General features: G+C 71.4%; 114 protein-coding genes, 1 other RNA gene and 1 pseudogene (1 of these 116 cut by a window edge). 66 read left to right on the plus strand and 50 right to left on the minus strand.

Going from position 1 to position 110,707, the window contains the following annotated elements:
* Positions 1 to 165 (plus strand): ATP-binding protein (locus H288_RS34105; RefSeq protein ID WP_020094811.1); only part of this gene is annotated, 165 nt, incomplete at its 5' end.
* Positions 166 to 319: 154 nt separating this feature from the next.
* On the plus strand, positions 320 to 478 hold the full coding sequence (locus tag H288_RS34110; protein ID WP_245274563.1) for a DUF2380 domain-containing protein: 159 nt from the start codon (positions 320 to 322) through the stop codon (positions 476 to 478).
* Positions 479 to 527: 49 nt separating this feature from the next.
* Here the strand turns inward: H288_RS34110 and H288_RS0122370 are convergent, their stop codons facing one another.
* The 3 genes from H288_RS0122370 to H288_RS32670 form a co-directional block, all read right to left on the minus strand.
* Complete coding sequence (locus tag H288_RS0122370) at positions 528 to 917, minus strand: hypothetical protein (RefSeq protein ID WP_020094812.1); 390 nt, start codon at positions 915 to 917, stop codon at positions 528 to 530.
* A gap of 312 nt (positions 918 to 1,229) precedes the next feature.
* The gene (locus H288_RS0122375) at positions 1,230 to 1,484 is read right to left on the minus strand and encodes a hypothetical protein (protein WP_244492092.1); all 255 of its coding nucleotides are present in this window, start codon (positions 1,482 to 1,484) and stop codon (positions 1,230 to 1,232) included.
* Positions 1,485 to 1,501: 17 nt separating this feature from the next.
* Complete coding sequence (locus H288_RS32670; protein WP_020094814.1) at positions 1,502 to 1,681, minus strand: hypothetical protein; 180 nt, start codon at positions 1,679 to 1,681, stop codon at positions 1,502 to 1,504.
* Positions 1,682 to 1,881: 200 nt separating this feature from the next.
* Here H288_RS32670 and H288_RS35175 point away from each other — a divergent pair, with 200 nt between their 5' ends.
* Positions 1,882 to 2,172: a hypothetical protein gene (locus H288_RS35175; protein WP_145980162.1), complete on the plus strand. Its 291-nt coding sequence runs from the start codon at positions 1,882 to 1,884 to the stop codon at positions 2,170 to 2,172.
* Between the two features lie 70 nt (positions 2,173 to 2,242).
* On the opposite strand, the gene H288_RS34115 is transcribed toward H288_RS35175, so the two are convergent.
* Entirely contained in the window at positions 2,243 to 2,611 is a 369-nt protein-coding gene (locus H288_RS34115; RefSeq protein WP_081636517.1) for a response regulator, read from the minus strand.
* Between the two features lie 814 nt (positions 2,612 to 3,425).
* On the opposite strand from H288_RS34115, the gene H288_RS36010 reads away from it, so the two are divergent.
* Both H288_RS36010 and H288_RS36015 read left to right on the plus strand, forming a co-directional pair.
* Positions 3,426 to 4,421: a transposase gene (locus tag H288_RS36010; protein WP_244435412.1), complete on the plus strand. Its 996-nt coding sequence runs from the start codon at positions 3,426 to 3,428 to the stop codon at positions 4,419 to 4,421.
* An 8-nt stretch (positions 4,422 to 4,429) separates the two neighbouring features.
* Positions 4,430 to 4,963 (plus strand): annotated as a pseudogene (locus H288_RS36015) (transposase).
* 49 nt (positions 4,964 to 5,012) lie between these two features.
* Here H288_RS36015 and H288_RS0122400 read toward each other — a convergent pair.
* Positions 5,013 to 5,588, minus strand: coding sequence for a TetR/AcrR family transcriptional regulator (locus H288_RS0122400; RefSeq protein WP_042675020.1), 576 nt, complete (start codon positions 5,586 to 5,588; stop codon positions 5,013 to 5,015).
* A 195-nt stretch (positions 5,589 to 5,783) separates the two neighbouring features.
* Between H288_RS0122400 and H288_RS0122405 the strand changes: the two genes are divergently transcribed.
* Positions 5,784 to 6,524: a glucose 1-dehydrogenase gene (locus H288_RS0122405; RefSeq protein WP_020094818.1), complete on the plus strand. Its 741-nt coding sequence runs from the start codon at positions 5,784 to 5,786 to the stop codon at positions 6,522 to 6,524.
* 145 nt (positions 6,525 to 6,669) lie between these two features.
* Here the strand turns inward: H288_RS0122405 and H288_RS0122410 are convergent, their stop codons facing one another.
* Positions 6,670 to 7,179, minus strand: a complete 510-nt coding sequence (locus tag H288_RS0122410) for a lipocalin-like domain-containing protein (protein ID WP_043712989.1) — start codon at positions 7,177 to 7,179, stop codon at positions 6,670 to 6,672.
* Between the two features lie 173 nt (positions 7,180 to 7,352).
* Positions 7,353 to 8,099, minus strand: a complete 747-nt coding sequence (locus tag H288_RS0122415; protein ID WP_020094820.1) for a glucose 1-dehydrogenase — start codon at positions 8,097 to 8,099, stop codon at positions 7,353 to 7,355.
* A gap of 106 nt (positions 8,100 to 8,205) precedes the next feature.
* On the opposite strand from H288_RS0122415, the gene H288_RS0122420 reads away from it, so the two are divergent.
* Positions 8,206 to 8,562, plus strand: coding sequence for a helix-turn-helix domain-containing protein (locus H288_RS0122420; RefSeq protein WP_020094821.1), 357 nt, complete (start codon positions 8,206 to 8,208; stop codon positions 8,560 to 8,562).
* Positions 8,563 to 8,670: 108 nt separating this feature from the next.
* Here the strand turns inward: H288_RS0122420 and H288_RS0122425 are convergent, their stop codons facing one another.
* Positions 8,671 to 9,630: a UDP-glucuronic acid decarboxylase family protein gene (locus H288_RS0122425; RefSeq protein ID WP_020094822.1), complete on the minus strand. Its 960-nt coding sequence runs from the start codon at positions 9,628 to 9,630 to the stop codon at positions 8,671 to 8,673.
* Between the two features lie 18 nt (positions 9,631 to 9,648).
* Positions 9,649 to 11,523, minus strand: coding sequence for a hypothetical protein (locus H288_RS0122430; protein WP_020094823.1), 1,875 nt, complete (start codon positions 11,521 to 11,523; stop codon positions 9,649 to 9,651).
* 470 nt (positions 11,524 to 11,993) lie between these two features.
* Between H288_RS0122430 and H288_RS0122435 the strand changes: the two genes are divergently transcribed.
* Complete coding sequence (locus tag H288_RS0122435) at positions 11,994 to 12,545, plus strand: PAS domain-containing protein (RefSeq protein ID WP_234083295.1); 552 nt, start codon at positions 11,994 to 11,996, stop codon at positions 12,543 to 12,545.
* Between the two features lie 158 nt (positions 12,546 to 12,703).
* Entirely contained in the window at positions 12,704 to 12,910 is a 207-nt protein-coding gene (locus tag H288_RS0122440) for a hypothetical protein (RefSeq protein WP_020094825.1), read from the plus strand.
* A gap of 119 nt (positions 12,911 to 13,029) precedes the next feature.
* Here H288_RS0122440 and H288_RS0122445 read toward each other — a convergent pair whose 3' ends face one another.
* Entirely contained in the window at positions 13,030 to 13,398 is a 369-nt protein-coding gene (locus H288_RS0122445; protein ID WP_020094826.1) for a response regulator, read from the minus strand.
* 635 nt (positions 13,399 to 14,033) lie between these two features.
* A complete protein-coding gene (locus H288_RS0122450) occupies positions 14,034 to 14,252 on the minus strand; it encodes a hypothetical protein (RefSeq protein ID WP_020094827.1) in 219 nt (72 codons plus the stop codon).
* Positions 14,253 to 14,522: 270 nt separating this feature from the next.
* Between H288_RS0122450 and H288_RS0122455 the strand changes: the two genes are divergently transcribed.
* Positions 14,523 to 14,720 (plus strand): hypothetical protein, encoded by a 198-nt coding sequence (locus H288_RS0122455; RefSeq protein ID WP_020094828.1) that lies wholly within the window; start codon positions 14,523 to 14,525, stop codon positions 14,718 to 14,720.
* Between the two features lie 30 nt (positions 14,721 to 14,750).
* Here the strand turns inward: H288_RS0122455 and H288_RS0122460 are convergent, their stop codons facing one another.
* A complete protein-coding gene (locus H288_RS0122460) occupies positions 14,751 to 15,353 on the minus strand; it encodes a TetR/AcrR family transcriptional regulator (protein ID WP_020094829.1) in 603 nt (200 codons plus the stop codon).
* Between the two features lie 172 nt (positions 15,354 to 15,525).
* Here H288_RS0122460 and H288_RS0122465 point away from each other — a divergent pair, with 172 nt between their 5' ends.
* The 8 genes from H288_RS0122465 (at position 15,526) to H288_RS0122500 (ending at position 27,606) form a co-directional block, all read left to right on the plus strand.
* Positions 15,526 to 16,695, plus strand: a complete 1,170-nt coding sequence (locus H288_RS0122465) for an isovaleryl-CoA dehydrogenase (RefSeq protein ID WP_020094830.1) — start codon at positions 15,526 to 15,528, stop codon at positions 16,693 to 16,695.
* Positions 16,696 to 16,711: 16 nt separating this feature from the next.
* Positions 16,712 to 18,319: a carboxyl transferase domain-containing protein gene (locus H288_RS0122470; RefSeq protein WP_020094831.1), complete on the plus strand. Its 1,608-nt coding sequence runs from the start codon at positions 16,712 to 16,714 to the stop codon at positions 18,317 to 18,319.
* Positions 18,320 to 18,329: 10 nt separating this feature from the next.
* Complete coding sequence (locus H288_RS0122475; protein WP_020094832.1) at positions 18,330 to 19,118, plus strand: enoyl-CoA hydratase-related protein; 789 nt, start codon at positions 18,330 to 18,332, stop codon at positions 19,116 to 19,118.
* Positions 19,119 to 19,128: 10 nt separating this feature from the next.
* Positions 19,129 to 21,147 (plus strand): acetyl/propionyl/methylcrotonyl-CoA carboxylase subunit alpha, encoded by a 2,019-nt coding sequence (locus H288_RS0122480; protein ID WP_020094833.1) that lies wholly within the window; start codon positions 19,129 to 19,131, stop codon positions 21,145 to 21,147.
* Entirely contained in the window at positions 21,144 to 22,058 is a 915-nt protein-coding gene (locus H288_RS0122485) for a hydroxymethylglutaryl-CoA lyase (protein WP_020094834.1), read from the plus strand. The genes H288_RS0122480 and H288_RS0122485 overlap by 4 nt, the downstream gene beginning before the upstream one ends.
* 64 nt (positions 22,059 to 22,122) lie before the next feature.
* Positions 22,123 to 23,817, plus strand: a complete 1,695-nt coding sequence (locus H288_RS0122490) for an AMP-binding protein (protein ID WP_020094835.1) — start codon at positions 22,123 to 22,125, stop codon at positions 23,815 to 23,817.
* Positions 23,818 to 23,974: 157 nt separating this feature from the next.
* A complete protein-coding gene (locus H288_RS0122495; RefSeq protein ID WP_020665402.1) occupies positions 23,975 to 26,128 on the plus strand; it encodes a PAS domain-containing protein in 2,154 nt (717 codons plus the stop codon).
* A 266-nt stretch (positions 26,129 to 26,394) separates the two neighbouring features.
* On the plus strand, positions 26,395 to 27,606 hold the full coding sequence (locus H288_RS0122500) for an acyl-CoA dehydrogenase family protein (RefSeq protein ID WP_020094836.1): 1,212 nt from the start codon (positions 26,395 to 26,397) through the stop codon (positions 27,604 to 27,606).
* Positions 27,607 to 27,699: 93 nt separating this feature from the next.
* Here H288_RS0122500 and H288_RS0122505 read toward each other — a convergent pair whose 3' ends face one another.
* The 3 genes from H288_RS0122505 to mobB form a co-directional block, all read right to left on the minus strand.
* Positions 27,700 to 28,053: an avidin/streptavidin family protein gene (locus H288_RS0122505; protein ID WP_020094837.1), complete on the minus strand. Its 354-nt coding sequence runs from the start codon at positions 28,051 to 28,053 to the stop codon at positions 27,700 to 27,702.
* Positions 28,054 to 28,191: 138 nt separating this feature from the next.
* The gene (glp, locus tag H288_RS0122510) at positions 28,192 to 29,448 is read right to left on the minus strand and encodes a gephyrin-like molybdotransferase Glp (protein WP_020094838.1); all 1,257 of its coding nucleotides are present in this window, start codon (positions 29,446 to 29,448) and stop codon (positions 28,192 to 28,194) included.
* Between the two features lie 4 nt (positions 29,449 to 29,452).
* Positions 29,453 to 29,971 carry a molybdopterin-guanine dinucleotide biosynthesis protein B gene (gene mobB, locus H288_RS0122515; RefSeq protein ID WP_020094839.1) on the minus strand — a complete coding sequence of 173 codons (519 nt, stop codon included), beginning with the start codon at positions 29,969 to 29,971 and terminating at the stop codon, positions 29,453 to 29,455.
* Between the two features lie 250 nt (positions 29,972 to 30,221).
* Here mobB and H288_RS0122520 point away from each other — a divergent pair, with 250 nt between their 5' ends.
* From H288_RS0122520 to fdhF, 3 genes are all read left to right on the plus strand, one after another.
* Positions 30,222 to 30,536, plus strand: a complete 315-nt coding sequence (locus H288_RS0122520; RefSeq protein WP_020094840.1) for a hypothetical protein — start codon at positions 30,222 to 30,224, stop codon at positions 30,534 to 30,536.
* 62 nt (positions 30,537 to 30,598) lie between these two features.
* A complete protein-coding gene (locus H288_RS0122525; protein WP_020094841.1) occupies positions 30,599 to 32,317 on the plus strand; it encodes an NAD(P)H-dependent oxidoreductase subunit E in 1,719 nt (572 codons plus the stop codon).
* A 55-nt stretch (positions 32,318 to 32,372) separates the two neighbouring features.
* Positions 32,373 to 35,342, plus strand: coding sequence for a formate dehydrogenase subunit alpha (gene fdhF, locus H288_RS0122530; protein WP_020094842.1), 2,970 nt, complete (start codon positions 32,373 to 32,375; stop codon positions 35,340 to 35,342).
* Between the two features lie 397 nt (positions 35,343 to 35,739).
* Here the strand turns inward: fdhF and H288_RS0122535 are convergent, their stop codons facing one another.
* The 3 genes from H288_RS0122535 to H288_RS0122550 form a co-directional block, all read right to left on the minus strand.
* Positions 35,740 to 36,069, minus strand: a complete 330-nt coding sequence (locus H288_RS0122535; RefSeq protein WP_020094843.1) for a winged helix-turn-helix domain-containing protein — start codon at positions 36,067 to 36,069, stop codon at positions 35,740 to 35,742.
* 164 nt (positions 36,070 to 36,233) lie between these two features.
* Entirely contained in the window at positions 36,234 to 38,213 is a 1,980-nt protein-coding gene (locus tag H288_RS0122545) for a molybdopterin biosynthesis protein (RefSeq protein WP_020094844.1), read from the minus strand.
* Entirely contained in the window at positions 38,210 to 39,301 is a 1,092-nt protein-coding gene (locus H288_RS0122550) for a molybdopterin-binding protein (RefSeq protein ID WP_020094845.1), read from the minus strand. The genes H288_RS0122545 and H288_RS0122550 overlap by 4 nt, the downstream gene beginning before the upstream one ends.
* Before the next feature lie 224 nt (positions 39,302 to 39,525).
* Here H288_RS0122550 and H288_RS0122560 point away from each other — a divergent pair, with 224 nt between their 5' ends.
* From H288_RS0122560 to H288_RS0122580, 5 genes are all read left to right on the plus strand, one after another.
* The gene (locus H288_RS0122560) at positions 39,526 to 40,221 is read left to right on the plus strand and encodes an ABC transporter permease (RefSeq protein WP_020094847.1); all 696 of its coding nucleotides are present in this window, start codon (positions 39,526 to 39,528) and stop codon (positions 40,219 to 40,221) included.
* Positions 40,218 to 40,928 carry an ATP-binding cassette domain-containing protein gene (locus tag H288_RS0122565; RefSeq protein ID WP_020094848.1) on the plus strand — a complete coding sequence of 237 codons (711 nt, stop codon included), beginning with the start codon at positions 40,218 to 40,220 and terminating at the stop codon, positions 40,926 to 40,928. Before H288_RS0122560 ends, H288_RS0122565 begins: the two co-directional genes overlap by 4 nt.
* A complete protein-coding gene (locus H288_RS0122570; protein ID WP_020094849.1) occupies positions 40,901 to 41,746 on the plus strand; it encodes a substrate-binding domain-containing protein in 846 nt (281 codons plus the stop codon). Before H288_RS0122565 ends, H288_RS0122570 begins: the two co-directional genes overlap by 28 nt.
* 353 nt (positions 41,747 to 42,099) lie before the next feature.
* On the plus strand, positions 42,100 to 42,765 hold the full coding sequence (locus H288_RS32680; protein WP_085986774.1) for a 5-formyltetrahydrofolate cyclo-ligase: 666 nt from the start codon (positions 42,100 to 42,102) through the stop codon (positions 42,763 to 42,765).
* 207 nt (positions 42,766 to 42,972) lie between these two features.
* Positions 42,973 to 43,182, plus strand: a complete 210-nt coding sequence (locus tag H288_RS0122580) for a cold-shock protein (RefSeq protein ID WP_020094851.1) — start codon at positions 42,973 to 42,975, stop codon at positions 43,180 to 43,182.
* A gap of 37 nt (positions 43,183 to 43,219) precedes the next feature.
* Here H288_RS0122580 and H288_RS0122585 read toward each other — a convergent pair whose 3' ends face one another.
* A complete protein-coding gene (locus tag H288_RS0122585; RefSeq protein WP_020094852.1) occupies positions 43,220 to 43,471 on the minus strand; it encodes a hypothetical protein in 252 nt (83 codons plus the stop codon).
* A gap of 146 nt (positions 43,472 to 43,617) precedes the next feature.
* Between H288_RS0122585 and H288_RS0122590 the strand changes: the two genes are divergently transcribed.
* From H288_RS0122590 to H288_RS0122600, 3 genes are all read left to right on the plus strand, one after another.
* A complete protein-coding gene (locus H288_RS0122590) occupies positions 43,618 to 44,298 on the plus strand; it encodes a hypothetical protein (protein ID WP_026605205.1) in 681 nt (226 codons plus the stop codon).
* A gap of 190 nt (positions 44,299 to 44,488) precedes the next feature.
* On the plus strand, positions 44,489 to 44,749 hold the full coding sequence (locus H288_RS33560; RefSeq protein WP_020094854.1) for a hypothetical protein: 261 nt from the start codon (positions 44,489 to 44,491) through the stop codon (positions 44,747 to 44,749).
* Between the two features lie 87 nt (positions 44,750 to 44,836).
* The gene (locus H288_RS0122600; protein ID WP_020094855.1) at positions 44,837 to 45,112 is read left to right on the plus strand and encodes a hypothetical protein; all 276 of its coding nucleotides are present in this window, start codon (positions 44,837 to 44,839) and stop codon (positions 45,110 to 45,112) included.
* A gap of 52 nt (positions 45,113 to 45,164) precedes the next feature.
* On the opposite strand, the gene H288_RS0122605 is transcribed toward H288_RS0122600, so the two are convergent.
* Positions 45,165 to 45,560, minus strand: coding sequence for a TIGR02300 family protein (locus H288_RS0122605; protein WP_020094856.1), 396 nt, complete (start codon positions 45,558 to 45,560; stop codon positions 45,165 to 45,167).
* 373 nt (positions 45,561 to 45,933) lie between these two features.
* Here H288_RS0122605 and H288_RS34130 point away from each other — a divergent pair, with 373 nt between their 5' ends.
* The 6 genes from H288_RS34130 to H288_RS0122645 all read left to right on the plus strand — a co-directional run bounded on the left by H288_RS34130 (position 45,934) and on the right by H288_RS0122645 (position 52,888).
* Complete coding sequence (locus H288_RS34130; protein WP_042672250.1) at positions 45,934 to 46,317, plus strand: hypothetical protein; 384 nt, start codon at positions 45,934 to 45,936, stop codon at positions 46,315 to 46,317.
* Between the two features lie 796 nt (positions 46,318 to 47,113).
* Positions 47,114 to 47,380, plus strand: coding sequence for a hypothetical protein (locus H288_RS0122620; protein WP_020094859.1), 267 nt, complete (start codon positions 47,114 to 47,116; stop codon positions 47,378 to 47,380).
* 511 nt (positions 47,381 to 47,891) lie between these two features.
* The gene (locus H288_RS0122630; protein ID WP_020094861.1) at positions 47,892 to 49,508 is read left to right on the plus strand and encodes a GMC family oxidoreductase N-terminal domain-containing protein; all 1,617 of its coding nucleotides are present in this window, start codon (positions 47,892 to 47,894) and stop codon (positions 49,506 to 49,508) included.
* Between the two features lie 333 nt (positions 49,509 to 49,841).
* A complete protein-coding gene (locus H288_RS0122635; protein WP_043712993.1) occupies positions 49,842 to 50,738 on the plus strand; it encodes a class I SAM-dependent methyltransferase in 897 nt (298 codons plus the stop codon).
* Positions 50,739 to 50,957: 219 nt separating this feature from the next.
* Positions 50,958 to 51,302 (plus strand): hypothetical protein, encoded by a 345-nt coding sequence (locus tag H288_RS0122640; protein ID WP_020094863.1) that lies wholly within the window; start codon positions 50,958 to 50,960, stop codon positions 51,300 to 51,302.
* A 353-nt stretch (positions 51,303 to 51,655) separates the two neighbouring features.
* A complete protein-coding gene (locus tag H288_RS0122645) occupies positions 51,656 to 52,888 on the plus strand; it encodes a DUF3095 domain-containing protein (protein WP_020094864.1) in 1,233 nt (410 codons plus the stop codon).
* On the opposite strand, the gene H288_RS0122650 is transcribed toward H288_RS0122645, so the two are convergent.
* The 8 genes from H288_RS0122650 to H288_RS0122685 all read right to left on the minus strand — a co-directional run bounded on the left by H288_RS0122650 (position 52,873) and on the right by H288_RS0122685 (position 62,531).
* On the minus strand, positions 52,873 to 54,699 hold the full coding sequence (locus tag H288_RS0122650; protein WP_020094865.1) for an SDR family oxidoreductase: 1,827 nt from the start codon (positions 54,697 to 54,699) through the stop codon (positions 52,873 to 52,875). The genes H288_RS0122645 and H288_RS0122650 overlap by 16 nt on opposite strands.
* Entirely contained in the window at positions 54,696 to 55,334 is a 639-nt protein-coding gene (locus H288_RS0122655; protein WP_042672213.1) for a DUF4166 domain-containing protein, read from the minus strand. The genes H288_RS0122650 and H288_RS0122655 overlap by 4 nt, the downstream gene beginning before the upstream one ends.
* A gap of 136 nt (positions 55,335 to 55,470) precedes the next feature.
* A complete protein-coding gene (locus H288_RS0122660) occupies positions 55,471 to 56,028 on the minus strand; it encodes a MarR family transcriptional regulator (protein ID WP_026605207.1) in 558 nt (185 codons plus the stop codon).
* Between the two features lie 237 nt (positions 56,029 to 56,265).
* Complete coding sequence (locus H288_RS0122665) at positions 56,266 to 56,658, minus strand: DUF305 domain-containing protein (RefSeq protein ID WP_020094868.1); 393 nt, start codon at positions 56,656 to 56,658, stop codon at positions 56,266 to 56,268.
* Positions 56,659 to 56,680: 22 nt separating this feature from the next.
* On the minus strand, positions 56,681 to 57,046 hold the full coding sequence (locus H288_RS0122670; protein WP_020094869.1) for a hypothetical protein: 366 nt from the start codon (positions 57,044 to 57,046) through the stop codon (positions 56,681 to 56,683).
* Between the two features lie 60 nt (positions 57,047 to 57,106).
* Positions 57,107 to 60,256: an efflux RND transporter permease subunit gene (locus tag H288_RS0122675; protein WP_020094870.1), complete on the minus strand. Its 3,150-nt coding sequence runs from the start codon at positions 60,254 to 60,256 to the stop codon at positions 57,107 to 57,109.
* A gap of 11 nt (positions 60,257 to 60,267) precedes the next feature.
* Entirely contained in the window at positions 60,268 to 61,995 is a 1,728-nt protein-coding gene (locus tag H288_RS0122680) for an efflux RND transporter periplasmic adaptor subunit (RefSeq protein WP_020094871.1), read from the minus strand.
* Positions 61,996 to 62,081: 86 nt separating this feature from the next.
* Positions 62,082 to 62,531, minus strand: a complete 450-nt coding sequence (locus H288_RS0122685) for a hypothetical protein (RefSeq protein ID WP_020094872.1) — start codon at positions 62,529 to 62,531, stop codon at positions 62,082 to 62,084.
* Between the two features lie 792 nt (positions 62,532 to 63,323).
* Between H288_RS0122685 and chrA the strand changes: the two genes are divergently transcribed.
* Positions 63,324 to 64,499 (plus strand): chromate efflux transporter, encoded by a 1,176-nt coding sequence (gene chrA / locus H288_RS0122690; protein ID WP_020094873.1) that lies wholly within the window; start codon positions 63,324 to 63,326, stop codon positions 64,497 to 64,499.
* A 359-nt stretch (positions 64,500 to 64,858) separates the two neighbouring features.
* Here chrA and H288_RS32690 read toward each other — a convergent pair whose 3' ends face one another.
* The gene (locus tag H288_RS32690) at positions 64,859 to 65,062 is read right to left on the minus strand and encodes a hypothetical protein (protein WP_128083351.1); all 204 of its coding nucleotides are present in this window, start codon (positions 65,060 to 65,062) and stop codon (positions 64,859 to 64,861) included.
* A 410-nt stretch (positions 65,063 to 65,472) separates the two neighbouring features.
* Between H288_RS32690 and H288_RS0122700 the strand changes: the two genes are divergently transcribed.
* Positions 65,473 to 66,912: a carotenoid oxygenase family protein gene (locus tag H288_RS0122700; RefSeq protein ID WP_020094875.1), complete on the plus strand. Its 1,440-nt coding sequence runs from the start codon at positions 65,473 to 65,475 to the stop codon at positions 66,910 to 66,912.
* A gap of 41 nt (positions 66,913 to 66,953) precedes the next feature.
* Here the strand turns inward: H288_RS0122700 and H288_RS0122705 are convergent, their stop codons facing one another.
* Complete coding sequence (locus tag H288_RS0122705; RefSeq protein ID WP_020094876.1) at positions 66,954 to 67,589, minus strand: methyltransferase domain-containing protein; 636 nt, start codon at positions 67,587 to 67,589, stop codon at positions 66,954 to 66,956.
* A gap of 550 nt (positions 67,590 to 68,139) precedes the next feature.
* On the opposite strand from H288_RS0122705, the gene H288_RS0122710 reads away from it, so the two are divergent.
* The 7 genes from H288_RS0122710 (at position 68,140) to H288_RS0122740 (ending at position 71,225) form a co-directional block, all read left to right on the plus strand.
* Entirely contained in the window at positions 68,140 to 68,349 is a 210-nt protein-coding gene (locus H288_RS0122710; protein ID WP_012329763.1) for a cold-shock protein, read from the plus strand.
* 106 nt (positions 68,350 to 68,455) lie between these two features.
* Positions 68,456 to 68,818, plus strand: a complete 363-nt coding sequence (locus H288_RS0122715) for a DUF6481 family protein (protein ID WP_043712997.1) — start codon at positions 68,456 to 68,458, stop codon at positions 68,816 to 68,818.
* A gap of 54 nt (positions 68,819 to 68,872) precedes the next feature.
* Positions 68,873 to 69,067 carry a hypothetical protein gene (locus tag H288_RS0122720; protein ID WP_020094878.1) on the plus strand — a complete coding sequence of 65 codons (195 nt, stop codon included), beginning with the start codon at positions 68,873 to 68,875 and terminating at the stop codon, positions 69,065 to 69,067.
* A 120-nt stretch (positions 69,068 to 69,187) separates the two neighbouring features.
* Positions 69,188 to 69,463: a hypothetical protein gene (locus H288_RS0122725; RefSeq protein WP_020094879.1), complete on the plus strand. Its 276-nt coding sequence runs from the start codon at positions 69,188 to 69,190 to the stop codon at positions 69,461 to 69,463.
* Between the two features lie 196 nt (positions 69,464 to 69,659).
* Positions 69,660 to 69,878: a hypothetical protein gene (locus H288_RS0122730; protein WP_020094880.1), complete on the plus strand. Its 219-nt coding sequence runs from the start codon at positions 69,660 to 69,662 to the stop codon at positions 69,876 to 69,878.
* Positions 69,879 to 70,308: 430 nt separating this feature from the next.
* Positions 70,309 to 70,653, plus strand: coding sequence for a hypothetical protein (locus H288_RS0122735; protein WP_020094881.1), 345 nt, complete (start codon positions 70,309 to 70,311; stop codon positions 70,651 to 70,653).
* A gap of 203 nt (positions 70,654 to 70,856) precedes the next feature.
* The gene (locus H288_RS0122740; RefSeq protein WP_020094882.1) at positions 70,857 to 71,225 is read left to right on the plus strand and encodes a hypothetical protein; all 369 of its coding nucleotides are present in this window, start codon (positions 70,857 to 70,859) and stop codon (positions 71,223 to 71,225) included.
* A gap of 73 nt (positions 71,226 to 71,298) precedes the next feature.
* Here the strand turns inward: H288_RS0122740 and H288_RS0122745 are convergent, their stop codons facing one another.
* From H288_RS0122745 to H288_RS0122780, 9 genes are all read right to left on the minus strand, one after another.
* Complete coding sequence (locus H288_RS0122745) at positions 71,299 to 71,571, minus strand: hypothetical protein (protein ID WP_128083350.1); 273 nt, start codon at positions 71,569 to 71,571, stop codon at positions 71,299 to 71,301.
* A gap of 11 nt (positions 71,572 to 71,582) precedes the next feature.
* Complete coding sequence (locus H288_RS0122750) at positions 71,583 to 71,792, minus strand: hypothetical protein (RefSeq protein WP_020094884.1); 210 nt, start codon at positions 71,790 to 71,792, stop codon at positions 71,583 to 71,585.
* Positions 71,793 to 71,858: 66 nt separating this feature from the next.
* Positions 71,859 to 71,990 (minus strand): hypothetical protein, encoded by a 132-nt coding sequence (locus H288_RS36275; RefSeq protein WP_267965807.1) that lies wholly within the window; start codon positions 71,988 to 71,990, stop codon positions 71,859 to 71,861.
* A 43-nt stretch (positions 71,991 to 72,033) separates the two neighbouring features.
* A complete protein-coding gene (locus H288_RS34135) occupies positions 72,034 to 72,312 on the minus strand; it encodes a hypothetical protein (protein WP_081636519.1) in 279 nt (92 codons plus the stop codon).
* Positions 72,313 to 72,590: 278 nt separating this feature from the next.
* Positions 72,591 to 73,847, minus strand: a complete 1,257-nt coding sequence (locus tag H288_RS0122760; RefSeq protein WP_020094886.1) for a PHB depolymerase family esterase — start codon at positions 73,845 to 73,847, stop codon at positions 72,591 to 72,593.
* A 72-nt stretch (positions 73,848 to 73,919) separates the two neighbouring features.
* Positions 73,920 to 74,339 carry a CopG family transcriptional regulator gene (locus H288_RS0122765; protein WP_020094887.1) on the minus strand — a complete coding sequence of 140 codons (420 nt, stop codon included), beginning with the start codon at positions 74,337 to 74,339 and terminating at the stop codon, positions 73,920 to 73,922.
* A gap of 229 nt (positions 74,340 to 74,568) precedes the next feature.
* Positions 74,569 to 75,258 carry a hypothetical protein gene (locus tag H288_RS0122770; RefSeq protein WP_020094888.1) on the minus strand — a complete coding sequence of 230 codons (690 nt, stop codon included), beginning with the start codon at positions 75,256 to 75,258 and terminating at the stop codon, positions 74,569 to 74,571.
* Between the two features lie 154 nt (positions 75,259 to 75,412).
* On the minus strand, positions 75,413 to 75,634 hold the full coding sequence (locus tag H288_RS0122775; protein WP_020094889.1) for a hypothetical protein: 222 nt from the start codon (positions 75,632 to 75,634) through the stop codon (positions 75,413 to 75,415).
* A gap of 104 nt (positions 75,635 to 75,738) precedes the next feature.
* On the minus strand, positions 75,739 to 76,563 hold the full coding sequence (locus tag H288_RS0122780) for a cobalamin B12-binding domain-containing protein (RefSeq protein WP_020094890.1): 825 nt from the start codon (positions 76,561 to 76,563) through the stop codon (positions 75,739 to 75,741).
* 389 nt (positions 76,564 to 76,952) lie between these two features.
* Between H288_RS0122780 and H288_RS0122785 the strand changes: the two genes are divergently transcribed.
* Positions 76,953 to 77,183, plus strand: coding sequence for a hypothetical protein (locus tag H288_RS0122785; RefSeq protein WP_020094891.1), 231 nt, complete (start codon positions 76,953 to 76,955; stop codon positions 77,181 to 77,183).
* A 299-nt stretch (positions 77,184 to 77,482) separates the two neighbouring features.
* Here the strand turns inward: H288_RS0122785 and H288_RS0122790 are convergent, their stop codons facing one another.
* Both H288_RS0122790 and ssrA read right to left on the minus strand, forming a co-directional pair.
* Entirely contained in the window at positions 77,483 to 77,776 is a 294-nt protein-coding gene (locus H288_RS0122790) for a hypothetical protein (protein WP_020094892.1), read from the minus strand.
* An 84-nt stretch (positions 77,777 to 77,860) separates the two neighbouring features.
* Positions 77,861 to 78,239: a transfer-messenger RNA gene (gene ssrA, locus H288_RS34140) on the minus strand.
* 137 nt (positions 78,240 to 78,376) lie between these two features.
* On the opposite strand from ssrA, the gene H288_RS35710 reads away from it, so the two are divergent.
* Together H288_RS35710 and msrA are read left to right on the plus strand one after the other, a co-directional pair.
* Positions 78,377 to 78,532 carry a hypothetical protein gene (locus H288_RS35710; protein WP_020094893.1) on the plus strand — a complete coding sequence of 52 codons (156 nt, stop codon included), beginning with the start codon at positions 78,377 to 78,379 and terminating at the stop codon, positions 78,530 to 78,532.
* Positions 78,533 to 78,694: 162 nt separating this feature from the next.
* Complete coding sequence (gene msrA / locus H288_RS0122800; protein ID WP_026605211.1) at positions 78,695 to 79,213, plus strand: peptide-methionine (S)-S-oxide reductase MsrA; 519 nt, start codon at positions 78,695 to 78,697, stop codon at positions 79,211 to 79,213.
* A gap of 221 nt (positions 79,214 to 79,434) precedes the next feature.
* Here msrA and H288_RS0122805 read toward each other — a convergent pair whose 3' ends face one another.
* From H288_RS0122805 to H288_RS0122820, 4 genes are all read right to left on the minus strand, one after another.
* Positions 79,435 to 80,190 (minus strand): ABC transporter ATP-binding protein, encoded by a 756-nt coding sequence (locus tag H288_RS0122805; RefSeq protein ID WP_020094895.1) that lies wholly within the window; start codon positions 80,188 to 80,190, stop codon positions 79,435 to 79,437.
* An 8-nt stretch (positions 80,191 to 80,198) separates the two neighbouring features.
* Positions 80,199 to 82,034, minus strand: a complete 1,836-nt coding sequence (locus tag H288_RS0122810) for a branched-chain amino acid ABC transporter ATP-binding protein/permease (RefSeq protein ID WP_020094896.1) — start codon at positions 82,032 to 82,034, stop codon at positions 80,199 to 80,201.
* The gene (locus H288_RS0122815) at positions 82,031 to 82,906 is read right to left on the minus strand and encodes a branched-chain amino acid ABC transporter permease (RefSeq protein ID WP_012329745.1); all 876 of its coding nucleotides are present in this window, start codon (positions 82,904 to 82,906) and stop codon (positions 82,031 to 82,033) included. The genes H288_RS0122810 and H288_RS0122815 overlap by 4 nt, the downstream gene beginning before the upstream one ends.
* 63 nt (positions 82,907 to 82,969) lie before the next feature.
* Entirely contained in the window at positions 82,970 to 84,133 is a 1,164-nt protein-coding gene (locus H288_RS0122820) for an ABC transporter substrate-binding protein (protein ID WP_020094897.1), read from the minus strand.
* Positions 84,134 to 84,643: 510 nt separating this feature from the next.
* Between H288_RS0122820 and H288_RS32700 the strand changes: the two genes are divergently transcribed.
* Positions 84,644 to 85,837 carry an alpha-hydroxy acid oxidase gene (locus H288_RS32700; protein WP_020094898.1) on the plus strand — a complete coding sequence of 398 codons (1,194 nt, stop codon included), beginning with the start codon at positions 84,644 to 84,646 and terminating at the stop codon, positions 85,835 to 85,837.
* A gap of 629 nt (positions 85,838 to 86,466) precedes the next feature.
* Here H288_RS32700 and H288_RS0122835 read toward each other — a convergent pair.
* The gene (locus H288_RS0122835) at positions 86,467 to 87,003 is read right to left on the minus strand and encodes a DUF2059 domain-containing protein (protein WP_026605212.1); all 537 of its coding nucleotides are present in this window, start codon (positions 87,001 to 87,003) and stop codon (positions 86,467 to 86,469) included.
* A 207-nt stretch (positions 87,004 to 87,210) separates the two neighbouring features.
* On the opposite strand from H288_RS0122835, the gene H288_RS0122840 reads away from it, so the two are divergent.
* Positions 87,211 to 87,504: a hypothetical protein gene (locus H288_RS0122840; RefSeq protein ID WP_026605213.1), complete on the plus strand. Its 294-nt coding sequence runs from the start codon at positions 87,211 to 87,213 to the stop codon at positions 87,502 to 87,504.
* Positions 87,505 to 87,567: 63 nt separating this feature from the next.
* Here the strand turns inward: H288_RS0122840 and H288_RS0122845 are convergent, their stop codons facing one another.
* Positions 87,568 to 88,230 (minus strand): ribonuclease H, encoded by a 663-nt coding sequence (locus H288_RS0122845; RefSeq protein ID WP_020094902.1) that lies wholly within the window; start codon positions 88,228 to 88,230, stop codon positions 87,568 to 87,570.
* Positions 88,231 to 88,505: 275 nt separating this feature from the next.
* On the opposite strand from H288_RS0122845, the gene H288_RS0122850 reads away from it, so the two are divergent.
* A complete protein-coding gene (locus H288_RS0122850; RefSeq protein WP_020094903.1) occupies positions 88,506 to 89,708 on the plus strand; it encodes an MFS transporter in 1,203 nt (400 codons plus the stop codon).
* Positions 89,709 to 89,793: 85 nt separating this feature from the next.
* Here the strand turns inward: H288_RS0122850 and H288_RS0122855 are convergent, their stop codons facing one another.
* Complete coding sequence (locus H288_RS0122855; RefSeq protein WP_020094904.1) at positions 89,794 to 90,204, minus strand: group III truncated hemoglobin; 411 nt, start codon at positions 90,202 to 90,204, stop codon at positions 89,794 to 89,796.
* Positions 90,205 to 90,393: 189 nt separating this feature from the next.
* Between H288_RS0122855 and H288_RS0122860 the strand changes: the two genes are divergently transcribed.
* The 3 genes from H288_RS0122860 (at position 90,394) to H288_RS0122870 (ending at position 95,378) form a co-directional block, all read left to right on the plus strand.
* On the plus strand, positions 90,394 to 91,479 hold the full coding sequence (locus tag H288_RS0122860) for an efflux RND transporter periplasmic adaptor subunit (protein ID WP_020094905.1): 1,086 nt from the start codon (positions 90,394 to 90,396) through the stop codon (positions 91,477 to 91,479).
* On the plus strand, positions 91,476 to 94,589 hold the full coding sequence (locus H288_RS0122865; RefSeq protein WP_020094906.1) for an efflux RND transporter permease subunit: 3,114 nt from the start codon (positions 91,476 to 91,478) through the stop codon (positions 94,587 to 94,589). The genes H288_RS0122860 and H288_RS0122865 overlap by 4 nt, the downstream gene beginning before the upstream one ends.
* Before the next feature lie 246 nt (positions 94,590 to 94,835).
* Positions 94,836 to 95,378 (plus strand): TetR/AcrR family transcriptional regulator, encoded by a 543-nt coding sequence (locus H288_RS0122870; protein ID WP_020094907.1) that lies wholly within the window; start codon positions 94,836 to 94,838, stop codon positions 95,376 to 95,378.
* Between the two features lie 175 nt (positions 95,379 to 95,553).
* Here the strand turns inward: H288_RS0122870 and H288_RS0122875 are convergent, their stop codons facing one another.
* Complete coding sequence (locus H288_RS0122875; protein WP_020094908.1) at positions 95,554 to 97,251, minus strand: IlvD/Edd family dehydratase; 1,698 nt, start codon at positions 97,249 to 97,251, stop codon at positions 95,554 to 95,556.
* A 471-nt stretch (positions 97,252 to 97,722) separates the two neighbouring features.
* Here H288_RS0122875 and H288_RS0122885 point away from each other — a divergent pair, with 471 nt between their 5' ends.
* The 10 genes from H288_RS0122885 to H288_RS0122930 all read left to right on the plus strand — a co-directional run bounded on the left by H288_RS0122885 (position 97,723) and on the right by H288_RS0122930 (position 107,467).
* Positions 97,723 to 98,646 (plus strand): CDP-diacylglycerol diphosphatase, encoded by a 924-nt coding sequence (locus tag H288_RS0122885; protein WP_049961883.1) that lies wholly within the window; start codon positions 97,723 to 97,725, stop codon positions 98,644 to 98,646.
* Positions 98,647 to 99,080: 434 nt separating this feature from the next.
* The gene (locus H288_RS0122890) at positions 99,081 to 100,103 is read left to right on the plus strand and encodes an ABC transporter substrate-binding protein (RefSeq protein ID WP_020094911.1); all 1,023 of its coding nucleotides are present in this window, start codon (positions 99,081 to 99,083) and stop codon (positions 100,101 to 100,103) included.
* The gene (locus H288_RS0122895) at positions 100,100 to 100,852 is read left to right on the plus strand and encodes a 2Fe-2S iron-sulfur cluster-binding protein (protein ID WP_020094912.1); all 753 of its coding nucleotides are present in this window, start codon (positions 100,100 to 100,102) and stop codon (positions 100,850 to 100,852) included. The genes H288_RS0122890 and H288_RS0122895 overlap by 4 nt, the downstream gene beginning before the upstream one ends.
* The gene (locus H288_RS0122900; protein ID WP_020094913.1) at positions 100,849 to 101,178 is read left to right on the plus strand and encodes a succinate dehydrogenase membrane anchor; all 330 of its coding nucleotides are present in this window, start codon (positions 100,849 to 100,851) and stop codon (positions 101,176 to 101,178) included. Before H288_RS0122895 ends, H288_RS0122900 begins: the two co-directional genes overlap by 4 nt.
* Positions 101,175 to 101,552: a succinate dehydrogenase gene (locus H288_RS0122905; protein WP_020094914.1), complete on the plus strand. Its 378-nt coding sequence runs from the start codon at positions 101,175 to 101,177 to the stop codon at positions 101,550 to 101,552. Before H288_RS0122900 ends, H288_RS0122905 begins: the two co-directional genes overlap by 4 nt.
* A 30-nt stretch (positions 101,553 to 101,582) precedes the next feature.
* Positions 101,583 to 102,455, plus strand: a complete 873-nt coding sequence (locus H288_RS0122910) for a fumarate hydratase (RefSeq protein ID WP_020094915.1) — start codon at positions 101,583 to 101,585, stop codon at positions 102,453 to 102,455.
* Positions 102,456 to 102,465: 10 nt separating this feature from the next.
* The gene (locus H288_RS0122915; RefSeq protein WP_020094916.1) at positions 102,466 to 103,077 is read left to right on the plus strand and encodes a fumarate hydratase C-terminal domain-containing protein; all 612 of its coding nucleotides are present in this window, start codon (positions 102,466 to 102,468) and stop codon (positions 103,075 to 103,077) included.
* A complete protein-coding gene (locus tag H288_RS0122920; protein ID WP_020094917.1) occupies positions 103,074 to 104,798 on the plus strand; it encodes an FAD-binding protein in 1,725 nt (574 codons plus the stop codon). Before H288_RS0122915 ends, H288_RS0122920 begins: the two co-directional genes overlap by 4 nt.
* A 13-nt stretch (positions 104,799 to 104,811) precedes the next feature.
* Positions 104,812 to 106,437 (plus strand): thiamine pyrophosphate-binding protein, encoded by a 1,626-nt coding sequence (locus H288_RS0122925; protein WP_020094918.1) that lies wholly within the window; start codon positions 104,812 to 104,814, stop codon positions 106,435 to 106,437.
* A gap of 25 nt (positions 106,438 to 106,462) precedes the next feature.
* Positions 106,463 to 107,467, plus strand: coding sequence for an ABC transporter substrate-binding protein (locus H288_RS0122930; RefSeq protein ID WP_020094919.1), 1,005 nt, complete (start codon positions 106,463 to 106,465; stop codon positions 107,465 to 107,467).
* Positions 107,468 to 107,484: 17 nt separating this feature from the next.
* On the opposite strand, the gene H288_RS0122935 is transcribed toward H288_RS0122930, so the two are convergent.
* Entirely contained in the window at positions 107,485 to 108,231 is a 747-nt protein-coding gene (locus H288_RS0122935; RefSeq protein ID WP_020094920.1) for a sulfite exporter TauE/SafE family protein, read from the minus strand.
* A 337-nt stretch (positions 108,232 to 108,568) separates the two neighbouring features.
* On the opposite strand from H288_RS0122935, the gene H288_RS0122940 reads away from it, so the two are divergent.
* The 3 genes from H288_RS0122940 to H288_RS0122950 form a co-directional block, all read left to right on the plus strand.
* Positions 108,569 to 108,886, plus strand: coding sequence for a UxaA family hydrolase (locus tag H288_RS0122940; protein WP_020094921.1), 318 nt, complete (start codon positions 108,569 to 108,571; stop codon positions 108,884 to 108,886).
* Positions 108,887 to 108,893: 7 nt separating this feature from the next.
* Positions 108,894 to 110,174, plus strand: a complete 1,281-nt coding sequence (locus H288_RS0122945; RefSeq protein WP_020094922.1) for a UxaA family hydrolase — start codon at positions 108,894 to 108,896, stop codon at positions 110,172 to 110,174.
* Positions 110,175 to 110,310: 136 nt separating this feature from the next.
* Positions 110,311 to 110,707, plus strand: partial view of a C4-dicarboxylate transporter DctA gene (locus H288_RS0122950; RefSeq protein ID WP_020094923.1) — the start only. The gene runs 968 nt beyond the window's last position; the window shows 397 of its 1,365 coding nt (coding positions 1–397); it begins with the start codon at positions 110,311 to 110,313; the stop codon falls past the right edge of the window.

Consider the following 110,707-nt stretch of genomic DNA (forward strand, 5'->3'; position numbering starts at 1 on the left):
GAGACCACCTCGATCGTGGTCTCCACCAACCTCGCCTTCGGTGAGTGGCCGAGCGTGTTTGCCGGCGACGCCAAGATGACCACGGCGTTGCTCGACCGGCTCACACATCACTGCGAGATCGTCGAGACCGGCAACGAGAGCTGGCGCTTCAAGAACCGCGCCTGAGGTCGGCTCGTACCCCGCGCCTCCAGGATCCCTGCTCAGCCCGGCTGCGCTACCCCGACCCGCTCCGCCGGGCTGACCAGGGGCGTCACGCCACGCTCACGATGGGGTCCCGATTGGAAGCCGATCCGGGGTCCCGTTCCAATGCCGTTTGACAGTGAAGGACCTACGGTCGAAGACGCCTGAGCGGGCCTACAGCGTCGACATCCGAGGCGACAACGACACCTCATTTGATCACGGCGCGAAGTACCTCGTGAAGAACAGGCTGCCGCCGCCCGGCACCGAGAGCAGCGCTAGCCAAGCCACGCACAACTAGGGACCTAAACCCAGCATCACCCTGTGATTAGATTGGGCGACGCGGCGCTTCAACTTGCCCGCTTCGCGCTCCAGCTACCGCTGCACTCGACCAAGCCGCCAGACGTGCGCCAAGTGCCGCTGCCGCTGCCCTTCGCGGTCAGATTGCCGGCGATCGGCACCTTGTTCGAGGCTTGGGTGATTGTGGCTTGTACGGCACCGGCCGCCGAGACACCGCCATCGATGTCGACTTCCTCCCCGGGGATCGACGCGTCGCTATCCTTGATCTGCACCTTGTAGCTCGTGCTGGCCGAGCAGGGGCCCTCAGTCGTGGTCGCAACGATGGTCCAGGAGCCATCGAACTGGTTCGGTACCTGCACCTTCTTCGTCGCGGCATCCGCTGGGAGGAAGGCGCCTGCCGTCAGGCCAGCAGCGAGGATCAGGGTCGGGGTACGTGCCACAGACTGCTCCGGAGATCGCGCCGCCGGAGACGGCTGCGCCACCGCAGAACGGATGTGTCGGCTCGATAGTTTCAGCGGCTACCCAGATCCCGCTGCGGCCGAAAGCCAAGGTGCTTCGGCAACCTTCTGTTAACCATAACGGCCGAGGTCGCTACCAGCGACCGGCTGGGGGGTTGAGCGTCGGCAGAGCAGCACCGAGACCCGGATGTACGGTCTTGCGGTGCGGCCTCGTCGGCGCAGTCGCATCAAGCCCGCACCTGGAACACCAGGGCGGACTTCTATCGTCATATCAATGGACGAGTCCTACCCACCTCAGGTGAGCGCCTGCGGATGCGGCGACGGCGTGCCGGTGTCGGTGTCCGGCTTTAGCGGACAGCCCCCGTGCGATTTCCGATGGGACATCGACCGGCGAACATCAGGCCTGCTGTAGGTGCCCAGGATCATCACCCGGCCGTGACAGGCGGGGCAGCGCTTCAGCGCGGCAGAGTGGGCGACCGCGGCTTCGTTCAAGCTGACGGCTTGCCATAACCCGTCGACCTTCACCTCGCAGGTGAGCGGCTCATCCACCGGCATGCTCTACGCCGTCAGACGCGGATCTCTTCCGCGGACAGGCCACCGGCCCGCAGGTGATCAGGGATGTCACCGTGGTCGTAGTACCCGGCCTCGTGGGCCATGGCGTCGAGAGCGGCGATCGGGTCGGACGCCGAGCCGGTCCAGAGGATTGCACCCGTCGTGGCCTGACGGATCTGGAACACCTTCATCATCGGACCCTCAAGCTTCGGCGTATGGTAAAGCGCCGTTGCCACCGCTCGTTCCGAGGCCGCTTGCCGAACGAGAGTAAGCGACGGTGCACACCATCCTCACGATCGCGCGGGCTGACGCCAAAATCGCGCGCCATTGATCTAGGTTGTACGCAACCGATATGGATCATGATGCGGTCCAGCGAAGCAGCGAAGGATTGCACGTGGACCGGCGCGTTTTCTCCAGAGCAGATGGTGATGGTGAGGGGCTTCCGGTTCCGTCACCTGATGCCGTGACCGAGTTGATCGTCGCCTTGTCGATCTGCGCAACGTCACTCGACCAACTGGCCGATGAGGTGGTCCGTTGTGCTTCGCATTCGAACGACCCTGTTGCGCAACAGGACCTATTGGCGGCCGCACGAGGCCAACGCATCCGAGTTCTAGAGGTACAAGGCATGCTCGCCTTTCTGAGCGGCGCCTTCGTTGATCGATATGTCGCAGATAAGCAGCCGTGACGGACTGCGCTTGAAGGGTGGCTATAGCCGTGTCAGACGGGTGATCTGTGCCTTTCTAAGGTGCCCCGTCTCAATGTAATCGCAGAGCCTGCAGCGCCCTACGCACCAGCCTTTCTCCGCACGGTTTCGCAATGAAATGGGCGGCGTTCGGCAAGAGTGCTGCTTCCTCGCGACTGCACCCTGAGCAGACGATTATCTTCGTCTCAGGCCATCGCTTGCCAGCAGCATGGGCAAGATCACAGCCGTCCATCGCACCGGGCATGTTCACGTCGGTGTAAAGGAGTGCGACATCTGCGTGCGCCTCCATGTGCTGGATTGCGCCCTGAGCATGCTCGGCTTCGAGCACTTCGAAACCCATCGCAGACAATATGTCAGCAGTGACGAGACGGGTGAATTCGTCATCGTCGGCGAGCACGGCGAGGGGGCGCGATCCTGACATAGATCGGGAATGCGCCCATTCGACGCGCGTTGCAGCTTAGCCGCAGATTTATTTAGGACTGTCGCTGGGAACAGCTTCAGCGTCGTGAGCCCAGATATAGGCCGACACTGATGCCTCTTCTAAATTTTGTGTGCAGCTTGGAATGCTGCGGTGGGCCATGCGTTATCAAGCATGGCCATTCCCAGTCGCTCCGCTCGCACCATCGCGACGCTGAAACAGCTCGCCCGAGAGCTTAACGTCCCAGTTGAGGCGTTTCTCCGGGCGCCAGCAGAGGGCGAGGCAGGAGCTCTGCTGACTCTTGTGCGCCTTTGGTCCTCGATACCGGACACACAGGGGCGTCGCCGGGTCCTCAGCGTAGCGCGCCAGGAAGCGGAGCGATCAGAGGGCAAGGAGCGCGCCTGAGCCGTCCCAATCCACGTTGGGCAACCCCGCTTCTGGCCGCATAGCCCGGCAGTCAAGCTTGCCGTAGCCCGTGGGATGGCTTCCAGTTTGGCACCCACCATGCTCCCCGACGCCGCCGCCCTGTGGCGCAGCGCGCTTAAGGATCTGTCCGAGCATGCCTCGCCGTGCCGGTATCTCCTACCGGCTCGATGGGTGGCGCTCCGAACGAACGCCATAGCCTTCTGCGAGAAGTTCGGTGCCGAGGCCCACCGGCTCGGCTAGACGGCACCTGAGCTGTTCGCGGTGCATCCGGAGCACGGCACCCTGCGGGTGGACTACTGCGGGGTTCTGATGGTGGTGAGCGAGCCTGCCCGTGGTGTCGAGGCACAGCGCATCCTGTTCGAGCGGCTGACCGGCTATCCAGTTCGCTGGCTTGTTCGCACGCGTCGGACAGCCCGCGGCCTGCCCCTGGCGGCTGGCGCTGATCACGCTGCTGCAGTTCTCCGAGAACCCGTCCGACCGCCGTGCGGCCGATGCTGTACGGGCTCGCATCGACTGGATTTACCTGCTCGGCCTCGACCTGACCGATCCCGGTTTCGACGCCTCGGTCCTGAGTGAATTCCGCTCCCGCCTCGTGGCCGGCGAAGCCGAGGCCCTGTTGTTCGACACCCTGCTCACCCTCTGCCGCGAGCGCGGCCTCTTGGCCAAGCGTGGCCGCCAGCGCACAGACGCGACCCACGTCCTCGGTGCTTTCCGCAGCCTCAACCGCCTCGGCTGCGCCATCGAGACCTTGCGGGCCGCGCTGAACGCCCTGGCTGTCGTCGCACCGGACTGGCTGCGCGCCTATACGGATCCGAGTTGGATAGAGCGCTACGGCCGTTCCATCGGCGACTTCCATATCCCGCAGGGCGAGACGGCGCGCCGCGCCTGCGCGGGGACGATCGGTGACGACGGGCACCGGCTGCTTGCAGCCGTCGACACCAAGGCTGCACCGGGCTGGCTGCGCAACGTCCCCGCCATGGTGGTCCTTCGCCGCGTCTGGCTGCAGAATTTCCACGTCGCCGAACCACCCGCTGAAGGATCGGAGGGAGACGGGCGGATCCGCTGGCGGACGGAGGCCGAGGGCATTCCGCCCGCCCTGGCGATGGTCGCCTCGCCCTACGATCCGGACGTGCACGACGCCAAGAAGCGCGCGACCACATGGATCGGTGACACCGTCCATCTGACCGAGACCTGCGACGACGCCCAGCCACCGCTGATCGTCCACGTCGCGACGACACCGGCCCCGGCGTGGACCGGGCGGTGCTCGACCCGCTGCACGCGGCGCTGGCGACGCAGGATCTGCTTCCGGCGCGCCATCTCGTCGATGCTGCCTATATCGACGCCGACGGCCTCGTGGCCGCCGCGCGAGATCACGACGTCGCCCTGACCGGACCGGTGCCGAAGGACAACCAGTGGCAGGCGCGCACCGAGGGCGCCTTCACCATCGAAGACTTCCATCTCGACTGGGATCGACAGATCGCGACCTGTCCGGCGGGACATGACAGCCGGAGCTGGCATCCAAATTACAACCTCGGTCGCACGGTCATACGGATTCGCTTCGCGGCACAGCACTGCCAAGCCTGCAGCTTGAAGCCTCGCTGCACCCGCTCGCAGCGCCGTCTGCTGACCCCGCGCTCACGTGAGTAACACGATGCGCTCGTCGCGGCGCGGGCGCGAGAGACCTCGTCGGCCTTCGCAGTTGACCGGCGACGGCGCGCTGGCATCGAAGGCACGCTCTCACGTGGCGTACGGACGATGGGCCTGCGTCGCAGTCGCTATCTCGGTCTGGCCAGGACGCATTTGCAGCACCAGCTGACGGCGAAGGCGATCAATCTCGGCCGCCTTGCCGCCTGGATTGGCGACACGCCCGCTGGCCGAACCCGACGCTCTGCATTCGCACGCCTCATGGCTCGGCCAACGGCCGCGTAGGAATTCGCCAGCAGTATCTTTCTCGAGGCAAGCCCAGCATCCACACACGTCACCGGAGGGGTCGATCGCCCTCACCCCCGACGCGCGCGTCCCACCCCGCCATCGTCAGCCGGGCGACGGCCTCGAGCTCCTCTCGGGTCGCGCCGTCGCGGGCCTGGAGCGACATGCCGTTCTGCACCGTGAGCACGAAGCGGGTCAGTGCGGCGACGTCGACGTCGGCGCCGATCTCGCCCGCCGCGACCGCGCGCGCGAGCCGCTCCGCGACCCGTCGGCGTCCCTCGGCGCGGGCCGCGCGCAGCAACGCGCCGAGCTCCGCCTGTCCCTCGCTGCCGGCAGCCGAGAGCGTCACCATGCAGCCGAGCGGCTCGATGCGGCCGCAGGCGCCGGTGAGCGCGGCGGCCGAATCCATCAGGAGCGCTTCGACGGCCCCGCGCGCCGATGCGGCAGCGTCGAAGTTGGCCCAGACCATCCCGCCGTACCGGTCGCCGTAGTGGCGCAGCGCCTCGGCGTAGAGCGCCTCCTTCGAGCCGAACGCCGCGTAGAGGCTCGGCGACCCGATCCCCATGGCCGCGGTGAGATCCGAGATGGATGTCGCGGCGAAGCCGCGGCGCCAGAACAGCTGCATCGCCTGATCGAGCGCCGCCTCCCGGTCGAAGGCGCGGGGCCGGCCGCGACCGCGGGCGGGCGCGGCCCGGTCCCCTGCCCGGTCCCCTGCCTGGATCGAAGCGGATTTTTGCATCGATCGTTATATAAACCGCTTGACCCGGGCCGGCAACGCATCTAGCCATTTCTGTGTTGTTCATTACAGAAAGAGGCGGACGTGAGTGAGCTGGCAGGCAAGCGCGCCCTGGTGACGGGCGCATCACGCGGCATCGGTGCGGCCATCGCCCTGGCGCTCGCGGACCGGGGCGCGGACGTCGCCATCACGTACGAGCGGTCCGCCGAGCGGGCGGCCGAGATCGTCCGCGCCATCGAGGCGAAGGGCCGCCGCGGGCGCGCCATCCAGGCCGACAGCGCCGACGCCGCGGCGGTGAAGCGCTCGGTCGACGAGGCGGCCGAGAGCCTCGGCGGGCTCGACATCCTCGTCAACAACGCCGGCATCGCCCGCGGCGGCCCCGTCGCGGAGATGAGCCTCGCCGACATCGACGCCATCCTGGACGTCAACGTCCGCTCCGTCGTGCTGGCGTCGCAGGCGGCCATCCCGCACCTGAAGGAGGGCGGCCGGATCATCTCCATCGGCTCCTGCCTCGGGGAGCGGGTCCCGTTCCCCGGGGTGACGGTCTACTCCATGTCGAAATCCGCCCTGCTCTCGTTCACGCGGGGTCTGGCGCGCGAACTCGGGCCGCGCGCCGTCACGGTGAACCTCGTGCAGCCGGGATCGACCGACACCGACATGAACCCGTCCGACGGGGCGCAGGCGGACATGCAGCGGGCGATGACCGCCCTCGGCCATTACGGAACGCCGGACGATATCGCGGCCGCGGTGGCCTTCCTGGCGAGCCCGGCCGCGCGCCAGATCACCGGCACCACCCTCACGGTCGACGGCGGCGCCAACGCGTGAACCTCCGCGGCGGATCGCCGGACGCGGGCTCCGTCGCGTCGATCCGCCGATGGCCGCCCCGCCCCCGGTCGGGGCGGCCCTCCTGCGCGGCCCTACTGCGCGGCCCTCCCGGGCCGAAGCCCCGGGTCGCGCGCACGGCTTCGGCTCAGCGGACGCGCTCCCACGTGATGGCGATCCGCGTACCGTCCGGGCGCCGGAAGCTCTCGCTCAGCCGGTCCCCCTCGACGGTCAGGCGAAGCTGCTCGGTCGTGCGCACGTCGCCGACCCAGTTCGGGAAGGTCGAGCCCTCGACGCGGTTGCCGCTGAACGCGCCGTCGGCGTCCACCGTGTAGGTGCCGAAGAACCCGATGCTGCCGGCCATGGCCGCCCGGTTCTCCTCCGCGGTCCCCTGACCACGCGCGCTCGAGGCGAACCGGGGAATGTCGGCGTCCGTGAGCACCTCGACGAAGTGCATGTCGCGCGTGAACACCAGCAGCCCGCTCGGGCGCGCGCCGTAGGCCGGCGCGTTGCGCCCCTCCGTATCGAGCCGCGCGGACACCATGCGCCACGTCCCCAGCACTTGGTTGGCGGGCTCGGCTCTGGCGGTCGATGCCGCCGCGAGCGCTGTCACGAGCGCCGCCGCGAGCACGGCCAGTCCCCATCTCGATCGGATCATCCCTCCCCTCCCCTTCTGCCTGCGGCAGGCACCGCGACCGACATGGACGGCGCGGCGCTCCACCCTAGCCGCCCCCGTGGACGAAGGCGCCGTCGTCGTCGCGTCGTTGTCTCCGCGACGCTGCCCCGGCACGCGGTCGGGCACCGACACGCGCGCAGGGGCAGCATCGTGGATCAGCGGATGCCGCCGCTGGCCGTGATGTTCTCGCCGGTGAGCCAGCGCGCGTCGTCGGAGGCGAGGAAGGCCACGACGGTGGCGATGTCGTCCGGCTCGCCGGCCCGGCCGAGGGGCGTCTGCGCGACCATCCCGGCCTCCATCTCCGAGCCGGAGATCCCGGCCGCGTGCGTGCCCTCGGTCACCACGTAGCCCGGGCTGACGACGTTCACGCGGATCTTGCGCGGGGCCAGCTCGTTGGCGAGCACCCCCGATATGGCGTTCACCGCCCCCTTGGTCCCCGCGTAGACCGCCGCCGCCGGCGTGTGGACGTGCGTGATCGCCGAGGAGACGTTCACGATGCTCCCGCCCTCGCCGAGATGCTTCGCGGCCGCCCGCGTCGCCAGCAGGACGCCGAGCACGTTGACGTCGAACTGGCGGCGGTAGTGTTCCTCGGTGACCTCCTCGATCGCCGCGAACTCATAGACGCCGGAATTGTTGACCAGCACGTCGAGCCGCCCGAACGCGCGGATCGCGGCCTCGATCACATCCTGCGCCTCGGACGCTCTGGACACGTCGCCCTGGGCCGCGACGGCCCTGCCGCCGGCGGACGTGATCGCGGCCACGACGGCGTCGGCCCCTGCCCTGCTGGACGCGTAGTTCACCACCACGGCGGCGCCGTCCCGCGCCAGCGCCTTGGCGATCCCCGCACCGATGCCCTTCGATGCCCCGGTCACGACGGCGACCTTGCCCGCAAGCTTCGACATGTGTCCTATCTCCGATATGGGTCGGCCGCGGGATGGCGGCCTGAGTCCCATAGTTCGGAACTTCGGAACTAACGGAGCGTCGTTCAAGACCCCATATGGACGAAAGATGAGACCGCTGTTTCACCCCGCCATCGAGGACGTGCGACCCGAGGCCATCCTGCACGCCCTCGCCGACCCGAGCCGCGCGGCCATCTTCGCCAGGATCATGCGGGCGGGATGCGTCGAGGCCTGCTCGGCCGTGTCGGCGCTCGGGGACCGCGTCATCCCGAAATCCTCGTTGTCCAACCACTTCAAGGTCCTGCGCGAGGCCGGGTTGATCCGCAGCGAGCGTCACGGCGTCGAGGTGCGCAACCATTCCCGCTGGGCCGAGGTGGAGGCGCGCTTTCCCGGCCTGCTGATGGGCATCATCAACGCCTACGCGGCGGAGGCCGGCCCCGCCGCAGAGGCTGCCGGACCGCGATAGGGGCCCGGCCCGGGTCGGCCGCCGCGGGCGCCCCGAGCGCGCACGGCCGCTCGCCCGGAGCGGCCGACGGTCGGTCAGGACCGATCCCGCCGAGACACGCGCGCCGGATCAGCGCGGCCCGATCGGCTCCGAGGCCAGCAGCGTCTCGAAATACGCGATGGTTCTCATGAGCCCGTCCCGCAACGGCACGGTCGGGCGCCAGTCGAGGAGTTGCGCGGCCAGGGCGATGTCGGGCCGCCTCTGGCGCGGGTCGTCCACCGGCAGCGGGGCGTGCACGAGCTTCGAGCGCGAGCCCGACAAGTCGACGACGAGTTCGGCGAGCTGCCGGATGGTGAACTCGTCCGAGTTTCCCAGATTGACGGGGCCGGTGATCTCCGCGTCGGTGGCCATCATCGCCTGCAGCCCCAGGACCAAGTCGTCGACGTAGCAGAACGAGCGGGTTTGATGCCCTTCGCCGAAGATCGTGATCGGCGCGCCGCGCAGGGCCTGGACGACGAAGTTGGAGACGACCCGGCCGTCGCTGGGATGCATGCGCGGGCCGTAGGTGTTGAAGATTCGCACCACCTTGATCGGGACGCGGTGCTGTCGGTGATAGTCGAAGAACAGGGTCTCGGCGCAGCGCTTGCCCTCGTCGTAGCAGGAGCGCGGGCCGAGGGGATTGACGTTCCCCCAGTAGCCCTCGGGCTGCGGGTGCACGAGCGGATCCCCGTAAACCTCCGAGGTCGAGGCCTGGAGGATCGGCACGCGGAGCCGCTTCGCCAGCCCCAGCATGTTGATCGCCCCCATGACGCTGGTCTTGGTCGTCTGGACCGGGTCGAACTGGTAGTGGATCGGGGATGCCGGGCAGGCGAGATTGTAGATCCGATCCACCTCGACGAAAAGCGGGTGCGTGACGTCGTGCCGTATGAGCTCGAAGCGCGGATTGTCGAACAGGTGGGCGATATTGCTCTTCCGGCCCGTGAAGAAATTGTCGACGCAGAGCACCTCGTGGCCCTGCTCCAGCAGGCGCTCGCTGAGGTGCGAGCCGATGAAGCCGCCGCCGCCGGTGATCAGGATCCGATCGCTCATCCGTGATGCTCCCGGCGCTCAGAGCCTGGCCGCGTCGGTGGCGGCGCGGGTCCTGAAGAGGGTGAGCCGTCTCAGCCAGTGCGGTCGCGCGGCGCGCCGCTTCGGCAGGTTCTGCTCGACGAAGCTGGCGAACTCTTCGAGGTCGAGATCGAAATCCTCGCGCTCCCGGCTGCCGGGGACATGTAGGGCGTTGGTCGAGGTGTCGAGGTCCGTCACCCGCTCGGCGGGAAAGTAGTGACAGGCCGACACGTTCTCGCGAAAGATCTCGGTGTCGTAGATGCGCAGATCGTCCTTCCCGCTGAGCACGGATCGGCTCGATATGACGCATCCGGGCGCGTTGGCGACCCACTTATACTTGGCGAGCCCGGCCCCGAAATGCGTCACGAACAGGTCGGTGTGGAGCGCGGCCACGAGGCTCGCCCCCATCGAGCAGGGCACGAGCGGCATCAACTCCACGTTGGAGACGTCGGCGACCCGTGCGCGCAGCGCCCCGATCAGCTCGAGCTCCTTCCGGACGATGGATGGCACGCTCCCTTCCGCGGGCACGAGGCTCTCGCAGTAGCTCTCGACGTAGCCGCCCTCCGCGCCCGCGAGCGTGTTGTGCCCGTCGACGATGACGAGGAACCTCTCGCCGCGCCTCCGGCCGAGGCGTCGGATCAGCGCCACGTAGCCGTCGAGCTGCCGGACCCACTGGCGGTTCTCCAGACGCAGCCCGATCAGGACGATCGTGGCCCGGCGCGCCGCGTCCGTCAGGCGGGCATCGAGAGCGGGTTCCGCGCTCCGCGCCAGGGCCGCGAGACGATCGGCCAATCGCTGGCTCACGCGGTAGGACCGGAAGGGCAGGAAGGTGGCCGCGCCGGCGACGGCAGCCTGCAGCAGGGGCAGCGGGCCTTCGATCCCGCGATACACCTGCCCGGCGAGCTCCGGGAAGACGGCGTCGACCGGAGAGATCGGCTCGTTGCAGCTCGCGAACAGGAACACCGCCGGCGCGCGACCGAGCGACAGCACGTCGTCGACCGCGGCCAGCTCGTTCCAGATGGCGTGACTGATGTGCGCGTGCTCGAAGACCACCCCGACGCGCGTCGACCGCGCCGCGCCGTCGATCAGCGCCGGCAGGAGGTACTGCCGCCACAACCGCACCTGCACCAGGGTCGCGGCGTCGAACCCGACGCTTCCCAGGTTCGGCCGGGCGTAGGCCGTGTTCGCGCGAACGTCCAGCAGGGCCGACGCGAGGCGCGAGTTCTTGCCGATCAGCGTGCACAGCGTCTCGTTCCGGTCCGCCGCGTAGCCGACAAAGCGGAAGCCCGGCATGGGCAGGTAGATCGAGAAGCGCAGATCGCCGCCGTCCGGATGGGCCGTCTCCTGGCCGCCGCGCGCGACGATCGCCTTCGTCACCAGTTCGGGCAGGTGGGGCGGAGCCCCCGCCGGTGCGGCGTTGAGGCGTGCCAGCGCCGCGTGCATCGCCTGCGCCCGCGGATCGGAACCGCCGCCCGTGACGACCCGGACAGCGTGCTCCGGGCTCGCGGCAGCCGCGCGTGCGAGGGCTTCGATCAGGAGGTGGAGATCCTCGATCATGGCCCGCGTGTTCGACGCGTCGCCGTCGTCGGTGTGGAGCGCCTCGGCCTGCCAGTCGAGCGGGCCGGCGCCGTCCCACGGCGCGGCGAGGAAGTCCGCAGCGCAGGACGCCAGCGGTGTGCCGTCCGGGTTCAGGAATCGGAACGCGCGCGCGTCGTTCGGACCCAGGAGCGCGACCACTGTGACGCGCCCGCCGAGATCGATCAGACCCAGGACATCCCAGTCGGGCTCCGTCGGGGCAGGCGCGACGAGCCGACCATCGCGGCTCGCGACCGCCTCGCCCGATCGCTGCAGCCTGCGGGTGTGGCGGATGATCATGGGCGCCCGTCCTCGATAGCTCCGTCCGGGTTTGTCGAAGTTCGGGCGTTGCCACAAGGAGGCCCTTGGGCGCGCCCCCGGAACAGGCCGATCCGATCGGATGCGCCCGACGCGCCCGCAGTGGACCCGCGTCCCGTCGACGGGGTGAAGGCGGCCCGCGATCACCTGTCCCGCCGACATAGCAGAGCGGGGTGCCGCGGCGCGCTTCGATCGATGACGGCGCTGTCGGGTCGCCGGGAGCACTGACACATTGTTGCGGCGGCGCCGAGGAGTTCTTGCCGCGCGTCGCGCCGATCCTGGCCGACACGATCTGCTGCAGAGAGTTGTATATCTGCGGGTCACGCAGATACTAGAAGTTGCCAAATTTCCGGTACGGGCGGTATGATACTGGTACCGATTATCGATTTTGGTATATCGCTACCAGAGATCGGGTTTGTGCGAACCGATTTGCGCCGGAGGAGGCCAGGCTGTTGCAGACTACGGCTGATCTTGCATTGCGCGCGGCCGGCTATGTCGGCGCCTGGACAGCGGACGTGTCGGCGGGACAATCCCTCCTCGACGAGGGGACGGCGGCGCTGCTCGCCGGGGATGCGACCCTGGCCGGGCGCCCGCTGCCCATCGAGATCGCCCTTCGATGCACCCATCCGGACGATCGCGACTGGGTCTTCGCGCGCATCGCCCGGGTGCGCCGGACCGGCGGCCCCGTCTCGGCCGAGTACCGCGTCCTCACGGACGGCGGCGAGGTTCGATGGGTTCTCGACCGTGGCAGCCTCACGCCCGATCCGGCGGGACGGATGCGCGGTCGCGGCATCATCATCGACACCACGGACAGCCACCGCGGCCCCTTCCTTCCGAGCGCGGCGGGCGATCTGCCGGCGGACGACCCAATGATCATCGCGGTCGATCACCTCCTGCAGGCGCGCGCGGCGATCGTCGCGATGGGCCACCAGCGGCTGCAACAGGTGTCGGATCTGGCGCTCTTCGAGGTCGGGCGAGCGCTGGCGCGGCGCGCTCGGGCGTAGCCGGACGGTCCTGTCCGCGGGACGCCGGCGCGGATCTCCCCGGATCGCCACGGATGCGAGTCAGTGTTCGAGGGCGTGCGCCGGAGCACGGTCGGCGGCCTCGGCCCGTGAGAGCTTACCGACAGGCCGAGAGATCAGTATTCCCGGTGGAGGCTCCGATGGCTGATGCTGCGATCCGCGAGACGATACACCTCGACGAAGGCGACGTGATCGTCCTGCTCCCCGGCAACCTGTCCCCGGCCAGCATCGGCCTGCTCCAGGCCAAGCTCGACGGTTTGGCCGCGGACCTGAACGCGCGGTGCCTGGAGGAAAGCCGCGCTTCCCTCTCGGGATTGGCCGGGCTGGCCGCCTTCCTCGCGAGCTGAGGCCGCCCAGACAGCGCAGCGCGGGCCGTTCTCGACCGTGCTGCGACGGCTGGAGGACAGGTGTCGCCGGTCGAGACAGCCGCGACATGCCCCCTCGCCCGACCCGGTCGGGAGCGGCCCTAGTGCAGGTGCAGGGCCTTGAGCGCCTTGCGCACCAGTTTCTCCCCACAGGGCTTGGCGATGAAATGGGCCTCCTCGGGCAGCGCGGTCGCCTCGCGCGGATCGCAGCCCGAGCAGACGATGATCCGGGTCTCCGGCCAGCGTGCCCGGACGGCGTGCGCGAGCGCGCGGCCGTCCATCGTGCCGGGCATGTTGATGTCGGTGTAGAGCAGGACGGCCCCGTCACATGCCTCCAGATGCTGGAGCGCGCCCTGGGCGTGTTCCGCCTCCAGCACCTCGAACCCCAACGCCGTCAGCATGTCGGCCGCGACGAGGCGGCTGAACTCTTCGTCCTCGGCGAGGACGGCGATGGGGCGAGGTCCTGACATGCAGCGGCAACTGCATCGCCGGGTCGCCTGTTTCAGCGTGGCCGGGGATTTTCCGACGCCTGCGACCCTTTCGACAAATCCGGCTCGCCGGCGGCGCTGTCGACCTCCCGACCGCGTACGCGGCGCACGAGGCCAACCCTGCGCGACCCCAGCCGGACGCTTCGGTCACCGATCCGGCAAGTCATCGCCGCGCTTGCCGGGCTTCCGGCGCCGTCGCCGAGATCAGCGTGTGCCGCCGCAGCCTCGTCCTCGACCGATGCGGCACGCGCCTCCAGTGCCGCGCCGACCTGTCCAGGCGAATACCTGACTCAGCCGGCCTCGCGGCCGCCGAAATATGTGCCTCGTCTGCGAGAGACTTCATATCCGAAAGTCGCCCATCGAGCCGGGTGCCCCTGTCGACGTAGAAGCGGCCGCGTCCTGTAGGGCGAAACCTGACTTATGATGCTTGCAACGGTTTGCTACGGCTGATGGTTACTGCTCGCGAAAAGCGTGGAGAGCTCGATGTACGCCTCGGTGCTGGGTGGTCCGGAGATAGCGGTCGAGCCTCCGGGTGCCGGTCCGCCGCCTGAGGCGATCACCCTCCGCGAACACATCCGCCTGATCCTGCGCAAGCTCCCGCGCCCCGCGCCCAGCGCTCAGTACAGCTGAAGGGAACGAAGCACGACACCGTCGGTGGTGTGGATCTCCACGCACCAGCGCTCGTCGGGATCGGGCAACTCGCCCCGTGCGTGCATCTCGGCGATCAGCTGCGTCGCCTCGGCCACGGCGATCTCGATCGAGTTTGCCAGCACGCCCTCCTCGTCCTCGATGACCTCGTCCGGCCCCCTCAGGCGGAAATGGTACCGCTCTACCATGTCGCTCCTGCTCACGCCGTCGGCACGGCATGCCGACCGCGCGAGGGTAGCATCGAATGGCCGGATAAAGCCAAGCTGGCATGCCAAGTCGGGGCCGACCGTGGCGAGATCCGCCCTGGGCGGCGCAGGTTCCCGCCTGTGATCTGCGAGGATGTCGGGGGCAAGGCCGGTGCGCGCCGACGCAGGTTGTTGCGCCAGTCAAGCTCTTAACGCGTCAGGCCTTTTCGCGGCGCATTGTGCGGGCATGTGCCATTGCCCGACGAGTTCGCCATGCATTTCGAGATCCGCGCGACCGACACCCGTCTGTGGACCTGGGTCCTCCTCGATACGACGCAGATGCCGGTCCTGACATCGGACCGCACCTTCCCCTCGGAAGCCCAGGCCTCGGCGGCGGCGCTGGCCTTCGCCAAGCTCGTCACGCGGGCCGGCAGGACTCTCACCGCCGCACCGCCGGGCGGCCTGATCTGAGGCGACCGCCGTTCCCCGGCGCGACGGGGTCTATGGCTGACGCCTGACGCAACCCCGCAGCGCCATGTCGGTGTGCAGGGCGACGATCTCCGCCTTGGTCATCCGGCCGTCGGGCCGGTACCACGTGCAGGCGCTGGTGAGCATCCCGAGGATTGCGTAGCCGGCGACCCGCGCATCCCGGACGTCCAGCTCCCCCGCCTCCGATCCCCGCTCGAGCAGCGCGACCAATCGGTCTTCGTAGGCCCGGCGCAGGGCGACGATCGCCGCGTAATGCGGCGGGTCGAGCGAGCGCAGCTCGAAATTCGCGATGAAGACTTCCTGCTTCTTCTCGAGATGGTACGTGACATGGTGCGCCACGAAGGCGCGGAGACGGTCCGTCGGGGTGCCGGTCGCCGTCGCCAGCGCCGCGTCGGTCCGCGCCAGCAGCGTCTCCATGTGGTCGCGGACGATGTCGAACAGCAGATCCTGCTTGCTGCGGATGTGGTTGTAGAGCGAGGCCGCCTGGATCCCGACCTCGGCGGCCAGGGCGCGCAGGGTCATCGCCTCGTAGCCGTGGCGATAGATGAGCCGAAGCCCGGCCCGGCGGATGGCGGCGGCCGTGCGCGGCCCGTTCGATCCGGCGGTGCGACCCACGAAGACACTCCGAAGAAAGTTCAGAGCGCAACAGACACCGGGGAATGCTCACGCCGATCCTCGCTATAGGCTAACGAACAACCGTTCGTAAATCGCCTTGCCAGCCTCGCTTAACGAACGTACGTTCGTTTCAAAGAGGCGAGTGCCCGATTCTCAGGCGAGGAGACGCGCGATGCCCATCGGCCTGCAGGATTTCGACTTCGGCCTGGGCGAGACGGCCGACGCCCTGCGCGCCGAGGTGGAGCGCTTCGCGCGCGCCGAGATCGCCCCCCGCGCGGCGGCGATCGATGCCAGCAACGCGTTTCCCGCGGACCTCTGGCGCAAGCTCGGCGCCCTCGGCGTTCTGGGCGTCACCGTCGAGGAGACCTATGGCGGCGCCGGCATGGGCTACCTCGAGCACGCCGTGGCCATGGAGGAGATCAGCCGGGCCTCGGCCTCGGTCGGGCTGTCCTACGGCGCGCATTCCAACCTCTGCGTGAACCAGATCCGCCGCAACGGCACCGAGGCGCAGAAGCGGCGCTACCTGCCGAAGCTGATCGCGGGCGAGCATGTCGGCGCGCTCGCGATGTCCGAGCCGGGCTCCGGCAGCGACGTCGTCTCCATGCGGCTGCGGGCCGACAGGCGCGGCGACCGCTACGTCCTGAACGGCACCAAGATGTGGATCACCAACGGTCCCGACGCCAACGTCCTGGTGGTCTACGCCAAGACGGATCCCGAGGCCGGTCCGCGGGGGATCACGGCGTTCCTGGTCGAGAAGGATTTTCCCGGCTTCTCCACCGCGCAGAAGCTCGACAAGCTCGGCATGCGCGGCTCGAACACCTGCGAGCTGCTGTTCCAGGACTGCGAGATACCGGAGGAGAACGTCCTGGGCGCGGTCGGGCGCGGCGTCGGCGTGCTGATGTCGGGCCTCGACTACGAGCGCGCCGTGCTGGCCGCCGGGCCGCTCGGCATCATGCGCGCCTGCCTCGACGTCGTCCTGCCCTACCTCCACGAGCGCCGGCAGTTCGGTCGGCCGATCGGCGAGTTCCAGCTCATGCAGGGCAAGATCGCCGACATGTACACGGCGACGAACGCCGCCCGGGCCTACGTCTACGCGGTGGCGCGGGCCTGCGACCGCGGGCGGGCGACGCGCCGGGACGCCGCGGGCGCGATCCTGTTCGCGGCCGAGCGCGCGACCGCGGTAGCCCTCGACGCGATCCAGGCGCTCGGCGGCAACGGCTACATCAACGACTATCCGACCGGCCGCCTGCTGCGCGACGCCAAGCTCTACGAGATCGGCGCCGGCACGAGCGAGATCCGGCGGATGCTGATCGGCCGCGAATTGTTCGCCGAGACGGCCTGAGCGGGGAGCGGGCCCCATGCCGGTGATCGAATCCGCTCTGGATCCGCGCGCGCCCGAGGCCCGCGCCAATGCCGAGGCCATGCGCGCCCTGGTGGCGGACCTGCGCGCGACCGCCGACCGCGTCCGGCTCGGCGGCGGGGAGGCCGCGCGGGAGCGCCATCGCGCCCGCGGCAAGCTCCTGCCCCGGGACCGGATCCGGGCGCTGATCGACCCGTTCTCGCCCTTCCTGGAAATCGGCCAGCTCGCCGGGCACGGCCTCTACGGCGGCGAGGTCCCCTCGGCCGGGATCGTCACCGGCATCGGCCGCGTCGCGGGGCGCGAGTGCGTGATCGTCGCCAACGACGCGACCGTGAAGGGCGGCACCTACTTCCCGATGACGGTGCAGAAGCACCTCCGGGCGCAGGAGATCGCGCAGCAGAACCGGCTGCCCTGCCTCTACCTCGTCGACAGCGGCGGCGCGCATCTGCCCAGCCAGGACGAGGTCTTCCCGGGCCGGGACCATTTCGGCCGCATCTTCTACAACCAGGCGACGATGTCGGCGCAGGGCATCGCCCAGATCGCCGTGGTGATGGGCTCCTGCACCGCCGGCGGCGCCTACGTGCCGGCGCTGTGCGACGAGTCGATCATCGTCCGCGGCCAGGGCACGATCTTCCTCGGCGGGCCGCCGCTGGTGAAGGCCGCGACCGGCGAGGTGGTCAGCGCCGAGGAGCTCGGCGGTTCCGACGTGCACGCCCGGATCTCGGGCGTGACCGACCACATGGCGGAGACCGACGCCCACGCCCTCGGCATCGCCCGCCGCATCGTGGCCAACCTGAACGCGGTGAAGCGCCCCGCGCTCGCGCCGCGGCAGCCCGAGCCGCCGCGCTACGCCGCCGAGGAGATCTACGCGGCGGTGCCGGCCGACCGCCGGACGCCCTACGACGTGCGCGAGGTCATCGCCCGGCTGGTGGACAGCAGCGACTTCGACGAGTTCAAGCACCTCTACGGCCAGACCCTGGTCTGCGGCTTCGCCCATATCTGGGGCTACCCGGTGGGGATCGTCGCCAACAACGGCATCCTGTTCTCGGAGAGTGCCCTGAAGGGCGCCCACTTCGTCGAGCTCTGCGCCCAGCGCGGCGTGCCCCTGGTGTTCCTCCAGAACATCACCGGCTTCATGGTCGGCCGGCGCTACGAGGCCGGCGGCATCGCCAAGGACGGGGCCAAGATGGTCACCGCCGTCGCGACCGCGGCGGTGCCGAAATTCACCGTCCTGATCGGCGGCAGCTTCGGGGCCGGCAATTACGGCATGTGCGGGCGGGCCTACGGGCCGCGCTTCCTCTGGATGTGGCCGAACGCGAGGATCGGCGTGATGGGTGGCGAGCAGGCCGCCTCGGTCCTGGCCACGGTCCGGCGCGACTGTGTCGAGGGCCGCGGCGGCACGTGGTCGGCGGAGGACGAGGGGGCGTTCAAGGCGCCGATCCGGGCGCAGTACGAGGAGCAGGGCCACCCCTACTATTCCAGCGCCCGGCTCTGGGACGACGGGGTGATCGACCCGGCCGACACGCGCCGCGTCCTGGCGCTCGGTCTCTCGGCGAGCCTCAACGCGCCGATTCCCGAGACCCGCTTCGGCCTGTTCCGGATGTAGGAGGCGCGGGATGAGCGGCACCTTGCTGGAGACGGTCGACGAACGCGGGGTCGCCACCCTGACGCTCAACCGTCCGGAGCAGCACAACGCCTTCGACGACGGCCTGATCGCCGCCCTCACCGCGTCCCTGCACCGGCTGGGCGCCGCTGCCGGGATCCGGGCGGTCGTCCTGGCGGGCGCGGGCCAGAGCTTCTCGGCGGGCGCCGACCTCGCCTGGATGCGCCGGATCGCCGGCCAGTCCTTCGACAGCAACCTCGCCGACGCCGCCGGGCTCGCGGGGCTGATGCACAGTCTCGACCGGCTGCCGAAGCCGACGCTCGCCCTCGTGCACGGGGCGGCCTACGGCGGCGGCGTCGGGCTCGCCGCCTGCTGCGATATCGCCATCGCGGCCGAGAGCGCGCGGTTCTGCCTGAGCGAGGTGCGGCTCGGCCTGATCCCGGCGACGATCGGCCCCTACGTGGTCAACGCGATCGGCCCGCGCTGGGCCCGGCGCCTGTTCCAGACCGCGGAGGTCTTCTCCGCCGAGCGCGCCCGGGCGATCGGCCTCGTGCACGAGGTGGTGCCCGACGACCGGCTGGAGGCGGCCGGCGCGGAGGTGCTGCGCGACATCCTCCGGGGTGCCCCGGGCGCGCAGGCCGAGGCCAAGGACCTCGTCTTCCTGTGCGAGGGGGGGCCGGTGGACGCCGACCTGGGGCGCGAGACGGGCCGGCGCATCGCCCGGCGCCGGGCCTCGGACGAGGGGCAGGCGGGCATCGCCGCCTTCCTCGACAAGCGCTTAGCCCCGTGGCGGCGGGACTGAGGGGGCGGCCATGTTCGGCAAGATCCTCATCGCCAACCGCGGGGAGATCGCCTGCCGGGTGATCGCCACCGCCCGGCGCCTCGGCATCGGCACGGTCGCGGTCTATTCGGAGGCGGATGCCGGCGCCCGACACACCCGGATGGCCGACGAGGCGTGGCCGATCGGGCCCGCCCCGGCGCGCGCGAGCTACCTCGTGGCCGAGCGGATCCTCGACGTCGCCCGGCGCGCCGGGGCGGAGGCGATCCATCCGGGCTACGGCTTCCTGTCGGAGAACGCGGACTTCGCCGGCGCCTGCGCCGGGGCCGGCCTCGTGTTCGTCGGCCCGCCCCCGGCGGCGATCCGCGCCATGGGCTCCAAGGCCAAGGCCAAGGCGCTGATGGAGCGCGCCGGGGTCCCGCTGGTGCCGGGCTATCACGGCGCCGCGCAGGATGTCCCAGCGCTGAAGGAGGCGGCCGCCCGGATCGGCTACCCGGTCTTGATCAAGGCCTCGGCCGGCGGCGGCGGCAAGGGCATGCGCGTCGTCGAGGCCGCCGCGGCGTTCGAGGCCGCGCTCGCCGGCGCGCAGCGCGAGGCGCGGGCGTCCTTCGGCGACGACCGGGTGCTGATCGAGGCGTACCTGACCCGCCCCCGGCACATCGAGATCCAGGTCTTCGCCGACAGCCACGGCAACACCGTCTCGCTGTTCGAGCGCGACTGCTCGATCCAGCGCCGCCACCAGAAGGTGATCGAGGAGGCGCCCGCCCCGGGGATGGATCCGGTCCGGCGCGCGCGGATGGGCGAGGCCGCGGTCGCGGCGGCGCGGGCGGTCGGCTATGTCGGCGCCGGCACGGTGGAGTTCATCGCCGAGGGCGAGACCTTCTACTTCATGGAGATGAACACCCGGCTCCAGGTCGAGCACCCGGTGACCGAGATGGTCACCGGCCTCGACCTGGTGGAGTGGCAACTGCGCGTGGCCGCGGGCGAGCGGCTGCCGCTCGGCGCCCCGGATCTGGCCCTGCGCGGCCACGCCATCGAGGCGCGGGTCTACGCCGAGGATCCGGCGCGCGATTTCCTGCCGGCGGTCGGCACCCTCGCCCACCTGCGCCAGCCGCCGGAGGTGCCGGGGCGGGTGCGGGTCGAGACCGGCATCGTGCAGGGCAACCGGATCACCCCGGATTACGACCCGATGATCGCCAAGCTGGTCGTCTGGGGCGAGGACCGGGCGGCCGCGATCCGGCAGCTCGCAACCGCCCTCGCCGCCTACGAGGTGGTCGGCGTGACGACCAATCTGGATCTCCTGCGCGCCGTCGCCGGCCACCCCGCCTACCGCTCGGCCGACCTCGACACCGGCTTCATCGCCCGCCACGCCGACGACCTGCTGGCGCCGCTCGCGACCGGTGCAATCGATCCCGCGCTCTGGGCCGCCGCCGCCCTGACCGTCCTGCGCGACCGGCGCGCGGCCGTCGCGGCGCAGGCGCTGGCGAGCGGCGACCCGTGGTCGCCCTGGGCCGATCCGGATGCGTGGCGGATGAACGGGGCGGGCTACCAGGAGCTGCAGTTCCGCCACGGCGACGCGCCGCCCGTCACCCTGCGGGCATGCCCCCTCCCCGACGGCAGCGCCCGCCTCGACCTGCCGGGCGGCACCGTCCTGGCGGCGCTCGCCGAGGACGCCGAGGGCGAGCGGCTGATGCTGGACGGCGTCTGGCGCCGGCTGCGCACGGTCCGCCGCGGCGCGGAGCTGACGGTGATCGTCGGCGGCCGGAACGCGACGCTGGTCCACGTCGATCCCCTCGCCCCGCCCCGGACCGAGGCGTCCGGCAGCGACCGGGTGACGGCGCCCGTGCCGGGCCGCCTGACCCAGCTCTGGGTGCGGCCCGGTGATGCCGTTGAGAAGGGCGCGCCGCTCGCGGTGATCGAGGCGATGAAGATGGAGATCACCCTCCGCGCGCCGCAGGCCGGCACCGTCGCCGAGACCCGCCACGCCGTCGACGACATGGTCGAGGAGGGCACCGAGATCGTCACCTTCGCGGCGGAGGAGCGGCCCGCATGAGCTATCCGGCCCGGGTGCAGGTGATCGAGGTCGGGCCGCGCGACGGGCTCCAGAACGAGCCCGCGCCGGTGCCGATCGCCGCCAGGGTGGCGCTGATCGAGGCCCTGGCCGAGGCCGGGCTGACCCGCATCGAGGCCGGCAGCTTCGTGTCGCCCCGATGGGTGCCGCAGATGGCCGAGACCGCGGAGGTTCTGGCGCGGCTGCGCCCCCGGCCCGAGGTCGGCTATTCCGTTCTGGTCCCGAACCTGCAGGGCCTGGAGCGGGCCCTCGCCTCCGGCGTCCGGGACATCGCGGTGTTCGCCGCCGCCTCCGAGAGCTTCTCCCGGCGCAACGTCAACGGCTCGATCGCCGAGACCCTCGACCGCTTCGCCCCGGTGCTGGAGGCGGCGCGCGCGAACGACCTGCGGGTGCGGGGCTACGTCTCCTGCGTCCTGGGCTGCCCCTACGAGGGCGACGTCGCGCCGGTGGCGGTCGCCCGCGTCGCTGCGTCCCTCCACGCGATGGGCTGCCACGAGATCGCCCTCGGCGACACGATCGGGACCGGGACGCCGCGCGCGGCCCGGCGGCTGGTCGAGCGGGTGGCCGCCGACGTGCCGCTGCAGGCGATCGCCCTGCACTTCCACGACACCTACGGGCAGGCCCTGGCCAACATCCTCGCCTGCCTCGAACTCGGCGTGTCGGCCGTGGACGCCGCGGTGGCGGGCCTCGGGGGCTGCCCCTACGCGCCGGGGGCCGCCGGCAACGTCGCCACCGAGGACGTCGTTTACATGCTGCGCGGCATGGGCATCGAGACCGGGATCGATCTCGATGCCCTCGCCGCGGCCGGGCGGTCGATCGCGTCCCAGCTCGGCCGGGAGCCGGCCTCGAAGGTCGCCCGCGCGCTGGCCGCCGCGCCGCCGCCGACACCCTGATCGACGGGCGGCCTCGGACAGCGCCGCGGCGGCGCGCGCGTTCGGAGGAACGAGGGAGGACGACATGAGCGACCGGGCGGTGAGCTATGTCCACGGGGCGATCGGCGAGCCCCTGCTCGGCCTGACCATCGGCCAGGCCCTGGATCGCGCCGCCGCGGCGTGGCCGGATCACCTGGCGCTGGTCGCGCACGCCCAGGGCGTCCGATGGACCTGGCGCGAGCTGAGGGACCAAGCCGACGCCTTCGCGGCCGGCCTGCTCGCCCTCGGCCTCCGGCCCGGCGACCGCATCGGGATCTGGTCGCTCAACCGCGCCGAGTGGGTGCTGACCCAGTTCGCCGCCGCCCGTGCGGGGCTGATCCTGGTGACGATCAACCCGGCCTACCGGCTGTCGGAGCTGGAATTCGCGCTCAACAATGTCGGCTGCACCGCCCTGGTGACGGCGACGGCGTTCAAGACCAGCGATTATCTCGGGATGCTCGGCACCCTGGCCCCCGAACTCGCCGCCTCCGGGCCGGGCCGGCTGTCTGCCGCCCGCCTGCCGCACCTGCGCACGGTGATCCAGATCGGCGGACCGCCGGCCCCGGGGACGGTCCCGTTCGACGCGGTCGCGGCCCGGGGCGACGCGGCCGGCACCGGCGCCCTGCGCGACCTCGCCGACGCGATGCAGTTCGACGACGCGGCCAACATCCAGTTCACCAGCGGCACGACGGGCGCCCCGAAGGGCGTCACGCTGACCCACCACAACATCCTCAACAACGGCCACTTCGTCGGCCGCGCGATGCGGCTGACCGCCCAGGATCGGATCTGCATCCCGGTGCCGCTCTACCATTGCTTCGGCATGGTGATGGGCAATCTCGCGGCCCTGACCCACGGCTGCGCCATGGTCTTTCCGGGCGAGGGCTTCGATCCGCGCGCGACACTGGAGACCGTGCAGGCCGAGCGCTGCACCGCGCTCTACGGCGTGCCGACCATGTTCATCGCCGAGCTCGACCATCCCGAGTTCGCGCGCTTCGATCTCCGCTCCCTGCGGACCGGGATCATGGCGGGCGCGCCGTGCCCGATCGCGGTGATGCGCCGGGTCGTGGAGGAAATGAACATGCGGGATGTCACCATCGCGTACGGCATGACCGAGACCAGCCCGGTGAGCTTCCAGAGCTCGAGCGACGACCCGCTGGAGCGGCGCGTCACGACCGTCGGCCGGATCCACCCGCATCTCGAGGTCAAGATCGTGGATCCCGAGGGACGCGTGACCCCGCGGGGCGAGCGCGGCGAGCTGTGCACGCGCGGCTACTCGGTCATGCTCGGCTACTGGGCGGACGCGGAGCGGACCGCGGAGGTTCTCGACGCCGCCGGATGGATGCACACCGGCGACCTCGCGACGCTGGACGCGGAGGGGTACTGCAACATCGTCGGCCGGATCAAAGACATGGTCATACGCGGTGGCGAGAACATCTATCCGCGCGAGATCGAGGAGTTCCTCTTCCGGCATCCGCAGATCCAGGACGTCCAGGTCTTCGGGGTCTCCGACCCGAAATACGGGGAGGAGCTGTGCGCCTGGATCCGGCTGCGCGACGGCGAGACCCTGTCGGAGCCGGCAGTGCGCGCGTTCTGCGCGGGGCAGATCGCGCATCAGAAGATCCCGAAATACATCCAGTTCGTCGACGCCTTCCCGATGACGGTCTCCGGAAAGATCCAGAAATTCGTGATGCGTCGGTGCGTGGAGGAGCAGCTGGGCCTCGCGCGATCCGAGACGGCCTGAGCCGGTCCCCGCGAATGCTGTCATCGCCCGGCGGAACGAAGATTTCGTCGTCCAATCGGGCTTGAACGTTGCTGCGCGCGCCGCGAGCGGACATGCTGGCGCGCGACATCACCGAGGCGGCGTATCAGTGTCGGCATGGCCACAGGGCGACGGCGAGATGGCCGCGCGCATCCGCGACTTCGGCTGGGAGCGGACGCCGCTGGGGCCGCCCGCCCGCTGGCCGGAGCGCCTCAAGGTGATGGTCGAGCAGGTGCTCGCCAGCCCGCTGGTCGCGTCCCTCGTCTGCGGGCCCGAGCGCCTCCTGATCTACAACGACGCCGCCGCCCGGCTCTACGGCGCCCGGCACCCCGAGGGTCTCGGCCGGCCGCTCGCGCGCACGTTCCCGGAGGGGTGGGCGACGGTCGCGGACTTCTACGCGCGCGCTTTCGCGGGCGAGGCCGTGCAGGTGGCCGGGCAGCCGCTGGACACCCGCGGCGAGGGCGCCGCGGAGGACGTCTTCGACGCGCTCCTCGTGCCCGTGCGCGACGCCGACGGGAAGGTCATGGCCGTCCACATGACCGGCTTCGAGATCGGTGAGCGCCTGCGCGCCGAGGCCAAGCTGCGGACGAGCGAGGCCCGGTACCGCCACCTCTTCGACGCCATCGACGAGGGCTTCTGCACCATCGAGGTCCTGCTCGACGCGGCCGGGCGGGCGGTCGACTACCGCTTCCTGTCCGTGAACGCGGCCTTCGAGCAGCAGACCGGGCTCCGCGACGCGGTCGGCCGGACGGTCCGGGCGCTGGCGCCCGACCTCGAGCCGCACTGGTTCGAGACCTACGGCCGGATCGTCCGAACCGGCAAGGCGGAACGCTTCGAGGACCGCGCCGACGCGCTCGGGCGCTGGTACGAGGTCTACGCCTTCCCGATCGGGGCGCCGGAACGGCGGCAGGTGGCGGTCCTGTTCAAGGACATCCTCCAGCGCAAGCGCGCCGAGGAGCGGCTGCGCGCGAGCGAGGAGCGGTTCCGCGCCCTCGTCACGGCCAGCTCGGACGTCATCTACCGCATGAGCCCGGACTGGAGCGAGCTGCGGGTCCTGGAGGGCCGCGGCTTCCTGGCCGACACCGTCACCCCGAACGACGACTGGCTGAGCGCCTACATCGATCCGGCCGACCAGCCGCGCCTGCGCGAGGCCATCCAGCGGGCGATCCGATCCAAGACGATGTTCGAGCTGGAGCACCCCGTCCGGCAGGCGGACGGGAGCCTGGGCTGGGCGCTGTCCCGGGCCGTGCCGCTGCTCGACGATGACGGCGAGATCCGCGAATGGTTCGGCGCCGCCAGCGACGTGACCGCGCGCAAGCGGGTGGAGGACGATCTGCGCGCGAGCGAGGAGCGGTTCCGCGGGCTGGTCGAGGGGTTCGGTCAGTTCAGCTGGGAGGCCTCGGCCGAGGGCCTCATCGAGGTCGACAGCCCGGGCTGGCGCGCGTTCACCGGGCAGCGCCCGGACGAGTGGCTCGGGCGCGGCTGGATCCACGCGATCCACGCGGACGACCGGGCGCTCACGGAAGCGAAGTGGCGGCAGGCCGTCGCGACGCGGACGGCGGTCGATCACGAGTATCGCCTGTGGCACGCCCCGAGCGCGTCCTGGCGGTGGTGGAACGTCCGCGCGGTGCCGATCACGAACCCCGACGGGTCGATCCGCAAGTGGTCGGGGGTGAACATTGACGTCACGGACCACCACAGGCTGCTGGCGCGCCAGGAAGTGCTGATCAACGAGCTGCAGCACCGCACGCGCAACCTCCTCGGCGTCGTCAGCGCCGTGGCGGGCAAGACACTGCGGCAGGGCAGCTCGGTCGAGGCGTTCGAGGCGCGGCTGCAGGCGCTCAGCCGCGCGCAGGGCCTGCTCAGCCAGTACGGCAGCGACTCGGTCGAGGTGGGCGCGCTGGTGCGCGCCGAGCTGGCCGCCTACGTCGACGGCGCGACCGACCGCATGACCGTCGCCGGCCCCGAGGTGCACCTGACCGCGCGACAGGTGCAGAACTTCGCCCTCGCCGTCCACGAGCTGACGACCAACGCGGTCAAGCACGGGGTGCTCAAGACCGGGACCGGCCATCTCAGCGTCACCTGGGAGATCGTGCGCGACCGGCGCGAGCGCCGCCGACTGGCCCTGTGCTGGATCGAGAGCGGCCTGCCCGCGCAGGCGGCGCGCGTCACCCGCCGCGGCTACGGGACCGAGTTGATCCAGGAGGCGCTGGCATATGCCCTGGGCGCCACGGTCGAGTACGCGCTGGACCGCGACGGCGTGCGCTGCCGCATCGAGATGCCGGTGTCCTAGGATGCGCGCGCGATCCGTCAACGTTGGTCAGCGGCTTCCGCGATCACGAGACCGTCCACCCGAAGCATTCGAGCATCATCATCTCGGATCCAGCGCGAGAAAATTCAACGACAACCGTTACAGCGCGATCTACCGCGTCCCGACCGGCAGATAATATCGTCTGACGGCGCCCCAGTTACGATCGTAACCAAAAACTCTTCCGACAGACACGAAAGCGGTCGATCACCGAACTTACTATGCATCTCGGACAGTCATGAGGTCTGAGAATGAACGGTGTCGCCCCCTCGATCCGCCCTGCCGCGCGAGCCGGAGATCCGGACGCGGCGTTTCTCGCGACCGTCGCGGCGCTTCGGCCCCTCATCGCGGAGCACCGGTCGGCCCTCGCTGTCGGCCCGGACCTGCCGGAGCCGGTCGCAGAGGCGCTCATCGACGCCGGTCTCGCGCAGCTCTGGCTTCCGCGGGGCCTGGGCGGTCCTGAAGCGCATCCGCTGAGCGTCCTGGCGGCGATCGAAGCTCTGGCGGAACTCGACGGTTCGGTCGCCTGGTGCGCCGCGATCTCGTCCGGGGGCGCGTCACGCTTCGCCGACCTGATCGACGCGGACGTGATGCGTTCGCTCATCCCTGCCGGCAGGAAGTTCGCGGGCAGCGGGAGCGGCCAGCCGACGGGAACAGCGGTTCGCCATGGATCCGGCTGGCGGATCAACGGACGCTGGTCCTGGGCGAGCTTCTGCCGCTACAGTTCCGTGTCCGCATTGATGTGTGTGGAGATCGAGGGCGAGCGGCCGAAGCTCGACGAGAACGGGCGGCCGTCGCTGCGCGGCGTCTTCATCGCCTCGAAGGATGTCGAGGTCGTCGGCAACTGGAATGCCGGGGGGCTCCGGGCCAGCGGGAGTCACGACGTCGCGTGCACCGACATCTGGGTGCCGAACGCGCAGACCATCGACGGCGCGAGCCTCATGATGCCTCGCGACAGAAGGCCCCTCTACATGCTGCCCATGGCATCGGCGGCCGCGATCGCCGCCATCGGTGTTCCGCTCGGGATCGCCCGGGCCTCGATCGACGCGTTCATCGATCTCGCGCAGACGAAGACGCCGCATGGCGGCAAGGTGCCCCTGAGACTTCGCGAGGATGTCCAGGTCGCGATCGCGCGTGCCGAGACGAGCCTCGAAGCCGCGCGCGCCTTCGCCCGGGACACGGTCTCCGAATTCTGGTGGGAAGCCGAGAACGGCCGTCCGATAACGCTCGCGTGGCAGGCCAAGCTTCGGCGGGCCTGCTGGTACGCGGGCCATGTCGGGAAGCAGGTGGTCACGAGCATGTACGAGGCGGCCGGCAGTTCCGCCGTCCTCGAAGACCTGCCGTTCGCGCGCCAGCTCCGCGATGTCTACGCGGCCTGCCAGCACATGCATTATCAGGACCGGCTGCTCGTGCCGACCGGCCGCATCCTTCTGGGCCTCGAAGCCGACGCGCCGTTCATCTAGAGCCGTCGCCGATCACGCATGCGCCGACCGCTCCTCGCGCCACGGTCGCCCCCGTTCCTCGGGACCCCATCGAGGAGGGACGCGACCCTGGCTTCACGAACAGGCGTTCTCGACCTTCGAGAAGATGGTCGTCTCGAGCGCGACGTGATCGGCCACGGCCTTCGGCTGCGAGGACCGTTCGACGGCGTGGAAGACCGCGTGGATCGCCTCGGCCGTCTTCTCGTCGGTCCGGACGAGGCGCCCGGTCCAGGCCGTGATCTCCTGGGGCGACGACGTGCTGGTCACGAAGCCGATGATGTCGCCCTCGGCCGTGCCGACGAGGATGCGGCTTCGATGCGTCTGCGCGAAGCCGGGATCGGCGGCGGTGTAGGTCCCGGAGACCGCCTCGCCCATCTGGAGGAGGCGGAGTTCCGCGCCGGCTTGGCTCCGCCAGACACCATCGAACATCGTTGCTCAAGCCCGCCGATCGAGCGGCCGCTCGCACGGCCCATCACAAGCGATATAGCAGATTTGATATAACGGATGCGCGAGCCCGGCAATGCTGGGGCGCGGTCCGCGTCTCGTGAGGCCCTGAGCGCGGCCCCGCTACCAGAGGGCCCCGTGCGGGTGGAACCGCACGGCGTCGCCCGGCACGACCTCGGTCCGGTCATCCTCCAGCTCCACGAGGCCGTCGGATTCGGTGAGCGATGACAGCATGCCCGCGCCGTCGCGCTGGAACTTCCGGGCCTCCCAGGCGCCGTCGGCGTCCCGGGCGAGGCTGACCCGGACGAACTCCCTGCGGCCCGCGCGCTTCCGATAGGGAAAGGCCGCCCTGACGGTGAATCCGCGCGACGGCGCGTAGGCCTCGCCGGCGAGCCGGGCGAGGAGCGGCCGCACCACGAACAGCAGGGTGACGTAGACAGCCACCGGGTTGCCCGGCAGGCCCAGGAACGGCTTGCCGTCGATCATGCCCATCGCGACCGGCCGTCCCGGCTTGATCCCCAGCCGCCAGAACACGAGGCGCCCGATGCTCTCGACGGCGGTCTTCACGTGATCCTCGTCGCCGGTCGACACGCCGCCCGAAGTCAGGATCACGTCGTGCTCGGCGGCCGCCGCCGAGAGCCTGGCCGCGAGGGCCGCCGGGTCGTCGCGGATGACGCCGAGGTCGCGCGCCGCGACGCCCATCCGCCGGAGAAGAGCGAGCAGCAGGACGCGGTTCGAGTCGTAGATCGCGCCCGGCCCCAGGGGCGACCCGGGCTCGACGAGTTCGTTGCCCGTCGAGAACACGCCGACCCGCAGGGTGCGGCGGACCTTCAGCGTGCGCAGGCCGACCGCGGTCGCCAGGGCCAGGTCCTGCGGCCGGAGACGCCGGCCGGCCGCGATGATCGTCGAGCCCTTCGCCGCGTCCTCGCCGGCGTCGCGGCTGTTGGCGCCCCGCTTCAGCCCGAGCGGCAGGGACACCCGGCCGTCGGGCAGGACCTGGACGTCCTCCTGCATGAAGACGGTGTCGGCCCCCGCCGGCATCGGGGCCCCGGTGAAGATCCGGGCGGCCGAGCCCGCCACCGACACGCCTTCGGGGGAGGCGCCGGCCGCGACGACCGCGCCGACCGGCAGGATCGTCGCATCGGAGGCGCGCAGGTCCGCGAAACGGACCGCGTAACCGTCGACGGCCGAGTTGGGGAACGGCGGGACGTCGATGGGCGCGACGCAATCCTCGGCCAGGACGCGCCCGTCGGCGTCCGGGACGGGAACGTCCTCGGTGCCGACGATCGCTGCGAGCCGCTCGCCGAACAGCGCGTGCGCGTCCTCGATGGTCATCAGAGGACCGCCGAACGCGAAGCAGTCGTCGCTGAGCTGGGCCATCCGGCTAGAGCCTCCCGAGGACGTCTTCGAAGGGAACGGCCACGTCGAGCATCAGCCCCGTCACCGCCGCCGCGTCGTTCAGATCTACGACGGGAATGCCCGAGGCCGGAAACGCGACGTCGCTCGCGATGCCCACGATGGTGGTGTCCAGCGGATGGAGGGGCGGGCGGCCGTTCTCGGCGCGATGGACCTCGATCTTGGGGATTGGCTCCCGCTTGTACCCTTCCACGACGACGAGGTCGCACGGGCTGATCCGCCGCAGGAGCTGGCCGAGGCTCGCCTCCTGCTCGTCGCGCAGCTCGTGGACCTGGGCCCAGCGGCGGCCCGACGAGATCAGAACCTCGCTCGCGCCCGCCCTGCGGTGCTCGTAGGAATCCTTCCCAGGCCAGTCCGTGTCGAAGTCGTGATGGGCGTGCTTGATGGTCGCCACCCGCACCCCGCGGGCGACGAGCAGGGGGATGGCCCGGACCAGCAGGCTGGTCTTGCCGGCCCCGCTCCACCCGGCGAGTCCGATTATGCGCATGCCGGACACCGCTGACAGCCCCTCTCGTGCCGTTCCCACTGCCCCGCGCGAGGGCTCAGGGCAAGCGTCGGCCGCGCCGCCGGGACGCGTGACCCCGGCGTCACGCAAATTGAAACGACTTCAAAAACGATATAACACCTCCGCTATAACGGCTGCCATTTGGTATGCCACGAGCGAGCGCCACGCCAACGGACCCGAACGGGCACGCCATGCACGACTTCAACCGTCCCTCGATCGCGCAGGCCTGAGCATGGGCGACGCATCCTCCGCGGCGGACTGGGCCGCCATCGTGACGGACGCCTACTGCGCCGACGCGAAGCCGCCGCTCACGCAGGAGCTCGCCGGCCGGGTCCGCGACGCGCTCGCCCAGGCGGCCGCGTCGCCGGCCGGAGACGCGCCGGGCTCCCTGATGGACCGCCTGAACGACGCCCTCGACGCGTTCGAGACCGAGCTGCGCTCCGTCGTCGGACCCAGGGTCACGTCCCTGGACGAGGCGACGGGCACGGCCACGATGAAGCCGCGGTCCGAGGCCGGCCAGCCGCTCCGGGCCTTCGGCGGCCAGTAACCTCCGACCGGCCCTCAGGACACCGCGACCACCCGTCCCAGCAGTTGGAAATCAGATACCGCATGAGTGAGGCACCGGGGACAGTCAGGACTTTCTCGCATCCCGGCCGGGGGCGGAACAAGGCGCGCAGCGTCCCCAAGGGGCGCCAGGTCGAGCCGCGGGCGAAGGTCGAGATCGAGGAGCTTCTCGGCTCCCGCTCGCGCCAGCGCGACCTGCTCATCGAGCACCTGCACCTGATCCAGGACACCTACGGCCAGATCAGCGCCGAGCACCTGGCGGCGCTCGCCGACGAGATGGCCCTGGCCTTCGCCGAGGTGTTCGAGACCGCGACCTTCTACGCGCATTTCGACGTCGTGAAGGAGGGTGACGCCTCGATCCCGCGGCTGACCGTCCGGGTCTGCGACAGCATCACCTGCGCGATGTTCGGCGCCGACGAGCTGCTGGAGACGCTCCAGCGGGAACTCGCCTCCGACGCCGTCCGCGTCGTGCGCGCGCCCTGCGTCGGCCTGTGCGACCACGCGCCCGCCGTCGAGGTCGGGCACAACTTCCTGCACAAGGCCGACCTCGCCTCCGTGCGGGCCGCGGTCGAGGCCGGCGACACGCACGCCCATATCCCGGACTACGTCGACTACGAGGCCTATCGGGCCGCCGGCGGGTACGCGACCCTCGACCGGCTCCGCAGCGGGGACCTTCCGGTCGACGACGTCCTGAAGGTGCTCGACGACGGCGGCCTGCGCGGCCTCGGCGGCGCGGGCTTCCCGACGGGGCGCAAGTGGCGCTCGGTGCGCGGCGAGCCCGGGCCCCGGCTGATGGCGGTCAACGGGGACGAGGGCGAGCCGGGCACCTTCAAGGACCAGCTCTACCTCAACACCGACCCGCACCGCTTCCTCGAGGGCATGCTGATCGGCGCCCACGTCGTCGAGGCGCCGGAGGTCTACATCTACCTGCGCGACGAGTATCCCATCTCCCGCGAGATCCTGACGCGCGAGATCGCGAAGCTCCCCGCGGGCGGCCCGCGCATAGACCTGCGCCGCGGCGCCGGCGCCTATATCTGCGGCGAGGAATCCTCGCTGATCGAGTCCCTCGAAGGCAAGCGCGGGCTGCCGCGGCACAAGCCGCCGTTCCCGTTCCAGGTCGGCCTGTTCAACCGTCCGACGCTGATCAACAACATCGAGACGCTGTTCTGGGTCCGCGACCTGATCGAGCGGGGCGGCGACTGGTGGAAGAGCCACGGCCGCAACGACCGCGTCGGCCTGCGCTCCTACTCGGTCTCGGGGCGCGTGAAGGAGCCGGGGGTGAAGCTCGCCCCGTCCGGCCTCACCATCCAGGAACTGATCGACGAGTATTGCGGCGGCATGGCGGAGGGCCACACCTTCGCGGCCTACCTGCCGGGCGGCGCGTCGGGCGGCATCCTGCCGGCGTCGATGAACGACATCCCGCTCGATTTCGGGACGCTGGAGAAGTACGGCTGCTTCATCGGCTCCGCCGCCGTCGTGATCCTGTCCGACCGGGACGATGTGCGCGGCGCCGCGTTGAACCTGATGAAGTTCTTCGAGGACGAGAGCTGCGGGCAGTGCACCCCCTGCCGTTCGGGGACCCAGAAGGCCCGCATCCTGATGGAGCAGGGCGTCTGGGACACCGAGCTCCTGGGCGAATTGTCCCAGTGCATGCGGGACGCCTCGATCTGCGGCCTCGGCCAGGCCGCCTCGAACCCGCTCAGCAGCGTCATCAAGTACTTCCCGGACCTGTTCCCCGCCCCGCGCGCCGCGGCTGCCGAGTGAGGCAACCGATGGTACCGGCGAATTCTATCCCGATGTCCGAGCCAGGAGCGGCCGCATGAGCAACGCCCCCGAACAGCGCGGCGACAAGACCGAGAAGCCCGAGATCCGGGCCGACGGGCTGCAGGATGCGGGCGGCCCCGCGCCGGGCCCGAAGCCGGGAGCCGGCGGCTCCTACTCGGAAGGGGCGAAGGCGGGCGGCCAGGCGGCCCCGGAGCCGTCGGGCTTGCACGATCTCAAGGAGCGGCCGACCGCCCCCTCGACCATCGCGTTCGAATTCGACGGCCAGCAGGTCGAGGCCGCCCCCGGCGAGACGATCTGGGCCGTCGCCAAGCGCCTCGGCACCCACATCCCGCACCTCTGCCACAAGCCCGAGCCGGGCTACCGCCCGGACGGCAATTGCCGCGCCTGCATGGTCGAGATCGAGGGCGAGCGCGTGCTGGCCGCCTCGTGCAAGCGCACGCCGGCCGTGGGCATGAAGGTCAAGTCCGCGACCGAGCGCGCCACCAAGGCCCGCGCCATGGTGCTCGAGCTGCTCGTGGCCGACCAGCCCGAGCGCGCGACCTCGCACGACCCGACATCGCACTTCTGGGTGCAGGCCGACTTCCTCGACGTGTCCGAGAGCCGCTTCCCCGCGGCCGAGCGCTGGACCGGCGACTTCAGCCACCCGGCCATGAGCGTCAATCTCGACGCCTGCATCCAGTGCAACCTCTGCGTCCGCGCCTGCCGCGAGGTCCAGGTCAACGACGTGATCGGCATGGCCTACCGCTCGGCCGACGCGAAGGTGGTGTTCGACTTCGACGACCCGATGGGCGGATCGACCTGCGTGGCCTGCGGCGAGTGCGTCCAGGCCTGCCCGACCGGCGCGCTGATGCCGTCCGCCTACCTCGACGCCGAGCACAACACCCGGACGGTCTATCCCGACCGCGAGGTGACCTCGCTGTGCCCCTATTGCGGCGTCGGCTGCCAGGTCTCCTACAAGGTGAAGGACGAGAGGATCGTCTACGCCGAGGGCGTGAACGGCCCGGCCAACCACAACCGGCTCTGCGTGAAGGGCCGCTTCGGCTTCGACTACGTCCACCACCCCCACCGCCTGACGGCGCCGCTGATCCGCCTGGACAACGTCCCGAAGGACGCCAACGACCAGGTCGACCCGGCCAACCCGTGGACGCACTTCCGCGAGGCGACCTGGGAGGAGGCGCTCGACCGCGCCGCCGGCGGCCTCAGGACGGTCCGCGACACCCATGGCCGCAAGGCGCTCGCCGGCTTCGGCTCCGCGAAGGGCTCGAACGAGGAGGCCTACCTCTTCCAGAAGCTGGTGCGGCTCGGGTTCGGCTCGAACAACGTCGACCACTGCACCCGGCTGTGCCACGCCTCGTCGGTCGCCGCCCTCATGGAGGGCCTGAACTCGGGCGCCGTGTCGGCGCCGTTCTCGGCGGCGCTCGACGCCGAGGTCATCATCGTGATCGGCGCCAACCCGACCGTGAACCACCCGGTGGCGGCGACCTTCCTCAAGAACGCCGTGAAGCAGCGCGGCGCCAAGCTGATCGTCATGGACCCGCGCCGGCAGGTGCTGTCGCGGCACGCCTACAAGCACCTCGCGTTCAAGCCCGGCTCGGACGTCGCGATGCTCAACGCGATGCTCAACGTGATCATCGAGGAGCGGCTCTACGACGAGCAGTACATCGCCGGCTACACCGAGAACTTCGAGGCGCTCAAGGAGAAGATCGTCGAGTTCACGCCGGAGAAGATGGCCTCGGTCTGCGGCATCGACGCGGAGACCCTGCGCGAGGTCGCCCGGCTCTACGCCCGGGCCAAGTCCTCGATCATCTTCTGGGGCATGGGCATCAGCCAGCACGTCCACGGCACGGACAACTCGCGCTGCCTGATCGCGCTCGCCCTCGTCACGGGGCAGATCGGGCGCCCCGGCACCGGCCTGCATCCGCTGCGCGGCCAGAACAACGTCCAGGGCGCGTCCGATGCCGGCCTGATCCCGATGGTCTACCCGGACTACCAGTCGGTCGAGAAGGCCGCGGTGCGGGAGATGTTCGAGGAGTTCTGGGGTCAGAAGCTCGACCCGCAGAAGGGCCTCACCGTCGTCGAGATCATGCGGGCGATCCACGCCGGCGAGATCAAGGGCATGTTCGTCGAGGGCGAGAACCCCGCGATGTCCGACCCGGACCTGAACCACGCCCGGCACGCCCTGGCGATGCTCGACCACCTCGTCGTGCAGGACCTGTTCCTGACGGAGACCGCCTTCCACGCCGACGTGGTGCTGCCGGCCTCCGCCTTCGCCGAGAAGGCGGGCACCTTCACCAACACCGACCGTCGCGTGCAGATCTCGCAGCCGGTGGTGTCCCCGCCGGGCGACGCGCGGCAGGATTGGTGGATCATCCAGGAACTGGGGAAGCGCCTCGGCCTGCCCTGGAACTACGGCGGCCCGGCCGACATCTTCCGCGAGATGGCCATGGTGATGCCGTCGTTCAACAACATCACCTGGGAGCGCCTGGAGCGCGAGGGCGCCGTGACCTACCCGGTCGACGCGCCGGACCAGCCCGGCAACGAGATCATCTTCTACGCCGGCTTCCCCACCGAGAGCGGGCGCGCGAAGATCGTCCCGGCCGCCGTGGTGCCCCCGGACGAGCTGCCGGACGAGGACTACCCGATGGTCTTGTCGACCGGCCGCGTGCTCGAGCACTGGCACACCGGATCGATGACCCGGCGCGCCGGCGTCCTCGACGCGCTGGAGCCCGAGGCGGTCGCCTTCATGGCCCCGAAGGAGCTCTACCGGCTCGGGCTGGAGCCCGGCGACACGATGAAGCTGGAGACGCGCCGCGGCGCGGTCCACCTGAAGGTGCGCTCCGACCGCGACGTGCCGGTCGGCATGATCTTCATGCCGTTCTGCTACGCCGAGGCCGCGGCCAACCTGCTGACGAACCCGGCGCTCGACCCGATGGGCAAGATCCCGGAGTTCAAGTTCTGCGCGGCCCGGGCCTCCGCCGTCCACACGGCCATGGCCGCCGAGTAGGCGGCGTGATCTCCGGCGGCGCGCCCAGGCGTGCCGCCGGACCCTGGCGGCGGACATCGGGCTGATCCTGTTTCCAATTGATCAGCCCGGTGCCGTCCTTGCGAGCGGAGCGAAGCAATCCAGTCGGCGCGACGCCGGCAGATGTCGCGCGGCCCTGGGTCGCTTCGCTGCGCTCGCGATGACGCAGCGGGCTGATGCTGTTTCCGGTCGATCAGCCCGGTGCCGTCCTTGCGAGCGGAGCGGAGCAATCCAGTCGGCGCGACGCTGACAGATATCACGCGGCCCTGGGTCGCTTCGCTGCGCTCGCGATGACGCAGCGGGCTGCACAGACCGAAGCCGACGCCCGACCGTCGAGAGACCGCTTCCCACGGAGGCCCACCTCTGCGCGGCCTCGCTCCTACGAATCGGCCTTCATCAGCGAGGCGAGAAGGTCGAGTTCGCCCGCCACGGCCTCCGAGGCGAGCCGCTCCATGCGCAGGTAGCTGTCGAGGATGGCGTCGCCCGTGCTGGTCAGGACCGCCCCGCCGCCCCGGCGGCCGCCCTTGCTCGCGGAGACGAGCGGCTCCTGGAACGCCTTGTTCAACGTGTCGATGAGGTACCAGGCTCGCTTGTAGCTCATGCCCATCCGGCGCCCCGCGGCGGCGATGGAGCCGGTGTCGCGGATGCCGCTCAAGAGGGCGGCCTTGCCCGGTCCCAGCAGGGTGTCCGAGCCCAGCTCGATCCGCAAACTGATGCTCGTGTCCTCGCCCAACGCACACCGCCGCTTCGCCGGAGGCCCCAGCGCCTCGCAGGCGTCCCTACGCGAAACGGTCGCGTCGATCATCCCGGCGGGCGACAGGATCGTCCGTCCCGTTCCGTCGAGGCCGGCCAACGGTGCGCACGTCACGCGGCTCACGCGGCGGGCGTGAAGCCCAGAGCGCGCAGCGCGGCGGCCGTCTCGGGCTCGCCCAGCAGGCTCAGGAAGGCCGCGAGCGCCGGCATCTCCCGCGCGTCCGCGCGATACGCGAGGTCGTAGGCCTCCTCCGTCAGCGGGCGGAAGCCCAGCCCGTAGGCATCCGCGACGCTCGCGATGGCCACGCCCCAGTCCGCCCTGCCCTGCGAGACCGCCGCGGCGACGGCGTTGTGCGAGCGCGGCTGGTTCCAGAACCCCGCCGGCCGGGCACCGTTCAGCAGCCCGTCCACGAGCAGGCGCGTGCCCGATCCGGCGTTGCGGTTGACCATCACGGCGTCGGGGTCGGCGAGCGCCGCGGCGACCGCGTCCGCGGCGTCGCGCCCTTCGAACCGGGCGTCGCCGCGGCGGAACACGACGCCCTGGAGGCGGCACCACCCGGGCGCGAGGGACAGGCCCTCGGTGAGGAACGGGGCATTGTACCGGCCCGTCTCGGGATCGAAGAGGTGCATGGCGGCGACATCGCACTCGCCGCGCCGCAGGGCGGCGAGGCCGCCGGCCGACCCGACCCAGATGGTGCGGGCGCGGTACCCTCGCTCGCCGAGCAGGCCGACCACCCGGTCCAGGCCGATGCAGTGGCTGCCGACGATCGTCAGGTCCGGCGCCCGCACGCCGGCGCCCAGGCGGACCACGGCGACGCCCTCCCCCGCCTCGACGCCGGCGCGCGCGGCCGGAACCGCGAAGAAGCCGTCCGCCTGCGAGAAGGCGGTGACCGAACCCGAGCCCTTCGGCAGCGGCAGGGCGATCGTCCCCTCGCGACCGTGGGCGAGGGAGGTCATCACGAACTCGGTGCGGCCGAGTTCGGAGGGCACCCGCTGGGACACTTGCGCCGCGATCGTCTCGTCCTCGCGCGGCGGCAACCCGGCGAGCGCCCGCACGTACGGCACGACGAAGTCGTGGAAGGTGAACATCGCGGAGGTGGGGAACCCCGGCAGGACGATGACCGGCTTTCCCTGCGCCACCGCCACGCAGAGCGGCTTCCCGGGCTTCAGGGCCACGCCGTGGAACAGGATTCCCGGCTCGCCGAGGCGGGACAGCACCCGGTGCGACACGTCGCCGGCGCCTTTGGACGTGCCGCCCGAGAGCACGACGAGGTCGCTGTCCCGGAGGGCGGACCGGAGGGCGGCCTCGAGGACGGAAGCCTCGTCGCGCACGATCCCGAGCCGGACCGGCTCCCCGCCGTTCTCGGTCACCGCGGCCGCGATGATCGCGCCGTTCGAATCGTAGATCGCGCCCTCGGGCAGGGGCTCGCCCGGTGCGACCAGCTCGTCCCCCGTGGACAGGATTGCGACCCGCGGGCGTCCTGTGACGTCGACGGCCGCCAGGCCGCACGCCGCCAGCATGCCGATCTCGCGGGCGGTGATCCGCGTTCCCGCGCGCAGCACCGTCTCGCCGCGGGCCATGTCGGCCCCGGCATAGCCCACGAACTGCGCCGGCCGCACCGCGGTCAGGACATCGACGGTAAGGCTCCGGGCGTCGAACTCCGTGTGCTCGACCATCACCACCGCGTCGGCGCCGCGGGGGATCACGCCGCCGGTGGCGATCGGCGTCGCCGTACCCGGCTGGACGACGACGGTCGGCGCGACGCCGCAGGCGAGGATCTCGCGGTTCAGCGTGAGACGCCGCGGGCTCGCCGGCCCGGCGCCTTCCGTGTCGGTCGCGCGCAGGGCGAAACCGTCGACCAGGGACCGGTCGAAGGGCGGGACGTCCATGGGCGAGGCGACGTCGCGGGCCAGAACGCGCCCGAGCGCGTCGTCCAACGACACCGTCTCGGACGGCAGGCGCGCGTGCGGGACCGCCGCCCGGAACCGCGCGAGCGCGTCGTCCCGGCTCATCACCCGGAGAAACTGCTCCTGGCTCGAGGCCGCGGCGAGGCGCGCGACGAAATCCGCCGCCCCGTCACGGTCCGCGTCGGCGCTCACAGGGCCCAAACCTCTACCTCCTCGCCGGCCCGGAAGCCTTCGCTCTCCGGCTCGACCACGACGATGCCGTCCGCCTGCACCAACCGACCGAGCGGAAGGCCGGCTCCGCCCAGCGGCTCCACGCCGTCCGACCCGCTCCGGACGAAGACGACCTCGGACAGACCGATCGACGAGACGATCTTCCGGAGGAGGACGTGCCGCCGCGGCGAGCGCTCCCGCGCGCCGGCGAGCCGCGCGATGAGCGGACGGCCGAGGGCCAGGAACGCGGCGAGCGCCGCCTCGGGAGGCCCGGGCACCAGGAGGACCGGCCTGCCGGCCGCGGAGCCGACCGCGGTGGTCTCCCCGGGCCGCAGGGCGATGCCGTGCGCGCGGACGTCTCCGGCGCGGGCGAGGGCCGCCGCGCTGTGGTCCGAGCGGCCGAAACCGCTGCCCCCGACCACCAGCACCGCGTCCGCCGTGCCGCCGCGGATCGCCTCGGCGATCTCCTCGCCCCCCCGGGCGCGAACCGCCTCGGTCGCCCCGCCCGCCCGCGCGATCAGACGCCCGAGCAGGGGCGACACGGTATCGAGGCTGGACGTCCCGGCGGTGACGACGCGCAAGCGCGGCTGACGGACGTCGACCGCCTCCAGGCCGGCCGCCTCCAGGACGAGCAGGTGAAGGGGCTCGATCCGGGTGCCGGCCTCGATCAGCCGCGCGTTGGCGGCGACGTCCTCCCCCGCTCCGCGCACGCCCTCCCGCGGGGCGATGTCCGCGACGACCATGCCGTCCGCGAATCCCTCCGGGGGCAGGACGGCATCGGTGCCCGACGGCAGCGGCTGTCCCGCCTCGACCCAGGGTGGCGGTCGCGCCGGGAAGATCGGCGCGTAGGCCGACGCGCCGCCCACCGCGGCGGCCGCGACCGCGAAGCCGTCCCGCATCGCCGTCGGGCCCGTGGGCACGGCAGCGTGCGCGACGACCGCTCGCGCGGCGACGCGTCCGAGCGCCGCTGCGAGCGGGACGGTCGCGGGTTCGACGGGAGCCGCCGCGCCGCTGAGCAGGATCGCCGCCTCCCGAAGCGGGATCAGCGCCGAGGACGCATTCCGGATCATCGTGGCGGCGATGCGCCATCCGGGTTCGATGATCAAGGGCCGGCGCGGCGGCCGACCCGCCGACACGACAATGGTCGCCCCGGGCGATATGCTCGCCGCCTATCCGCACGCGCTCCCCTGACAGGCATGACAGGTCCATTCCGCCGAACCTGCGTCACGAGGTCGGCCTCGACGGCTGATCTCGCCATCCGCCTCGTCCGATTCCCGAGGACCGGCCCGGGGGCATGATGCAGACGCTCCAGGACATCCTCTCCCGCCTGTTCAGCCTGGATCGGGACGTGCTGGCGATCGCGTGGCTGTCGCTGCGTGTCAGCCTCACCGCCGTCGGCATCGGTCTCGTGCTCGGCATACCCCTGGGTGCGTTCCTGGCCGTCGCCCGCTTCCCCGGACGCGGCGCCGCGGTCGGCCTGCTCAACGCCTTCATGGGGCTGCCGCCGGTGCTCGTCGGCCTCGCGCTCTACCTCGTCCTGTCCCGCTCCGGTCCGCTCGGACCGCTCGGCCTGCTGTTCACCCCCGCCGCGATGATCGCCGCGCAGGCGACGCTCGCGACCCCGCTCGTCGCCGCACTGACGCAGCAGGTCGTCGCCGACGCCCGGGTGCATCTCGGGGAGCAGCTGCGCTCCCTCGGGCTCTCCGCACCGCGTCAGGCCGCGGCGATGATCTACGACGTGCGCTTCTCCCTCGTGACCGCCGCGCTCGCCGCGTTCGGCCGGGCGATCTCGGAGATCGGCGCGGTCCTCGTCGTCGGCGGGAACATCGACGGGTATACCCGCACGATGACGACGGCGATCTCCCTGGAGACCCAGAAGGGCGATCTCAGCCTCGCCCTGGCGCTCGGCCTCGTGCTGATCGGCCTCGTTCTGGTGGTGAACGTCGCCGTGGCCCTGCTCCGCCGGCACGCCGCGCGGGTGTACGGATGAGCGCGACACCGGCCATCCGCCTCGAGGACGTGACCCTGGTCCTCGACGGTCGGACGGTGCTCGACCGTCTCTGCCTGGAGGTCGCTACGGGCAGCGTCACGGCCGTCATCGGCCCGAACGGGGCGGGCAAGAGCGTCACCCTGAGGGTCGTCGACGGGCTCCTGCGGCCCGACGGCGGCACGGTGCAGGTCGGCCCGCACCGGCGGGCCTTCGTGTTCCAGCGGCCGGCGCTGATCCGCGCGACCGCGGCCGCGAACGTCGCGCTGGCTCTCGGAGACCTGCCCCGTCCTGCGCGGGCCGCGCGGGTGGAGGAGGCGCTCGCCCGCGTCCGCCTCTCCGAGCGCGCCCGCGATCCCGCGACGCGGCTCTCCGGCGGCGAGCAGCAGCGGCTGGCGCTGGCCCGTGCCTGGGCGGTCGGCCCCGACCTGCTCCTCCTCGACGAGCCGACCGCGAACCTCGACCCGGCCTCGACCGAGATCGTCGAGGGATTGGTGTCCGCGATGGCGCGGGCGGGCACCACGGTCGTGCTCGTCTCACACAATCTCGGGCAGGTGGCGCGCCTCGCCGACGCGGTGATCGTGCTGGCCTCGGGCCGCGCCGTCGAGCATGGTCCCGCCCGACAGATCCTGTTCTCGCCCCGGACGTCCGAGGCGCGGGCCTACCTCGCTGGGGAATTGCCGTGGACGCCTTTCGTCGCCGCCTCCTGACCCTGGGACTGGCCGCGCTCCTGAGCGCGGCTGCCCTCCTGCCGCCGGCCGAGGCCGAACCGGTGTCGATCGTCGTCGCCTCGACGACCTCGACCGAGCAGTCCGGCCTGTTCAAGCACATCCTCCCGCTCTTCCGGGAGGCGTCCGGGATCGACGTGAAGGTCGTCGCCCTGGGCACGGGACAGGCGCTCGACGCGGCGCGCCGCGGCGATGCCGACGTGGTCCTGGTCCACGACCGTCCGGCCGAGGACAAGTTCCTCGCCGAGGGCTTCGCGAAGCGGCGGTACGACGTGATGTACAACGATTTCGTGCTGATCGGCCCGGCCTCCGATCCGGCCGGCGTGCGCGGCCTGGGCGTGCGCGAGGCCTTCGCCAAGCTCGCGGCCAGCAAGGTGGCGTTCGTGTCGCGCGGGGACCGCTCGGGCACTCACAGCGCCGAGCTGCGCAGCTGGAAGGAGGCGGGCGTCGATCTCGCGGCCGTGCGCGGCCCCTGGTACCGGGATGTCGGCCAGGGCATGGGCCCCGCGCTCAACACGGCCTCGGCCCTCGGCGCCTACATCCTCGCCGACCGGGGGACCTGGCTCGCGTTCAAGAACCGCGCCGACCTGGTCATCCTGGTTCAGGGGGACCGGAGCCTGTTCAACCCCTACGGCGCGATGCTGGTGGATCCCGACAGGCACCCCGGCGTGAAGGCGAAGCAGGGACAGGCCTTCATCGACTGGCTCGTCTCACCGGAGGGGCAGCAGGCGATCGCGGGCTACAAGGTCGGCGGCGAGCAGCTGTTCTTCCCGAGCGCCGGCGCGCCCGTGACGCGCTGAACCCGGGATCCCCGGGTCGAAGCGCCGGATCGCCGTCGACGCGCGCGCCTGCCCGTCCCGGGCATCCGCGAGGGTGGGCGGCGGATCTCGCCGGCATTCGCCATCGTGCGGCTCGGAGACCGGCCAGGGACGATGGTCGGCCGGGTCGGGGCGGCGCGGGACGTCGCGATCCGCTTCACCGAACCGGAGGTGCCGAGCGCGCGTTTGGCCGAGGTCACCCAGGACTGTGCGGGTCCACCGTCGCGAGGGAGATCATCGTGGTCGGGCATTCAACCGAGCGGCCTGAGACGCCCCCGGAACCCGCGGCGCCCGAACACTCCGCGTTCGGCGCGTACAGCTCTCCACCCTGCTTCATGCACGAGCTCGGCCCCGACTTCGTCGGCCCGGCGGCGGAGCCTCGGCCTTCCGAACCCTGCGGTCCTGAGAGCGCCGCATCCGACTGGCCGAGCGTGCGGCAATGGCGAAAGGAGACCCGCGCCGCGCTCATCGCGCGGCGGGTCGGCATCTCCGCCCAGGACCGCGCCGCCCGGAGCGAGCGGATCGAGCAGGGTCTCCGAGCCGCTCTACCTTCGGCATCGGGCCTATCGATCGGTCTCTACTGGCCCTTCAGGGGCGAGTTCGACGCCAGATCCCTCCTGACGGAGCTGCGCGGAAGCGGGGCGCGACTGGCGCTTCCGGTCGTCGTCGAGAAGGCGCGCCCGCTCCAGTTCCGGGTCTGGTCGCCGGGCGAGCGCATGATCCGCGGCGTCTGGAACATACCCGTTCCCGCAGAGGGCGAGATTGTCGACCCGGACGTCCTGATCGCGCCGCTCGTCGGCTTCGATCAGGCAGGGTACCGCCTGGGATACGGCGGCGGCTTCTATGACCGGACCATCGCGTCCAGGTCGACGAAGCCGCGGGTCATCGGCGTCGGCTTCGAGTTCGCGCGGCTCGCGACGATCCACCCGCAGGCGCACGACGTCCCCATGGACATCATCGTGACGGAAGGCGGCGTCTGGCCCCGCACGGAGCGACCCTGATCGCGCCGCGGAGCGGGCCGGTGTCCGCGCTGGCCGGCTCGGCAGGGCCTGGCCCAGGACCGTTCGGCCTGAGGTCGGCGGATGAGGGCGCGGGGGTCTCAACCGAGGCTCCTGATCGGGGGGGCCCTTGGAACAGGCGGCCGCGGCGGCTCGTTCAGGCGTCACGGCCCGCCACGTTGGCGAGCCGGTGACGACCAGGATACAGCCATGGCTACAGGCACCGTGAAGTGGTTCAACGAGACCAAGGGCTACGGTTTCATCCAGCCCGACGATGGCGGCAAGGACGTGTTCGTTCACATCTCGGCCGTCGAGCGTGCGGGCCTTCGCTCCCTCAACGAGGGTCAGAAGATCTCCTATGACGTCGAGGCGGACCGCCGCAGCGGCAAGGAGAGCGCCGCCAACCTGAAGGCTGGCTGAGCACCGCGCGACGAGTGGCCTGTATCGGGGCCGCTCGTCACAGATCGGGCTTCGAACTCGGGGCAGGAGACCGCGTCAGGCTCTCGATCTCCCGCATCGGTCTCCCCGACTTGCGGGCGATCTCCTCTTCCTGCTCGGTGATGAGAGTGCGTGCCGGCTCGTCGCCGTCGAGGCCGCCCAGGATCTCGGCTGGCACGCGCCGATTCGAGGCGCGGCTGCCGTCGGCGTAGGTGACGTCGAACAGCACGAACCCCTGCACCTTCGGCAGAGACTTGGTACGCTTGGCCATGAGGGATATGCCGGCTTCTCGGACGAGGCGAACGCCGTCGCGGCCCCTGCGTCTTGCAGGCGCGACGCGCGGTCAGGAGCGCGTCTCATAACCCATCCTTCCCGTTTGCCGGAATATCCATGGCGCCGGCCCACAGAGGGACGCCTGTGACATCTTGGAGGCACATCGACACCGGCCTCGTTCCCGGCGGGAGCCCGTTGCACCTGATGCAGCGGGGCCACGAGTTCTCCATCGTCGCCGACACGATCGAGCTGATGAACAGCACCCGCGGGGCCTCCGAGGAGGCGCTGGCGATCCTCGCTTGCGGCCGGGTGCGCGGGCGGGGCGCGGCGCGGGTGCTCGTCGGCGGCCTCGGAATGGGGTTCACCCTGCGCGCGGCCCTGCGCAACCTTGAGCCCGAGGCGCGAGTCACGGTCGCCGAGTTGGTACCGACGGTCGCGGCTTGGGCGCGCGGACCGCTCGCGGGCGTCTTCGCCGGCTGCCTCGACGACGCCCGCGTCGATCTGCGCGAAGCCGATGTCGACCACCTGATCCGGTGCGGCCCGGCCGCCTGGGACGCGATCCTGCTCGATGTCGACAACGGACCGGAAGGGTTCGTGCGCCCGGAGAACGATCGCCTCTATGGCAAGCACGGGTTGGAATCGGCGCGGCGGGCGCTGCGGCCGGGCGGCGTGCTCGGCGTCTGGTCGGCCAATCCCGACCGCAAGTTCAAGGCGCGCCTCCAGCGCTCGGGTTTCGCCGTCGAAGAGGTTCGCCCCCACGCGAACGGGCGCAGCGGCCCGCGGCACGTGGTGTGGATCGCGACCTCCGCCGGCCCGACGGTCTGACCCTTCCTGAACGTTGATTGGGCCGCGTTCCGGCCCTGATGGCCTTGCCTCGGCAGCGAGCGGGCGTCCGTCGCACTCTATCCTTCGCGTCCCGGCCCTCTTACACTCGATCTGTCGCCGGATCGGCCAGACTTCAGGTTCCGGCGGCTTGGGGGACGCGTGCCCCCTCCTACGGAGCCGTGAGCCCGCGATGGCCGACCTCATCGATTTCCCCGGAAAACGCCGAGGCTCCGGCTCGGCCTACCGGTTGCACCGGTTCGGCGCGGACGGCAGCGACCGCGGCACGGTCCTCATCCGAGCCCGCGACGACGCGGAGGCCAGGCATCAGGCCGACAGGCTGGCCGAGGGATTGTTGGCCGAGCTGTGGTCCGGGGACCGGCTCCTGGATCACTTCGCGCCGGCCGGCCACCCGGTTGCGGCCTGCATCGGTCCCCTGCGCGACGGGCCCTGATCCCGCGGACGCGCTGGCCTGCCGGCGCCGCGAGCCAGCCGTTGTTACATTGTTGCATGCTCTCGCGCGAGGTGCGATACGCCGCGGATGTCAGCTGAGGCCACGCTCTGGGATCTGGTGACCGCCGAGCGTATCGCCATCGAGGATGTCGGCGCCGCCGTCGACGCCTACCTGGCAGAACCGACCACCCAGGATCACGCCATCGGTCCGGACCACGTGCTCGATCTCGCGGCGGCCGTCGCGGCCCACCCCTCCGCGCCCGCGATCGTGGTCGACACCGAGTCCGACGAGCCGTCGCGCCGCATGGCGGTGCGGGCGGCCCTGCTCATGAGCCGCCCCACCACCCGATCAAACAGCGACTGAGATTGCGGCCACCCGCGCCCGTCCGCCGGACGACCGGCGGCGGCGTGCGGGTTTACTGGTCGTCATCGTCGTCGTTGACCTCGACGAGATCGCTGGTGTCGTCATCGTCCTCATCGACGACGAGGTTGTCGTCGTCGACCTGCTCCCCGTCGTCCTCGATGTCGAGCGCGTCGTCATCCTCAGCGTTGCTGTCCGTGTCCTTCTCGGCCTCCTCGGCCTCGACCTCGTCCAGCGAGACGAGTTCGGGGCCCTCCGTCTCGTCCTCTTCGTCGCTCGGCGCCTCTTTGCGCGCGACGACGGGAGCGCTCCCCCTGGAATACGATGTCGCGGCAGCGATCGGCACGACCTCGCCCGAGTAGGGCGAGATCACGGGATTCTTGCCGAGATCGTAGAACTTCTTCCCCGTCGTCGGGCAGATACGCTTCGTGCCGAGGTCCGGACGCGCCACTGAGACTCTCCCTGAAGGCCGTGAGACGCTGGATCGCCAGCGAGCATGCGGTGATGTCTACCACAGTCAGCAGCCCGATGCCCCGCCTCTTCGCGCCGAGCGAGGCGTGTCTGCACGACAGAGGTGCCGACACGCGATCGGCAGAGGAGGCAGAGGGGGAAAGTGCGGCGGGGCCCGACCTCCGTGATGCCGGGCGATGTCGCGGACGCTGCGGTGACGCAGCGACCGCGATGTCCGCGATGCGGGTAGGACGTCATCCAAATAGGGGTGGTGCTCCGGAGCACGTCGCGCCGTGATGTGTGGTGCTTAATCGTGTCTCGCACCGTCATCGCCGATGGGACTTGTGCGGCGCAGGTGCTGGAGGGTCTCCACCATGTTGACTCGCACCGTCATAGGCCTCGTCGCCCCCGTCTGCCTCGCCGCCGCGTGGGCCACGCCGTCCCTGGCACAGCCGGCCGCCAACGGCGGGCCGAAGTTCCTCATCCACGGCAACTACTGCGGCCCCGGCAACAACGCGCCTCTGCCGCCTATCGACGCCCTCGACGCAGCCTGCGCCCGCCACGACGCCTGCACGCCGGATATCGGACTTCCGACAAAGGCCTGTAACCTTCGACTGGAACGCGAGGCAGCCGCGGTTGCTCGGGATCCGCGGCAGCCGGACAATGTGCGCTCCCTCGCCGGATTCGTCGCGTCGTTCGCGGCGTCGAACGCGTCGAGCCCGGCGCCGACGGTGCTCCCCGCGAGACTGGCGCGCTGAGAGCCCGACGCATCCGCCACCATTCGCCCGCGCGGGCGCAGGGCGCCGGCTCGAACCGGAAGCCGGCGGGATCGCCGGCCGTGGGGGTTCATCCCGCCTGCGCCGTCTGCCGCCCCCGGTCCCGCGCGCGCGCAGGAATCCGGTGACGGCGATGGCGCGCGCGGGGCCCGCCGCGGCCGGCCGGGCGGGCCGCGTTGCGCGAGCGTGGGGGCCTACCGTCCGCTGGGCGCGGCGTAGCTGCCGGTAACGCCGTTACCCCGGCTGCTGCCGCCCGCAGAGCCGGGGGTCTTGTTCCGGACGAAGCTCGCACCCGGATAGCGCCGCTGGACCCGCGACATCGAATGTCGCCGCACGTGATGGCGCCTCATCCGGACGTCGGTGAGCATGTCGGACGGCGACGAGAGGCCGGTCGCGGGGCCCGCGGGAACGGCCGAGGCGGGGACAGCCAGGACGCCGAGGCCGACACCTGCGAGCGCGGCGAGAACGAGAATGCGCATAGAGCTCCTCCATGCCTCGGCGGAGATGGATCGCCTCGGCATGGAGGGAAGACCTGAAGCGCGCGTCTGGTTCAATGAGCGGGCCTTCGTGAGCGCAGTCTGCCGGGCGGCCGCGACGCCGGCGGCAGAGACAGCCTGGTCACGCGCGGTCACAGCTGCGCCGCCAGCGCGATTAATCCCGGACGCCGCGTGCGCAGCGGCACGTCGCTCCGAGACAATCGCCCCCATATCAGTGTCACGCAAGATGAAATGGACCGTAAGTCTCGGACTGTACTGCGTAAAGGAGCAAGAATTAGCCTATGAAGACCCGTATCGCCGCTACCGTCACCGCTCTCATGCTCGCCGTAGCTCCGATCTCGTCCGCCATGGCCTACGATCGTCCTGCCTGGGCTGGCTCCACGCCCTACGATGTCGAAACCACGGGCTCGTTCGGCGCCCCGTTCGGCGGCCGCTACGACCGCGACCCCTGGACCTGCCCGCAGAGCTCGGCCGCGGAGGGCAATGCCAACCAGCAGAACTTCCCGGTCAAGCAGTACGGCCAGACCGCCGGCGGCAACCGCTGCTGAGGTCGGGGGACACGATGCTGAAGGCCTTCTCCTACGCGATGATCGGCGCCTTCCTGGGCGGCCTCATGATGACCGTCGTCGGCTCGGCCGGCGTGCTGATGGGCCTGTGAACCCGGCAGGATGCCGGCGGCCACCCGGTAACGGACAACGAGACTGACGCGAGCGGCGGGGTGCGAGCCTCGCCGCTTTCGCGTGTCCTGCCGCTCGATCCGCCGATCCGACCTGCCCGCTCGCCGGCTTGTGGCGCGGACGAGAAACCGTGTCCCATGTAACGCGCGCGGTCACGCGCCGAAATCCACCTGTAACAGAAGCATTGCGTTATCGATCCGCGCGTCGAACGCGGGGCGCGCGCCGCTTCGCGCGGCAGCCCGATCGCGGCGCCACTGATGTTCCGGCAATCCCGACGAGGCGATTGCTGGAGCGCGGAGACGTGAGCGTCGGAGTTTTCTGCCCGATCCTCGATTGACCGAGATCATTCCGATCCGCTGCTACAGGTGAGACCTTCCAGATCATGAGCACTTCAGACGCCCTCGACCGGGCCGATTTCGCGCGGCGGGCGGGGGAGAACCAGGCCCGGCTGACCGCCGACCTGAAACCGGCCTACGACTTCGTCGTCTGCGGCGCGGGCGCCTCCGGGTCGGTCGTCGCGCGGCGGCTGGCGGAGAACCCCGAGGTGCAGGTGCTCCTGCTCGAGGCGGGCGGCTCGGACGACGCCGAGGCCGTGCTCGATCCCGCCCTCTGGCCGACCAATCTCGGCGGGGCGCGGGACTGGGGCTTTCGCGCGGAGCCGAATGCCCACCTGAACGGACGCACGCTCTCCATGGCGATGGGCAAGGGCCTCGGCGGCGGCTCCAGCGTCAACGTGATGGTCTGGGCGCGCGGCCACCGGTGCGACTGGGACGCCTTCGCCGCCGAGGCCGGCGACGCGGCCTGGGGCTACGAGAGCGTCCTCGACATCTACCGGCGCATCGAGAACTGGCGCGGCGCCTCCGATCCGGCGCATCGCGGAAGCGGCGGTCCGGTCTGGGTGCAGCCCGCCTCCGATCCCAGCCCCGTGGCCCACGCCCTGCTCGACGCCGCGCGGGACCTCGGCATCCCGACCTTCGACAACCCCAACGGGCGCATGATGGAGGGGCCCGGCGGCGCGGCGATCACCGACATGCTGGTCCGCGACGGCCGGCGCGTCTCGCTGTTCCGCGCCTACGTCCATCCCTGGCTCGACCGCCCCAACCTGACCGTCCTCACGGACGCGCTCGTCCGCCGCGTGACCTTCGACGGCCGCCGCGCCACGGGGGTCGAGTTCGTCCACGCGGGCGCGGTCCGGACGGTCGGCGCGCGTGCCGAGACGGTCCTGTCGATGGGGGCGATCCACACACCCAAGGTGCTGATGCTCTCGGGGATCGGCGACCGGGACGAGCTCGGGGCGCTCGGCATCCCGTCGGCGCAGCACCTGCCCGGCGTCGGACAGAACCTTCAGGACCACGTGTCCTTCGGCTGCACCTGGGAATATGCCGACCCGATCGCGCCGCGGAACAGCGGCAGCGAGGCGACCCTGTACTGGACGAGCCGGCCCGGCCTCTCGGCGCCGGACCTGCTGTTCTGCCAGGTCGAGTTTCCGGTTCCGAGCGAGCAGACCGCGGCGCGCGGCGTTCCGGCCCAAGGCTGGACGATGTTCGCCGGCCTCGCGCAGCCCGCCAGCCGCGGCCGCCTGCGGCTGCGGAGCGCCGACATGGCGACGCCGCCGGTCATCGAGGCGAACTTCCTGTCCCACCCGGCCGACGTGACGGCGGCCGCGGCCTGCGTCGATCTCTGCCGCGCCCTCGGCAACGCGCCGGCGTTCCGCCCGTACGTGCGCGCGGAGGCCATGCCGGGTCCGCTGTCCGGCGCGGCGATGGCGGACTACATCCGCGATGCCGCCGTCACCTACTGGCACCAGAGCTGCACCGCCCGGATGGGCCGCGACGCGCTGGCGGTCGTGGACGGTGCGCTCCGGGTCTACGGCATCGACGGCCTGCGGGTCGCCGACGCCTCGATCCTGCCCCGCGTGACCACCGGCAACACCCAGGCGCCGTGCGCGGTGATCGGTGAACGGGCCGCCGAGATGCTGAAGCGCGCGCACGGCCTGTAACGCCCGTCGCCGCAGCGAGCACGATCGGCGGACCGGAGGGCTCGCTCAGGACGCCCCGTCGCGCGGACATCGCACCGGCCGAGCCGGGCGTCGAGCCCGTCCCCGGAATCGCGACGCACCGCGCGTCGCGGACGGTCCGATCAGGCCGCGTGTGACGGCCGGAAGCGCTGAGGTCCCCTGAGCCGCTGTCGAGGAGCGCCCGGGCGGAAGATCCACGGGCTCACGGCCGGGAAAGACACCGCGGATCCTTGCCCGGCCTCTTTCCGAGGATGCCGGGCCGTCCTGTTCGGGTGCCACGACGCGGCGTGGCGTTCATCACTTCGGCGGTCGCGGATGGCTATCGACACGATTGAACACACGCTGCGCGCGATGGGAAACGCGGCGCGAGGCCTGGCCGCGGTCGGTGCGGCCCTGCGATTGCGGCAAGACGCGAAGGAAGGCGCGCGGGAAGGCGCGAGGGCGGTCGATCCCGAGGTGGCGCGCCGACTGCGCGATGTGGTCGCCGCCGTCATCCCGGGCGGCCTCGGTGAGCTCGAACCCGAGCAGGTGTCCGCGCTCCTGGCATCCGTCACCCACGCGCTCGAGGAGGCGCGGGATCTGCTGGATCACCCGGAGCGGCCGCCGGTCTGGCAGGTTCGCGATCCCGCGATGTTGCAGGCTCAAGGCCAGGCGTCGCGCAGCGTCGTGCGGCGCCTGGCGGCCTTGTCGACCGAGCGCCCGTCGCTCGCGGCCGCACTCACCGGGCGCTTCCTGGATGTCGGCACCGGCGTGGGCGGCATCGCGCTGGAGGCCGCGGCACGCTGGCCCTCGCTGCGGGTCGTCGGCCTGGACATCTGGGAGCCGGCCCTGGCCTTGGCGCGCGCGAACGTGGCGGCGAGCCCCTTTCACGGCCGTATCGAACTCCGTCTGCAGGATGTGACGCGGTTCGACGATTCGGCAGGCTACTCGCTGACGTGGCTTCCGGCACCCTTCCTCTCCCGGGACGCGGCCCGAGCAGCGCTCGATCGGCTCACGGCTGCGCTCGAGCCGCGGGGGTATCTGGTGGTCGGACTCTACGCTCCGCCGGCGGATCCCACGGCCGCCGCGCTCGCTGCCCTGCGGCTGGCCCGCAGCGGCGGACATCTGTGGGAAGGCGCGGCCATGGAGGCTGAACTTCGCGCACGCGCCTTCACCGCGGTCGAGACTTTCGCGGGCCAGCCGGTCACGCTCGTGATGGGGCAGCGCGCGTAGAGCGATCGCACGCGCGCGGCCAACGGCGCGGGCCGCCTGCCCGCCGCGGCGTCCGAGTTCGCGGTCGTCCCGACCGGTCGAGGTTCGGTCGAAGCCCGCACCCGAGCCCCCGCGAGGGATCCCGCGTCGAGCCCCGCGTCCGGGCTTCTGTGACCGGGATCACAGCGACCGGCCATCGGTCGGCGGCAGAGTGCCTTCACCCCAACAGGGAGACGCACGATGAAGATGATCTCGACGAAGATGTTGATGGTGGCGGGTCTCGCGGCCGCGACATTGGCCGGTGGTGCCGCCAGTGCCGACGCCCGCGGGTTTGGCCGTGGCGGTTTCGGACACGGAGGCTTCGGCCATCACGGAGGCTTCGGCCATCGCGGGTTCGGGCACGGAGGCTTCAGGCACGGCGGGTTCGGTCACCATCGCCATTTCTACCACCGTGGATTCCGTCGGCGCTTCGGCGGGTTCAGCTGGGGCTATCCCGCGAACAGCTCCTTCCTCGGCCCGAACTTCGGCGACTGCCGCGCGATCTACAATCCTGTCTTCTTCGGCCATGAGCGCGTGTGCGGCTAGCTGAGCGACCATCTTCGACGGATCGCGTTTCCGTCACGCGATCGGCCGCCGCTGCACGCGCGGCGGCGGCCGGCTGACCGACTCCATCCCGCAACCCCTCGCTCCGACGACGGGATCCGTGACGGCGACCCCAGCCCCATCCGTCCCGGGGATGCCGCCCGACTCTCGTGATCCGAGCCGCATCGGCCGCGGATCGAGCGACAGCTCGTAGCGGCCGCGAATTCGGACCTCACGTGCCGCCCTCGCTTGAGGGCGGCACGTGGGCGTGGTGAGGGTTGTCTCACCGAGGATGGTATCGGTGACGCGATCCGGGCGCGTCACGGCGCCCTGGCGCTGCGCCGAGGAGCAGGGCGATGGCGGTGGGGACATCGATGGGTGCAGGTCAGGAACGCGAACCGGCGACACGCCGCGCGGCCCCGGATTTCTACGACAGCCTGCCCCGGTTCACCGCCTTCTCCAGCCTCATGGATCCAGGCCTCTACCGGCCCCTGCCCGCGGATTGGTGGCTCGGCGTGGCCGATGTCGTCGGTTCTCGGCAGCAGATCGGGCTTGGCCGCTACAAGGCGGTGAATGCGGCCGGCGCAGCCATCATCACGGCGGTCTCCAACGCACTCGGCCGGCGCGAATTCCCCTTCGTCTTCGGCGGCGACGGGGCCAGTTTCGCCGTCGCCCCGGACAACGCGGACGCCGCGAGAGACGCGCTGGCGGCGACGGCCAGCTGGGTCCGCGAGGCGCTGCAACTGGAGCTGCGCACCGCTCTCGTGCCGGTCTCGGCCGTGCGCGATCGCGCGCTCGACGTGCGCGTGGCGCGCTACGCGCCCAGCGCCCACGTTTCCTATGCCATGTTCAGCGGAGGTGGGCTGCCCTGGGCAGAGGCGGCCATGAAGGCCGGCGACCACGCTATCGCACCGGCCGAGGCCGGCACCCAGCCCGACCTGACCGGCCTCTCCTGCCGCTGGCAGGAGATCCGTCCCCGGCACGAGCTGATGCTCTCGCTCATGCTCGTGCCCCAGCACAGCGGCGACGCGCCGGCCTTCCGGCAACTCGTGCAGGAGCTCCTGCAGAGGCTCGAGATCAGCGCCGAGGTCGCGCGCCCGATGCAGGACGCGGGACCGGAGATGCGCGGACCGTGGGCGGGACTGGACCTCGAACTGCGCGCGATGCCGGGCTCTCGCAGGAGCCGCTTCTGGGCCAAGTTCCGCCTCGCGGCGCGATCGATACCGGAATACCTGATCTACCGCACAGGCGCGCGGGTCGGCGCGTTCGATCCCGCCGTTCTGCGGCGCGAGATCGTGGGCAACACAGATTTCCGCAAGTACGATGACGCGCTGCGGATGACGCTGGATTGCACCCGCGCCTTCGCCGATCGACTCGAGGCGGAGCTCGCCGGCGCGGAGGCGCAGGGGATCTGCCATTTCGGCCTGCAGCGCCAATCGGCTGCGCAGTTGACCTGCATCAGCCCTCCGGTCCCCGGCAGCGGGCACATGCATTTCATCGACGGTGCCGGTGGCGGCTATGCCGCGGCGGCCGCGAATCTGAAGGGTCGCGCGGCCGATGGCGGTGCCTCGGCTCAGACCCGCCCGTGACGCGGCTCGGGACCGTGCCCGCTGCGGGACGGGGCGTGGGCGCGCGATGACGGGATCGGCAGGGCCGTTACCGGCCCGGGATCCCCGCCGGGTGGCCGGGATGGGCCCTGTGCCGGATGTCCGCTCCGAGGCGGCGCGGCCGGCTCTGCGCCCGGGACGAAGCCGGATCGACGGCCCGCGCGATCGTCCGTGTCGAGCCAGCCGCGGTAATGCACCACCAGCCCCACGCGTGGCAGGACGATCGAGACGTCGAAGCGGAACAACCCCGCCTCCTCCCACTCGCGGGCGGCGGTACGGGGTGCGAGCGCCAGCGGCAGGGGCAGCCGCGCAACGGACCAGCCGCGCAGCACCATGCGCAGGCCGCCGCCCTCGGGCGCGAGGTCGAACCTGAAGCGGAGCGGGCCGAACCGCTCCACGACGCAGCCGCGCTCTTCGGAGAACGCGCTCGTGAACCGGCGACCGGAGAACGCGCGCGTCCAGCGCTCCACCCCGCGCGTCTCGCTGAAGCCGACGTGGAGATCGTGCGCGCCCGCGACCGGCAATCCGAGGAGCGCCGCGAGGCCGCGCGCGACAGGGTGGCGGCCCCGTCGCACGACGGCGCGGCCGTGCGCCCCCGCCTCGCGCAGCACGCCGTGCAGGGCCGCGACGCGCGGCGCGAGTTCGGCGAAGCGCGGACCCAGGACGCGCGCGTAGAGCGCATCGGCCTGTCCCGACTCCCGCACGTCGTGGCGGATCGACAGGCGCGCGAAGCTCGGCTCGAAATCGGACAGGTCGAGCGCGGTCCCGGCGTCGCGCGCCCCGGGCGCGATCGCACCGTCCAGGATCCGCTCGGCCAGGATCGCCGCCGGCAGCACCGGGATCTCCGGGCCATGACCGTCGGCCGCCAGGAGGGTCCAGCGCCGTTCGACGCGGCGCCCTGCGGCGGTGCCGAACATCCGGACGACCATGCCGGACCGATCCGAGCCCCAGCGCGCGGTCAGCCGCTGCGCCAGGAGAAGCCCGCGCGCGAGCCCCTGCAGGGAGGGGATCCAGCCCCAGCGCACCGGCCAGCTCGCGCACCAGAGGCCGATCGTCTGCACCGCGAGTTCGGTCCCGGCCCTGAAGCTGACCGCCGGCCGGCCGGGAAGCCGATCGGGCAGGAGGTCGAGGTCCGGGACGTCCGCCAGGGCCAGCCAGCGGCGGCCGAGGGACGCGCCGTCGGACAGGGCGAAGCGCTCGCGCCGCAACGCCTGCCAGCCAACAGCCGCCGACCAGCGCTGTCCGCGCCAGAGCCGGATCGGCCGGCCCACGTAGCTCAGGATGGCCGCGGCGACCGACGTCCCGGCGGTCGCGCGGTTCGAGGCGCTGATCGCGATCTCCACGGCGGTGACCGCCTCCATCCCCTGCGCCAAGTGCCGGGCGACGGCACCGGACAGGGCGGGGACGCTCGATGCACCGGAGAGGATCGCGACGCCGGCCGCGCGTGCGGCGGCGTCGAGCTGGCCGATGCCGGTCACGAACGCCCGGCCGTCCGCGAGATCGAGGTACGGGATCGCCGCGGCGATACAGGCCCGGGGCAGAGCGTAGCCGCTGCCCTGGAAGGGGCCGGCCGCATCGATCACGAGGTCGGGACGGACGCGTTCCAGCAGCGGCGCGACGGCACCGTTGCGGTCGGCCTGAAGGGGACGGCACGGAGGATTGGCCGCGCAGAACGCCTCGGCCCGCGCCAGGCGGCGGCCGGCGACGACCACGTCGTGACCGGCCTCCGCGAGCCGCCGCGACAGGCGAGCCCCGAAGCCGCCGTACCCGCCGAAGACCAGGATCGTGCTCACGCCGCCTCTCCCTGCCCCGCCGGCTCGGCGTCCTGGAAGACCGCTTCCTGGTGGATCAGCCGCCCGAACCAGGGGTGGGCGATGTCGAGGATGAAGCGGAAGGCGCCCGGCGTCGCGTCACCGCCGGCATCGGCGTGGGTGACGGTGAGCGCGCCGGGGGTGAGCCAGCCCGGCAGGTGCAGGCGGCGCCCCAGGCAGGCGACGAAGTAGCGGTGGCTGCGAAACGTCAGCGCCCCGTCCTCGACCGCCACCGTGAGGCTCATGCCGACGCCGGCGCCGACATGCTCCTCCAGGCCGGTGGGACCGGCGAAGCGCTTGGCCGAGTGGATCACCTGCGGGAAGCCGGAGGCGCGGGCGTACAGCCGCGTCCAGACCTGACCGCCGCCATCCGGGTCCTCGGTGACGGTGACGACGCCGGCGCGGCCGGTCTGGCGTTCCAGAGGCAGCGGGCCGCCGACCAGCCGCGTCGCCTGCGCGACGAGCCAGCCGAAGCGGCTGACATCCATCGCGACGACGTGGCCGACATAGACCGCGCTCGCTCCCTGCGCGAGCCGCTTCCCGAAGCGGCGGCGCACGGCCGGCGACAGGCTCGCCCATGCGCGTTCCGGGATCAGGGCCCGGAAGCGCAGGTCCAGAAGGTCGCCCGGCTCGGTGAGCGACCGGGCGGGGGAGAACGCGCGGGACGGCCCCGCTCGGCTCGACGGACATGTCCCATCGCGGTCACCTGGGCCCCTCGATCGGTTCGGCTCCCTGAAGACGACCCTCGGATCGTCACTCAGCCTTGGCCGGCAGGAACTTCACGATCCGGCCGCCCAGCCGGATGAGCTTGGCCAGCGTGCCCCGGGGCACGTTGAGCATCTGGCCGTACCAGCGCTCCATCGACTCAGTGAAGTCGAGCATCGCGCGCAGGCGCCGCTTGGCGACCGCCCCGAGCGCCGGGTCCGCGTCCGCTTCGGCGACGCAGGCGCGCAAGGCCGCGATGGCGGGATCGATCTCGCGCTCCTTGCGGCCGGCGGCGATGCGCGTGACCATCTCCCAGAGGTCGGTCTCGGCGGCGAAGTGGTCGCGGCGCTCGCCCATCACGGGCACGCGGCGGATCAGGTTCCAGCCGAGCAGCTCGCGCAGGGAATTCGAGACGTTCGACCGCGCGATGCCGAGCATGCCGGCGATGTCCTCGGCGGCGAGAGGGCGCTCGGAGAGGTAGAGGAGCGCGTGGATCTGCGCGACCGAGCGGTTGACGCCCCACTGGCCGCCCAGATCGCCCCAGTGCAGCACGAAGCGCTCGACCGCGGCCGGCAGGGGACTCGGTATGTCTGTTATTTCTGTCATGACAGAAATAACAGACCAGAACGAACACGCTGTCAAGCGGCCGGGATCGCGGGCTGTCGACGCTCGGCCGGGTCCCGGTCGCGCCGCCAGGGCGGGACCGGGCATCCCGTCCCGCGCCTGACCGGGAACGGCGCCCGCGTCAGGCGCGGGGGCGCCTCGCCCCGCTCCGGCGCCGCGTGAGGCACCTCCATCGGGGCGGGCCGGAACCGCCCCGGTCTCCAGTCCCGGCGCGGGCGGCTACTGGCCGTGCCGCTTCAGCCACGCCTCCATGTCGGAGATCTCCTTCTCCTGATCGTCGATGATCTTCTGCGCCATCGCCTTGGTGGCCGGATCCTTGGCGTGCGTCAGCGCGACCTTGGCCATGGCGACCGCGCCCCTGTGGTGCGGGATCATGTGCCTGCGGAAGTCGACGTCGGCATCGCCGGTATAGGGGACGTCCATGTCCTTCATCATCGCCGTGTCAGCGGCCTTGAACGCCTTGGTCGAGGCGTCGTCCTTCGGGTTCGGCTTCATCGAGCCCATGTCCTTGCCGGACATGGAGCCGTGGTCGTGCATGCCCTGCGCCAGGGCCGCCCCGGCCAGCCCGGTCGACAGCAGGGCGGCGGCGAGAAGGGTGCGGAGGTGCGTCATGGATCGTTCTCTCCCGGTGGGGTCAGTTGAACTTGCCGCTGGCGGTCGCGCCGTCCGGGCCGGTGAGCTGCACCGCGCCCTTGGGGCTCGCGCCGAGCGCGGTCGCGGCCTTGCCGGTCATGCGGTTGCCGTCGGCGGGCTCGAGCGGCACGCGGGTCGGCTTGCCGCCGACGACGAGGATGGCGGTGCCCTTGAAACCGGCGGCCGGGACCGGCTTCTGGCCCTCGTCGGACAGGAACACGTCGACGGCCTCGCCCTTGGCGACGAGCTCGACGTGGAACCTGCCGGCATCCGTCACACGGCCACCGTGCTGGCCGGCGGTCTCGTGGGCGCAGACGGCGGACGCGGCGAGGAGGGCGGCGATCAGGGCCAGTCTCGGTAGGATCATCCCGGTTCTCCTGGGTTGTGCGGGTCAGTCGGGTTGTGCGGGTCAGTCGGGTTGTGCGGGTCAGTAGGCCTCGGCCGGGCGCGGGCGCGCGCCGTCCGGGGATGGGTGGGCCGGCGTGTCGGCGTGGAGGGCGCGCAGCCGCTCCAGGGGCGCGCGGCCGAAGCGCAGGAACAGGACGGGGGTCAGGACGGTGTCGAGCAGCGTCGCGCTGACGAGGCCGCCGAAGATCGTCACCGCCACCGGGTGCAGGATCTCCTTGCCCGGGCTCGCCGGGTCGTAGAGCAGCGGCACCAGCGCGACGCCGGCGGCGAGCGCCGTCATCAGCACCGGGGTGAGCCGCTCCAGGCTGCCGCGCACCACGAGGTCGGGCCCGAACGGCACGCCCTCGTGCAGCGACAGGTTCAGGTAGTGGCTGATCTTCAGGATGCCGTTGCGCGCCGTGATGCCGGTCAGCGTGATGAAGCCGATCATCGACGCCACCGACAGCGGCTGCCCGGCCAGCCACAGGGCGACCACCGAGCCGATCAGCGCCAGGGGCACGTTGCCCATGATGATCAGGGCGAGCGCCGCCGACCTGTAGCGGCTGAACAGGATGGCGAAGACGAGCGCCAAGGACACCGCGGAGAGCACCGCGATGGTCCGGCTGGCCTCCTCCTGCGCCTGGAAGGTCCCCTCCAGGCTGGTGAAGAAGCCCGGTGGCAGCGGCTCCTTCGCCACCGCCTCGCGGATGGCCGCCACGACGGTGGCCATGTCGCGCCCGCCGTCGGTGTTGGCCTGCACCACGATGCGGCGCCGGGCGTTCTCGCGCAGGATCTGGTTCGGCCCGTCCGTCTCGCGGATGTCGGCCACCTGGCGCGCCGGCACCCAGCCCGAGGGCGTCTCCAGAAGGAGGTCGCCCAGGCCCGCGGTGGTCCGGCGGTCCTCGGACAGGCGCAGCACCACGTCGAAGCGGCGCACGCCGTCGACCACCGTCGAGACCACGCGCCCGTTCGAGAGGCGGCTGATCTGCTCGACCACGGCCGCGGGCTGCACCCCGTAGAGGGCCGCCCGCGTGTAGTCGACGCGGACCTCGAGCTGCGGGATGCGGACCTGGCGCTCCACCTGCAGGTCGGCGAGGCCGGGGATCGCCGCCATCCGGTCGCGCAGGGCATTCGCGACCCGCCGCAGGGCGTCGAGATCCTCCCCGTACACCTTGAGCGCGATCTCGGCGCGCACGCCCGAGAGCATGTGGTCGAGCCGGTGCGAGATCGGCTGGGCGACGTTGACGGCGACCGGCAGGGCCGCGAGGCGCCCGCGGATATCGGCGACCAGCGCCTCCTTCGGGCGCTCGGCACCCGCGTCGAGGGCCACCTCGATCTCGGAGGCATGGACGCCCTCGGCGTGCTCGTCGAGTTCGGCCCGCCCGGTCCGGCGGCCCACCGTCCTCACGCCCGGGATGTCGAGCAGCAGCTTCTCGGCGATCAGCCCGACCCGGTTGCTCTCGGCGAGCGAGATGCCCGGGTTGAAGGTCATGTTGACCGTGAACGAGCCCTCGTTGAACGGCGGCAGGAAGGCCCGCGGCAGGGTCCAGGCCGCGACGCCGGCGGCGACCACCGCGACCGCGACCGTGCCGACGAGCAGGCCCTGGTGCCGGAACGCGACCCGCAGCAGGGCGGCGTTGCCGCGTTTGAGCCGCTTCAGGAGTCGGCTGTCGTGCTCCTCCAGCGTCTTCAGGCCGGGCAGCAGCAGGGACGCCAGCACCGGGGTCAGGGTGATGGAGGTGAGCAGGCTCGCCAGGATGGAGATGATGTAGGCCTCGCCCAGCGGGGCGAAGAGGCGACCCTCGATGCCCGAAAGGGCGAAGAGCGGCACGAACACCAGGATGATGATGAGCGTCGCGTAGACGATGCCCGAGCGAACCTCGTTCGAGGCCTCCACCACCACCTGGAGCACGCCTCTCGGGTTGCCCGCCCGCCGGTTGTCGCCGAGCCGTCGGTAGATGTTCTCCACGTCCACCACCGCGTCGTCGACGAGCTCGCCGATGGCGATGGCCAGCCCCCCGAGCGTCATCGTGTTGATGGACAGCCCGAACAGGTGGAACACCGCCGCGGTCGTCAGCACCGAGACCGGGATGGCCAGCAGCGAGATGGCCGTCGTCCGCACGTTCAGCAGGAAGGCCAACAGCACCACCGCCACCACCAGCACGGCCTCGACGAGGACGCGCGCGACGTTGCGGATCGAGGTCTCGATGAAGTCGGCTTGGCGGAACAGGACTCGGTCGGCCCTGATGCCGGACGGCAGGGTCGGGCCCATCTCCTTCAGGGCGGTCTCGATGCTGCGGGTGAGCCGCACCGTGTCGACGTCCGGCTGCTTCTCGACCGAGACGATGACCGCGGGCCTCGCCATGTAGCCGGCGTCGCCGCGCTTGACCTTCGCGGCGAAGGAGACCTCGGCGACCTGCCTCAGGTGGACGGGCGCGTCGTTGACCGTCGCGACCACCAGGCTGCGCAGGTCGTCGAGGCTCATGGTCCGGCCGATGTTCCGGATCAGGTACTCGCGCGCGTTCTGGTCGGTGAAGCCGCCGCCGGCGTTGGTGCCGAACCGGGCGAGCGCCGCCTCGAGCTGCGCGTTCGTGACGGCGAGCGCGCGCATGGCGGCCGGGTTCGGGCTGACCCGGAACTGGCGCACCTCGCCGCCGATGGGGATGACCTGCGCGACGCCCGGGATGGTCAGCAGCCGCGGCCGGATCGTGAAGTCGGCGACCTCGCGCACCTGCATGGGGGTCGCGGTGTCGCCCGTGACCGCCACCAGCAGGATCTGGCCCATGATCGAGGAGATCGGGCTGATGACCGGGGTCACGCTCCGGGGCAGTTGGTCCTGCACCAGGGCGAGGCGCTCCGCGACCTGCTGCCGGTTCCGGTAGATGTCCGTGCCCCAGTCGAACTCGACGTAGGTGATGGACAATCCCACGCCGGAGACCGAGCGCACCCGGGTAACGCCCGGCAGACCGTTCATCCGGGTCTCGATGGGGTAGGTGACGAGCTGCTCGACCTCCTGGGGCGCGTAGCCCTCGGCCTCCGTCATGATGGTGACGGTGGGCTTGTTGAGGTCGGGGAAGACGTCGACGGGCAGCTTGGTGGCGGTGAAGGCGCCGTAGAGCACGAGCACCGCGGCGAGCGCGAGGACGAGCAGGCGGTTGCGGACCGATTGTCCGACGAGGACGGTGAACATCGGCGGATTCCTCAGCGGACCTGGTCGAGGAGTTCGGCGCCCTGCGTCACGACCCGCTTGCCGGGCCCGACCCCCTCCGCCACCAGCACCCGGCCGCCGTCGAGGGGCTCGACGCGGACCGGCCGCGCCTCGAAGCGCTCGGCGGTGGTGTGCTCGTAGACGACGTCCTGCCCGTTCCCCGCGCGCACGACCGCCGCGCGCGGCAGCGCCAGCCCGGCCTGCTCGGTGTCGGTCCCGGCGAGCACGGTGACGAACTGCCCGACCCGCAGGCCCGAGGCGTCGCCCTGGACGGCGAACTGCACCGGGATGGCCTGGTTGCGGTCGGCGAGGCCCGAACCCTGGTAGGCGAGCTTGAGGGTCCGGCCGTCGGCGAGCCGTGCCGTGGCGTCCTGCGCCGCCGCGAGGGCGTCGAAGCTCAGAGCCTCGACCCAGAGGCGGCTCGGATCGACGACCTGGAAGACCATCTGCCCGGGTGTGGCCATCTGACCGGCCACCGCCGCGGCCTGCGCGACGACGCCGTCGACCGGCGCGACGAGCGGTTCCGGCTCACGCCTGATCCTGTCGAGGGCCGTCCGTCGGTCCTGCAGGCCCCTGAGCTCGGCCAGGGCGTCGTCGAGCTGGGTCTGGGCCACGGCGCCGGTCAGGGCGAGCCGCCTGTAGCGGTCGACCCGGCGCTCGACGATGGAGATCTGCTGGTCGAGATCCCCTTGCGTCTGGCGCATGTCGGAGACGTCGACCGCCTGGATCGGCGGTGTGACCGTGGCCAGGATCTCGCCCTTGCGCACCCGCGTGCCGAGGCGCGGGAACAGTCCCGAGGGCGGAGGCGACAGGCGACCGCCGACCGAGGACTGCACGACGCCGCTGGCGTTCGGGTCCGGGATGATGCGGCCGGGCAGCTCGACCGAGCGGTGGAAGCTGCCCCGCTCGGTCACCGTCGTGCGCAGGGCGAGCAGGCGCTGGGTGGGCTTCGGAACGAAGACGGATCCGTCGGGCAGGCGCTGCGCGAGGTCCGACGCGGACGGCGCGGCCGGGCGCGTCCCGGTCAGCGCGGCCCCCCGCACGGGGGCTTCGCGGTCGTCGTCGCCGTGCGCGAAGGCGGCGGTACCCAGAACGAGGGTGATGCCGACGGCGATCAGCGCCGCCGTCGGGACGCCGCGGCGGCCCCGCGCGAGGGCGGTGACGAGGACGCCGAGCAGGAAGGCGACCGCGCCGACCAGGATCGGGTCCCCGGCGCCGAGGCGCTGGCGGACGCCGCGGGCGACCTCCGAGACGCGCGCGAGCGCCGCCCGTGCCGCGGCCGGCTCGGCGGGAATTGCGGCGCCGGCATCGGCCGGCACGGTCACCGTGACCGGCAGCACGTCGACCGCATCGCCGGCGGTGACCGTCGCGACGAGGTCGTGCCGGCCGGCCCTCGACAGCCACGGAGCCGGCAACGTGTAGCCGCCCCCGGGCGTGGCGCTGGCGGTCCTCGGGCCCTCGGGGGTCTCGACCTCGATCATCGCGCCGGTCACCGGCTCGTTCGTCCGGAAGCGGTCGAGGAACAGGGTCAAGGCGCCGTCGCGCGGGATGGCGACCAGCTCGAAGGCGTCGGAGAAGGCCTCGCCGCGCGGGGCGATGGTCTTCGAGACGGGGGGCGGGGCGGCGCCGTGATCGTGGCCCTCGTGGGCGCGGGCGGGCCCCGCCGGGACGGCGGCGAGCAGCGCCACCGCGCCGAGGGCGGCGGCAAGACGGGTCGACATGGAAACGGTATCCTCGCGATGGGGATGCCGGGCGCGGCCACGGGCGGGCGCACCTCGGGCGTCGCGCGCCTCGGGCGCGCCTCATCTCACGCGCGGGTTCGTGGGGGCTCGGGCAGGGCCTCGGGGCCGCGGCCGGTGCGGCCGGCGACGTCGCCCGGGACCAGCGTGACGGCGCCGAACAGGTCCGGCGACAGGCCAGGGGGCCCCCCGAGGACGCCGGTGGCGCAGCAGGCCATCGTCCCGCAACAGCGGGTCTCGCGGCCCGGACGACAGCACCCGTCCTCGGTCGGCTCGACGCGCGCCGCCGCGACGGTGGCGCGGGCGACCTTGGACCATGCCGGCGCCGCCGACCGGGCGGCGGGCGTCACCGGTACGGACGCGGCGACCGGGGCGACCGCCCTCGGCTGCGCCGCGGCCGCGCGGTGGCCGTGGTGGGCATGGCCCTCGTGGGCCTGGGCGGCGGACGGCGCGACGTAGGCGATGATCGCGAGGATCATCGCCGCCATCAGGCGCAGGATCTGCCGGTCCGGGCTCATGGGTACGGGATTACACCGGTTCTGGCGGCGGGACCATGTCCGCGGCCGGGACGTGGACGCCGACGTGAGATTCCGGTCGCTGCGGCGCCACCTCGGGCCGCCGCGAGCAGGGGCTCGGCGGGCAAGAAGGCCGCGGTGGCGCGCTTCGTCGCCAGGTCGACCTCTATGTCGACCTCGATCCGGGCGCCGGGCGCGACGGCTTGCACGGCGCGGGTCACGGACCCGGCGCAGCCGCCGCGCCCCGTCTTCCCGACCTCGAATCGGACCATGCGGCTCTCCTTCCGACGGCGTCCGGACGAGATGGGGGTTCCCACCGTTGGAAGGTCAAGGCCCGAGGTTTGCCCAGCTTCGCGCCCATCGAAGACCGAGACTCGTCCGGTGCCATCCCGCCCGGCCGGGATGGTATCCTGCGCCGGTCGTCCCACGCCCGGCCTCGCCGGCCTCGAGCGGAGCGGATCAGTCCCGCGAACGCCCCTGGCCCGCTCCGCCTGTTCGCGAGGACGTGACGGACGCGCTCCCGGCACGGCCGCCTGCGAACCGCGGAAACCGGTTGGGTCATCCTGGTGCGCCTGCTGGTAGGCCGGGTGGTAAGCTTGGTATTAGGCTCGGCGGTGTTCTTCCCGGACGGCATCCGGACGCTGCTCGACCCCGAGGTGCCCGGTGCCGGTCGTTGGACGCCAGCCACGCCCGCCCCTTCGCGACACGCCCGGACCCAGGCCGCCCATGACCGACGCCTCATCGTCCGCTGAGCCCGGGCGGCCCGAGTCCGCGTCCGCACGCGCGCCCGGTTCCGTGGGAGAGGTCTTCCGCGCCTTCCTCAAGCTCGGATTGACCGCGTTCGGCGGCCCCATCGCGCACCTGGGCTACTTCCGCGACGAGCTGGTCACCCGGCGCCGATGGCTGGACGAGCGCGGCTATGCCGACCTGGTGGCGCTGTGTCAGTTCCTGCCCGGGCCCGCCTCCAGCCAGGTCGGGTTCTCGCTCGGCGTGCTCCGCGGCGGCGGCCTCCTGGGCGGGCTCGCCGCCTGGGCGGGGTTCACGCTGCCCTCGGCCCTGCTGCTCCTGGCCTTCGCCTACGGCGCCGCGGCCCTGTCGGGTCCGGTCGCCGACGGCGTGATCCACGGTCTCAAGCTCGTCGCCGTGGCGGTCGTCGCGCAGGCGGTCTGGGGAATGGCCCGCTCCCTGGCACCGGACCGGCCGCGCGCCGGCATCGCGGTCGCGGCCCTGTTCCTCACGGTGTTCGTCGCGGGCTCGGTCGGGCAGCTCGGCGCCATCGCCCTCGGTGCCCTCGCCGGGCTCGTCCTCTGCCGGGCGGCACCGCAGGCGCAGGCGGGGCACCTCGCGGTCCCAGTGTCCCGGCGGGCCGGCGCCGCGGCGCTGGTCGCCTTCGCCCTGCTCCTCGTCGTGCCCCATCTGCTCGTCGCCGGCCTGCCATCCCAGGGCCTGGCGCTGTTCGACGCCTTCTACCGCTCCGGCTCCCTGGTGTTCGGCGGCGGCCACGTGGTGCTGCCGCTGCTGCAGGCCGAGGTGGTCGCGCCGGGCTGGGTCGGCCCCGGCACCTTCCTCGCCGGGTACGGCGCCGCCCAGGCCGTGCCCGGCCCGCTGTTCACGTTCGCGGCCTACCTCGGCGCGGTCGCGGGGCCGTCGCCTCACGGCGTGGTCGGCGCGGCCATCGCGTTGGTCGCGATCTTCCTGCCGGGCGTGCTCCTGGTCTACGGCACGCTGCCCTACTGGGACGCGTTCCGGACGCGTCCGCTGGCCCAGGCTGCGATGCGCGGGACCAACGCGGCGGTGGTCGGAATCCTCGGTTCCGCGCTCTACGATCCCGTCTGGAGCAGCGCGGTCGGCAACCCGCGCGATTTCGCCGTGGCCGTGCTGGCGTTCGTGCTGCTGACGGTCGGTCGGGTGGCGCCGTGGATCGTCGTCGCGCTCACGGCCCTGGGCGGTGTCGCCCTCGCCTCGCTCTGACCGGAGCCGCCCTGACCCGATCGACCCGGCCGACCTGAACCCGACCGACTTGGACCCGACCGACCTGGACCCGACCGACTTGGACCCGTCCTGGCCGGTGCGAGCGGGAGGATCGGCTTCGACCGAGGGAGCCGGACATGCGGCGCGGTCGGAAGACGAGCGCGGAGCAGGCGGTGCTGACGCTGCGCCGGATCGCGGTGCGGAACGGAACTGCCCCGTCCCCGTCGCGGAGCTTCGCTTCGGCTGCGCGCCCAGACCGGCGGCATCGCCGGCGGCAGCGGCAGCGGCCCCGGCCGCGACGGGCGGGCCCTGTGGGCCTGGAATGCGTCACAGGGCCCGCCACCTTCGAGGCGCCTCGGCTACGGCTTGTTGGCGGGAGCCGGGTTCGTCGTCGTGGCCGGAGGCGCAGGGTTCGCCGGCGCCGTGCCGGCGGGAGGCGGAGGCGGCGGGGGGGTCTCGGCCTTCTTCTCGTCCTTGCAGGCCGTGAGCGCGAGCAAGCCGACGAGCGGCAGCAGATAGCGAATTCGCATGAGCGTTCCTCCTGTCTGGGCGATGTAGGCCATGAGGAACGTCACCCGGCCGCTGTTCGATCCAGCGCGCCGCGAGCCCGGCCCCTCGGACGATGCCGATTCATCGCGGGTCGCGGCGAGGCACGGCCACCGGCCCGATCCCGCGGGCCGGCAGGTCGGAACGACGCGGAGCGGACATCGCGAGAGCCGGCCTCGGGTCGGGAACAGGCGCGCCGGCAACGTCCGCGACCCTGGATCACCGCGCGGAGGCGGACCGTCGCGAGACCACCCGCATGCGTCACGCGCGCCGCCTCCGGTCGCAGCGGCATCCGGCGGCACGCCGCCTCACCGCTTTCGGCTATACTGCGCCGTGAAGCGCGTGCGGCGGCCTCCGGTGGCGAGGATCCGGACGGCCTCGCGTCGATGTCGCTCCTGCCCGCCGCCCCATCCTGGAAGCGCTGCCGATGCCGAATCGAGTCCAGTCGGCCTTCCGCGCGGCCGCCGAGTTCGGCGTCGGCCTGGTGGCGGCCTGCAACCGGCTGCGGCTGCCCAGGGCGGCGAATCCCTTCGTCGTCGGTGTCCACGCGCCGATGCGCGCGGAGCTGACGCTGGAGAACCTGCCGGTCACCGGGACGATCCCGCCCGGCCTCGACGGCCTCTATCTCAAGATGGGGGCGAACCCCGTCCGCGCGGCGACGCGGGGCCACGACTGGTTCCTCGGCGACGGCATGGTGCACGGTCTCGCGCTCGAGGGCGGCAGGGCGCTGTGGTATCGCAACCGCTGGATCGGCTCGCGCACGGCCGCCGCGGCGCTCGAGCGGCCCGCGGCGCCCGGGCCGCGGCGGGGCGGCAACGACACCGTCAACACCAACGTCGTCGCGATCGGCGACCGGATCTTCGCGGTGGTGGAGGCCGGCAGCTTCCCGGTCGAACTCTCGCCCACCCTGGAGGCTCAGCGCTACAACCCGTTCGACGGGACGCTGGCCGGCTCCTTCAGCGGGCACCCGCACCGCGACCCGCTGACCGGCGAGACGCACGCCGTCGCGTATGACGGCCGCGTCTGGGACAGCGTGCGCCACGTCGTCCTCGCCCCGAGCGGGCGGGTCGTGCGCGATGTGCCGGTCGCGGTCGCGCACGGCCCCTGCATCCACGATTGCGCGATCACGGCGCGCTTCGTGATCGTGCTGGACCTGCCGGTCACGTTCTCGTTCCGGGCCCTGCTCGCCGGGTACCGCTTCCCGTTCCGCTGGAACCCCGGCCACGGGGCCCGTGTCGGCCTCCTCCCGCGTCAGGGCGACGGCGCCGACATCGTCTGGTGCGCCGTCGAGCCCTGCTTCGTGTTCCACACCGCCAACGCCTACGACGACGCGGACGGGCGGGTGATCCTCGATGTCGTCGCCTACGGGACGGTGTTCGCCTCGGCCGGGGGCGGGCTCGACGCGCCGGGCCGGCTCGAGCGCTGGATCATCGACCCGTCGACGGGTCGGGTCGAGCGGCGCGTGATCGACGCGGCGGCGCAGGAATTCCCCCGCATCGATGAGCGGCGCCTCGGGCAGCGCCACCGCTACGTCTACACGGTCAGCGTGCCGGCCGACGGCAACACGCAGCTCGCCGGTGCGACGCAGCTCTACAAGCACGACCTCGAGACGGGCGCGCGCCACGTGCACGACTTCGGTCCCGGTCACGTCCCGGGGGAGTTCGTCTTCGTGCCGGCGCGGACCGGGGCCGATGAGGACGAGGGCTGGCTCGTCGGGCTCGTGATCGACACCGCCGGCGACGTGACCGACTTCACCGTCCTCGACGCGCGGGCGTTCGACGCCCCTCCCATCGCCCGGATCCGCCTCGGGCACCGGATCCCCCCGGGCTTCCACGGCAACTGGTTCCCGGCGCGCGGGCCGGCCTGAGAGACCGGGTGCGGTCCCGGCGACGGCCGCATCCGGACCGATCAGGCCGCGGCGGTCCAGCCGACCACCGCCGTCACGGGGTCGCCGGGACCTCCCGCGGGCTTGAGGACGCGCCGCTCGACGCGGGCGAAGCCGGCGCGCTGGAGGTACAGGCCGACGAGCTGGGCATGTCCCCCACCGTCGAGGGCACTCCAGATGGCCACGGCCTTGGTCGGGAAGCAGCGGTTCGAGAAGCTGATCACCGCCGGGGCACCGGGGCGCAGCACGCGCGCGACCTCGGACAGGACGGAGACGGGGCGCTGGAGATACTGGACCGAGACGCAGATCAGCGCGGCGTCGACGCAGGCCGTGTCGAGCGGCAGGCGCGGCTCGGCGTTGAGGTCCTGCACGAAATGCCGGGTCAGGCGCGGGTTGGCGGCGAGTTCGGCGGCGTTCAGGCCGTGACCGGTGACGCTGGCATACGCGACCTCGTCCGGCAGGTGGCTGACCCAGCTCGACATCAGGTCGAGGACGTCGCCGCCCGCCGGCACGATCGCCCTGTAGAGGTCGGTGACCGCCGCGACCGCGGCGGCATCGATATGGGTCACGAAGCGCGGTTGCGCGTAGAAGGCGGGATCGGGATCGCGGTCGTGCTTGGCGAACGCCTCCGGGGGAAAGTCCGGCAGATCCTGGGTCATCGTAGCGCGCTTCCGGATCTGACGGCGCGCCGGCTCCGAGAGACTGCGCGCGAACCGTGGATTGCGTGCGCGTGTAGAGAGAGCCGGGACGCCCCGCGGCCAGGTGTCCACGTCGCCGCATCCGCGCCGTGGCGCGGAAGGCATCACGGGTCGGAGCCGACGTTGCCGCCGCTTGTCCGCCCCGCTGGCGCGGCCCTCCTCATCACGCGCGACCGGCCGTCGACACTGCCGGAGATCGGGCGGCCGAACGCGGGACCGCACGGGAACCGGCAAGCCGCTTCGTCCGAGCCGTTCACGGGAGACGCCACGCGAAGTTTCAGGATAAATAATCGCCGCACAAATCGGCGTGGAACGCGCAATTTCTCAATGTACTTGTCATCGACACGTCGATGGCGTACAGATATGAAATCGATTTTTGGCCAGGTATCCGGCCGTATCGCCTCAACAGGGCGAGCGCTCTGCATCTCTCCCATTTTCGACATCCGGCGACCGGGCGCGTGTGATCCATGCGCCCGTCCTATCTATTTGCCTTCACTGACATGGAATACCTATGACCATCGGCACCGTTAAATGGTTCAACGACACCAAGGGCTTCGGCTTCATCCAGCCGGATGACGGCGGCAAGGACGTGTTCGTCCACATCTCGGCCGTCGAGCGCGCCGGCATGCAAGGCCTGAACGAGGGCCAGAAGGTCTCCTACGAGATGGAGACCGACCGGAGGACCGGCAAGCAGTCGGCCGGCAGCCTTCAGGCCGCCTGAGTCTCACGCGTCCAATCGTGACGCGCTTCGAAGCCGTTCCTACGCGGAGCGGCTTCATCCATGTCTCGCCACCGGGGCTGACGTCCGGTGCGCCCACGGAGAGTTCGTGAAGCCTTTGAAAACCGATCACCTCGTCGATCGTCTCGCGGAGACGGCCAGAGCGCGGCAGGCCACACTGGCCCGGTTCCGGGCACGCCCGGCGGCCGATGATCCGGTCGTCCTCGCGCGGCAAGCCGCGCGGCGCGCGGTCGTCCAGGCCCGGGACCTGCGGGCGACCGAACGGGAAGCCGTTCGTCTGGCCGCCGAGATCGAGCGTGAGGCTGAGGTCCAGGCCGCGCAGGCCCGCGCCGAGGCCGAGTCAGACCGTCTGGCCGCCGAGAAGGCGGAGCAGCAGGTTGCCCGCGCCGCCGAACAGAAGGCGGCACGCGACGCGCGATTCGCGGCCCGCAAGGCGCGTGCACGCCGCTAGCACGCCGCTAGGTCGAACTCAGCCCGCGCGCGCCATCACTCCGGAGGACGACCCATGTCTCACAAGTTCAAGATCGGCCAGCATGTCCGGCAGCTGGGGATCAGCTACGCTGGCAGTAAGAGCACCGTCGACGGCCTCTTCGAGGTGGTCCGCCTGACGCCGGACGATCGTTCCGGCGAACCGACTTACCGCATCAAGTCCGCGAGCGGCGAGCGCGCCGTGCGGGAAGGCGAACTCACGCCCGCCTGAACCGTCTCGGGCAGTCGGGCGCGCGGGGGACGACGCGGCGTCCCGTGACGCGCATCCGCCATGGTGCACCGGCCCGGCGGAAGGCGTCCGGATGGACCGAGATCGAGGCCTTTGCGATCCATGACGACGACGAAGGACATCCACCCGGCCGATGCGGCGATGATCGAACCCAATCAGACGGCCTTCATCCTCAAGGTGACGCGGCCCGACGACGCGGAACTGTCGGGCCGATTGGTCATGTTCTACGCCGCGATTACCACCTCGGAGGACGAGGCGCTGGCCATCGTGCGCCGCGCGGTGAAAGCCGATGCGGAGGTCGAGCCGACGGGCGTCCGCCTCTCCCAGCAGACCGCCAGCGCACTCGATCTGGAAGCGGGCCTCGCGCGCGCGCTCTGACACGACGGCCCCCTGGCCCGGCCACACCGCGGGATCGCGCGGAGAAGCCGAAGTGCGACCCTCGTAACCCACGAGGTCTTCCAGCCGCGCCGATCCCACGAGCCGATCTGCGGCCGCGACCGGGGTCACGGCCGCGTTGGACCTCCGGGCAGGACAGCGCGTTGTGGCAGGCGGCGGTGAGCGGAGGACGTCTGCCATGAACATCGAACGCTTCGCGGAAACCGAGACGACGCTCGCCGTCGCGGACCGCCTCTGGCGCGCCGAGATGCGTCGTGCCTTCGGACCCGATGCGGTCCTGCTCCACGGCTTCGGCGCGGAGCGTCAGGGCGCACCGGGCACGCGGTTGCGCACGGCCTTCGAGGCGAGACGGAGCGCGATCGCGGCGTGGCGGCACGCGCGGCGCCCGGCCGCCTGAGCCACCCGCCTGCGGGATCGGGCGCCGCTTGGCACGGCCCGTCGTCGAAGCGCCCGGCACGCGCCGGGAAGACGCCGTTCCTGGCGCGCAGCACCCGCCGCCCTCTCGGTCCGGCCCGATCGCGGAGCGGCATCCCGGACGGGGGACGTGAACAGCGGCCGCCGGCACGGTATGAGGGCGATGCGGCTCCGTGGGCCGTGCAGCGACCGACGGTTGCGCAGCCCCCTCGCCTCTCCGAGATCAGCACCATCGCCGCCGCACGACGGCAATCGAGGACAGACCGATCGCAAGCGAAGCACGAGCCCGCGGCGTCCCGAGCCGGGATGCCCCGCGCGTTCCCGAGCGCACCGTCCCCGGCCGGTCATGCGGTTCCTGCACGGTGTGCTGCCGTGCTCTGGCGATCCCTGCCCTCGACAAGCCGGCAGGGATCGTGTGCCGGCACAACACCGGAACGGGCTGCGGGATCTACAGCGAACGCCCGGAGGCCTGTGCCCGGTGGTACTGCCTCTGGCGCAAGATCGACGTCCTGCCCGACGCGCTCAGGCCCGATCGATCGGGCGTGATGTTCTCACTGGATATCCGCTCGCCCGCGGCCGATGTGGCGGATGCGGTCTGCATCGTCGGGCGTGCAGTCGAGGGCGTGCACGCCTTCGACCGGCCGGACGTGATCAAGGCGTTCGCCATGTTCGTGCGCGAGGGCTCCTGGCCCGTGTGGCAGGCGACCGAACACGACACGACCCTGGTGCATCCGGGTCCGCAGATTTCTCCGCCGTGACCGTCGGCTGTGCGGGCACGGCCGGGTGCCGGGACGCGCGACGACTCGGTGGGCGCGCGGCGTCCGGCCCCCGTCCCGGCATATCGCGGCGGTAGGCCGGGGCTCCTAATTGTCTCCGAAATCGTATTTTTAAGATCGGGGCGCGACGCGATGTGCTATGTATCTGCACGGGCACGCATTCGCCGCCCGCTCAGGAGATTCCGATGACCATCGTCCGGTGGCTGATCTCCAGAACGATCCAGTTTTTTCTTGGCAGCGCGCAGGAGCGCAGGTCCGATGCGATCGCCAAGCGAAAGGAAGCCGGGACCTTCGAGGGGGCATCGGCGAGCAAGGGCCGGGATTTCGAAGCCAACTACGCCGCGGCAGCTCAGCTCCTCAGAACGCGGATCGATCGGGAATTCCCCGACGCCTACTACGCGCGGCTGAGTTCCGGGAGAAACAGCTCCTACGATTACGGGCAGGATCGCGCGCTCGCCATCGACACCATGTCGATCGCCATAGCGATGGCGTTGCGGAACGGCGCCACCGTTCCGCAGGCGGCCGCGGCCGGGGCGGCGAGCATCGGCATCTGACGGGAGGCGCGGGACATTCGTGCCTCGGAGGACCGGGTCGCGCTTCCGCGGTCGCTCGGCCAGCGGCGGCGCGTCACGCCGTCGTGGCACCGGCCATGTCGCGGGTCCGCTCGATCATCGCGAGGAGGACCGTGTGAAAGGCTTCCTGCTCGCGCGAGCGGGAGCCCGCCCGCGTCGCGCACGCGAGTTCGGCACGGAGCCCGTCGAGGGCCGCCGCGCGTCGCTCCGCACCGTCTTCACGCAGGACGAGTCGCAGCAGGATATCTTGGGCGGCCGCGAGATCGGCCGGGTCCGCCCGGACGATGAGCGCTCCCAGAGCCTCCAAGCACGTCTCACGATCAGTCATGCGCACATCCATCAGGGAGCGAGCGGCAGAGACGACGTCGGCATCAGGCCCTCGACGCGCAGCTTCAATCGAGTGGCCCTGATCGTCTCGATGGAGCGCCACGAAATATTCCGGGCCAGGCCCTCGGTTTCCAGATCCGTGAGCTGATCGATCAGCCGCCCGCTCTCGAGGAGGCCGGGTCGCTGCGCCATACGGACGACCAACCTGGTCAGCTTCCGCATCACCGGGCACGGCCGGGGTTGGCCGGGCTCTACCACGCGGCTTGGCCGTGACGCGCGAACATCGCGTCAGACCTTCCGGGGCGGCTTCGTGGCCGCCGCGACGGAGCCCTTGACGGAGGGCGCCGACGCGTTGGTCTTAGGCACAGACTTCTTCGGCTTCTTGGCTTCGCGATTTCCGCGCTTCTGTTCCGCTGCCATGATCTCGCTCCTGGATACGATGACAGCCCCGACGACGTCGTCCTCACCGTTCGGGCGTCGGCTGGTCTGGAAGCAACCGGATCGCGATCGCGACCGGGGTCTCGAACAGGCCGAAGACGGCAACGAGGCGGTCGCTTGCCCAGAGTTCGGCATGATGCCCCGCGATCAGACCCGCTGCCTGCCGCTTGGCGTCGCCGTCGTTGCGCGCTGTGATGACGCAAGTCGTGAGCACGCCACCGGTCGGGGCGAGCCGATGGACCTGATAGGCGCGGCGCGCGTGTCGTGAGCGCGGCTTGGCGGGAAACGTGATGAGGTCTGCCACGCGCGCCTGTCCGTTGCAGGCGGGGGCATGGACCCTCAGCCACCGGAGCCTGGATCAACCGATCCGGTGATGGCAACACTCTGCGCTCTCACGGCCGACAAAGATAGCCCTGACCGGACGGGCGTCGCGCCCGGCGCGCGACGCGGCGGGCCCGCTCGAGACCTGCGCCCAGCGCCCGTTGGATGATCGGGACGGACGCGAGCGCGCCGACCGGTTGCGATCGAAGCGGTCTGTCCCGTGATCCGGCCGGGCCGATGCGGCCGACCGGCCGGCAACATTCAGGGTCTGGCACCGGCGGCGCGCGCGTGCTCCAGGAAGAAGCGGATCATCTCCTGGCTCGCGTCCGGTCCGCGCGGGTCGGTGAACGAGCCGGCCGGGCTGCCGCCCGACCACGCGTGCCCGGCTCCGTGCAGAACCCACTGCTCCACGATGGCGCGGCCGGACGCGTCCGAACGGACGGTGCGGGTGTAGTCCACCCCGTCCGGTGTCCGGCCCTGGGTCACCGCTGTGCGGAGTTCCGGGTCCGACGGCCCCTGAGCGGCCACGCGATCGCCGTTGGCCGCGTGCACCGTGCGGTCGCGGTCGCCGTGGAACACGATCAGCGGCACGGCGTGGCGTTGTCCCGTCGCGCGCGCACCGTCCCCCTTCATGGCCGCGAAGGCCGAGGGCACGTCCCGCGCCGAACCGCAGGCCAGGCCGGAATGGACGCCGATCGCCGCGAACAGGTCGGGGTAGGTCATCGCCAGGATCGCGGCGGCGGCCCCGCCTGCCGACAGGCCGGCCGCGTAGACCCGCCTGTCATCGGCCGAGAACTCCGCGATTACCTGCCGGACGATGCCGGCGATCAGGGCGGGCTCGCCGCCCTCCCGCTGCTGGTCGCCGGGCTCGTACCAGTTCCAGCACCGCTGCATGTTGGCCGAGCGCGGCTGCTCCGGATAGACCACCAGGACGCTGCGCGCCTCCGCGACCGCGTTCATCCGCGTGCCTGCGGCGAAGTCGTCCGGGTTCTGCGTGCAGCCGTGCAGCATCACCACGACGGGCAGAGCCTGGCCGGTGTAGCCGCTCGGTACGTAGACCTTGTAGGTCCGGGTCCCGGCCGCGCCGGTGAACGTGCGGGCCTCGAAGCGTGCCCCCTCCGGAAGCCGGGGCGCGGCCGGCGTCGCACCGTCCCGCCCGTCGCGATCCGCACCGATGCCGGCCTTCGCCAGCGCCTCCTTGACGGTGCGCATCACGGTGCCGGCGACGTCGCCCGCGGATCCGGCGTGGGGATGGCGGCCCGGACGTTCTCCGGCCGTCTCCGGCGCGACCCAGGCTTCGCCGGGAGCGGAGGGCGCGACCATGTCGAGGATGTCGGCCGCGTCCGCGCTCGGCGCACCCGTCCCGGCGGCGCTCCGGGCCGCCCCCGACCACAGCCTGAAGGCTGCGGCCTGGCGCTCCTGAAGCCTGGCCATCGCCTCCGCGGCGCGGGCGGCACGGGCCGGGTCGACCTTCGGGAACGCGAAGCGCGTGAAGGCGGTCTTCGTGGCGTGATCCATCGGACGGGTCCTGGCTGAGCGGGAAGCGGGCGCGGCGGGGTCCGGCCGCGTCGGCGGGGAGAGGTGGCGCCGTCAGGCCGTCCGGTCGGCGAGCGCCGCCTTGACGGCGGGACTGGCCTGGAAGGCGCCGAGCACCTCGACCGAGGCGATGGCGGCGCGCGCCAGTTCGGGCGTGACGTCGAGGGCGATGCTGGCCAGCCCGAGCACCTGGATGTGCAGCGGCGCGCCCGCGTCGCGCGCCGCCTCGAGCGCCTGCTTCGTGTAGTGCGACAGGCCCAGGCTGAGCTGCTTCCGGCTGACGGATTGCCTGACGGCCTCGCCCTGGCGCTCGATCTGATTGCGCACGGCGGTGCGGATGAAATCGGCACGGTTGGCGTAGAAGCCGTCGCGCACCATCAGGTCGATATGGCCGAGGTCGACGAAACCGAGGTTGAGCGTGATCTTCTCGCTGTCCGGCAGCCTGGGTCGCAGATCGTGCACCTTGTCGGCCATGTGAACCATCCATACGCCATCCGGTTGGATGGTCTAGAGATGGTGTGCAGATGCGGCGGCGCAAGGGTTGCCGGTGACGACTCCAATCCGAGAAGCCGATCGCGACGACTTCGAGGATGCGCGGATCTGCCTCGAGGATACGACCAGGGCCGCGTCGGATCGAGCCGCGGCAGGGCGCGGCCCTGCTAGGTCTCGCCACGAGAAATCGATTCCGGATCCGGACGGGTCGTCAGCTTTGAGGCCGGCGCGCGGTCGGTGCGGCCTCGTCCCATTCGCGATCCTGCTCCGCCAGCAGAGCGGCGCGACGGGCCGCCGCGCTCGCGGCGTCGCACGACGGTGCCGCCCGGGCCTCCTCCAGGGGACGCGAAGGCACCGGATCGGACGCGCGAGCGAGGCGGGTGAGCGTGGCGACGACGTGGTCCACGTCACCGGATGTCACGGCGCCTGTCCGGAGGAGCCCGAGACGCGAACACGTGGCGATGTCCGCACAGGATGCGTCCGCGAAGCGGAGCGCCGCGATCTGATCCGCCGCGAGGGGCAGGCATCCGGCCGGCAGCCCGCGCAGCCGGCCGAGCCGCCGCGCCCGCGTGGCCTCGGGTGTGTGCATCTCCCGCGCGCCCGGAAGCCAGCGCGCCAGCACGTCGAGGATGAAGTGCCGGACGCGCTCGACGCGGATGGGACCGAACTTCCTGATCGTGGCGATCGCGACCGGTGAAGACTGGGCCAGATGACCGAGATCCGGGAAGCCGGCCTTCCGCAGGCGGGCGCGCAGGGACGCCGTCAGCAGGCCGCGCCCGAAGCCCTCGGCCGACAGACGCCGGATCGTGTCCGGGGACAGGTCGTCGAAGAGGGGAAGGCGGGCGCCGACCTCGGCCATGAGGCTGTCGGACCAGACGGCGCGGAGGGATCGGTCGGGCATCACCGCGGCCGATAGGGCACTTGCCGGGTGTCCGCAACGAACCGTCACCGCGGGCCCGAGGGACGGGCGCCGAAACGGACCGTCGGACGCGGCATCGCTGGTCGCTCGCGACCGGCCCTGGCCCGCGCGTCGCCGCGGAAACCGTCCGATCAGACTACGATCTCACCGCGGTCAGTTCCTGGAGAGCGCAGTCGATCGCCCGGATGATCTGCTCGCTGGTTCGAACCACGGCAGCGTCTCGCGATAGAGCGACGACCGCTTGCTGCAACGCCCGAAACTGATCGAGCCGAATGGCCGGATCGAGACCGCGCGCGACGGCCGACTGTACGAGGCCGCGGACGAATTCACGCGCCAATTGCTCGTCGAACTCGTGCAAATTCTGGATCTCTGCCTCTCAACCGCGACACGTCTAACACCGTCCGGATGAGAAGGGATCCGCGCAGCAGCGAGTCGCCGAATCCGGCGCCTGGCCGCACGGCGTCATCGCGCGAGGGTGGCCTCCGCGATCCGGACGGCCGATTGCGCGTCCGCGGCGACGGCGTCCGCGCCGACGACACGGGCGCTGGCAGGCTCCCGCACGAAGAGCGGCCCGCCGACGATGACGCGCAGGTCCGGGTTGCACGACGCGGCGCGCAGTTTCGCCACGGACACCGCCATCACCGGCAGGAGGATGTCGCAGGACAGCGAGATGCCGACCAGATCGAACTGTTCGGCGCGGACCAAGCTGGCGGGGTCCTCGTCCGCTCCGTTGGTCAGGACCACGTCCCACCCCGCCTCGCGGAAGAAGCTCGCCACGAGCGCGAGGCTGAAGAGATGGGTCTCACCGGGACAGGGCATCAGCAGGACGCGGCGACCGTTCGCCGTCACGTCCACGCCCTCCAGATCCGCACACAGGGCGCGGGTCAGGTTCTGGAGGCGACCGAGCGCGAGCGCCACGTCGAGGAAGTCGGCGGCATCGTCTTCCCAGAGCTCGCCCAGATACCGCGCCGCGGGTGCGAACAGGTCGAGCAGCAGGGCATCCAGCGACAAGCCCTCTTCCAGGAGCGCGCGCACCCACTCGGCGTGCGGTTCGCCCTCCATCAGCGCTTGAGCGAGAGAGGCGACGCGCTCAGGCGTCGGTGATCGCGTCGTCGACGCGGGCGACGGCGGATCCGCCCGATGCGCGAGCGCCAGACGCGGCAGGATCTCGTCCTCGACGATCCGGGCGAGACCGGCCTGGATGATGGCCGAGTTGCGTTTGGCCGCTCCGTGAACGGACCAAGTCCGTCGGTCGACGCGGGCGCGCGCGACACCGATACCGGCCATTTCAGGCATTGGCTCCCCCGCCGACGCGGCACTATATGTTTTGTATCGGCACTAGGCAACTCGATTAGCGAACTATAATTCCGATCGCGGACGGATGATTGTGGCTACAGCCTGACGGAACACACGCGCGCCGCGACCGGTGTGGGCTGTACAGGTCGGTACCGGCACAGAACTGCCGCCTCGGATGACGGTTCCCGTCAATCCGGCACGGCGGACAGGGCGCTCCGGAGCGAACGATCTCTTCACCGAGAGAGCCGGTCGTTCCGCGCCGCGGCGATTGATCCAGGTGAGTGCCCGCGCGCCGCGTTTGTGCGAGCGTAGACGATTGTGGGCTCGGCGGCCGGTGACCGCGTGATGCGCGCTGCTATGTCCAGTCGGCGGAGAGCCCGATGCCGCGATATTTCATCGTCACATCCGATCACATCACGGTCAAGGACGACGAAGGCGTGCAACTTTCCGGTCGGGACGCGCTGCGCGACACCCTTCGCCGGCTGCTGACCGACATCCTGCGCGATGAGGGCTATCGCACCGAGGTGAACGCGTTCACCGCTCAAGCCTACGACGAAGCGGGCAAGCTCGTGATGAGCGCGAGCGCCAGCTTCTCGGCGACAGATGTGTAGGTTGCAGCCTGTCCGTCGCCGAGGCGCGCGGGCGCTCCGTGGCCGCGGAGGCAGATCGGGTTCTCGCTGATCGACGGTGCGGCGGGTACAAGATCAGGGATGACGGAAGGCCTGCCGCGCTCGGCTGGTTTCACCGGCGGTCACCCCGATTTCCTTGTCCTCGGCCGTGATCGCGGTCTCAACATTCCCGAGACGGAGCTTAGCCCAGGAAGATGGCGAGCAGTTCGCCGGGGATTGTCGCCGTGCGCGGACCGCCTGGAAGGGCCCGCGCCCGGCGGCAGGCACATCCGCGGAGTGCCTCAGTCGCGCGCCGCCTCGACGCTGGCGCGATCGACCACGGCGCGCAGCGCCTCACCGCCCTCCATGACGAACCAGGCCCGCAACATGTCCGTCGTCTCCGGCGTGTCGCCGGGCCGCTCGCGGAACAGGTCGGCGCAGCGAGCCAGCTCGCGCGCCACGAAGATCTCCAGGAAGGCCGCACCGCGGGTTCTCGCGAGTTCGGCGAGAGCGTCCTCCAGGACGCGCCGCATCATCTCGCCGACCATGGCCGAGATGTAGACGGCCTCCGCGCTGCCCTGTTCGGGCTCGTTCAAGCAAGTCTCCGATCTGCCCGGACGCGACCCCGAACGGAACAACGGGCAGACGATAAAGGCGGGTCCCGAGGCCGAAGCCTCGGGTTCTGTTGCTAGGCGTACCCACGCCCCGGAAGATTACGCCGCGAGGCGCATCTCCATGCCGACGTTGTCGTTGGCATTTAGAGTTTTGGTCAGGTGCCCGGAACGAGGGTTGCCCGCGCCGAGCCGGTCGAGTCCTTACCGAAAGCCGCATCTTACCCTGCCGAGGCAGGGCAGAACTCGCGATCCCTTTACCGCCCAGTCGAACCTGTTTCACCCCCAGCAGAAGCACCCTGGCAGCGCGCGATCCGCAACGCCGGACGCTCGCCCTCGTCCCCGCGCGGTATCCGGGGCAAGATGCTTCTGGTGGAGGCGCCGGGTACCGCCCCCGGGTCCTGAAGCGTTATTACGAACCGGTCATCAACCTCGCAGCCACCGTAACCCATCCCGGCCCGCCGGTCCATCGCGTGCACGCAGCGATCCTGGCCGGACATCGGTGGCGCCGCGGCCGCCGCGTGCCCATATGCGTGCGATCCCTCCGCGCAATCCCGTGCTCTGGGCCACGAAGCGGAGGCCGACATGGCACGCGAACTCAAGACCGGCAAAGCGCAGGGCGTCACGCCCGAGGACTTCAACGAGCGCGTGAAGCGACTCCTCGCCGACAAGCCGGATCCCCGCAAGGCCGAGCCGGCACGGAAGAATTTCAAGGTCAACAAGCCGCTCGTGCGGAGCTGACAGGCCGCTTCGGAGACGTTCGCCCGGCAGCGAACGTCTTCTCGGAACCCCGCGCGTGCTCGTGCAGGCATCGCAGGCATGGCAAGCTACGAGGCCGCAGCGCGGAGCGCCTCGGGATCCCTATATCTGCGCGATCAGTGGAACGGCTCAGGAGGAGCGACGATGGAAACCGAGAGGGCGGTGCTGGCCGGTGGTTGCTTCTGGGGCATGCAGGACCTCATCCGGCGCCAGGAGGGCGTCGTGTCGACCCGCGTCGGCTACACGGGCGGCGACGTGCCGAACGCGACCTACCGCAACCACGGCACCCATGCCGAGGCCATCGAGATCATCTACGACCCGGCGCGGACGAGTTTCCGGCGCATGCTGGAATTCTTCTTTCAGATCCACGACCCGACGACGCCGAACCGCCAGGGCAACGACAGGGGCCCGAGCTATCGCTCGGCCATCTTCTACACCGACGAGGGCCAGCGCCGCGTCGCCGAGGAGACCATCGCCGACGTCGACGCTTCCGGCCTGTGGCCGGGCAAGGTCGTGACCGAAGTGGCGCCGGCCGGCCCGTTCTGGGAGGCCGAGCCGGAGCATCAGGACTACCTGGAACGGCGTCCCGACGGATATACCTGCCACTTCATCAGGCCCAACTGGGTGCTGCCCGCGCGCGCGCCAGCCACGCAGAGCGCGTAGGCTTATCGGGCCGAGGCCGCCGGACAGTCGGCGGTCTCGGGCCTCACGGTCGCGACGGTACCGCCGGCGGCCGCCGAGACGCGCCGGTCGTGACGCTGGCGGGCTCGCGGGCCGAGGCGCGTCCGACCGCTTCCGGACCGCCGCGTCGCGGACACCGCTCCGTCCGGCGGTGGTCGCGTGCACCGCGCGAGCGACGAAGCCGCCGACCAGGCCCGGTGCGGTCAGCCCGCGAGTTCGGGCCTCGTCCGTCCGCCGAGATAGGCCGACCGGATCTCGTCGTTGGCCCAGAGGGCGTCGGGGGCGCCCTGCAGGACGAGCCGGCCCGTCTCCAGCACGTAGCCCCGATCGGCGACCGAGAGCCCCATCCGGGCGTTCTGCTCCACCAGCAGCACGGTGGTCCCGCGGCGGCGCACCTCGGCGATGATCGCGAACACCGCCTGGACGATCACGGGGGCCAGGCCGAGCGAGGGCTCGTCGAGGAGCAGGATGCGGGGCTTGGCCATCAGGCCGCGCGCGAGGGCCACCATCTGGAGTTGGCCGCCCGACAGCGTCCAGCCCAGGGCGTCGCCGAACCGGCGGATGTCCGGGAAGAGGTCGAACATCGCCTCGACCTCATCGCGCAGCGCCCGCTTGCCGAGGCCGGCGCGGTTGGACGCGCCCAGCATGATGTTCTCGCGCACCGTGAGCCCCGGGAAGACCCGGCGCCCCTCCGGGACGTGGGCGACGCCGAGCCGCACGATCGCCTCGGGCTTCAGGCCCTCCAGCGGCCGCCCCTCCAGCAGGATCGTGCCGGCGGCGGGCCGCACCAGCCCGGAGATCGCCTTGAGGGTCGTCGACTTGCCGGCGCCGTTGGACCCCAGCAGCGTCACCACCTCCCCGGCTCCGACCGAGAAGGACAGGCCGCGCACCGCCTCGATCTCGCCGTAGCGGACGACCAGGTCGCGGATCTCGAGGAGTGGCGTGGCGGGCGTCGTCATCGCTGGGGTCAGGCCGGGGCGAGGTCGGTCTTGAGGCTCGCCGCCGGACCGGCGGCGGCGTCCTCGCCGAGATAGGCCTGGATCACCGCCGGCTCGCGCAGCACGGTCGCCGTGACGCCGTCGGCGATGCGGCGGCCGAAGTTCAGCACGGTGATGTGGCTCGCCACGTCGCTCACCAGCGTCATGTCGTGGTCGATGATCAGGATGGTCAGGCCCTTGGCGGCCATCCGGCGCAGGAGCACCGTCAGGGCATTCTTCTCGCTGGAATTGAGCCCCGCGGCGGGCTCGTCGAGGAGCAGCAGCACGGGGTTGCCGGCCAGCGCCCGCGCGATCTCGATCAGGCGCTGGTGGCCGTACGAGAAGCCGGAGATCGGCTCCTGCGCCCGCCCCTCCAGCCCCACGAAGGCCAGAGCCGCCCGGGCGCGGGCCTCCAGCCCCGCCCGGTCGCGCGCGCCGAGCGGGTTGTTGGGGCGCTCGGCGCCGATGACGACGTTCTCCAGGGCGCTCATGGAGCGGAACAGGCGGATGTTCTGGAAGGTGCGGCCGATCCCGGCCGCCGCCCGCCGGTGCGGGGACAGGCGCGTGACGTCCTGCCCCGCCAGCCGCACGGTGCCCCCCGTGGGGCTGTAGAGGCCGGACAGGACGTTCAGCGTCGTGGTCTTGCCGGAACCGTTCGGGCCGATCAGCGCGTGGATGCCGCCCCGCGCCACCGTGAAGCTCACCGCGTCCACGGCCTTGAGGCCGCCGAAGTGCTTGGACAGGTCCGACACCTCCAGCATCGGCGCGGCGGACGCCTCGCCCTGGCTCAGAATCAGTTCGGCGGCGGGCGGCGGGATCGGGCGGGCGCGGCGCAGGCGCCGGACCTGGTCGCCGAGGAAGCCCCAGATCCCGTCGGGCATGAACACCACGATCAGGATCACCGCGAGCCCGTAGATCGCGAGGTAGAGCCCGGGGATCTCCTTGAGGAAGCGGAGCCATTCCGGGATCAGGATCAACAGGGCCGTGCCGATCACGGCGCCCACCGGCGAGCCGACGCCGCCGAGCAGCGCCATCGTCAGGAAGACGATCGACTCGGCGAAGGCGAACTGGTCCGGGCTGATATAGGTGAAGCTGCCGGCGAACAGCCCGCCGCCGAGCCCCGCCAGCAGCGCCCCGAGGGCGAAGGCCGCGACCTTGGTGCGGTAGATGTCGATGCCCGAGACCCCCGCCGCGAGCTCGTTGTCGCGCACCGCCCGCATGGCGCGCCCGAGCCGCGTCCGCGGCATGTGCCAGACGAGCCAGCCGACGACGGCCAGCACGAGCACGCACAGGGCGAGGTAGCTCTGCCCGTCCGCGAACAGGGCCGGGCGGCGGATGTTCGGCACGCCGTCGGGCCCGTGCGTGACGGGGATCCAGTTGGTGAGGACCAGCGTCAGGATCTGCTGGAACGAGATCGTCACCATGGCGAGGTAGTGGCCGCCGAGCCGCAGCGTGGAGGCGCCGAGCGCGGCGCCCAGAACCAGCGCGAGACCGAGGCCGGTGATCAGGCAGATCCAGAAATTCAGGCCCCCGTCGACCGTGCCGAGTCCGACCGCGTAGGCACCGATCCCGAAGAAGGCGGCCTGGGCGAGGTTGATCTGCCCGCACAGGCCGAGCACCACGGTGAGCCCGATCACCGCGATGGCGTAGGTCGCCGCCTGCATCAGGATGTTGAGGGCGTAGCCGCTGAGCGGCGTCGTCGCGGCCAGCGTCACCAGGGCGGCGGCCAGGACCGCGTAGGCGAGGCTCCCGAGGGGCAGGCGGCGCGGCGGGCGCGCCGGAGCCGCTGCGGCCGGGCCGGCGACGATGGAGGGGCGACCGCTCATGCCTTCTCCGCCACGCGCTCGCCGAACAGGCCCTGCGGGCGCACGACCAGGAACACCACCAGCACCAGGAACGCGAAGGCGTCCTTGTAGGGGACCGAGATGTAGGCCGCCCCGAAGGTCTCGATGATGCCGAGCGCGAGGCCGCCGATGATCGCCCCGGTGACGTCGCCGAAGCCGCCGATGATCGTCGCCGCGAAGGCCTTGAGGGCGATCGTGGCCCCCATCTGGATCGACACGAACAGCACCGGCGCCACCAGGATGCCGGCGATGCCGCCGAGCACCGCGCTGTACACGAAGGTCAGCATGATCATGCCGGCCACCGGGATGCCCAGGAGGGCGGCCATCTCCTTGTCCTGGGACGTCGCCTGAAGCTTCTTGCCGACCAGAGTGTGCTCGAAGAACCAGTACTGGAACGCCACCAGGGCCGCCGTCACCGCGATGATCAGCAGGTACTGGCTGTCGAGGAAGACCGGCCCGAGCAGGAACCCTTGCGTCTCGAAGACGGGCGGGAGCACCTGCGGCTGCGGCCCGTAGAGGGCGAGCGTCGTGTTCGCCAGGAAGATCGAGGCGCCGATGGTCGAGATGATCACCGGCAGGTAGCTGCGGTGCCGCAGCGGGTAGTAGACGCCGAGATTGAACAGGGCGCCGAGCAGCGCCATCCCGCCGAGGGTCAGGAGAAGGGAGAGCCAGTAGGGCCACTGGAGGTCGACGGCGAAGACCACCATCAGGAAGGCCGCCACCATCGAGAACTCGCCCTGCGCGAAGTTCACCACGTTGGTGGCGCGGAAGATCAGCACGAAGCCGAGCGCCACCAGGGCGTAGACGGAGCCGATGCCGATCCCGGTGAAGAGGAGCTGCAGGATCAGGTCCATGCGGTCCGCACTCTCGCCTCCTCCTCCGGATGTCGTTCACGCACCCCGAACACGTCGGCCGGCTCACCCTTGGTAGAAGTCGATCCGCCGGTCGAAGACGATGTTGCCCTTGTCGTTGCGCACGACGTTGTAGCCGTGCAGGCCGTCGCCGTTCTTGTCGAAGTTGTAGGTTCCCTCGGCGCCCTCGTGGCCGCGCACCGCCAGGATCGCCTCGCGGACGGCCTGCGGATCGGTCTTGCCCGCCGCGTTGATCGCCTTGGCGAGCACCGTGACCGCGTCGAAGGTCCACGAGGACTGGTTGTCGGGCGCGATCTTCATCGCGGCCCGGTAGGCCTTGCCGTAGGCGCGCGCGGCGTCGCCCGACTCCTCGGCGTAGTCGGCCACGCCGTAGGTGCCGTAGAGGGACGGCCCGGCGAGCTTCAGGGCGGTGACGTTGGTGATCGAGGGCGAGCCGACCCAGGGCGCGGTGACGCCGAGCTGGCGCAGCTGCCGGGCGAAGATGCCGATGTCGTTCTCGAAGGTGAAGTACGAGCCGATCACGTCGGCGCCCGACTGACGGATCGCCAGCACGACCGGCGTGAAGTCCTGGCTCTGGTTGGTGTAGCCCTGGTCGAGGGCGACCGTGGCACCGCCCTTGGCGAGGCTCTCGGTCAGCGCCTTGGCGCCGCTGGTGCCGAAGGCGTCGGTGGAGTGGATGATCGCCCACTTCTTCTTGCCCAGCCCGTTGACGCCGTGCTCGGCGATCACCCGGGCCGAGAAGGTGTCGTTGGGGCGGAAGCGGAACAGCCAGGGATTGCCGAGCTGCGTCAGGACCGGGTCGGTGCCGCCGAAACAGACGGGTTTCCCCGTCTTCAGGATGTCGGGCGCCATCGCGTGGTTCTGGGTCGAGCGGATCGAGCCGAGGAAGCCGACGAGGTCGCCCTGCGACGCCAGTTTCGAGAAGGCGAAGACCGCGCCGGGATTGGTGGTCTGATCGTCCTCCGTGACGATCTCCAGGGGCTTGCCGAGCACGCCGCCGGCCTTGTTGACCGTCTCCAGGGCGATCTTGGCCCCGGCGAGCGCGTAGCGGCCGGCATCCGCGCCGGGCCCCGTCACCGGGAGCACCATGCCGATCCGGACGGTCGACCCGGCGCCCTGAGCGCAGGCCGAGCGGATCACCCCCGGCGCCAGGCCGCCCGCGACTGCGGATGCGGCCCCCGTCAAGAAAACGCGGCGCGTCGTCCTCATTGGCGTATCCGTCCCACCGCCGATGCTCAGGCCCGGCGTTGGCGACGATGGTCCCTATTCCGCGCGCCGATGTCTATCCTGCAAACCTTCGACGCTCAGCTTCGATGAGAAGAAGCTCTCGGATCGTCACTCGACCGCTTTCGCTGCGGTGCGGCGAAGGAGAAGACGATGACGACGAGGCTCCGCCCGCATTCATTCTGTCCTGACGCGCGCTCGGAACGCGAAGATCCGAACAGGCGCGATCCGGAATGTGTACTATCAGGCAGAGATCCGGCGTTCCTCTGCGGCGCGGGCGAGCGCAACAGGCGCTATAGGATCGGTGTACGCGCGGGAGAGGCCTGATGCGACCGGCGCATTCGGCGAGGAGGCGCTTCCGTTTTCCAGCGAACCGTTGCACCGTCGAGCTTCCAGCACGGGGCATCGCGGCCTGAAGCGCGCGGCGTACGAGCGGGCGCGAGCCCGCCTCAACCGCGACCGGCCCCGTCATCCAGTCGCGAGGCCGAACCTCCCATGGCGCCCATCATCACGACGGTCGAGGATCTGCGGCGGGTCGCCAAGCGGCGGGTGCCGCGGATGTTCTACGATTACTGCGATTCCGGTTCGTGGACGGAGTCGACCTACCGCGCAAACGAGGCCGAGTTCGCCGGCATCAAGCTCCGCCAGCGCGTCGCGGTCGACATGACCGACCGTACCCTCGCCACGACGATGGCCGGTCAGGCCGTCGCGATGCCCGTCGCCCTGGCGCCGACGGGTCTCACGGGCATGCAGCACGCCGACGGCGAGATCCTGGCGGCACAGGCGGCGGAGGCGGCGGGGGTGCCGTTCACGCTGTCGACGATGAGCATCTGCAGCATCGAGGACGTCGCGGAGAACGTCAGCAAGCCGTTCTGGTTTCAGCTCTACTTCATGCGCGACCGCAGCTTCAACGACCGCCTCATCGACCGCGCGAAGGCGGCGGGCTGCTCGGCTCTGGTCCTAACGCTGGACCTCCAGATCCTCGGGCAGCGCCACAAGGACATCCGCAACGGCCTGTCGGCCCCGCCGCGGCTGACGCCGGGCACGGTCCTCGATCTCCTGACCAAGCCCCGCTGGTGCTGGTCCATGCTGCGCACGCAGCGCCGGACCTTCCGCAACATCGTGGGGCACGTGGACGGCGTGCGGGATACCCGCTCCATCTCGGCCTGGACGGCGGACCAGTTCGACCCGCGCCTGGACTGGGACGACGTGCGGCGGATCCGCGACCGGTGGCAGGGTCCCCTGATCCTGAAGGGCATCCTGGACGTCGAGGATGCCGAGAGGGCGACCGCGACCGGGGCCGACGCGCTCATCGTCTCGAACCATGGCGGGCGGCAGCTCGACGGCGCGCCCTCGTCCATCGCCGCGCTTCCCGGAATCGCGGACGCGGTCGGCCGGCGCGTCGAGGTGCTGATGGACGGCGGGATCCGCTCGGGCCAGGACGTGCTGAAGGCCATCGCCCTGGGCGCGAAGGGCGTGTTCATCGGCCGCGCCTTCCTCTACGGGCTCGGCGCCTACGGCCAGGCCGGCGTCGCCCGCTCCCTGGAGATCATCCGCACGGAACTCGACATGACGATGGCCCTGTGCGGCCATCGCGACATCCGCGCCGTCGACCGGTCCATCCTCTGGACGCCCTCAGCGCAGGAGACCCGGGAGGGTGCGCCGCCCGTGCGGCGCATCGGGCCCTGACGGCGGGCGACCACCGGTCCGATCCGGACCTTCACGGTGTCGCGGTTCTCGATCCGAATCCCTCGCGGATCGCGCGTCGCCGCGGCCGAGGCGTTCCAGCGCGGCACCGGGCCGGGGGCCTCGCGCCGCGCCCGAGCCACAACGACAACGGCGCAGCGACCCGTGGGGTCGCTGCGCCGCTGGATCGGGCCGCCGAGGGGGGAAAGACGGCCTGCTGAATTCAATATGCCAGAAAAGCCGTCCGGGAGGTGCGCCCGAGCACATCCAAAAGGATGTGGCGCGGCAGCGACAGAGATCGGCCATCACCTGTGGACAGCGCGAAGCGCCCTCGATCCGTCAAGGTTCAGGAGCGAGCGTGATGCCCTCACCACCGATCCGACCCAGCCATGTTCGCCAGCCCGCACGCCTTCGTCCTGCACCATCGCGAGCGCCTCGCCGTGCTCGTCTCCTCGGCCCTGTTCCTCGCGGGCGCGCTGCCGCTGTTCTGGGCCATCGGCTGACCGTTCAGGCCCGCCGCGCTGACCGAGCGTCCGGGTACGCTGTCCCAGCGCCCCGCATCGTGTCCGGCCTATCGACGCCTTCGAAGCAGGGCGCCGCTCCGCTCGGAAGACGTCGCGGCCCGGGGAGGCTCAACGCGGCTTCGCCGGTCCGCCCGGCGCCCAGCCGTGGGCCTGGATGGCCGTCGTCAGCTTGCCCTGCATCTCGGGCATCACCGACTGGATCCATTGCTGCATGCCCGCGAGCTGGATCTGAGCGAGCTGCGGCTGGGCCGCCGCGAGGCGCTTCCCGGCGGGGGTCGCGTAGAAGGCGGCGATGGCCTGCAACTCGTCCTTGTTCAGCACGGTGGCGAAACCGCGCGCCTGGATGTCGAGCAGCTCGTCGTAGTGCGCCGTGAGCGTCGGCATGACGACCTCCTGCACCAGCACCTGCGCCCTGTCGGGCTCCTTGATCCCGATCTGCTGCATCATGCCGATCATGGGGGCCGCCATCGAGCCGAGCGTCGCGGCGCGATCACCCTGCATCTGCGCGACGGTCTCCCGGGCAACCTTCAGCAGGGCCGGATCCGGCGCGGTCGTGGGCGCGGGCTTCGGGGCCGGTTGTGCCAGTGCCGCACCGATCGGGAAGGAGGTCAGGCACAAACCGACGACGAGGGCAGAGAAGCGCATGGCGGTCCCGTTCACGAGCGCCGCGCGGTCCACAAGGCCGCGCGGCCGGTCCGGGTAGCTACCACAGCTCCGAACAGGATCGATGACAGCGCCGGATCGCCCGGCACCGCGTCGCGCGCGGCGGGCCCTGAACTCGGGGTGCCGATCAGCACCGAGATCCGGCGGTCGCGGGCTCATGGTGTCCGCATCGAGGAATGGGAGGACACCATGCGTCAAACGTTTCTGCGGACCGGCGGTGCGGCCGCGCTGGTCGCTCTGGCACTCTGCGCCACCCCGCCGGCCGCTCAGGCGCGCGGCATCGGCGTCGGCGGCGCCGTGGCGCTGGGCATCCTCGGCGGCGTCGTGGCCGGGAGCGCCATCGCGTCCGCCAACAGCGGGTACTACCCGGGTCGCCCCGTCTACGCCGCGCCCGACCCGTACGGCGCCTGCCACTTCGAGCGCCGCGCGTACATCGACCCGTACGGGTACGAGCACATTCGGCGGATCGAGGTCTGCGAGTAGGCCGAGCCCCGTCCCGGAGATCGCGGAACGGCGACCCGGCGTCGCCGCGCGCGGCCTCGCCCGCTAGGCCCGGCCTGATCGCAGGCGTGCGACCTCGCTCGGCCCGATCTCCAGGTAAAAGCGGATCGCATCGTCGACGAGTGCGTCGGGCGTGACACCCGCCGCCTTCGCGGCCCGAGCGACCTGGAGGCCGAGCGCGAGGTCGATCCGCAGGTCGGCGCCCCGGCTCGACGGCGCCGGTGCGGCGGTCGGGGCCGGTACGGGCGCGGCGCTGCTCCGCGACTCGAGCTTGCCGAGCTTCGCTTCGCGACGCCCCCTGTGGACGAGCGCGTCGGCGCGCTCGTTGAGGCGGTCGCCGGCATGCCCCCGGACCCAGGTCCACTTCACGTCCCGCGCCGCGTTCAGTTCGTCGAGGCGCTTCATGAGATCGACGTTCTTCACGTCACCCGTCGTCGAGCGCCAGCCCCGCGCCTTCCAGCCGCGCATCCACTCGGTCACCGACTTGACGACGTACTGGCTGTCGCACCGCATCTCGATCGCGGCCCCGGCGGGGAAATGCTCGAGGCCCTTGATCGCGGCCGTCAGTTCCATCCGGTTGTTGGTCGTGGTGCCGGGCTCCCCGCCGCACAGCTCGATCGTGCCGTCCGGGGCCGCGATGACGACGCCCCACCCCCCCGGCCCGGGGTTCGGGTCGCAACCGCCATCGGCATAAACGATCGTTCGCATCGTGGCGTCAGCCCTCTCGTACGGGTAGTCGGTGGACGGGCGCCATCGAGGCCCGACATCGGCCGACCGATGGTCGCCCCGGCCCGAGCCGGCATCGCCGGCGAGCGCGGCGGCACCTCTAGCACCGATCGCGCGCCGCGGCAGCGCCGGGTGAGGCGCGCGTCGGCAAGCGAGCGGTGTCCCGAAGGCCCGCGCCGACGGGCGGGCCCGGTGCTGGCGACGAAGGCGCATTCGTGTGAAACGCGCCGCACGGACGGAGATCGATGTGCGCCGGAATGGCTGAGGATGGGATTGCCGATTCGGGCCGCGCTTGGCGTCGGCTCGCCGCGGCGACGGCGCTCGGCACGGTCGGAGGCGTCGGCATGTGGTCGGTCGTCGTCGTGCTGCCCGCCGTTCAGGCCGAGTTCGGGGTCGATCGGGCGGCGGCCGCCCTGCCCTATACCCTCACGATGGTCGGCTTCGCGGTCGGCGGCCTCCTGATGGGCCGGCTCGCGGACCGCATCGGCATCGTGCCCCCGCTGCTCCTCGGCACCGTCTGCCTGGCCCTCGGCTACGGGCTCAGCGCCCTCGCGACGAACCTCTGGCAGTTCGCCCTCGTGCTCGTCGGGGCGCTCGGCAGCTCGGTCGCCTTCGGACCGCTGATGGCCGACGTGTCGCGCTGGTTCTCGCGCCGGCGAGGGCTCGCCGTCGCGCTGTGCGCGTCCGGCAATTACCTCGCGGGCACGCTCTGGCCGCCGGTGGTGGAGCGCGCGGTCCACGCGTACGGCTGGCGCGCGACGCAGGCCGGAATCGGCCTGTTCTGCCTCGTCGCCATGCTGCCCCTCGCGCTGGCGATGCGGGGCCGGCCGCCGCGGGCTTCGGCGACGTGCGCGGCCGGTCCGCAGGCCGTGACGACGCTGTCGCCCGCGGCGCTGCAGGGCCTCCTCGTCGTGGCCGGCACCGCGTGCTGCGTGGCGATGGCGATGCCGCAGGTCCACATCGTGGCGTACTGCAGCGATCTCGGGTACGGCGTCGCCCGCGGCGCGCAGATGCTGTCGCTGATGCTCGGCTTCGGCATCGTCAGCCGGGTCGCGTCGGGCTTCGTCGCCGACCGGATCGGCGGTCTCGCGACGCTGCTGGTCGGTGCGCTGCTGCAGGCGGCGGCGCTCGCGCTCTACCTCGCGTTCGACGACCTGACCTCGCTCTACGTGATCTCGGCCCTGTTCGGCCTGTTCCAGGGCGGCATCGTGCCGGCCTACGCGATCATCGTGCGCGAGTACCTCCCGGCCGAGGAGGCCGGGGCGCGGATCGGTGCGGTGCTGATGGCGACGCTGGCCGGCATGGCGCTCGGCGGCTGGCTCACGGGGGCGATCTTCGACGCCACCGGCTCCTACCGTGCGGCGTTCGTCAACGGGCTGGCCTGGAACGCCGTCAACGTGGCGATCGTGCTGTGGCTGATCCACTGCCGTCGGGCGCGCAAGAGTCCGGCCGCGCTCTGAGGGCTCCGGACCCGCCCCCGGGATCTCGGGCCGTCCCGCCGGTCGCGGCTCCGCGCGCGTCTCACGCGTGCGCCTTCCCCGCGGGTCACGGCGCGGCCGATCCCGCCGCGGGCACGGGCAGCACGTCTGGCCGGAAGAACAGGCCCGCCTTCAGGCTGTCACCGATGCGGTGCGCGCGCTCGATCAGGAGGGCGGCAGGTTCGGGCGGGAAATGGGCGGAGGCCGTCTCCCCGAACAGGTCGAGCCACCGCGCGAAGTGCTCGGGCTCGAGGCGGCCCAGCGCGAGATGCTTGCCGAACGGGTTGCCCTTGTACCGGCCTGACTTGAAGAGGACCGAGGACCAGAACGCCCGGACGGTCTCCATGTGCCGCGGCCAGTCCGGGTCGGGGATCGCGGCCGCGAAGACGGGTCCGATCAGCGCATCGCCGCGCACGCGCCCGTAGAAGGCATCGAGAAAGCGGGCGAGGCTGGCTTCGTCGAGCGCGACATCGGGCATGATCGTGAGATGCCGGCAGACCCCGCTCTCTTCAAGGGGGATCGGACGGCCTCCGGATCGGAGCCGGAGGGGACGGCGCGCGTCAGTCCTCGGCCGACGCCGGGCGCGGCCGCCATTGACGGCGGTATCGCGCCAGAATAAATGATGGTCATAATTATTTTGGGCGATCGGCTGCGACGGGGCTCGGTGATGGACGCGCGATGGGTGATCGGGTTCGCCGGCTTGGCACTCGCGGCATGCTCGCCGGCCGAGACCGCCGTCACGCCGGAGCCGCCGCTGGTGCAGACCGTCGCGGTCGCGCCCGCCTCGGCGGCGGTGGCGCGCTACACCGGCGTGATCCGGGCGCGCACCGAGAGCAACCTCGGCTTCCGGGTCGGCGGCAAGATCTTCGAGCGCCTCGTCGACCCGGGCGACCACGTGCGCCTCGGCCAGCCTCTGATGCGGCTCGACCGGACCGACTTCACCCTGGCGCTCAACGCGGCCCGCGCCTCGGTCGAGGCGGCCCGCGCGCAGATGATCAAGGCCAGGGCCGACGAGGAGCGCAGCCGCAAGCTCGTCGGCGACGGCTGGACCTCGAAGCAGACCTACGACCAGAACAAGGCGGCCGCCGACGCGGCCATCGCCCAGTTCGCCAACGCCGAGGCGCAGGCGAGCCAGATCGCCAACCAGGCCGGCTATTCCGAGCTCCAGGCCGATGCCGACGGGGTCGTGATGGAGGTGCCGACCGAGCCGGGCCAAGTCGTCGCCGCCGGGCAGACGGTGGTGAAGCTCGCCCGCGACGGCGCGCGCGAGGCGGAGGTGTTCCTGCCGGAGGGGAGCCGGCAACGCGCGAAGGGCACGGCGTCGGCCACCCTCTACGCCGAGGGCGAGACGACCTACCCGGCCAAGCTCCGGGAATTGTCGGCCACGGCCGATCCGGCGACCCGCACCTACCGCGCCCGCTACATCCTGTCGGGCGGGGGCGAGACCGCGCCCCTCGGGGCGACCGTGACGCTCCAGCTGATCCCTGCCCAGGGACAGGCGCGGGCTTCGGTGTTCGTGCCGCTGGGGGCCCTGTTCGACCAGGGCGGCGGCTCGGCCGTCTGGCGCTACGACGCCGAGACCCAGACCGTCGCGGCGCAGCCCGTCACCGTCGCGCGCCTGTCGGAGGAGACCGCGGAAGTCGCCTCGGGCCTGACGCCCGGTGACCGGATCGTCGCGCTCGGCGCCCATCTGCTGAGAGCGGGCGAGAAGGTCCGTCAGGCCGACGCCAGCGTCGTGGAGGCCGGCCGATGAGCGCCTCCGGCTTCAATCTCTCGGCCCTGGCGGTGCGCGAGCGCGCCGTCACGCTGTTCCTCCTGCTCGCCGTCACCGCGGCCGGGATCTTCGCCTTCGAGAAGCTCGGGCGCGCCGAGGACCCGACCTTCACGGTCAAGACCATGGCAGTCTCGGCCGCCTGGCCCGGCGCGACCACCGACGAGATGCAGCGGCAGGTCGCCGACCCGCTGGAGAAGCGGCTGCAGGAGCTCGTCTACTACGACCGCGTCGAGACGACCGTCCGCCCCGGCCTGATGCTGATGAAGGTCTTCTTCAAGGACAGCATGCCGCCGGCCCGGCTCCAGTCGGAATTCTACCAAGCGCGCAAGAAGCTCTCCGACCAGGCCTCCGGCCTGCCGCGCGGCGTGCTCGGGCCGCTGTTCAACGACGAGTTCTCGGACGTCTACTTCGCCCTCTACGCGCTCCAGGCCCAGGGGCTGCCGCACCGGCATCTCGTGCTCCGCGCCGAGGAGATGCGCCAGCGGCTGCTGCGCGTGCCCGGCGTCGAGAAGATCAACATCCTCGGCGAGCAGGCGCAGAAGATCTTCGTCGAGGTCTCCTACCAGCGCCTCGCGACCCTGGGCATCACCGGCCAGCAGCTCCTGGCGGCGCTCGCCAACCAGAACGACGTGACGCCGGCCGGCTTCGTCGAGGCCGACGGCCCGCGGGTCTACCTGCGCCTCGACGGCGCCATCGACGGCCTCGACGCGATCCGCGACCTGCCGGTGGCGGCCGGCGACCGCAGCCTCAAGCTCGGCGACATCGCCGAGGTGAAACGCGGCTACGAGGACCCGAAGACCTTCGCGATCCGCAACGACGGCGCGCCGGCCCTGGTGCTCGGCCTCGTGATGAAGCCGGGCTTCAACGGACTCAGCCTGGGCGAGGCGCTGAACGCCGAGGAGGTCGCGATCCATCGCGATCTCCCGACCGGCATCACCTTCACGAAGATCACCGACCAGGCGAGGGTGATCGACGACGCCATCCACGAGTTCATGGTGAAGTTCTTCACAGCGCTCTCGGTGGTGATCTTCGTCAGCCTCGTGGCGCTCGGCTTCCGGGTCGGCATCGTGGTGGCGCTGGCGGTGCCGCTCACCCTCTCGGCCGTGTTCGTGGTGATGATGATCACCGGCCGCGACTTCGACCGCATCACGCTCGGCGCGCTCATCATCTCACTGGGCCTCCTCGTCGACGACGCCATCATCGCCATCGAGATGATGGTGGTGCGCATGGAGGAGGGCGCCGACCGGGTCTCGGCGGCGACCCATGCCTGGAGCGCCACCGCCGCGCCGATGCTGACCGGCACGCTCGTCACCATCGCGGGCTTCCTGCCGGTGGGCTTCGCCGCCTCCACGGCGGGCGAGTATGCCGGCAACATCTTCTGGGTGGTGGCCTTCTCGCTGATCGTCTCGTGGGTCGTGGCCGTGACCTTCACGCCCTACCTCGGCGTCAAGCTCCTGCCGAACATCGAGACGGTCGAGGGCGGCCACGCCGCGATCTACGCCACGCGGAACTACCAGCGCCTGCGCCGGGTCGTGCGGCTCTCGGTCGACCACAAGTGGATGGCCGCAGGCATCACCGTGGCGCTGTTCGCCGCGGCCGTCGTCGGCATGGGCAAGGTCGAGAAGCAGTTCTTCCCGAACTCGGAGCGCTCCGAACTCATCGTCGAGGTGACGCTGCCGACCGGGTCCGCCTTCGCGACCACCGAGGCCAGCGTCCGGAAGGTCGAGGCGGCCGTGCGCGCGCTGCCCGAGGCGGGCGAGATCACGAGCTATATCGGCCAGGGCATGCCGCGCTTCGTGCTCTCGTTCGACCCGGAGCTGCCGGACCCCGCCTTCGCGCAGATCGTCGTCCAGACCGCCGATTCCCACGCCCGCGACGTGCTGCGCGGCAAGGTGCGCAAGCTCGTGGACGACGGCCGCTTCCCCGAGGCGCGGGTGCGGGTGCTGCAGATCGTGTTCGGGCCGCCGGTGCGCTTCCCCGTCGCCTTCCGGGTGGTCGGGCCCGACCTCACCGTCATCCGGGGCATCGCCGCGGAGGTGCGCGACGTCATGATGGCCAACCCCAACATGCGCCTCGTCCATCTCGACTGGGGCGACAGGACGCCGACCCTGCACCTCGCCCTCGACCAGGAGCGCCTGCGCCTGATCGGCCTGACGCCGAAGGAGGCCGGCCAGCAGCTGCAGAGCTACCTCAACGGGACGCCGGCGACCCAGGTCCGCGAGAACCTCCGCTCCGTGGACGTGCTCCTGCGCAGCCCCGGCCCCGAGCGCCGCTCGCTCGGCGACATCGGCGACCTGACGCTGGCCACGCGGGACGGGCGGCAGGTGCCGCTCTCCCAGGTCGCGCACCTGGAGAGCCGCAACGAGGACGCGGTGCTCAAGCGCTACAACCGCGAGACCTACATCCGCGTGCAGGGCGACGTGATCGACGGCAAGCAGCCGCCGGACATCCACGCGCAGATCGTCCCCGAACTCGCGGCCATCAAGGCGAGGCTGCCGCCCGGCTACCGCATCGACACGGCCGGCTCGGTGGAGGAGAGCGAGAAGGCGATGACGGCGCTCGTCACGGTCTTCCCGCTGATGCTGATCGTGACCCTGACGGTCATCATGCTGCAGGTCCGCTCGTTCACCACGATGGTCATGGTGTTCGCGACCGCGCCGCTCGGCCTCGTCGGGGCGGTCCCGACGCTGCTCGTCTTCCACCAGCCCTTCGGCTTCAACGCGATCCTCGGCCTGATCGCGCTGTCCGGCATCCTGATGCGCAACACGCTGATCCTGGTGGACCAGATCCACCACGACCGCGCGGCGGGCCTGTCGGACTACGAGGCCATCGTCGAGTCGACGGTGCGGCGGGCCCGACCGGTGATCCTGACGGCCGCCGCCGCGATGCTCGCCTTCGTCCCGCTGACCCACTCGGTGTTCTGGGGGGCGCTGGCCTACGTGCTCATCGGCGGCGTCGGCGTCGGGACCCTGCTGACCCTGCTGTTCCTGCCGGCGCTCTACGCACTCTGGTTCCGGGTGGCGCGGGACGCGCGCGCGACGCGGACCGCACCCGGCCCCGCACCGGTGCCCGTGCCGGCCGAGCCCTGACCCGGCCGCACCCCACCGATGCCCCGCTCGGGGCATCCCGCGATCGCGCGCTCGGGTCCCGGGCGCGCGGTGCGTCGACCGGCCCGCGCTTCGCCCCCTCGCGCGGGCCGGTCGGCAGCCCTGAACGGCCGCCGCGGCGCGACCGCGACGCCGCTCTCCGCCCGGCCTCGGGCATCCGCGGCTCGCCGTCCCTTCAATAAATGACATCTCGCATCTATGTGAGGAGGCGGAGCGGAGGACGGTACGATGCCGAGGGTCTCGCAGGAGCAAGCCAAGCTGAACCGCCAGCGCGTGGTCGAGGTCGCCTCGGCCCTGTTCCGGGAGCGCGGCCTGCACGGTATCGGCGTCGTCGACATCATGGCGGCCGCGGGCCTGACCCATGGCGGCTTCTACGGTCAGTTCGCCAGCAAGGATGCCCTCGCCGCGGAGGCGTTCGACGCGGCGATCAGCGCCGAGTACCGGGCCAACCTCGACGCCTTCATCGAGAATTACCTCTCCCTGGGACATGTCCGCACGCCGGGGAGAGGCTGCCCCGTCGCGGCGCTGGTGAACGACGTCGGGCGCGAGCCGCCCGGAAGCGCCCTGCGGGCGCGGTTCACCCAGGGGGTCAAGGGGCTCGCCGGTCTCATCGCGGACAGGCTGCCCAGAGCGTCGAAGGAGCGCCGCCGGCAGCGCGCCCTGATCGCGCTGTCGACCATGGTGGGGGCGGTGGTGCTGGCCCGGGGCGTCGACGACGAGGCCCTGGCCGGGGAACTGCTCGAGGCGGCGCGCTCCACGATCCCGGGCTGAGCCGGTCCGAGGCGGCACCCCGGCTCGGGCCGCCTCACCGCCGGGACGGGGACGGGCGATGCGACGGCCCCGGATGCCGCGACGGCGCGCGCGGCCCGCCGGGCGGGCCGCGGGTTTCGGATCGACGGTGTCCGTCACGGCCGTCCGGCGCGTCCGGACGGAGGGTTGCGGGCCGTCAGCCCTCCGCCTTGGCGAGGAAGTCGAAGTCGCAACCCTCCGGAGCCTGCGTGACGCTGCGCCGGTAGAGCGCCTTGTAGCCCCGGGCCGGAACCGGCGGCGGCCGGTGGCCGGCGAGCCGGCGGGCGATCTCGTCCTCCGCGACCAGGAGATCGACGCGCTTGTCCCGAATCGACAGGCGGATGCGGTCGCCGTCGCGCACCGCGGCCAGCGGTCCGCCCACCGCGGCCTCCGGGGCCACGTGGAGGACGATCGACCCGAAGGCCGTGCCCGACATCCGCGCGTCGGAGATGCGCACCATGTCCTTCACGCCCGCCTGCGCCAGCTTCTTGGGGATCGGCAGGTAGCCCGCCTCCGGCATGCCGGCCGCGTGCGGGCCGGCATTCTGCAGGACGAGGATGTCACCGGGCGCCACGTCGAGCGCGGGGTCGTCGATGCGCGCCGACAGGTCCTCCAGGCCGGTGAACACCACCGCCCGGCCCTCCGACTCGAACAGGTCGGGCGTCGCCGCCGCGCGCTTGAAGATCGCCCCGTCGGGCGCGAGGCTGCCGGACAGGGCCACCAGGCCGCCGACCGGCGACACGGGATCCGCCGCGGTGCGGATGACCGCGCGGTCGACCCAGGACTCCGGCTCGTCCAGGCGCTCGGCGAGCGTCCGGCCCTCCACGTCCACGGTGTCGAGATGGAGGAGCGGGCGCAGCTCGTGCAGGAGCGCGCCCATGCCGCCGGCGGCGTGGAAATCCTCCATGTAGCCCTGCCCCACGGGCTTCAGGTCGACCAGCACCGGCGTCTCGTCGGAGATCTGGTTGAAGCGCTCGGGCGAGATCCGGATGCCGAGCCGCCCGGCGATGGCGGTGAGGTGCACGATGGCGTTGGTCGAGCCCGACACCGCCATCAGCACGCGGATCGCGTTCTCGACCGACTTCTGCGTGATCACCTGGGAGGGCCGGATCCGCGTCTCGATCAGCCGCACCGCCGCGCGGCCGGTCTCCTCGGCGGCCACCAGCCGGTCGGAATGCACCGCCGGGATCGCCGCGGTGCCCGGCAGCGACATGCCGAGCGCCTCCGCGATGCACGCCATGGTCGAGGCCGTGCCCATCACCGCGCAGGTGCCGGCCGTGACGGAGAGCCGACCCTCGACCTCGGCGATCTCCTCAGCGTCGACGGTGCCGGCCCGGTACTTGGCCCAGAAGCCCCGGCAATCCGTGCAGGCGCCGAGCCGCTGGCCCCGGTGGCGGCCGGTCGACATCGGGCCGGTGACGAGCTGGATCGCCGGCAGGTCGGCGGAGGCCGCGCCCATGAGCTGGGCCGGCACGGTCTTGTCGCAGCCGCCGATCAGCACCACCGCGTCCATCGGCTGGGCGCCGATCATCTCCTCGGTGTCCATGGCCATGAGGTTGCGGTACATCATGCTGGTCGGGTTGAGGAAAACCTCGCCGAGCGACACGGTCGGGAACGGCCGCGGCAGGGCGCCGGCCGCCAGCACGCCGCGGGAGACCGCCTCCACCAGCTCCGGCATGCCCCGGTGGCAGTTGTTGAAGCCCGACGGCGTCATGGCGATGCCGACCACCGGCTTGTTCAGCAGGCCGACCGAGATGCCCATCGAGCGCGCGAAGGAGCGGCGCAGGTAGCGGGCGAAGTCGCGGTCGCCGTAATTGGTCAGGCCGCGGTCGAAGCCGTGCGGTTCGTCGGTCATGGTCGTCTCCTCGCGTGGGCGGCCCGGGTTGCCCCGGCCGTCCGGTCTGTCTCAGCGGTCGCCGGGCTCCCGGCTCCCGGAGCGCGCGTCGAGCAGGTCCTCGCGCGCGTCGTCCCACCCCTGTCGTTCGCGCCGCGTTCCCGGCGGAGCGCCGCCGGATCGGTTGCGGCCGCCGACGGCATCGGGGTGCGGACAGGCATGTCCCAGTCCGGCGCCGATGACGAGGCCTCTCAAGGCATGGCCCATCGGATAGGTGTCCGAGAAGGGGCCGCGCGGCTTCCGGAGCGCGAAAAGCGCGGCCGCGTCACCGCGTCCGGTGCCAGCCTCCACGGCGGCGCCCGCGTTCCGCACGATCCGTCCGGCGTTGCATCCGTAGCGGGACAGAGATCGCTCAGGCGGCGGGCGATCTGTAAGACGGTTCCGGCGTCGGCGGCCCCGGCGCTTCGCGGCAACGGGCTACCGGGTCACGTCATGGATTTGCGCAGAGCCGCGGCCGAGCTCACCCGTCAGGTGCGTGACGCCGTCCGCGGCCGGCCGGGCACCGTGTCACCGCGCGGCTCGACGGGGCGCGCGAGGACCGGGCTGTCGCGGCGATCGCTGGGCATCCTGCTCGTCCTCGCGGCGACGGCCGTCTGGCTGGCCGTCGCCCTCGTGCCCAACCTCCTCGGGAAGGGCGGAGCCCTGTGGGCGATCGTGCACGGCGCGTGCGTCCCCCACGCGTTGCGCGGACAGGGCCCCGCACCGTGCAGCCTGGTCGACCTGGAGGGTGGGGTCGAGAAGGGATACGCCATCCTCAAAGACCTTCGCGGGCGGGCGCAGTTCCTCCTGATCCCGACGGCGCGCATCACCGGCATCGAGAGCCCCGTGCTCCTCCAGCCCGGCACGACGAACTACTTCGCCAAGGCGTGGCGCGCCCGAACCTTCGTGGAGGAGCGTCTCGGCCATCCGCTCGACCGGCGGGACGTCAGTCTCGCGGTGAATTCGCGGCTGCGGCGGACTCAGGGGCAGCTGCACATCCACATCGACTGCGTCCGCCAGGATGTCCGCGACACCCTCCGCCGCCTCGCACCCACGATCGGGGATCGCTGGGCCCCTCTCGCGGAGCCGCTGGTCGGTCGCCCGTACAGGGCGATGCGCGTGCTCGGCGAGGATCTCGGCACCGCGGACCCGTTCGACCTGCTGGCGCGCGACGACGGGGCGCGCTCGGCCATGGGCGAGCACGCCCTGGCTGTCGTGGGCGCCGAGTTTCCGGGCGCGAAGCCGGGCTTCGTGCTCCTGGACGGTCTGGTGACCAGCCGCTTCGGCAAGGCCTCCAACGGCGAGGTCGTGCAGGACCACACCTGCGCCGTGGCGGCGGAGCCCGCATCGAGCGGATTTCGGCCACTGGAAGACTGACGCGGGCGGATCCGGCTTCCGCCGCGGGTCGGGTTGCGCGGTGCCGGCCGCAGGCCGCATTCCGGCCGGCCCTCGCGTGAGCGACGTCGCGGCAGCCGGCAGCGGCACGCCTGCGCGCAAGTCTTATAAATGACCTTAAATCTGTGCCGACGCCCGCAGCGGGGCGGGTAGCCCGAGACAAGGGCCGACTCTGACGCGTGCCATGTCGACGATCATCGCGATGAGAGCGAGGGCGAGAGCCGGTCGCACGCCGCCGATCCGCCGCCGGTCCCCTCGCGCACGGGGCGCCTCGGTGCAGCCACCGGGAGCTCGGCCCTCAAGTCATATATATGACACATGAATGTTGACAGGCCTTCCCGGGGGCGTATCCTCGATCCGACGCCGACGAGGTCGCGGACTTCGCAAGATCGGCGCGCGGACAGGTGAGGAGCGCCATGACGGCACGGAGCATCATCCGGCTCGTCGGGACGGTCGCGGTCCTATGGGGGGCGCTCGGCGCCGCCCGGGCCGAGGTCTCGACCGTGCGGCTCGCCAAGCAGTTCGGGATCTCCTACCTGCCGCTCACCGTGATGGAGGAGGAGGGCCTGCTCGAGAAGCAGGCCAAGCAGCGCGGGCTCGACGTCAAGGCCGAGTGGCTGCGCTTCACCGGCGGCTCGGGGATGAACGAGGCCCTGCTCTCCGGGAACCTCGACCTCGCCTCCGGCGGCGTCGGCCCGTTCCTGACGATCTGGGGCCGGACGCAGGGCAATCTCAAGGTCAAGGGCGTGGCGGCGCTGAACGCGATGCCGCTCTGGCTGGTCACCATCAACCCGGCGGTGAAGGCGATCACGGATTTCGGGCCCCAGGACAAGATCGCCCTGCCGACCGCCAAGACCTCGATCCAGGCCATCACCCTGCAGATGGCCGCCGAGAAGGCCTTCGGGCCGGGCCAGCAGGCCAAGCTCGACCCGCTCACCGTCTCGATGGGGCACCCGGACGCGCAGACCGCCATGATGGGCGGCCGCTCCGAGATCACCGCCCATTTCGGCTCTCCGCCCTTCCAGGAGATGGAGCTGAAGGACCCGCGCGCCCGCAAGGTGCTCGACAGCTACGACGTGATGGGCGGCCCCCACACCTTCAACCTCGTCTGGGCGACCAACCGCTTCGTCACCGAGAACCCCAAGGTCACGGCGGCCTTCCGGGCGGCGCTGGAGGAGAGCCTCGCGCTGATCCGCGACGACCCGGCCCGGGCCGCCGCCCTGTGGATCAAGGCCGAGGGGGCGAAGATCTCGCCCGAGGAGGCCGTGGCCATCATCCGCGCGCCGCAGAACGCCTGGACCACCAAGCCCGAGCGGATGCTCGCCTACCTCGCGTACATGAACCGGGCCGGGCTGGTCTCGGCCAAGGCCGACAGCGAGAGCGAGCTGTTCTTCCCCGATCCGAACGCTGCCGGCGCTCCGAAGGAGGCCAACCGGTGACGGCTCCCGTCGGCCACGCGGCCGTCGACCCGGGTGCAGGCGAGACGCTGCGGGTGCATGTCCGGCGCGGCGAGACCGTCGCGGACTACGCGGTGCCGCGCCGGGCCAACCAGACGGTGCTCGACGTCGTCACCGAGATCCAGCGCGACCAGGACCCGACCCTCGCCTACCGGTTCGCCTGCCGCGTCGGCATGTGCGGCTCCTGCGGCATGACGGTGAACGGGCGCCCGCGCTGGACCTGCCGGACCCGGGTCGCCGCCGTGGCGCCCGACGGAGAGCTTCTGCTGGAGCCCCTGCGCAACCTGCCGGTGGTGAAGGACCTCGCGGTCGACATGGAGCCCTTCTTCGAGAAGTGGCGCCGGGCCCACGGCTTCTTCGAGCCGGGCGAGAACCCGCCCGAGGATTTCGCGGTCGTGGAACCGGAATCCGCCGCGCGCCGGGAGGTCGATGCCGGCATCGAGTGCATCAATTGCGGCGTCTGCTACGCCGCCTGCGATCTGGTGACGTGGAACCCCGACTATCTCGGGCCGGCGGCCCTCAACCGGGCCTGGACGCTGGTCAACGACGTGCGCGACCGCGACCGGGATCGGCTCGCCGCGGTGGCGGGCGATGCCGGCTGCCACTCCTGCCACAGCCACATGAGCTGCACCGAGCACTGTCCGAAGGGCCTGAGCCCGACCTTCTCGATCGCGGGCCTCAAGCGCGAGACCGGCAAGGCGGCGCTGCGCCGGTTCTGGAGGCGCGGATGAGCCCGCTCCTGTACCTCGCCCAGCGCGGCACCGCGGCGATCCTGGCGGTCACGGTCGCGGTCCATCTCGGCACGATCCTCTACGCGGTGCGCGGCGGGCTCACGGCCGGCGAGATCCTGGGCCGGACGCAGGGCAACCTCGCCTTCCTGCTGTTCTACGCGGTCTTCGTCCTGGCCGCCGCGATCCACGCGCCGATCGGCCTGCGCAGCGTCCTGCGCGAGTGGACCGGCTGGCGCGGCCGCTCCCTCGACGTCGCCATGATCGCCCTCTCGGCCCTGCTCGCCGGGCTGGGCCTGCGGGCGGCACTCGCGGTGTACGCGGCATGAGGACCGCCCCGGGCACGGCCGGGCGGGCCGGCATCACCCGCGCGTCCCTGCGCCGGCCCGGCTTCGCCGCCGCGCTGATCCACCGGCTCTCGGGGATCGCCCTGGCGCTGTTCCTGCCGATGCACTTCATCGCGCTCGGCACCGCGCTCCAGGGTGCCGACCGGCTGGAGAGCTTCCTCGGCCTCACCCACAACGGCCTCGTCCGCACGGCCGAATGGGGACTCGTCTGCGCGCTCGCCGTCCACATGGCGCTGGGGTTGCGCGTGCTCGCCATCGAGTGGCTGCGCTTCCGCGAGCGCAATGCCGGCGTCGTGGCGGGCTGTCTCGCGGCCGCCTTCGCGGTCGGCCTGCTGTTCCTCCTGAGCGGGGCCTGATCCCCCGACCGTCACCAGCGGAGACCCGCCATGGATCTCGACATCCGCGAATTCGAGGAGGTCTGCCGCGACCTCTACGTCCGCGCCCTGAAGATCCTGCCGCCCGACATCAAGGCGGGCTTCGCCGACCTGCAGCGGGCCGAGACCAGCGCCACCGGCCGCGCCATCCTCGACACGATGGTGGAGAACGTCGCGGTCGCGGAGCGCACGAAGAATATCCTCTGCCAGGATACCGGCATCCCGATCTACAACGTCGTGATCGGCGCCGACGTGCGCTTCGACGGCGCCGCGCTCAAGGCCGCGATCCGGCGCGGCTGCGAGCGGGCGACCAAGGACTTCTCCCTGCGCTCCTCGGTGGTCCACCCGATCACCCGCAGGAACGAGCAGACCTCCTGCGGCATCCGCGTGCCGATCATCCACGTCGACTTCGACGACCGGCCCGAGACCGTGGCGGTGGAGATGATCCCGAAGGGCTCGGGCTCCGAGAACGGCTCGTTCCTGCAGATGCTGCTGCCCTCGGACGGGATCGGCGCGGCCAAGCGCTTCGTCATCGACCGGGTGATCGAGCTCGGCGGCCGGGTCTGCCCGCCGACCATCGTGGGCGTCGGGCTCGGCGGCACCTCCGACCTGTGCATGCACCTCGCCAAGGTGGCGGCGACCCGGCCGCTGCGCTCGGTCTGCTCCGATCCCGAAGGCGCCCGGATCGAGGCCGAGCTGTCGCGGGCCGTGAACGAACTCGGCATCGGCCCGCAGGGGCTCGGGGGCCTGTCCACGAGCTTCGCCGTCCATGTCGAGCTCGCCGCGACCCACATCACCCAGAACCCGGTCGCGGTGAACATCCAGTGCCACTCGGCCCGCCGCGCCCGCGCGACGCTCACGCCCGGCGGCATCGCGTTCGATTGAGGAGCAGACCGTGGCCCACCACGTCCTCGACATGCCGGCCGGCGAGGCCGAGATCCGGGCGCTCCGGATCGGCGACACCGTCACCCTGCGGCGTTGGCTGTTCGGCATCCGCGACGCGACCCTGATCCACATGTTCGACCGGGACCGCCGCACCCGGCTCGACCTGAACGGCCACGCGGTGATCCACACCGCGCCGAACGTCCATCGCGTCCCGGTCTCCAACGAGGCGCCGGTCGGCTTCGCACCGTTCTGCATCGGCACCACCACGTCGATGCGCATGGAGCGCTTCACCGACGCCCTGATGGAGCGAGAGGGCGTGCGCCTCATCGTCGGCAAGGGCGGCATGGGACCGGCGACCCTCGACGCCTTCGCGCGGCGCGGCGGCGCGTACCTGGCGATCGTCGGCGGCGCGGCGGCGCTGGAGACCACCTGGATCGAGACCATCGTGGACGTCGACCTCGACGACCTCCACCCCGAGAGCCTGTGGCAATTCGCGATCCGCGATTTCGGGCCGCTGCTGGTCGGGATGGATTCCCACGGCGGCTCGCTCTTCGCCGACGTGCAGCGCGACGTGGCCGCCCGGCGCGACGCCGTCATCGCCTCCCTGGAAGATGCCCGATGAGCCCCGAGCAGGTCCAGACCGACATCCTGATCCTCGGCTCCGGCGGGGCCGGGCTGTTCGCCGCGCTCCACGCCAAGAAGATCGCGCCCGACCTCGACGTCACCGTCGCGGTGAAGGGTCTGATGGGGAAATGCGGCTGCACCCGCATGGTCCAGGGCGGCTACAACGTGGCGCTGGCGCCGGGCGACTCGGTCGAGCGGCACTTCATGGACACGATCGAGGGCGGCAAGTGGCTGAACGACCAGGCGCTGGCCTGGACGCTCGTCACCGAGGCGCAGGTGCGGATCCGCGAGCTGGAGACCGAGCTCGGCTGCTTCTTCGACCGCAACCCGGACGGCAGCGTCCACCAGAAGGCCTTCGCCGGCCAGACCTTCGACCGGACGGTGCACAAGGGCGACCTCACCGGCATCGAGATCATCAACCGCCTGTCCGAGCAGGTCTGGCGCCGGGACGTGCGCCGCCTGGAGGACCACCGTGCCCTGGAGTTGATCCCGGCCCGGGATGGATCGGGGCTGGCGGGCGTGCTGATGCTCGACATGCGCACCGGCGAACCGAAGCTGGTGCGGGCCAAGGCCGTGCTGCTCGCCACCGGCGGCGGGCCGACCATGTACAAGTACCACACGCCGTCGGGCGACAAGTCCTGCGACGGGCTCGCCATGGCGCTGCGCGCGGGGCTGCCGTTGCGCGACATGGAGATGGTGCAGTTCCACCCGACCGGGCTGCTCGCCGGCGCCGGCACCCGCATGACCGGGACGGTGCTGGAGGAGGGCCTGCGCGGGGCCGGCGGCTGGCTCCTCGATTCCACCGGCCAGCGCTTCATGGAGGCCTACGATCCGCGGGCCGAGCGCGCGACCCGGGACGTGGTCAGCCGCTCGATCATGCGGCGGCTGCGCGACGGCTTCGCCACGCCGAGCGGGGGCGTCCACATCCAGATGAGCCATCTCGGCCCCGAGGACGTGCGCCGCCGGTTCAAGGGCATGGTCGAGCGCTGCGCCGATTGCGGCTTCGACCTCGCGGGCGGGCTCGTCGAGGTCATCCCCACCGCCCATTACATGATGGGCGGCCTCCAGTTCGCGGTCGACTGCACCACCGCGCTGCCGCGCCTCTTCGCGGCCGGCGAGGATACCGGCGGCGTCCACGGGGCGAACCGGCTGGGCGGCAACGGCGTTGCGAACTCCACGGTGTTCGGGGGGCTGGCCGGCCAGTCCATGGCGCGGGCCGTGACGCGCGAGGGCCGCCTCGCCGAGCCCGATCCCGCCGCCATCGAGGCGGGCCTCGCCCGCGCCTACGGCCCGCTCGGCCGGCCGGCGGAGTCGCTGCCGGAGATCCGCGAGGCGCTCTACGAGACGATGTGGGCCGATGTCGGCATCCTGCGGGACGCGGCCGGGCTGACCCGGGCGCTCGCCACCCTCGACGGGCTCTCCGACGCGGTCGCCCGGGCCGGCGCGCCGGACGGCGACCGCCGCTACGCGCTGACCTGGATGGACCGGCTGAACCTCGAGAACCTCGTGCTGGTCTCCCAGGCGGTCGCCCGGGCGGCGCTCGCCCGCACCGACAGCCGCGGCGCCCATTTCCGCGAGGATTTCCCGGAGGCCTCGGACCTCGCGACCTCGCACTTCACCGTGGTCCGCCAGCGCGGCGGGGCGCTCGACCTCGCGATGGAGCCGGTGCACTTCACGCATGTGCGGCCCGGCGGCTCGCTCCTCGACGCCGCCGCCTGAGGAGAGCCCGTCCATGCAGACCCTGCGCGGCGCCGACATCGTGGCCCGGACCCTGGAGGCGCTCGGCGTCACCCGGATCTTCACCCTGTCGGGCAACCACATCATGCCGGTCTTCGACGCCCTGCTGGAGACCGGGATCAGCCTCATCCACACCCGCCAGGAGGCGGCCTGCGTCCACATGGCCGACGCCTGGGGCCGGCTGACCGGCGAGGTCGGCGTCGCCCTGGTGACCGGTGGGCAGGGCCACACCAACGGCGCGGCGGCGCTCACCACGGCGCTCGCGGCCGAGTCGCCCGTGCTGCTGCTCTCCGGCCATGCGGGCCTGTCGGAGCTCGGGCGCGGCGCCTTCCAGGAACTGGCCCAGGCCGACATCGCCCGGCCGATGACCAAGGCCGCCTGGACCGCCGGGTCGGTCGCCGCCCTCGGGCCGGACCTCGCCCGGGCCTTCCGGATCGCCCGGGAGGGGCGGCCCGGCCCGGTCCATCTGAGCCTGCCGGTCGACCTGCTAGAGACGGCCGTCCCCGCCGCCTCGGTGCGGATCCCGGACCGGGCCGCGGCCGCCATCCGGATCGCCGAGCCGGCGCCGGATCTCGTGGCCGATCTCCTCGCTGCCCTCGCGGGGGCGGAACGGCCGCTGATCGCCTGCGGCCCGGCGCTATGCGACGCCTCCGGCCGGGCTGCCATGGCAACGCTGGAAGAAACTCTCGGCCTGCCGGTCGTCGGCATGGAGAGCCCGCGCGGGATCAACGATCCGGCGCTCGGCGCCTTCGCGGAGATCCTGGCGCGGACCGATCTCCTCGTGCTCCTCGGCAAGCCGCTCGACTTCACCCTGCGCTTCGGCGCGGCGCCCGCCCTCGCGCCCGACTGCCGCTTCGCCGTCGTCGATCCCGATCCGGCGCTGTTGGCCCGCGCGCCGGCCGACCGCCTCGCCGTCTCGGGCCTCGCCGATCCGCGGCCGGTGCTGGCGGCGCTGACCGCGCGCGCCACCGCCCTCCCCCGCCGGGAGGCCTGGCACCGGGAGGCGCGGGCCGCCCTCGCCTACCGGCCGCCCGCCTGGGCGGATTTCCACGGGACGGGTCAGCGCCTGCACCCGGTGGAGCTGTGCCGGGCGGTCGACGCCTTCCTGGAACGCCACCCCGACGGCACGCTGATCTGCGACGGCGGCGAGATCGGGCAATGGCCGCAGGCCCTGGTCCGCGGCGGGCGCCGGCTGATCAACGGCGTCTCGGGCACGATCGGCGCGTCGATCCCCTTCGCGATCGCCGCCGCACTGGAGCGGCCCGGCGCCCCGGTGGTCGCGGTGCTGGGCGACGGCACCTTCGGCTTCCACATGGCCGAGTTCGACACCGCCGTGCGCTATCGGATCCCGTTCATCGCGGTCGTCGGCAACGACGCGCGCTGGAACGCCGAGCACCAGATCCAGCTGCGCAGCTACGGCCCCGATCGGACGCGCCACTGCGACCTGCTCCCGACCCGCTACGACACGGTCGTCCAGGCCCTCGGCGGCTTCGGGGCGCTGGTGACCGAGGCGGCCGAACTTCCGGCGGCGCTGGAGGCGGCCCAGGCCAGCGGCCTGCCGGCCTGCATCAACGTGATGATCGAGAGCGTGGCGGCGCCGGTGATCCGCCGCCCTGGCTGAGGAACACCGCTTAGGAGGGGGGATCATGCGCAGACGCGACGTTCTGGCCGGGGCCGCGGCGTTCCTGGCGAGTCCCGTCCCGGGGCGGGCCGACGAGGTCGGCGCGGTGGCGATCGCCCGCCAGCCGAGCCTCGGCCACCTGCCGCTGATGCTGATGGAGGAGCAGGGCCTGCTCCAGAAGGCCGCGGCCGCCCGCGGCGTGGCGGGGCTCCAGGTGCGCTACCTCACCCTCGCGGGCGGGGCCGCGATGAACGACGCCCTGCTCTCCGGGACGATCCAGTTCGCGGCCGGCGGCGTGCCGCCCCTCGTGCTGCTCTGGTCGAAGACCGAGGGCACCGCCATGGCGGTGAAGGGCGTGGCGGCGATGAACAGCATGCCGCTCCTGATGAACACCAGCAATCCGAAGGTGCACCGGCTCGCCGACTTCACCGACCGGGACAAGATCGCGCTCCCCGCCGTGAAGGTCTCGGTCCAGGCGATGTTCCTGCAGATGGCCGCCGAGAGGGAGCTCGGCGCAGGCCGCCGCAACGACCTCGACCGGCTCACCGTCACCCTCTCCCATCCCGACGGCATGGCGGCGCTCCTCGGGGGCAGCGAGGTGACGGCCCACTTCACCGCCGCGCCGATCCAGGAGCTGGAGCTGCGCCGGCCCGGCATCCGCACGGTGCTGAACAGCTTCGACGTGCTGGGCGAACCCTCGACCTTCAACGTCGTCTGGGCGTCCTCGGCCTTCGCGGGCGCCAACCCGCGGGTCGTCGCGGCCTTCGGCGCCGCCCTGGACGAGGCGCTCGCCGCGATCACGGCCGATCCGTCGGAGGCGGCGCGCGCCTACGTGCGGCTCGCCCGCGACGGGAGCGATGTCGGGCTGATCACCGAGATCCTGAAGGACCCGCAGGTCTCCTTCACGGCGACGCCCCGGGCGGTCGGAAAGGTCGCCGACTTCATGGCCCGCACCGGCACGATCCGCCGCCGGCCGGAGAGCTGGAAGGACCTGTTCTTCGCGGGCGTCCACGACAAGGCGGGCAGCTGACGCCCCACCGGCCGCGCTCAGTTCTGCAGCAGGCCGGGCAGCGCCAGGGCCGTCGTGGTCAGGCCGATCGCGGCGAGCAGCGCGAGGACGAGCGTGCGGAAGCGGCGCTGGTCGATCCGGGCGAACAGCGAGAGCCCGGCGAGCACGCTCACCAGCACCACCGGCAGCGCCAGGGCGAGGTCGCCGAGGAGCTCGGGCGGCAGCGGATCGAGATAGACGAGGATCGTCAGGGCCCAGACCTGCATCACCAGGGTGAAGGACTGGTAGACTGCCCGCTGGGTGCGCGGATCCCAGCCGCGCACGAGGCTCCAGGCCGTCGGCAGGGCTCCGGACAGGCCCGCGATGCCGCCCAGCACGCCGCCGAGGAAGCCGATCGCGCCGTCGCTCCAGCGATTGCCGAAGCCGACCCGGTAATCGGCGCGCAGCAGGGCGACGCCGCCGCTGTAGAGGACAAGGAAGGCGCCGATCGCGACCTTGATGAAGCGCGGATCGAGATCGTGCAGCAGGTGGATGCCGATCGGCGCGCCGACGAGGCCCGGCAGGATCATCGCGAAGGCGGTGCCCCGCGGCGGCCAGGTCCGCAGGCGCAGGATCGAGATCACCTGCGAGAGGATGCTGCAGACGAGCACCAGGGCGGTCGCCTCCACGGGCGTGCGGATCGACAGCAGCGTGCCGGAGGCGATCAGCGCGAAAGCGAAGCCCGTCAGGCCCGAGATCACGCCGGCGCAGCCGACGCAGAGGACGAGGAGGAGCGTCTCGTTCACCGAGGGCGCCCGGCCCGGCCGATGCCATCCGCGCGCGCACCCGCCATTCTCGTCCTCCCGGCCCGCGTCCCGCCGGGGCGGGCTCTGTTTCCATGTATCTTATATAAGACTGGCCCGACGGGGCAAGGCGCATGCCTCTGTAACGCGACAGGGCTGCCCATCCGGATCCGGCCTGCGACCTCCCTTCGCCAAAGAGGAGGATGGGGCGCTCGGTGCCGTCCCCGAACCAGTGAAATCACCCGCACCCCTCGATCACCCGTTGACGCCGGACACCTCATTGGTCTTATATAAGACCAGTCGCCGCCGAGAAGCCGACGACGCAGATCAGGAGGACCGCATGAGCAGCCACGCCGCGTCCGGCGCGGGGCGCCGCAAGCCGCATCTTCTCGCCCATTCCCCCCAGGACAACGTCGCCGTCGCGGTGATCGAGGGCCTGAGCGCGAGCACCGACGCCTTCGGGGTGGTCACCGAGAACGACAGCACCTTCGAGGTCCATGTCCGCCACGACATCCCGATCGGCCACAAGGTCGCGCTCACCGACCTGAAGGCCGGCGACACGGCCATCAAGTACGGCCAGGACATCGGCAAGGTCATCAAGGACGTCGCCAAGGGCGAGCACGTCCACGTCCACAACGTCAAGACGAAGCGCTGGTGAGGTGACGATGTTCAAGGAAGCCGCTCAGCTCGAACACGAGATCGCCACCCCCTTCGTCGGCGGTGCGCCCGATCAGTTCGCCACCAAGGCGCTCGCGACCCGGCGCGCCTCGGAGAACTACACCTCCGCCACCTTCATGGGCTGGCGCCGGGAGAACGGCCGGGTCGGCGTGCGCAACCATGTCGTGCTCCTGCCGCTGGACGACCTGTCCAACGCCGCCTGCGAGGCGGTCGCCAACAACGTGAAGGGCACGATGGCGCTGCCCCACGCCTACGGCCGGCTCCAGTTCGGCGAGGATCTAGACCTCCACTTCCGCACCCTGATCGGCATCGGCTCGAACCCGAACGTCGCCGCCGTCGTGGTGATCGGCATCGAGGACCAGTGGACCAACCGCGTGGTCGAGGGCATCGCCAAGACCGGCAAGCCGGTCGTCGGCTTCGGCATCGAGGGCCACGGCGACATCGCGATCGTCGCCAAGGCGAGCTACCAGGCCAAGCGCTTCGTGCAGTGGGCCACCGAGCTCCAGCGCGAGGAATGCCCGATCGCCGACCTCTGGGTCTCGACCAAGTGCGGCGAGTCCGACACCACCACCGGCCTCGCCTCCTGCCCCACCGTCGGCAACATGTACGACAAGCTGATCCCGCACGGGATCTACGGGGTGTTCGGCGAGACCTCGGAGATCACCGGCGCGGAGCACCTCTGCCGCGAGCGGGCGATCAGCCCGGAAGTCTCCGACAAGTGGTTTACGATGTGGAAGGCCTACCAGGACGACGTGATCGAGGCCCACAAGACCGACGATCTCTCGGACTCGCAGCCGACCAAGGGCAACATCGCGGGCGGCCTCACCACGATCGAGGAGAAGGCGCTCGGCAACCTCGAGAAGATCGGCCACGAATGCCGGTTCATCGACGCGCTGCAGCCTGCGGAGGCGCCCGCCAAGGGGCCCGGCCTGTACTTCATGGACACGTCCTCGGCGGCGGCCGAGTGCGTCACCCTGATGGCGGCGGCCGGCTACGTGGTGCACACCTTCCCGACGGGCCAGGGCAACGTCATCGGCAACCCGATCGTCCCGGTGATCAAGATCACCGGCAATCCCCGGACCGTGCGGACCATGGGCGAGCATATCGACGTCGACGTCTCGGGTGTGCTCACCCGCGAGATGACGATCCCGCAGGCCGGCGACGCGCTCATCGACATGGTGGTGCGCACCGCCAACGGCCGGCTCACGGCGGCCGAGTCCCTCGGCCACCGGGAATTCGTGATGACGAAGCTCTACCGCAGCGCCTGACGCACAAGTCCCGCGCCCGCGGACCGCGATCCGGTCCGCGGGCGCGGCCCCGACGCCACGGGGTCAGGACCACGCCGGAGCGCACGACCGCGGGGGAAACCGCGGCGGCCTCCGTCCCGTCATTCTGGAGGAACGCATGAGGCTGCTTCGGTCGATCTACGGCCAGGTTCTGCTCGGCATCGCCCTGGGCATCGGCGTCGGCGTGGTCGCGCCCGATTTCGCGGTGGGCTGCAAGATCCTCGGCGACATGTTCATCAACCTGATCAAGATGATCGTCGCCCCCGTGATCTTCTGCACGGTCGTGGTCGGCATCGCGCATGTCGGCGACATGAAGAGCGTCGGCCGGATGGGCCTGAAGACCATCCTGTACTTCGAGGTCGCCACGACGGTGGCGCTCGCCGCGGGCCTCCTGTTCGTCAACCTGCTGCGGCCGGGCGACGGCGTGAACGCCACGGTCGACAGCCTCGACGCCAAGCTGGTCGCCGGCATCGCCGGCAAGGCCCACGCGCAGTCTCCGATGGAGATCGTCGCCA

The sequence above is a fragment of the Methylobacterium sp. 285MFTsu5.1 genome, assembly GCF_000383455.1.
In the GTDB taxonomy this organism is placed as follows: Bacteria; Pseudomonadota; Alphaproteobacteria; order Rhizobiales; family Beijerinckiaceae; genus Methylobacterium.

Excerpts from the sequence above, each read along its gene's own strand:
- H288_RS0122520 (WP_020094840.1), top strand. The coding sequence starts at position 30,222 with ATGGGCGACGCATCCTCCGCGGCGGACTGGGCCGCCATCGTGACGGAC.
- H288_RS0122840 (WP_026605213.1), top strand. The coding sequence starts at position 87,211 with ATGCGTCAAACGTTTCTGCGGACCGGCGGTGCGGCCGCGCTGGTCGCT.
- H288_RS0122585 (WP_020094852.1), bottom strand. The coding sequence starts at position 43,471 with ATGGCCAAGCGTACCAAGTCTCTGCCGAAGGTGCAGGGGTTCGTGCTG.
- H288_RS0122940 (WP_020094921.1), top strand. The coding sequence starts at position 108,569 with ATGAGCAGCCACGCCGCGTCCGGCGCGGGGCGCCGCAAGCCGCATCTT.
- H288_RS0122455 (WP_020094828.1), top strand. The coding sequence starts at position 14,523 with ATGCATTTCGAGATCCGCGCGACCGACACCCGTCTGTGGACCTGGGTC.
- H288_RS0122400 (WP_042675020.1), bottom strand. The coding sequence starts at position 5,588 with ATGCAGCTGTTCTGGCGCCGCGGCTTCGCCGCGACATCCATCTCGGAT.
- H288_RS0122465 (WP_020094830.1), top strand. The coding sequence starts at position 15,526 with ATGCCCATCGGCCTGCAGGATTTCGACTTCGGCCTGGGCGAGACGGCC.
- H288_RS0122645 (WP_020094864.1), top strand. The coding sequence starts at position 51,656 with ATGGCGGTGGGGACATCGATGGGTGCAGGTCAGGAACGCGAACCGGCG.
- H288_RS0122885 (WP_049961883.1), top strand. The coding sequence starts at position 97,723 with ATGGATTTGCGCAGAGCCGCGGCCGAGCTCACCCGTCAGGTGCGTGAC.
- H288_RS32670 (WP_020094814.1), bottom strand. The coding sequence starts at position 1,681 with ATGATGAAGGTGTTCCAGATCCGTCAGGCCACGACGGGTGCAATCCTC.
- H288_RS35710 (WP_020094893.1), top strand. The coding sequence starts at position 78,377 with ATGGCACGCGAACTCAAGACCGGCAAAGCGCAGGGCGTCACGCCCGAG.
- H288_RS0122505 (WP_020094837.1), bottom strand. The coding sequence starts at position 28,053 with ATGTTCGATGGTGTCTGGCGGAGCCAAGCCGGCGCGGAACTCCGCCTC.
- H288_RS0122810 (WP_020094896.1), bottom strand. The coding sequence starts at position 82,034 with ATGAGCGGTCGCCCCTCCATCGTCGCCGGCCCGGCCGCAGCGGCTCCG.
- mobB (WP_020094839.1), bottom strand. The coding sequence starts at position 29,971 with ATGCGCATAATCGGACTCGCCGGGTGGAGCGGGGCCGGCAAGACCAGC.
- H288_RS0122750 (WP_020094884.1), bottom strand. The coding sequence starts at position 71,792 with ATGCGGAAGCTGACCAGGTTGGTCGTCCGTATGGCGCAGCGACCCGGC.
- H288_RS0122855 (WP_020094904.1), bottom strand. The coding sequence starts at position 90,204 with ATGCCCGATGTCGCGCTCGACGAAGCCAGCCTCGCCCGCTTTCTCGAT.
- H288_RS0122720 (WP_020094878.1), top strand. The coding sequence starts at position 68,873 with ATGTCTCACAAGTTCAAGATCGGCCAGCATGTCCGGCAGCTGGGGATC.
- H288_RS0122495 (WP_020665402.1), top strand. The coding sequence starts at position 23,975 with ATGGCCGCGCGCATCCGCGACTTCGGCTGGGAGCGGACGCCGCTGGGG.
- H288_RS0122425 (WP_020094822.1), bottom strand. The coding sequence starts at position 9,630 with ATGAGCGATCGGATCCTGATCACCGGCGGCGGCGGCTTCATCGGCTCG.
- H288_RS0122685 (WP_020094872.1), bottom strand. The coding sequence starts at position 62,531 with ATGAGCCCGGACCGGCAGATCCTGCGCCTGATGGCGGCGATGATCCTC.
- H288_RS0122620 (WP_020094859.1), top strand. The coding sequence starts at position 47,114 with ATGAAGACCCGTATCGCCGCTACCGTCACCGCTCTCATGCTCGCCGTA.
- H288_RS0122415 (WP_020094820.1), bottom strand. The coding sequence starts at position 8,099 with ATGTCGAAGCTTGCGGGCAAGGTCGCCGTCGTGACCGGGGCATCGAAG.
- H288_RS0122670 (WP_020094869.1), bottom strand. The coding sequence starts at position 57,046 with ATGATCCTACCGAGACTGGCCCTGATCGCCGCCCTCCTCGCCGCGTCC.
- H288_RS0122780 (WP_020094890.1), bottom strand. The coding sequence starts at position 76,563 with ATGGCCGGTATCGGTGTCGCGCGCGCCCGCGTCGACCGACGGACTTGG.
- H288_RS0122640 (WP_020094863.1), top strand. The coding sequence starts at position 50,958 with ATGAAGATGATCTCGACGAAGATGTTGATGGTGGCGGGTCTCGCGGCC.
- H288_RS34130 (WP_042672250.1), top strand. The coding sequence starts at position 45,934 with ATGTTGACTCGCACCGTCATAGGCCTCGTCGCCCCCGTCTGCCTCGCC.
- H288_RS0122560 (WP_020094847.1), top strand. The coding sequence starts at position 39,526 with ATGATGCAGACGCTCCAGGACATCCTCTCCCGCCTGTTCAGCCTGGAT.
- H288_RS0122480 (WP_020094833.1), top strand. The coding sequence starts at position 19,129 with ATGTTCGGCAAGATCCTCATCGCCAACCGCGGGGAGATCGCCTGCCGG.
- H288_RS0122900 (WP_020094913.1), top strand. The coding sequence starts at position 100,849 with ATGAGCCCGCTCCTGTACCTCGCCCAGCGCGGCACCGCGGCGATCCTG.
- H288_RS0122710 (WP_012329763.1), top strand. The coding sequence starts at position 68,140 with ATGACCATCGGCACCGTTAAATGGTTCAACGACACCAAGGGCTTCGGC.
- H288_RS0122805 (WP_020094895.1), bottom strand. The coding sequence starts at position 80,190 with ATGACGACGCCCGCCACGCCACTCCTCGAGATCCGCGACCTGGTCGTC.
- H288_RS0122875 (WP_020094908.1), bottom strand. The coding sequence starts at position 97,251 with ATGACCGACGAACCGCACGGCTTCGACCGCGGCCTGACCAATTACGGC.
- H288_RS0122765 (WP_020094887.1), bottom strand. The coding sequence starts at position 74,339 with ATGGCCGACAAGGTGCACGATCTGCGACCCAGGCTGCCGGACAGCGAG.
- H288_RS0122740 (WP_020094882.1), top strand. The coding sequence starts at position 70,857 with ATGACCATCGTCCGGTGGCTGATCTCCAGAACGATCCAGTTTTTTCTT.
- H288_RS0122730 (WP_020094880.1), top strand. The coding sequence starts at position 69,660 with ATGAACATCGAACGCTTCGCGGAAACCGAGACGACGCTCGCCGTCGCG.
- H288_RS0122420 (WP_020094821.1), top strand. The coding sequence starts at position 8,206 with ATGAGACCGCTGTTTCACCCCGCCATCGAGGACGTGCGACCCGAGGCC.
- H288_RS0122525 (WP_020094841.1), top strand. The coding sequence starts at position 30,599 with ATGAGTGAGGCACCGGGGACAGTCAGGACTTTCTCGCATCCCGGCCGG.
- H288_RS0122440 (WP_020094825.1), top strand. The coding sequence starts at position 12,704 with ATGGCTGATGCTGCGATCCGCGAGACGATACACCTCGACGAAGGCGAC.
- H288_RS0122910 (WP_020094915.1), top strand. The coding sequence starts at position 101,583 with ATGGATCTCGACATCCGCGAATTCGAGGAGGTCTGCCGCGACCTCTAC.
- H288_RS0122475 (WP_020094832.1), top strand. The coding sequence starts at position 18,330 with ATGAGCGGCACCTTGCTGGAGACGGTCGACGAACGCGGGGTCGCCACC.
- H288_RS0122445 (WP_020094826.1), bottom strand. The coding sequence starts at position 13,398 with ATGTCAGGACCTCGCCCCATCGCCGTCCTCGCCGAGGACGAAGAGTTC.
- H288_RS0122850 (WP_020094903.1), top strand. The coding sequence starts at position 88,506 with ATGGCTGAGGATGGGATTGCCGATTCGGGCCGCGCTTGGCGTCGGCTC.
- H288_RS0122430 (WP_020094823.1), bottom strand. The coding sequence starts at position 11,523 with ATGATCATCCGCCACACCCGCAGGCTGCAGCGATCGGGCGAGGCGGTC.
- H288_RS32690 (WP_128083351.1), bottom strand. The coding sequence starts at position 65,062 with ATGGCCTACATCGCCCAGACAGGAGGAACGCTCATGCGAATTCGCTAT.
- H288_RS33560 (WP_020094854.1), top strand. The coding sequence starts at position 44,489 with ATGGCCGACCTCATCGATTTCCCCGGAAAACGCCGAGGCTCCGGCTCG.
- H288_RS0122635 (WP_043712993.1), top strand. The coding sequence starts at position 49,842 with ATGGCTATCGACACGATTGAACACACGCTGCGCGCGATGGGAAACGCG.
- H288_RS0122550 (WP_020094845.1), bottom strand. The coding sequence starts at position 39,301 with ATGATCCGGAATGCGTCCTCGGCGCTGATCCCGCTTCGGGAGGCGGCG.
- H288_RS0122835 (WP_026605212.1), bottom strand. The coding sequence starts at position 87,003 with ATGCGCTTCTCTGCCCTCGTCGTCGGTTTGTGCCTGACCTCCTTCCCG.
- H288_RS0122450 (WP_020094827.1), bottom strand. The coding sequence starts at position 14,252 with ATGGTAGAGCGGTACCATTTCCGCCTGAGGGGGCCGGACGAGGTCATC.
- H288_RS0122920 (WP_020094917.1), top strand. The coding sequence starts at position 103,074 with ATGAGCCCCGAGCAGGTCCAGACCGACATCCTGATCCTCGGCTCCGGC.
- H288_RS0122760 (WP_020094886.1), bottom strand. The coding sequence starts at position 73,847 with ATGGATCACGCCACGAAGACCGCCTTCACGCGCTTCGCGTTCCCGAAG.
- msrA (WP_026605211.1), top strand. The coding sequence starts at position 78,695 with ATGGAAACCGAGAGGGCGGTGCTGGCCGGTGGTTGCTTCTGGGGCATG.
- H288_RS0122845 (WP_020094902.1), bottom strand. The coding sequence starts at position 88,230 with ATGCGAACGATCGTTTATGCCGATGGCGGTTGCGACCCGAACCCCGGG.
- fdhF (WP_020094842.1), top strand. The coding sequence starts at position 32,373 with ATGAGCAACGCCCCCGAACAGCGCGGCGACAAGACCGAGAAGCCCGAG.
- H288_RS0122500 (WP_020094836.1), top strand. The coding sequence starts at position 26,395 with ATGAACGGTGTCGCCCCCTCGATCCGCCCTGCCGCGCGAGCCGGAGAT.
- H288_RS0122565 (WP_020094848.1), top strand. The coding sequence starts at position 40,218 with ATGAGCGCGACACCGGCCATCCGCCTCGAGGACGTGACCCTGGTCCTC.
- H288_RS0122930 (WP_020094919.1), top strand. The coding sequence starts at position 106,463 with ATGCGCAGACGCGACGTTCTGGCCGGGGCCGCGGCGTTCCTGGCGAGT.
- H288_RS32680 (WP_085986774.1), top strand. The coding sequence starts at position 42,100 with ATGCACGAGCTCGGCCCCGACTTCGTCGGCCCGGCGGCGGAGCCTCGG.
- H288_RS0122410 (WP_043712989.1), bottom strand. The coding sequence starts at position 7,179 with ATGATCCGATCGAGATGGGGACTGGCCGTGCTCGCGGCGGCGCTCGTG.
- H288_RS0122860 (WP_020094905.1), top strand. The coding sequence starts at position 90,394 with ATGGACGCGCGATGGGTGATCGGGTTCGCCGGCTTGGCACTCGCGGCA.
- H288_RS34115 (WP_081636517.1), bottom strand. The coding sequence starts at position 2,611 with ATGTCAGGATCGCGCCCCCTCGCCGTGCTCGCCGACGATGACGAATTC.
- H288_RS0122680 (WP_020094871.1), bottom strand. The coding sequence starts at position 61,995 with ATGTCGACCCGTCTTGCCGCCGCCCTCGGCGCGGTGGCGCTGCTCGCC.
- H288_RS0122890 (WP_020094911.1), top strand. The coding sequence starts at position 99,081 with ATGACGGCACGGAGCATCATCCGGCTCGTCGGGACGGTCGCGGTCCTA.
- H288_RS0122665 (WP_020094868.1), bottom strand. The coding sequence starts at position 56,658 with ATGACGCACCTCCGCACCCTTCTCGCCGCCGCCCTGCTGTCGACCGGG.
- H288_RS0122630 (WP_020094861.1), top strand. The coding sequence starts at position 47,892 with ATGAGCACTTCAGACGCCCTCGACCGGGCCGATTTCGCGCGGCGGGCG.
- H288_RS0122865 (WP_020094906.1), top strand. The coding sequence starts at position 91,476 with ATGAGCGCCTCCGGCTTCAATCTCTCGGCCCTGGCGGTGCGCGAGCGC.
- glp (WP_020094838.1), bottom strand. The coding sequence starts at position 29,448 with ATGGCCCAGCTCAGCGACGACTGCTTCGCGTTCGGCGGTCCTCTGATG.
- H288_RS0122660 (WP_026605207.1), bottom strand. The coding sequence starts at position 56,028 with ATGACAGAAATAACAGACATACCGAGTCCCCTGCCGGCCGCGGTCGAG.
- H288_RS0122470 (WP_020094831.1), top strand. The coding sequence starts at position 16,712 with ATGCCGGTGATCGAATCCGCTCTGGATCCGCGCGCGCCCGAGGCCCGC.
- H288_RS0122945 (WP_020094922.1), top strand. The coding sequence starts at position 108,894 with ATGTTCAAGGAAGCCGCTCAGCTCGAACACGAGATCGCCACCCCCTTC.
- H288_RS0122870 (WP_020094907.1), top strand. The coding sequence starts at position 94,836 with ATGCCGAGGGTCTCGCAGGAGCAAGCCAAGCTGAACCGCCAGCGCGTG.
- H288_RS0122770 (WP_020094888.1), bottom strand. The coding sequence starts at position 75,258 with ATGCCCGACCGATCCCTCCGCGCCGTCTGGTCCGACAGCCTCATGGCC.
- H288_RS32700 (WP_020094898.1), top strand. The coding sequence starts at position 84,644 with ATGGCGCCCATCATCACGACGGTCGAGGATCTGCGGCGGGTCGCCAAG.
- H288_RS0122600 (WP_020094855.1), top strand. The coding sequence starts at position 44,837 with ATGTCAGCTGAGGCCACGCTCTGGGATCTGGTGACCGCCGAGCGTATC.
- H288_RS0122815 (WP_012329745.1), bottom strand. The coding sequence starts at position 82,906 with ATGGACCTGATCCTGCAGCTCCTCTTCACCGGGATCGGCATCGGCTCC.
- H288_RS0122700 (WP_020094875.1), top strand. The coding sequence starts at position 65,473 with ATGCCGAATCGAGTCCAGTCGGCCTTCCGCGCGGCCGCCGAGTTCGGC.
- H288_RS36275 (WP_267965807.1), bottom strand. The coding sequence starts at position 71,990 with ATGGCAGCGGAACAGAAGCGCGGAAATCGCGAAGCCAAGAAGCCGAAG.
- H288_RS0122785 (WP_020094891.1), top strand. The coding sequence starts at position 76,953 with ATGCCGCGATATTTCATCGTCACATCCGATCACATCACGGTCAAGGAC.
- H288_RS0122580 (WP_020094851.1), top strand. The coding sequence starts at position 42,973 with ATGGCTACAGGCACCGTGAAGTGGTTCAACGAGACCAAGGGCTACGGT.
- H288_RS0122745 (WP_128083350.1), bottom strand. The coding sequence starts at position 71,571 with ATGACTGATCGTGAGACGTGCTTGGAGGCTCTGGGAGCGCTCATCGTC.
- H288_RS0122905 (WP_020094914.1), top strand. The coding sequence starts at position 101,175 with ATGAGGACCGCCCCGGGCACGGCCGGGCGGGCCGGCATCACCCGCGCG.
- H288_RS0122925 (WP_020094918.1), top strand. The coding sequence starts at position 104,812 with ATGCAGACCCTGCGCGGCGCCGACATCGTGGCCCGGACCCTGGAGGCG.
- H288_RS0122820 (WP_020094897.1), bottom strand. The coding sequence starts at position 84,133 with ATGAGGACGACGCGCCGCGTTTTCTTGACGGGGGCCGCATCCGCAGTC.
- H288_RS0122490 (WP_020094835.1), top strand. The coding sequence starts at position 22,123 with ATGAGCGACCGGGCGGTGAGCTATGTCCACGGGGCGATCGGCGAGCCC.
- H288_RS0122675 (WP_020094870.1), bottom strand. The coding sequence starts at position 60,256 with ATGTTCACCGTCCTCGTCGGACAATCGGTCCGCAACCGCCTGCTCGTC.
- H288_RS0122725 (WP_020094879.1), top strand. The coding sequence starts at position 69,188 with ATGACGACGACGAAGGACATCCACCCGGCCGATGCGGCGATGATCGAA.
- H288_RS0122485 (WP_020094834.1), top strand. The coding sequence starts at position 21,144 with ATGAGCTATCCGGCCCGGGTGCAGGTGATCGAGGTCGGGCCGCGCGAC.
- H288_RS0122705 (WP_020094876.1), bottom strand. The coding sequence starts at position 67,589 with ATGACCCAGGATCTGCCGGACTTTCCCCCGGAGGCGTTCGCCAAGCAC.